At 72.3% G+C, this 111091-nt stretch carries 105 protein-coding genes, 3 tRNA genes and 1 pseudogene (1 of these 109 cut by a window edge); 47 read left to right on the top strand and 62 right to left on the bottom strand.

Translation table 11 applies throughout. The features are described from left to right. Positions 1–438 precede the first annotated feature (438 nt). The 3 genes from ACH5AO_RS19895 to ACH5AO_RS19905 all read right to left on the bottom strand — a co-directional run bounded on the left by ACH5AO_RS19895 (position 439) and on the right by ACH5AO_RS19905 (position 2358). On the bottom strand, positions 439–1152 hold the full coding sequence (locus tag ACH5AO_RS19895) for a DUF4328 domain-containing protein (protein WP_398926354.1): 714 nt from the start codon (positions 1150–1152) through the stop codon (positions 439–441). Between the two features lie 118 nt (positions 1153–1270). Continuing rightward, entirely contained in the window at positions 1271–1543 is a 273-nt protein-coding gene (locus ACH5AO_RS19900) for a DUF397 domain-containing protein (RefSeq protein ID WP_398926356.1), read from the bottom strand. After that, on the bottom strand, positions 1525–2358 hold the full coding sequence (locus ACH5AO_RS19905) for a helix-turn-helix domain-containing protein (protein WP_398926358.1): 834 nt from the start codon (positions 2356–2358) through the stop codon (positions 1525–1527). Before ACH5AO_RS19905 ends, ACH5AO_RS19900 begins: the two co-directional genes overlap by 19 nt. Positions 2359–2473: 115 nt before the next feature. Here ACH5AO_RS19905 and ACH5AO_RS19910 point away from each other — a divergent pair, with 115 nt between their 5' ends. Genes ACH5AO_RS19910 through ACH5AO_RS19930 form a run of 5 tightly spaced genes read left to right on the top strand, consistent with a single transcriptional unit; the run spans position 2474 to position 5087 of the window. Next, complete coding sequence (locus ACH5AO_RS19910; RefSeq protein WP_398926360.1) at positions 2474–2683, top strand: hypothetical protein; 210 nt, start codon at positions 2474–2476, stop codon at positions 2681–2683. Next, positions 2680–2895 (top strand): hypothetical protein, encoded by a 216-nt coding sequence (locus tag ACH5AO_RS19915; protein WP_398926362.1) that lies wholly within the window; start codon positions 2680–2682, stop codon positions 2893–2895. Before ACH5AO_RS19910 ends, ACH5AO_RS19915 begins: the two co-directional genes overlap by 4 nt. A gap of 21 nt (positions 2896–2916) precedes the next feature. Further along, positions 2917–3663 carry a DNA repair protein RecO gene (gene recO, locus ACH5AO_RS19920; RefSeq protein WP_217127384.1) on the top strand — a complete coding sequence of 249 codons (747 nt, stop codon included), beginning with the start codon at positions 2917–2919 and terminating at the stop codon, positions 3661–3663. A gap of 21 nt (positions 3664–3684) precedes the next feature. After that, complete coding sequence (locus ACH5AO_RS19925; protein WP_398926364.1) at positions 3685–4524, top strand: isoprenyl transferase; 840 nt, start codon at positions 3685–3687, stop codon at positions 4522–4524. A gap of 32 nt (positions 4525–4556) precedes the next feature. Beyond that, on the top strand, positions 4557–5087 hold the full coding sequence (locus tag ACH5AO_RS19930; RefSeq protein WP_398926366.1) for a YcxB family protein: 531 nt from the start codon (positions 4557–4559) through the stop codon (positions 5085–5087). 150 nt (positions 5088–5237) lie between these two features. Here ACH5AO_RS19930 and ACH5AO_RS19935 read toward each other — a convergent pair whose 3' ends face one another. From ACH5AO_RS19935 to ACH5AO_RS19950, 4 genes are all read right to left on the bottom strand, one after another. Continuing rightward, positions 5238–5648 carry a Fur family transcriptional regulator gene (locus ACH5AO_RS19935; RefSeq protein ID WP_398926368.1) on the bottom strand — a complete coding sequence of 137 codons (411 nt, stop codon included), beginning with the start codon at positions 5646–5648 and terminating at the stop codon, positions 5238–5240. Between the two features lie 62 nt (positions 5649–5710). Continuing rightward, complete coding sequence (locus ACH5AO_RS19940; RefSeq protein ID WP_398926370.1) at positions 5711–6613, bottom strand: metal ABC transporter permease; 903 nt, start codon at positions 6611–6613, stop codon at positions 5711–5713. 5 nt (positions 6614–6618) lie between these two features. Beyond that, positions 6619–7389, bottom strand: coding sequence for a metal ABC transporter ATP-binding protein (locus ACH5AO_RS19945; protein WP_398926372.1), 771 nt, complete (start codon positions 7387–7389; stop codon positions 6619–6621). Positions 7390–7412: 23 nt separating this feature from the next. After that, the gene (locus tag ACH5AO_RS19950) at positions 7413–8429 is read right to left on the bottom strand and encodes a metal ABC transporter substrate-binding protein (RefSeq protein WP_398926374.1); all 1017 of its coding nucleotides are present in this window, start codon (positions 8427–8429) and stop codon (positions 7413–7415) included. A 161-nt stretch (positions 8430–8590) separates the two neighbouring features. On the opposite strand from ACH5AO_RS19950, the gene ACH5AO_RS19955 reads away from it, so the two are divergent. Next, on the top strand, positions 8591–9973 hold the full coding sequence (locus ACH5AO_RS19955) for a glycine--tRNA ligase (protein ID WP_398926376.1): 1383 nt from the start codon (positions 8591–8593) through the stop codon (positions 9971–9973). Positions 9974–10083: 110 nt separating this feature from the next. Here ACH5AO_RS19955 and ACH5AO_RS19960 read toward each other — a convergent pair. Then, positions 10084–10281, bottom strand: a pseudogene (locus ACH5AO_RS19960) (hypothetical protein); the annotation flags it as partial. Between the two features lie 421 nt (positions 10282–10702). Further along, positions 10703–12148, bottom strand: a complete 1446-nt coding sequence (locus tag ACH5AO_RS19965) for an MFS transporter (protein ID WP_398926378.1) — start codon at positions 12146–12148, stop codon at positions 10703–10705. Between the two features lie 107 nt (positions 12149–12255). Here ACH5AO_RS19965 and dusB point away from each other — a divergent pair, with 107 nt between their 5' ends. Beyond that, entirely contained in the window at positions 12256–13410 is a 1155-nt protein-coding gene (gene dusB, locus ACH5AO_RS19970; protein ID WP_398926380.1) for a tRNA dihydrouridine synthase DusB, read from the top strand. Here the strand turns inward: dusB and ACH5AO_RS19975 are convergent, their stop codons facing one another. Beyond that, positions 13411–15180: a CDP-alcohol phosphatidyltransferase gene (locus tag ACH5AO_RS19975; protein WP_398926382.1), complete on the bottom strand. Its 1770-nt coding sequence runs from the start codon at positions 15178–15180 to the stop codon at positions 13411–13413. 508 nt (positions 15181–15688) lie between these two features. Between ACH5AO_RS19975 and ppdK the strand changes: the two genes are divergently transcribed. Continuing rightward, positions 15689–18409 (top strand): pyruvate, phosphate dikinase, encoded by a 2721-nt coding sequence (gene ppdK, locus ACH5AO_RS19980; protein WP_398926384.1) that lies wholly within the window; start codon positions 15689–15691, stop codon positions 18407–18409. Between the two features lie 118 nt (positions 18410–18527). Here the strand turns inward: ppdK and ACH5AO_RS19985 are convergent, their stop codons facing one another. Beyond that, entirely contained in the window at positions 18528–18848 is a 321-nt protein-coding gene (locus ACH5AO_RS19985; protein WP_398926386.1) for a hypothetical protein, read from the bottom strand. Positions 18849–19078: 230 nt separating this feature from the next. Between ACH5AO_RS19985 and ACH5AO_RS19990 the strand changes: the two genes are divergently transcribed. After that, complete coding sequence (locus tag ACH5AO_RS19990; protein WP_398926863.1) at positions 19079–19486, top strand: hypothetical protein; 408 nt, start codon at positions 19079–19081, stop codon at positions 19484–19486. 31 nt (positions 19487–19517) lie between these two features. On the opposite strand, the gene ACH5AO_RS19995 is transcribed toward ACH5AO_RS19990, so the two are convergent. From ACH5AO_RS19995 to ACH5AO_RS20035, 9 genes are all read right to left on the bottom strand, one after another. Then, a complete protein-coding gene (locus ACH5AO_RS19995) occupies positions 19518–19952 on the bottom strand; it encodes an LAETG motif-containing sortase-dependent surface protein (RefSeq protein ID WP_398926388.1) in 435 nt (144 codons plus the stop codon). Between the two features lie 176 nt (positions 19953–20128). Continuing rightward, the gene (locus tag ACH5AO_RS20000; protein WP_398926390.1) at positions 20129–20521 is read right to left on the bottom strand and encodes a type II toxin-antitoxin system VapC family toxin; all 393 of its coding nucleotides are present in this window, start codon (positions 20519–20521) and stop codon (positions 20129–20131) included. Then, on the bottom strand, positions 20518–20796 hold the full coding sequence (locus tag ACH5AO_RS20005) for a hypothetical protein (RefSeq protein WP_398926392.1): 279 nt from the start codon (positions 20794–20796) through the stop codon (positions 20518–20520). Before ACH5AO_RS20005 ends, ACH5AO_RS20000 begins: the two co-directional genes overlap by 4 nt. 64 nt (positions 20797–20860) lie before the next feature. Then, positions 20861–21808: an SMP-30/gluconolactonase/LRE family protein gene (locus ACH5AO_RS20010; protein WP_398926394.1), complete on the bottom strand. Its 948-nt coding sequence runs from the start codon at positions 21806–21808 to the stop codon at positions 20861–20863. A 137-nt stretch (positions 21809–21945) separates the two neighbouring features. Beyond that, a complete protein-coding gene (locus tag ACH5AO_RS20015) occupies positions 21946–22710 on the bottom strand; it encodes an SDR family NAD(P)-dependent oxidoreductase (RefSeq protein WP_398926396.1) in 765 nt (254 codons plus the stop codon). 79 nt (positions 22711–22789) lie between these two features. Then, a complete protein-coding gene (locus tag ACH5AO_RS20020; protein ID WP_398926398.1) occupies positions 22790–23377 on the bottom strand; it encodes a TetR/AcrR family transcriptional regulator in 588 nt (195 codons plus the stop codon). Positions 23378–23424: 47 nt separating this feature from the next. After that, positions 23425–23775, bottom strand: coding sequence for a nitrite reductase small subunit NirD (gene nirD, locus ACH5AO_RS20025; protein WP_398926400.1), 351 nt, complete (start codon positions 23773–23775; stop codon positions 23425–23427). Beyond that, entirely contained in the window at positions 23772–26369 is a 2598-nt protein-coding gene (gene nirB / locus ACH5AO_RS20030) for a nitrite reductase large subunit NirB (protein WP_398926402.1), read from the bottom strand. The genes nirD and nirB overlap by 4 nt, the downstream gene beginning before the upstream one ends. Further along, positions 26369–27586: an NAD(P)/FAD-dependent oxidoreductase gene (locus ACH5AO_RS20035; protein ID WP_398926404.1), complete on the bottom strand. Its 1218-nt coding sequence runs from the start codon at positions 27584–27586 to the stop codon at positions 26369–26371. The genes nirB and ACH5AO_RS20035 overlap by 1 nt, the downstream gene beginning before the upstream one ends. 182 nt (positions 27587–27768) lie before the next feature. Here ACH5AO_RS20035 and ACH5AO_RS20040 point away from each other — a divergent pair, with 182 nt between their 5' ends. Then, entirely contained in the window at positions 27769–28551 is a 783-nt protein-coding gene (locus ACH5AO_RS20040; RefSeq protein WP_398926406.1) for a sulfite exporter TauE/SafE family protein, read from the top strand. Between the two features lie 70 nt (positions 28552–28621). On the opposite strand, the gene ACH5AO_RS20045 is transcribed toward ACH5AO_RS20040, so the two are convergent. Then, on the bottom strand, positions 28622–29533 hold the full coding sequence (locus ACH5AO_RS20045) for an NAD(P)-dependent oxidoreductase (protein WP_398926408.1): 912 nt from the start codon (positions 29531–29533) through the stop codon (positions 28622–28624). Positions 29534–29641: 108 nt separating this feature from the next. On the opposite strand from ACH5AO_RS20045, the gene ACH5AO_RS20050 reads away from it, so the two are divergent. Next, positions 29642–30055, top strand: a complete 414-nt coding sequence (locus ACH5AO_RS20050; protein ID WP_398926410.1) for a winged helix-turn-helix transcriptional regulator — start codon at positions 29642–29644, stop codon at positions 30053–30055. Here ACH5AO_RS20050 and ACH5AO_RS20055 read toward each other — a convergent pair. The 7 genes from ACH5AO_RS20055 to ACH5AO_RS20085 all read right to left on the bottom strand — a co-directional run bounded on the left by ACH5AO_RS20055 (position 29993) and on the right by ACH5AO_RS20085 (position 36164). After that, complete coding sequence (locus tag ACH5AO_RS20055) at positions 29993–30643, bottom strand: class F sortase (protein ID WP_398926412.1); 651 nt, start codon at positions 30641–30643, stop codon at positions 29993–29995. The genes ACH5AO_RS20050 and ACH5AO_RS20055 overlap by 63 nt on opposite strands. A 116-nt stretch (positions 30644–30759) precedes the next feature. Continuing rightward, positions 30760–31296: a hypothetical protein gene (locus ACH5AO_RS20060; RefSeq protein WP_398926414.1), complete on the bottom strand. Its 537-nt coding sequence runs from the start codon at positions 31294–31296 to the stop codon at positions 30760–30762. A gap of 654 nt (positions 31297–31950) precedes the next feature. Beyond that, the gene (locus ACH5AO_RS20065) at positions 31951–32367 is read right to left on the bottom strand and encodes a gamma-glutamylcyclotransferase family protein (protein ID WP_398926416.1); all 417 of its coding nucleotides are present in this window, start codon (positions 32365–32367) and stop codon (positions 31951–31953) included. A gap of 124 nt (positions 32368–32491) precedes the next feature. Further along, entirely contained in the window at positions 32492–34669 is a 2178-nt protein-coding gene (locus ACH5AO_RS20070) for a molybdopterin oxidoreductase family protein (protein WP_398926418.1), read from the bottom strand. Between the two features lie 111 nt (positions 34670–34780). Continuing rightward, positions 34781–35182: a DNA-binding protein gene (locus tag ACH5AO_RS20075; RefSeq protein ID WP_398926420.1), complete on the bottom strand. Its 402-nt coding sequence runs from the start codon at positions 35180–35182 to the stop codon at positions 34781–34783. Continuing rightward, the gene (locus ACH5AO_RS20080) at positions 35179–35427 is read right to left on the bottom strand and encodes a hypothetical protein (RefSeq protein WP_398926422.1); all 249 of its coding nucleotides are present in this window, start codon (positions 35425–35427) and stop codon (positions 35179–35181) included. Before ACH5AO_RS20080 ends, ACH5AO_RS20075 begins: the two co-directional genes overlap by 4 nt. 32 nt (positions 35428–35459) lie before the next feature. Beyond that, positions 35460–36164 (bottom strand): vancomycin high temperature exclusion protein, encoded by a 705-nt coding sequence (locus tag ACH5AO_RS20085; protein WP_398926424.1) that lies wholly within the window; start codon positions 36162–36164, stop codon positions 35460–35462. Between the two features lie 213 nt (positions 36165–36377). On the opposite strand from ACH5AO_RS20085, the gene ACH5AO_RS20090 reads away from it, so the two are divergent. The 4 genes from ACH5AO_RS20090 to dnaG all read left to right on the top strand — a co-directional run bounded on the left by ACH5AO_RS20090 (position 36378) and on the right by dnaG (position 41965). Then, entirely contained in the window at positions 36378–37145 is a 768-nt protein-coding gene (locus ACH5AO_RS20090; protein ID WP_398926426.1) for a sirohydrochlorin chelatase, read from the top strand. A gap of 85 nt (positions 37146–37230) precedes the next feature. After that, positions 37231–38505 carry a deoxyguanosinetriphosphate triphosphohydrolase gene (locus ACH5AO_RS20095; protein ID WP_398926428.1) on the top strand — a complete coding sequence of 425 codons (1275 nt, stop codon included), beginning with the start codon at positions 37231–37233 and terminating at the stop codon, positions 38503–38505. 93 nt (positions 38506–38598) lie between these two features. After that, positions 38599–39864, top strand: coding sequence for an NAD(P)/FAD-dependent oxidoreductase (locus ACH5AO_RS20100; RefSeq protein WP_398926430.1), 1266 nt, complete (start codon positions 38599–38601; stop codon positions 39862–39864). Positions 39865–40036: 172 nt separating this feature from the next. Further along, on the top strand, positions 40037–41965 hold the full coding sequence (dnaG, locus tag ACH5AO_RS20105) for a DNA primase (protein ID WP_398926432.1): 1929 nt from the start codon (positions 40037–40039) through the stop codon (positions 41963–41965). Positions 41966–41971: 6 nt separating this feature from the next. Here dnaG and ACH5AO_RS20110 read toward each other — a convergent pair whose 3' ends face one another. Together ACH5AO_RS20110 and ACH5AO_RS20115 are read right to left on the bottom strand one after the other, a co-directional pair. Continuing rightward, a complete protein-coding gene (locus ACH5AO_RS20110; protein WP_398926434.1) occupies positions 41972–42961 on the bottom strand; it encodes a nucleotidyl transferase AbiEii/AbiGii toxin family protein in 990 nt (329 codons plus the stop codon). Continuing rightward, the gene (locus ACH5AO_RS20115) at positions 42958–43578 is read right to left on the bottom strand and encodes a hypothetical protein (RefSeq protein ID WP_398926436.1); all 621 of its coding nucleotides are present in this window, start codon (positions 43576–43578) and stop codon (positions 42958–42960) included. Before ACH5AO_RS20115 ends, ACH5AO_RS20110 begins: the two co-directional genes overlap by 4 nt. Before the next feature lie 137 nt (positions 43579–43715). Between ACH5AO_RS20115 and ACH5AO_RS20120 the strand changes: the two genes are divergently transcribed. Further along, positions 43716–44975, top strand: a complete 1260-nt coding sequence (locus tag ACH5AO_RS20120) for an RNA polymerase sigma factor (RefSeq protein WP_398926438.1) — start codon at positions 43716–43718, stop codon at positions 44973–44975. Between the two features lie 180 nt (positions 44976–45155). Here the strand turns inward: ACH5AO_RS20120 and ACH5AO_RS20125 are convergent, their stop codons facing one another. The 4 genes from ACH5AO_RS20125 to ACH5AO_RS20140 all read right to left on the bottom strand — a co-directional run bounded on the left by ACH5AO_RS20125 (position 45156) and on the right by ACH5AO_RS20140 (position 50857). After that, positions 45156–47084, bottom strand: coding sequence for an ABC transporter ATP-binding protein (locus ACH5AO_RS20125; protein WP_398926440.1), 1929 nt, complete (start codon positions 47082–47084; stop codon positions 45156–45158). Further along, positions 47084–48817 (bottom strand): ABC transporter ATP-binding protein, encoded by a 1734-nt coding sequence (locus ACH5AO_RS20130; RefSeq protein ID WP_398926442.1) that lies wholly within the window; start codon positions 48815–48817, stop codon positions 47084–47086. The genes ACH5AO_RS20125 and ACH5AO_RS20130 overlap by 1 nt, the downstream gene beginning before the upstream one ends. A 104-nt stretch (positions 48818–48921) precedes the next feature. Then, complete coding sequence (locus ACH5AO_RS20135) at positions 48922–50376, bottom strand: FGGY family carbohydrate kinase (RefSeq protein WP_398926444.1); 1455 nt, start codon at positions 50374–50376, stop codon at positions 48922–48924. A 175-nt stretch (positions 50377–50551) separates the two neighbouring features. After that, positions 50552–50857, bottom strand: coding sequence for a YtxH domain-containing protein (locus tag ACH5AO_RS20140; protein ID WP_398926446.1), 306 nt, complete (start codon positions 50855–50857; stop codon positions 50552–50554). A gap of 169 nt (positions 50858–51026) precedes the next feature. Between ACH5AO_RS20140 and ACH5AO_RS20145 the strand changes: the two genes are divergently transcribed. From ACH5AO_RS20145 to ACH5AO_RS20155, 3 genes are all read left to right on the top strand, one after another. Continuing rightward, positions 51027–51099, top strand: a tRNA-Asn gene (locus tag ACH5AO_RS20145). Positions 51100–51104: 5 nt separating this feature from the next. Next, a tRNA-Asn gene (locus ACH5AO_RS20150) sits at positions 51105–51177 on the top strand. A 177-nt stretch (positions 51178–51354) separates the two neighbouring features. Then, positions 51355–51431, top strand: a tRNA-Ile gene (locus ACH5AO_RS20155). A 236-nt stretch (positions 51432–51667) separates the two neighbouring features. On the opposite strand, the gene ACH5AO_RS20160 is transcribed toward ACH5AO_RS20155, so the two are convergent. Continuing rightward, positions 51668–51832, bottom strand: coding sequence for a hypothetical protein (locus ACH5AO_RS20160; protein ID WP_398926448.1), 165 nt, complete (start codon positions 51830–51832; stop codon positions 51668–51670). A 64-nt stretch (positions 51833–51896) separates the two neighbouring features. Beyond that, a complete protein-coding gene (locus ACH5AO_RS20165; protein ID WP_398926450.1) occupies positions 51897–52568 on the bottom strand; it encodes an ANTAR domain-containing protein in 672 nt (223 codons plus the stop codon). A gap of 202 nt (positions 52569–52770) precedes the next feature. On the opposite strand from ACH5AO_RS20165, the gene ACH5AO_RS20170 reads away from it, so the two are divergent. Together ACH5AO_RS20170 and ACH5AO_RS20175 are read left to right on the top strand one after the other, a co-directional pair. Then, positions 52771–53127 (top strand): STAS domain-containing protein, encoded by a 357-nt coding sequence (locus ACH5AO_RS20170; protein ID WP_398926452.1) that lies wholly within the window; start codon positions 52771–52773, stop codon positions 53125–53127. Further along, the gene (locus tag ACH5AO_RS20175) at positions 53124–54077 is read left to right on the top strand and encodes an anti-sigma factor RsbA family regulatory protein (RefSeq protein WP_398926454.1); all 954 of its coding nucleotides are present in this window, start codon (positions 53124–53126) and stop codon (positions 54075–54077) included. The genes ACH5AO_RS20170 and ACH5AO_RS20175 overlap by 4 nt, the downstream gene beginning before the upstream one ends. 163 nt (positions 54078–54240) lie before the next feature. Here ACH5AO_RS20175 and ACH5AO_RS20180 read toward each other — a convergent pair whose 3' ends face one another. The 3 genes from ACH5AO_RS20180 to ACH5AO_RS20190 all read right to left on the bottom strand — a co-directional run bounded on the left by ACH5AO_RS20180 (position 54241) and on the right by ACH5AO_RS20190 (position 58199). Next, positions 54241–55278, bottom strand: coding sequence for a rod shape-determining protein (locus ACH5AO_RS20180; protein ID WP_398926456.1), 1038 nt, complete (start codon positions 55276–55278; stop codon positions 54241–54243). Positions 55279–55402: 124 nt separating this feature from the next. After that, on the bottom strand, positions 55403–56755 hold the full coding sequence (locus ACH5AO_RS20185; protein WP_398926458.1) for a carboxyl transferase domain-containing protein: 1353 nt from the start codon (positions 56753–56755) through the stop codon (positions 55403–55405). Further along, a complete protein-coding gene (locus tag ACH5AO_RS20190) occupies positions 56748–58199 on the bottom strand; it encodes an acyl-CoA synthetase (RefSeq protein ID WP_398926460.1) in 1452 nt (483 codons plus the stop codon). The genes ACH5AO_RS20185 and ACH5AO_RS20190 overlap by 8 nt, the downstream gene beginning before the upstream one ends. A 59-nt stretch (positions 58200–58258) precedes the next feature. Between ACH5AO_RS20190 and ACH5AO_RS20195 the strand changes: the two genes are divergently transcribed. Together ACH5AO_RS20195 and ACH5AO_RS20200 are read left to right on the top strand one after the other, a co-directional pair. Further along, a complete protein-coding gene (locus ACH5AO_RS20195) occupies positions 58259–58423 on the top strand; it encodes a hypothetical protein (protein ID WP_398926462.1) in 165 nt (54 codons plus the stop codon). 113 nt (positions 58424–58536) lie between these two features. Beyond that, entirely contained in the window at positions 58537–59409 is an 873-nt protein-coding gene (locus tag ACH5AO_RS20200) for a RimK family alpha-L-glutamate ligase (protein WP_398926464.1), read from the top strand. Here the strand turns inward: ACH5AO_RS20200 and ACH5AO_RS20205 are convergent. Then, positions 59390–60001: a hypothetical protein gene (locus ACH5AO_RS20205; RefSeq protein ID WP_398926467.1), complete on the bottom strand. Its 612-nt coding sequence runs from the start codon at positions 59999–60001 to the stop codon at positions 59390–59392. The genes ACH5AO_RS20200 and ACH5AO_RS20205 overlap by 20 nt on opposite strands. 116 nt (positions 60002–60117) lie before the next feature. On the opposite strand from ACH5AO_RS20205, the gene ACH5AO_RS20210 reads away from it, so the two are divergent. Both ACH5AO_RS20210 and ACH5AO_RS20215 read left to right on the top strand, forming a co-directional pair. Further along, positions 60118–60891, top strand: a complete 774-nt coding sequence (locus ACH5AO_RS20210; RefSeq protein ID WP_398926470.1) for an IclR family transcriptional regulator — start codon at positions 60118–60120, stop codon at positions 60889–60891. Then, the gene (locus ACH5AO_RS20215) at positions 60888–61742 is read left to right on the top strand and encodes an SMP-30/gluconolactonase/LRE family protein (RefSeq protein WP_398926472.1); all 855 of its coding nucleotides are present in this window, start codon (positions 60888–60890) and stop codon (positions 61740–61742) included. Before ACH5AO_RS20210 ends, ACH5AO_RS20215 begins: the two co-directional genes overlap by 4 nt. Before the next feature lie 173 nt (positions 61743–61915). On the opposite strand, the gene ACH5AO_RS20220 is transcribed toward ACH5AO_RS20215, so the two are convergent. Then, the gene (locus ACH5AO_RS20220) at positions 61916–63265 is read right to left on the bottom strand and encodes a hypothetical protein (protein ID WP_398926865.1); all 1350 of its coding nucleotides are present in this window, start codon (positions 63263–63265) and stop codon (positions 61916–61918) included. A 134-nt stretch (positions 63266–63399) separates the two neighbouring features. Between ACH5AO_RS20220 and ACH5AO_RS20225 the strand changes: the two genes are divergently transcribed. Beyond that, entirely contained in the window at positions 63400–63918 is a 519-nt protein-coding gene (locus ACH5AO_RS20225) for an ATP-binding protein (protein ID WP_398926474.1), read from the top strand. 438 nt (positions 63919–64356) lie between these two features. Continuing rightward, positions 64357–64680: a hypothetical protein gene (locus ACH5AO_RS20230; protein WP_398926476.1), complete on the top strand. Its 324-nt coding sequence runs from the start codon at positions 64357–64359 to the stop codon at positions 64678–64680. 294 nt (positions 64681–64974) lie between these two features. Here ACH5AO_RS20230 and ACH5AO_RS20235 read toward each other — a convergent pair whose 3' ends face one another. The 7 genes from ACH5AO_RS20235 to ACH5AO_RS20265 form a co-directional block, all read right to left on the bottom strand. Beyond that, positions 64975–65373: a PIN domain-containing protein gene (locus tag ACH5AO_RS20235; protein ID WP_398926478.1), complete on the bottom strand. Its 399-nt coding sequence runs from the start codon at positions 65371–65373 to the stop codon at positions 64975–64977. Further along, positions 65370–65666: a hypothetical protein gene (locus ACH5AO_RS20240; protein WP_398926480.1), complete on the bottom strand. Its 297-nt coding sequence runs from the start codon at positions 65664–65666 to the stop codon at positions 65370–65372. Before ACH5AO_RS20240 ends, ACH5AO_RS20235 begins: the two co-directional genes overlap by 4 nt. Positions 65667–65999: 333 nt before the next feature. Beyond that, a complete protein-coding gene (locus tag ACH5AO_RS20245) occupies positions 66000–67406 on the bottom strand; it encodes an NAD(P)/FAD-dependent oxidoreductase (RefSeq protein WP_398926482.1) in 1407 nt (468 codons plus the stop codon). Beyond that, the gene (locus tag ACH5AO_RS20250; RefSeq protein ID WP_398926484.1) at positions 67396–68595 is read right to left on the bottom strand and encodes an MAB_1171c family putative transporter; all 1200 of its coding nucleotides are present in this window, start codon (positions 68593–68595) and stop codon (positions 67396–67398) included. Before ACH5AO_RS20250 ends, ACH5AO_RS20245 begins: the two co-directional genes overlap by 11 nt. Before the next feature lie 31 nt (positions 68596–68626). Beyond that, positions 68627–69811, bottom strand: coding sequence for an MAB_1171c family putative transporter (locus ACH5AO_RS20255; protein WP_398926486.1), 1185 nt, complete (start codon positions 69809–69811; stop codon positions 68627–68629). Continuing rightward, positions 69808–70305, bottom strand: coding sequence for a toxin (locus ACH5AO_RS20260; protein WP_398926488.1), 498 nt, complete (start codon positions 70303–70305; stop codon positions 69808–69810). The genes ACH5AO_RS20255 and ACH5AO_RS20260 overlap by 4 nt, the downstream gene beginning before the upstream one ends. Positions 70306–70414: 109 nt before the next feature. Beyond that, positions 70415–70615, bottom strand: a complete 201-nt coding sequence (locus tag ACH5AO_RS20265; protein ID WP_398926489.1) for a hypothetical protein — start codon at positions 70613–70615, stop codon at positions 70415–70417. A gap of 220 nt (positions 70616–70835) precedes the next feature. Here ACH5AO_RS20265 and ACH5AO_RS20270 point away from each other — a divergent pair, with 220 nt between their 5' ends. Genes ACH5AO_RS20270 through ACH5AO_RS20285 form a run of 4 tightly spaced genes read left to right on the top strand, consistent with a single transcriptional unit; the run spans position 70836 to position 75589 of the window. Then, a complete protein-coding gene (locus tag ACH5AO_RS20270) occupies positions 70836–72194 on the top strand; it encodes an extracellular solute-binding protein (protein WP_398926491.1) in 1359 nt (452 codons plus the stop codon). Continuing rightward, positions 72191–73132: a carbohydrate ABC transporter permease gene (locus tag ACH5AO_RS20275; RefSeq protein ID WP_398926493.1), complete on the top strand. Its 942-nt coding sequence runs from the start codon at positions 72191–72193 to the stop codon at positions 73130–73132. The genes ACH5AO_RS20270 and ACH5AO_RS20275 overlap by 4 nt, the downstream gene beginning before the upstream one ends. A gap of 40 nt (positions 73133–73172) precedes the next feature. Next, positions 73173–74036 (top strand): carbohydrate ABC transporter permease, encoded by an 864-nt coding sequence (locus ACH5AO_RS20280; RefSeq protein WP_398926495.1) that lies wholly within the window; start codon positions 73173–73175, stop codon positions 74034–74036. Between the two features lie 47 nt (positions 74037–74083). Then, complete coding sequence (locus ACH5AO_RS20285) at positions 74084–75589, top strand: alpha-N-arabinofuranosidase (protein ID WP_398926497.1); 1506 nt, start codon at positions 74084–74086, stop codon at positions 75587–75589. Between the two features lie 31 nt (positions 75590–75620). Here ACH5AO_RS20285 and ACH5AO_RS20290 read toward each other — a convergent pair whose 3' ends face one another. The 5 genes from ACH5AO_RS20290 to ACH5AO_RS20310 form a co-directional block, all read right to left on the bottom strand. Beyond that, positions 75621–78461, bottom strand: coding sequence for a beta-galactosidase (locus ACH5AO_RS20290; protein ID WP_398926499.1), 2841 nt, complete (start codon positions 78459–78461; stop codon positions 75621–75623). Positions 78462–78719: 258 nt separating this feature from the next. Further along, entirely contained in the window at positions 78720–79931 is a 1212-nt protein-coding gene (locus ACH5AO_RS20295) for a helix-turn-helix domain-containing protein (RefSeq protein ID WP_398926501.1), read from the bottom strand. A 216-nt stretch (positions 79932–80147) separates the two neighbouring features. Next, positions 80148–81089, bottom strand: a complete 942-nt coding sequence (locus ACH5AO_RS20300) for a hypothetical protein (protein ID WP_398926503.1) — start codon at positions 81087–81089, stop codon at positions 80148–80150. Between the two features lie 40 nt (positions 81090–81129). Beyond that, positions 81130–82692 (bottom strand): DUF6801 domain-containing protein, encoded by a 1563-nt coding sequence (locus ACH5AO_RS20305; protein ID WP_398926505.1) that lies wholly within the window; start codon positions 82690–82692, stop codon positions 81130–81132. 107 nt (positions 82693–82799) lie between these two features. Further along, complete coding sequence (locus tag ACH5AO_RS20310; RefSeq protein ID WP_398926507.1) at positions 82800–83435, bottom strand: hypothetical protein; 636 nt, start codon at positions 83433–83435, stop codon at positions 82800–82802. Positions 83436–84153: 718 nt separating this feature from the next. On the opposite strand from ACH5AO_RS20310, the gene ACH5AO_RS20315 reads away from it, so the two are divergent. The 15 genes from ACH5AO_RS20315 to ACH5AO_RS20385 all read left to right on the top strand — a co-directional run bounded on the left by ACH5AO_RS20315 (position 84154) and on the right by ACH5AO_RS20385 (position 98872). Then, a complete protein-coding gene (locus ACH5AO_RS20315; protein ID WP_398926509.1) occupies positions 84154–85164 on the top strand; it encodes an ABC transporter ATP-binding protein in 1011 nt (336 codons plus the stop codon). Continuing rightward, a complete protein-coding gene (locus ACH5AO_RS20320; protein WP_398926511.1) occupies positions 85161–85925 on the top strand; it encodes an MlaE family ABC transporter permease in 765 nt (254 codons plus the stop codon). The genes ACH5AO_RS20315 and ACH5AO_RS20320 overlap by 4 nt, the downstream gene beginning before the upstream one ends. Before the next feature lie 6 nt (positions 85926–85931). Further along, on the top strand, positions 85932–86738 hold the full coding sequence (locus tag ACH5AO_RS20325) for an MlaE family ABC transporter permease (RefSeq protein ID WP_398926513.1): 807 nt from the start codon (positions 85932–85934) through the stop codon (positions 86736–86738). A 1-nt stretch (position 86739) separates the two neighbouring features. Next, positions 86740–87993 (top strand): MCE family protein, encoded by a 1254-nt coding sequence (locus ACH5AO_RS20330; protein ID WP_398926515.1) that lies wholly within the window; start codon positions 86740–86742, stop codon positions 87991–87993. Beyond that, positions 87990–89048, top strand: a complete 1059-nt coding sequence (locus tag ACH5AO_RS20335) for an MCE family protein (protein WP_398926517.1) — start codon at positions 87990–87992, stop codon at positions 89046–89048. Before ACH5AO_RS20330 ends, ACH5AO_RS20335 begins: the two co-directional genes overlap by 4 nt. Then, positions 89045–90121 (top strand): MCE family protein, encoded by a 1077-nt coding sequence (locus ACH5AO_RS20340; protein WP_398926519.1) that lies wholly within the window; start codon positions 89045–89047, stop codon positions 90119–90121. Before ACH5AO_RS20335 ends, ACH5AO_RS20340 begins: the two co-directional genes overlap by 4 nt. Beyond that, complete coding sequence (locus ACH5AO_RS20345; RefSeq protein ID WP_398926521.1) at positions 90118–91122, top strand: MCE family protein; 1005 nt, start codon at positions 90118–90120, stop codon at positions 91120–91122. The genes ACH5AO_RS20340 and ACH5AO_RS20345 overlap by 4 nt, the downstream gene beginning before the upstream one ends. Then, entirely contained in the window at positions 91119–92486 is a 1368-nt protein-coding gene (locus ACH5AO_RS20350) for an MCE family protein (RefSeq protein WP_398926523.1), read from the top strand. The genes ACH5AO_RS20345 and ACH5AO_RS20350 overlap by 4 nt, the downstream gene beginning before the upstream one ends. Further along, the gene (locus ACH5AO_RS20355; RefSeq protein ID WP_398926525.1) at positions 92483–93760 is read left to right on the top strand and encodes an MCE family protein; all 1278 of its coding nucleotides are present in this window, start codon (positions 92483–92485) and stop codon (positions 93758–93760) included. The genes ACH5AO_RS20350 and ACH5AO_RS20355 overlap by 4 nt, the downstream gene beginning before the upstream one ends. Further along, positions 93757–94272, top strand: a complete 516-nt coding sequence (locus tag ACH5AO_RS20360; protein ID WP_398926527.1) for a hypothetical protein — start codon at positions 93757–93759, stop codon at positions 94270–94272. Before ACH5AO_RS20355 ends, ACH5AO_RS20360 begins: the two co-directional genes overlap by 4 nt. Continuing rightward, the gene (locus ACH5AO_RS20365; protein ID WP_398926529.1) at positions 94269–94970 is read left to right on the top strand and encodes a hypothetical protein; all 702 of its coding nucleotides are present in this window, start codon (positions 94269–94271) and stop codon (positions 94968–94970) included. The genes ACH5AO_RS20360 and ACH5AO_RS20365 overlap by 4 nt, the downstream gene beginning before the upstream one ends. A 27-nt stretch (positions 94971–94997) precedes the next feature. Further along, the gene (locus ACH5AO_RS20370) at positions 94998–95546 is read left to right on the top strand and encodes a nuclear transport factor 2 family protein (RefSeq protein ID WP_398926531.1); all 549 of its coding nucleotides are present in this window, start codon (positions 94998–95000) and stop codon (positions 95544–95546) included. A gap of 45 nt (positions 95547–95591) precedes the next feature. After that, positions 95592–96398, top strand: coding sequence for a hypothetical protein (locus ACH5AO_RS20375; RefSeq protein ID WP_398926533.1), 807 nt, complete (start codon positions 95592–95594; stop codon positions 96396–96398). A gap of 62 nt (positions 96399–96460) precedes the next feature. Beyond that, positions 96461–97726, top strand: coding sequence for a lytic murein transglycosylase (locus ACH5AO_RS20380; RefSeq protein ID WP_398926535.1), 1266 nt, complete (start codon positions 96461–96463; stop codon positions 97724–97726). A 168-nt stretch (positions 97727–97894) separates the two neighbouring features. Beyond that, entirely contained in the window at positions 97895–98872 is a 978-nt protein-coding gene (locus tag ACH5AO_RS20385) for an arabinan endo-1,5-alpha-L-arabinosidase (protein WP_398926538.1), read from the top strand. Positions 98873–98940: 68 nt separating this feature from the next. Here ACH5AO_RS20385 and ACH5AO_RS20390 read toward each other — a convergent pair whose 3' ends face one another. From ACH5AO_RS20390 to ACH5AO_RS20425, 8 genes are all read right to left on the bottom strand, one after another. Then, complete coding sequence (locus tag ACH5AO_RS20390) at positions 98941–100701, bottom strand: pyridoxal phosphate-dependent aminotransferase (RefSeq protein ID WP_398926540.1); 1761 nt, start codon at positions 100699–100701, stop codon at positions 98941–98943. A gap of 158 nt (positions 100702–100859) precedes the next feature. Then, positions 100860–102014 (bottom strand): aldose epimerase family protein, encoded by a 1155-nt coding sequence (locus ACH5AO_RS20395; protein WP_398926542.1) that lies wholly within the window; start codon positions 102012–102014, stop codon positions 100860–100862. Positions 102015–102069: 55 nt separating this feature from the next. Beyond that, positions 102070–103317, bottom strand: a complete 1248-nt coding sequence (mmsB, locus tag ACH5AO_RS20400; RefSeq protein ID WP_398926544.1) for a multiple monosaccharide ABC transporter permease — start codon at positions 103315–103317, stop codon at positions 102070–102072. Continuing rightward, the gene (gene mmsA / locus ACH5AO_RS20405) at positions 103314–104864 is read right to left on the bottom strand and encodes a multiple monosaccharide ABC transporter ATP-binding protein (RefSeq protein WP_398926546.1); all 1551 of its coding nucleotides are present in this window, start codon (positions 104862–104864) and stop codon (positions 103314–103316) included. Before mmsA ends, mmsB begins: the two co-directional genes overlap by 4 nt. Before the next feature lie 32 nt (positions 104865–104896). After that, a complete protein-coding gene (gene chvE / locus ACH5AO_RS20410; RefSeq protein ID WP_398926548.1) occupies positions 104897–106006 on the bottom strand; it encodes a multiple monosaccharide ABC transporter substrate-binding protein in 1110 nt (369 codons plus the stop codon). Between the two features lie 137 nt (positions 106007–106143). Further along, on the bottom strand, positions 106144–107112 hold the full coding sequence (locus tag ACH5AO_RS20415) for a hypothetical protein (RefSeq protein WP_398926550.1): 969 nt from the start codon (positions 107110–107112) through the stop codon (positions 106144–106146). 128 nt (positions 107113–107240) lie between these two features. Beyond that, a complete protein-coding gene (locus tag ACH5AO_RS20420; protein WP_398926553.1) occupies positions 107241–108245 on the bottom strand; it encodes a zinc-binding dehydrogenase in 1005 nt (334 codons plus the stop codon). Positions 108246–108270: 25 nt separating this feature from the next. Beyond that, positions 108271–109434: a mandelate racemase/muconate lactonizing enzyme family protein gene (locus tag ACH5AO_RS20425; protein WP_030859576.1), complete on the bottom strand. Its 1164-nt coding sequence runs from the start codon at positions 109432–109434 to the stop codon at positions 108271–108273. A gap of 241 nt (positions 109435–109675) precedes the next feature. Here ACH5AO_RS20425 and ACH5AO_RS20430 point away from each other — a divergent pair, with 241 nt between their 5' ends. Further along, complete coding sequence (locus ACH5AO_RS20430) at positions 109676–110467, top strand: hypothetical protein (RefSeq protein WP_398926555.1); 792 nt, start codon at positions 109676–109678, stop codon at positions 110465–110467. 372 nt (positions 110468–110839) lie between these two features. On the opposite strand, the gene ACH5AO_RS20435 is transcribed toward ACH5AO_RS20430, so the two are convergent. Beyond that, positions 110840–111091: the 3' portion of a MarR family winged helix-turn-helix transcriptional regulator gene (locus ACH5AO_RS20435; RefSeq protein WP_398926557.1), read on the bottom strand. 186 nt of this gene lie beyond the right edge of the window; 252 of the gene's 438 nt are visible here — the last part of the coding sequence; the start codon falls outside the window, past its right edge — the gene reads right to left on this strand; its stop codon occupies positions 110840–110842.

Below are 111091 nucleotides of genomic sequence, written 5' to 3' on the forward strand. Positions count from 1 at the left end.
AGAAGGGCGTCCAGGCTGGTAGTCACACACGAGCCAACGGGCGCCCTTCGCCATGGTCGCGGCCAGCACAAACATCGGACTCATTCATCTAGCGGCAGTACACGTCCCGCCGGGGACGTTCGCCGGTGGCGAGGAAGCGGGAGACCGCGCGGTCGCCTGCACGCGGGGGCGGCTCAGCGGCGGACGGTGGGTGGTGGTCCGTGGTGGGGGTGGGGGTGTCGAAAACCGTGAACACTTCGGGCCGAAGTGTTCACGGTTTTCGAAGGGGGTGTCCTGGGGGAGGCCCTCATGTGGTGGTTGGGGTGGGGATCGGAGAGTTGCTCCCCTCTCTTCCGGCCGCTCGCTCGCTTCTCCCCCGCGGAAGCACGACACGGGCAAAGAAGCGAGTGGCCCGACGGGGCGTGTGCACTCCGTTCAGGCACACGCCCCGACTGACGGTCACACCTCGACCGGCGTCCAGTACGGTCCCTGGGTCGCCTTCAGCCGCTGAAGGGCTGTCAGCCGTACCGTGAACAGCACAGCGGCCCCGGCGGTGACGGCGTACAGGAGGTCGACGGCGAGGTACAGCGTCACGGCGTCGCTGAGCCCGGTGAGCGAGTCGGTCATGTCGAGGCGTGCGGAGGCGTACCGGCCGAGCAGGACCGTTCCGACGAACAGGCTCCACCACAGGTTCACCGGCCACGTCGGCACCTGGCGCGATTCCCCCTCGGTCGGCAGCGGTGTGCAGGCACCCCACATGTCGACCGCGACGCGGTACGGCAGCCACAGGTTGGCCACGGGGACGAACCACGCGCCGATCGCCCACCCGGACCCCATGCGGAACCGGTCCGGCGCCAGGGGCCCGGTGCGGCGGCGCATCAGGAAGAACCAGGTGATGAAGAGCACCACGCAGAGCAGACTCGTGGCCACCTGGACCCGCCCCGCGTTCTCGTACAGCGAGTACGCGGACTCCAGGTCCGACACGGTCGTGGCGGTCACATCGCCGTCGACCACCGCGCGGAGCCGGACGCCGGTGTACACGGCGAACAGGTCGCTGAGCGCGGCGGCCGCGAACGCCGCCACCACGGCGATGAGGAGGCCCTGTGGAGCGAGTGGCGGAGTGTTGCCGGGCAGCGGTGGATGCGGGCTGAGCCCATCCTTGGAAGCGAGCATGACGACGGCCCCCCACGGGCGGTAGAACGGAGATCACCCGCGGAAGATCGCGCGCGGACGCACGATACGTCGGACGGCGAGCGGCCGTCCACGTCAATTCGCCTGCGGCCAGGGCCTATTAGCGGCCGATGCCGCCTATGAACTTCGCCCAGGCCACCGACCCGACGACGATCACCGGTCCGCCGTCCACCTTGCTGTCCCGGACGGGCACGACGCCGGGGAGTCCGGCGGCGACTTCGAGACAGCTACCTCCATTGCCGTCGCTGTACGTGCTCTTGCGCCAGCGGGCGGCGCCGGGGAAGTCGGAGGCGACTTCGACGCACTCGCCACCGTTGCCGTCGCTGTGGCTGCTCCTGCGCCAGCGTGCGTTACTCAGCTCGTACTCTCGCATCGTCTGAAGTCCTCCGCTGCCGACTCGATCAGGGCCAGGGACGCCTCCGGCGGAAGTGCGGCGGCCCTGATCAGATCGTATGTCTCGGTCACACGCTTCACCACAGCCAGATCGTCCAGCAGATTCCCCGAATACACAGCCTCTGTATAGGCCGTTGGCGGCGCGTCCTCGAACTCCATGAGCCGCAGTGTTCCGTTCATGACCGCGTACGCGCCGGCCACGTACGGCAGTACCTGCACCAACACCGTTCGTTTCGACGCGAGCGCCACCAGGTGTTCCAGCTGCCACATCATCGCAGCGGCTCCGCCGACCGGGACACGCAGCACGTGCTCATGAAGGATGACCCAATAGACCGGCCGTGTCGCGTCGCTGAGGATGCGCTGGCGCTCCATTCGGCCGGACACCTTGTCCTCGATGCATGCGTCCGATGCGAATGGGTTCATCGCAAGCGTCACCGCCCGTGCGTACTCCGGCGTCTGCAACAGGCCCGGTACAAGCGCGGGTGCGAAGTCGCAGATCTTCGTCGCCAGCGCTTCCAGTTCTGCCGCCTTCGCGAAGTAATCCGCGTACCGCCGATCGTCAATCAGCTTCCGGCACAGCCGCTCGAAAATACCGTCGGTTTGCAGCACCCCGTCAATCCGCTGCGCCACGTCCAATTGCGGCTTGCGAATCGCCTGTTCGAACTGGCCGATGTAGCCGCCGGACACAAACACCCGCGCACCCAGCTCCACCTGCGTGAACCCGGCGTCCTCGCGCCGCCGCTTCAGTTCCGTGCCGAAGAACTCCCACGCCGCCTGGCGCGAACCATTGGCCATGGCCAACCCCCTTGTACTGACCCGCGCTTGTAGCGCACAGCCTCCTGCCGAGTGTAGATGTGGCACGGCATTCTTGAGGTGCGAAGAGTGAAAACGAAAAAGCGAGGGGATCACCGTGGAGGCACGACACTCGGCGCTCTGCGTCGAAGAAGCGGAGGAAGTGGTGAAGGAATTGCGGGCGGCACTCGCGAAGGCCGGAATTTCCCTGCCGTCACTGGGGCTGGACCCGGTGAGTCTTGCGCGGGAGGCGCCTTGTCCGCTCGTCGAACTGGGACGGTGTTCCGTGGAGACCGCGCGGCGGATCGTGGCGGCGGTGATGCGGTGAAGCCGCCCGTCGGCGCGTATGTCGTGGACACCAGGACCGAGCGGATCGGCGTCGTCATGGGGCATGAGGGGCCCTACGTCCAGCTGAGACCGTACGGCGGCGGCCGGGAGTGGGACGCCGACCCCCGTGCCGTACGGCGCGCCACGCCCGCCGAGCGGCTGCACGCGGCGACGGCGTACGCCAATGCCCGGAGCCGGGGGGAGGTGCCGTGAACGTGGGCGACAATGGATGCCATGAGTCTGTTCCGCGACGACGGCATCGTGCTGCGCACCCAGAAGCTGGGTGAGGCGGACCGGATCATCACACTGCTCACGCGCGGTCACGGACGAGTACGCGCGGTGGCGAGGGGCGTGCGCCGGACGAAGTCGAAGTTCGGCGCGCGTCTCGAACCGTTCTCGCACGTGGACGTGCAGTTCTTCTCGAAGGGGAGCGAGCTGGTCGGGCGCGGCCTGCCGCTGTGCACGCAGAGCGAGACGATCGCGCCGTACGGCGGCGGGATCGTCACCGACTACGCGCGGTACACCGCGGGCACCGCCATGCTGGAGACCGCCGAGCGGTTCACCGACCACGAGGGCGAGCCGGCGGTGCAGCAGTACCTGTTGCTGGTCGGGGCCCTGCGGACGCTGGCGAGGGGCGAGCACGCGCCGCATCTCGTGCTCGACGCGTTCCTGCTGCGCTCCCTCGCCGTCAACGGGTACGCGCCCAGCTTCACCGACTGCGCGAAGTGCGGGATGCCCGGGCCGAACCGGTTCTTCTCGGTCGCGTCCGGCGGTTCCGTCTGCGTCGACTGCCGGGTGCCCGGCAGCGTCGTACCCTCGCCGCAGGCCCTGGGACTCCTCGGCGCGCTGCTTACGGGAGACTGGGAGACCGCGGACGCGTGCGAGGCGCGGTACGTCCGGGAGGGGAGCGGGCTGGTGTCCGCCTACCTGCACTGGCACCTGGAGCGCGGGCTGCGCTCGCTGAGGTACGTCGAGAAGTAAGCACGAGGAGACGAGAGACACATGGTGGTACGCGGGTTCCTGGGGCGTCAGCGCCAGGAGTACAGGACGCCGGAACCGCACCCGTCCGGCGCGCGGCCTCCGAAGATCCCCGGGGAACTGGTCCCCAAGCATGTGGCGATCGTCATGGACGGCAACGGGCGGTGGGCGAAGGAGCGGGGGCTGCCGCGCACCGAGGGGCACAAGGTCGGTGCCGAGCGGGTGCTGGACGTGCTCCAGGGCGGGGTCGAGATGGGGGTCGGCGCGATCTCGCTGTACGCCTTCTCCACCGAGAACTGGAAGCGGTCGCCGGACGAGGTGCGCTTCCTGATGAACTTCAACCGGGACTTCATCCGCAAGACGCGCGACACCCTCGACGAGCTCGGCATCCGGGTGCGCTGGGTGGGGCGGATGCCCAAGCTGTGGAAGTCGGTGGCCAAGGAGCTCCAGGTCGCCCAGGAGCAGACGAAGGACAACGACCGGCTGACGCTGTACTTCTGCATGAACTACGGCGGGCGCGCGGAGATCGCCGACGCCGCGCAGGCGCTCGCGGAGGACGTGAAGGCCGGGCGGCTCGACCCGTCGAAGGTCACCGAGAAGACCCTGCAGAAGTACATGTACTACCCGGACATGCCGGACGTGGACCTGTTCCTGCGGCCGAGCGGTGAGCAGCGCACGTCCAACTACCTGCTGTGGCAGAGCGCCTACGCCGAGATGGTCTTCCAGGACGTGCTGTGGCCGGACTTCGACCGCCGTGACCTGTGGCGGGCGTGCCTGGAGTTCGCCTCCCGGGACCGGCGGTTCGGCGGGGCGATCCCGAACGAGGAGTTGCTGGCCATGGAGGGCACGCAGCCCGACGGCTGACGCCGGGACGCGGGACGTTAGGGTCCCGCCTCATGGATCACCAGGGGCGGGACACCATTCAGGACAGGGGCACCGATGCCGTCGAACTGGTCTACCGGCCGACGCGCACCGACATCCTCCGGGGCATCCAGACGCGTGCACGTGTGCGAGGGCTGGCGCCGGTACGGTGGATGTTCGTCGTGCTGTTCGCCGGATTCGCCGCGTTCACCGCGCTCGGAGGGGCGGACGCCGCGGTGCTGACCGCGCTTTCGCTGCTGACCGCGGTCCTGATCTGGGGCACGCCCCGGCTCCAGGCCGGCCAGGTGTTCCGGGCCGTCTCGTGGCAGGGCGAGTACCGCGTCACGGTGACCGATGCCGGGATCACGGTCGAGACCGAGCACACGACGGTGGTGCAGCGCTGGACGCTGTTCCGCGGTTACCGCGAGACTTCCGAGCACATGGTGCTGCTCAGTCGTGACCCGGGCGTTCTGGTGCTGGAGGTCGAGCCCAAGCGCGGGCTGCGTGGCGAGGAGGACCTCCAGCGCCTGCGGGCTCTGCTCGATCGGCATCTGGCCCGCGTGTGACGGGGGGGCCGGGCGGGGGTGTTCGCGCTGCCCGGCGGTTGCGGGGTGCCGTCGCGCCCACCCATGCCGATGGGGGCACCTCCCAGGCCTTTAAGGCACTGGGGGAGGCACGACTGCCCGCGGCTGGCGGGGCGACTGCCCGCGGCTGCGCTACACCGCAGCGCACTCCGCGCAGGTGCCGAAGATCTCCACCGTGTGGGCCACGTTGACGTAGCCGTGTTCCGCCGCGATGGCCTCCGCCCACTTCTCCACCGCCGGGCCCTCCACCTCCACCGCCTTGCCGCAGCTGCGGCAGACCAGGTGGTGGTGGTGATCGCCGGTGGAGCAGCGGCGGTAGACGGACTCGCCGTCGGCGGTGCGCAGGACGTCGACCTCGCCGGCGTCGGCGAGGGACTGGAGGGTGCGGTAGACCGTGGTGAGCCCGACCGAGTCGCCCTTGTGCTTGAGCATGTCGTGGAGTTCCTGCGCGCTGCGGAACTCGTCGACCTCCTGGAGGCAGGCCGCCACGGCGGCACGCTGCCGGGTGGAGCGGCCCTTCACGGGTGGTCCTGCGGTCGTCACGGGGATGCCTCCTCATCTGTGGCCTCTGCCCGGGCCATTGTGCCAGTCCGGGCGGAGGGCGGTCAGGCGCCGACCGTGTCACCTGCCGTGCGGCTGGCCGGAATGGCGCACTCGGCGGGGTCGCCGCCGGGGTGCGCGGCGGCCAGGGCCCGGGCCCGGCGGCGGGCCAGCGGGGCGGCCAGCACGGTCAGCGCGATGAACGCGGCGATGGTCAGCAGCACGATCGTCGCGCCGGGCGGCACGTCCTGGTAGTACGAGGTGACCGTGCCGCCGATGGTCACGCTCACGCCGATCGCGACGGCGATCGCGAAGGTGGCGGCGAAGCTGCGGGTGAGCTGCTGGGCCGCCGCGACCGGCACCACCATGAGCGCGCTCACCAGCAGCAGGCCGACCACGCGCATCGCGACGGAGACCGTGACCGCGGCCGTGACCGCCGTGAGCAGGTTGAGGAACCGCACCGGCAGGCCCGTCACCCGGGCGAACTCCTCGTCCTGGCTGACCGCGAACAGTTGCCGGCGCAGACCGACGGTGATCGCGACCACGAACGCGGCCAGCAGGCAGATCGCGGTCACGTCCGACTCGGAGACCGTGGACAGGGAGCCGAAGAGGAACGAGGAGAGGTTCGTGGTGGAGCCGCCGGGGGCGAGGTTGATGAACATCACGCCGCCGGCCATACCGCCGTAGAAGAGCATCGCGAGGGCGATGTCGCCGCGGGTCCTGGCGTACCAGCGGACCAGTTCCATGAAGACGGCGCCGAGGACGGAGACGAGCGTCGCCATCCACACCGGGGACCAGGAGAACAGGAAGCCGAGGCCGACACCGGTCATGGCGACGTGGCCGATGCCGTCGCCCATGAGGGCCTGGCGGCGCTGGACGAGGTAGATGCCGACGGCGGGGGCGGTGATGCCGACCAGGACGGCGGCGAGCAGCGCCCGCTGCATGAAGGCGTAGTCGAGGATGTCCATCGGATTCAGCTCAGCAGTCCCGTGCGGATCGGTTCGGTACCCGCGGGGGCGTGCGGGTGGACGTGGTCGTGGCCGGGCAGCGCGTGCTGGCCGACCGCCTCGGGGGGCGGGCCGTCGTGCAGGACGCAGCCGTCGCGCAGGACGACCGCCCGGTCGATCAGGGGCTCCAGGGGGCCCAGTTCGTGCAGGACGAGGAGGACCGTGGCGCCCTCGGAGACCTGGTGCCTCAGGGTCTCGGCGAGGACCTCCTGGCTGGCCAGGTCGACGCCCGCCATCGGCTCGTCCATGATCAGGAGTTCGGGGCCGGCGGCGAGCGCGCGGGCGATCAGGACCCGCTGGTGCTGGCCGCCGGAGAGGGCGTCGACGGGGTCCTTGGCGCGGTCCGCCATGCCGACCAGGTCTAGGGCGTGGCGTACGGCCTCGCGGTCGGCCTTGCGGAAGAGGCCGAAGCGGGTGCGGGCCAGGCGGCCGGAGGAGACGACCTCGGTGACCGTGGCGGGCACGCCGCCGGCGGCGGTGGTGCGCTGCGGGACGTAGCCCACGCGTGCCCAGTCGCGGAACCGGTGCCGCGGGGTGCCGAACAGCTCGATCTCGCCCGCGCTGACGGGCACCTGGCCGATGACGCTGCGCACGGCCGTCGACTTGCCGGAGCCGTTGGCGCCGAGCAGGGCGACGACCTCACCGCGGCGCACGGTGAGGTCGATGCCGCGCAGGACGGGGCGCGAGCCCAGCTCGGCGCGGACGCCGCGCAGGGAGATGACGGGCCCGGTCGTCATGCCGTCCTCCGGTGGTTCGTCGGTCACTTGGTTCCCAGGGCCGTCCGCAGGGCCTCGAGGTTGGCTTCCATGACCTGGAAGTAGTCGTCGCCGCGGGAGGCGTCGGTGATGCCCTCGAGCGGATCCAGGACGTCCGTCTTCAGTCCGGTGTCGCCGGCGAGGGTCTTGGCGGTCTTGTCGCTGACGAGCGTCTCGTAGAAGACGGTGGTGACGCCGTCGGCCTTCGCCATCTTCTGGAGTTCCTTCACGCGGGCCCCGCTGGGCTCGGACTCGGGGTCCAGGCCGCTGATGGCCTCCTCGGTCAGGCCGTAGCGCTCGGCGAGGTAGCCGAAGGCGGCGTGCGTGGTGATGAAGACGCTGTTCTTCCTGTCCGCGAGGCCGGTCTTGAACTTCTCGTCGAGCTCGTTCAGCTCGCCGACCAGAGCCGCGGTGTTCTTCTCGTAGTCGGCGGCGTGGTCCGGGTCGGCCTTCGCGAAGGCCTTGCCGACGCCCTCGGCGACCTCGGCGTACTTCACCGGGTCGAGCCAGACGTGGGGGTCCTTGCCGCCCTCCGTCTCATGGCTGTGGCCGTGCTCCTCCTCGGAGTGTTCCTCCTCGGAGTGTTCCTCCTCGGCGTGCTCGTCCTCGGCGTGCTCGTCCTCGTGGCCGCCGGCCTCGGTGCCGTGCTCCTCGAGGGAGGTCAGGGTCGCCGCGTCGATCTTCGTCTCCACCGGGGACTGGCCGATGGCCTCGTCGACGGAGGGCTGGAGGCCCTTGAGGTAGAGCGCCGCGTCGGACTCCTCGAGCTGCGCGGTCTGCCGGGCGCTGATCTCCAGGTCGTGCGGCTCCTGGCCGGGCTCGGTGAGGCTGGTGACGCTGACGTGCTCGCCGCCGATCCGTTCGGCGAGGAAGGCCATCGGGTAGAACGACGCGACGACGTCGAACTTGTCGGTGTTGCCCGCGGCGGCACTGTCGGAGGAGCAGGCGGTCAGGGTGCCGAGACCGAGGGCGGTGACCGCGGCCAGGGCGGCCGCGGATATGTGATGTCGTCGTACGTTCATGACACCCATTTTCAACAAATATGGAAACCGTTGTCAACAAAGCACGTGGGAGGTCTTCAGGGGGCACCGAATTGGTCGCGGGGCAGGCCACGCCGGTAGCCTGAGGGCTTCGCTGGAAGCAATCTCGCTTCGTCGCCCGTCGTCGTAATGAAGAGAGCACCGTGGCCGCCGACAAGATCGACACCATCGTCAGCCTGAGCAAGCGCCGTGGCTTCGTATTCCCCTGCAGTGAGATCTACGGCGGCCAGCGTGCCGCCTGGGACTACGGACCGCTGGGTGTCGAGCTCAAGGAGAACCTGAAGCGCCAGTGGTGGCGCTACATGGTCACCTCGCGCGAGGACGTGGTCGGTCTCGACTCGTCCGTGATCCTCGCCCCGGACGTGTGGGTCGCCTCCGGTCACGTGGCGACCTTCACGGACCCGCTGACCGAGTGCACCTCCTGCCACAAGCGGTTCCGCGCGGACCACCTGGAGGAGGCGTACGAGGAGAAGAAGGGCCACGCCCCCGAGAACGGCCTCGCCGACCTCAACTGCCCCAACTGCGGCAACAAGGGCACCTTCACCGAGCCCAAGCAGTTCTCGGGCCTGCTCTCCACCCACCTCGGCCCCACGCAGGACTCCGGCTCCATCGCCTACCTGCGCCCCGAGACCGCCCAGGGCATCTTCACCAACTTCGCCCAGGTGCAGAGCTCTTCGCGCAAGAAGCCGCCGTTCGGAATCGCCCAGATGGGCAAGTCCTTCCGCAACGAGATCACGCCCGGCAACTTCATCTTCCGCACCCGCGAGTTCGAGCAGATGGAGATGGAGTTCTTCGTCAAGCCGGGCGAGGACGAGCAGTGGCAGGAGTACTGGATGGAGCAGCGCTGGAACTGGTACACCGGTCTCGGCCTGCGCGAGGAGAACATGCGGTGGTACGAGCACCCGAAGGAGAAGCTCTCCCACTACTCCAAGCGCACCGCTGACATCGAGTACCGCTTCCAGTTCGGCGGCAGCGAGTGGGGCGAGCTCGAGGGCGTCGCCAACCGCACCGACTACGACCTCTCCGCCCACTCCAAGGCCTCCGGCCAGGAACTCGCCTACTTCGACCAGGAGGCCGGCGAGCACTGGACTCCGTACGTCATCGAGCCGGCGGCCGGTGTCGGCCGGGCGATGCTCGCCTTCCTGCTCGACGCGTACGTCGAGGACGAGGCGCCCAACGCCAAGGGCAAGATGGAGAAGCGGACCGTGCTGCGGCTCGACCACCGCCTGGCCCCGGTGAAGGTCGCGGTGCTCCCGCTGTCCCGCAACGCGGAGCTGTCGCCGAAGGCGAAGGGCCTGGCGCAGGCGCTGCGGCAGAACTGGAACGTCGAGTTCGACGACGCCGGTGCGATCGGGCGCCGTTACCGCCGCCAGGACGAGATCGGTACGCCGTTCTGCGTCACCGTCGACTTCGACACGCTGGACGACAACGCGGTGACCGTGCGGGAGCGCGACACGATGAAGCAGGAGCGGGTGTCGCTGGACCAGATCGAGGGGTACCTCGCCTCTCGGCTGATCGGCGCGTAGCCGCTGCGCGGGCTCGCTTCAGGCCCCCGGTGCCTGATCACTCAGTGGTCCGGCACCGGGGGCCTCGCGTTCGGCACCCTCGGCACCCTTGGCACTCGTCGGTTCGGGTTCGACGGGTCCACCGTCGCCTGGTGCGCCTGTGTCAGGTGCTCCTGTGCCTTGAGTAACGGCAGGAGCCGCGCGCTTCTGCGCCAGCCGCAGGTGTCGCACCTGAGCGTGCGCTGGACGCCGGTGCGCTGGAGGCGCACGGTGTGCGCACGGCCGTGCAGGTCCCAGCGGCTGACCTTGCTGGTGTCGGTCTGTGGCATGACTCCTCCGGAGGCCGGGGCGGTGGTCGCCGTTCTCCTGCCCCGTGTCCACCGGGGGCAGTCGTGCCTCCCCCAAGCCTGGGAGGTGCCGCAAGGCGGCAAGGAGTGTGCCGCGGCGCGACGTGCCGGGGCCGCGTTGGGTGTGGGCCGGGGGATGTGTGCGCGGCCCGGCGCTAGCGGGGTGCCGTCGCGCCCACCCGTGCCGCCCTGCGGCACGATTGCCCGCGGTTGCGGGGGGCTGTGCTGCTCTGCGGCGCGACGTTCCGGGGCCGCGGTGGGTGTGGGCCGGGGGTGTGTGTGCGACCCGGCGCTTGCGGGGTGCCTCCCCCAGAGGGGGTATCCCCAGCGCCCACCCGTGCCGCCCTGCGGCACGATTGCCCGCGGTTGCGGGGGGCTGCCCGCGGTTGCGTGGGGGTGCCGGTCAGGTGCTGGCTTCTGTGGTCTGGCGGATCTCCGGCGACTCCAGCCGCTTTGCCGTGCGTGCGGCGGTTTCGCGGGCCCAGCGGCCCGAGCTTGCCGCGCCCACGACCAGCACCGCGAGGCCGCACCCCGCGAGGATCCACCACCCCGGCCGTGCCGCCGTCACGAACGTGTCCGCGTACGACGACGAGCCCACCCCCGCCGCCAGCACCGCGCCGATCACCGCGACGCCCAGCGCCTGGCCGAGCTGACGGCTGGTGGACGCGACCGCCGAGGCCACCCCCGCCTGCGCGGTCGGCATGCCGGAGACGGCGGTGTTGGTGATGGGGGCGTTGACGAAGCCGAAGCCGACGCCGAAGAGGACGTACCCGAGGAAGAGGGTGACGTTCGACGTCTCGGCCTCGAAGAGGGCGAAGAGGAGCCCGCTGACCGTCATCGCGCCGCCGGCGATCAGTAGCGGCAGGCGCGGGCCCCGGCTGCCGACCAGGCGGCCGGAGAGCGGGGCGCACAGGAAGGTCGGGACGGCCATCGGGAGCATCCACAGGCCCGCGTCCAGGGCGCTCAGGCCCCGCACGTTCTGCAGGTACAGCGTGGACAGGAACAGGAAGCCGCCGAGCGAGGCGAACGCGCTCACGGCTATCACCGTGGCCCCGCTGAACGGAGCGGAGCGGAAGAAGCGCAGGTCGATGAGGGGTTCGCGGCGACGGGGCTCGTAGGACAGGAGGGCGACGAGGGCGGCCAGGGCCAGGACGGCGTACGGAGCGGTCGCCGCGAGGGAGACGTGCGGGGCCTCGATGATCGCGTAGGTCAGGGAGCCGAACAGGACGATCACCAGGAACTGACCGACCGGGTCCGGGCGGCGGGCCTTCGGGGCGCGGGACTCCGGGACGAAGCGCCAGGTGAGCAGCAGCGCGGCCAGGCCCACCGGCAGGTTGATCCAGAAGATGGAGCGCCAGCCGACCGACTCCACCAGCAGCCCGCCGACCAGCGGTCCCGCGGCCATCGAGATGCCGACGACCGCGCCCCACGCGCCGATCGCGCGGGCCCGTTCGCGGGGGTCGGTGAAGGTGTTGGTGATGATCGACATGGCGACCGGGTTGAGCATCGAGCCGCCGACCGCCTGCACCATCCGGAACACGACCAGCCACGACAGGTCCGGTGCCAGGGAGCACAGCACCGAGCCGAGGGTGAAGACCACCAGGCCCGCCATGAACACCCGTCTGCGGCCGATCCGGTCGGCGGTGGAGCCGGCCAGCATCAGCAGGGACGCCAGGACGAGCGTGTAGGCGTCGATGGTCCACTGCAGCCCCGAGGTGCTCGCGTGGAACTCCCGTTGCATGGCGGGCAGGGCGACGTTGAGGACCGTGTTGTCCAGGCTCACGATCAGCAGGCTCATGCAGCAGATCGCGAGCACCAGCATGCGTCGGCCATGGCTGAGCTCGGGCATGGGTGCCATCGTACGCGCGTTTCGATAGTGCGGTTAACTAATGACCATTACACGATCATCGGGTGCGGGCGTGCCGGGTACTCCTCGGCGTGCGGGACAATGGGGGAATGCCCACTTCGTCGCCGACCACGGACACGGCCCTGCACATCGGCCCGCACGCGGTTCAGTCGCCCGTCGTGCTCGCCCCCATGGCCGGGATCACCAACGCGCCCTTCCGCACCCTGTGCCGAGAGTTCAGCGGCGGCAAGGGCCTGTTCGTCAGCGAGATGATCACCACCCGGGCGCTGGTCGAGCGCAACGACAAGACCATGCAGCTCATCCGCTTCGACGAGACCGAGAAGCCGCGCTCCATCCAGCTCTACGGCGTCGACCCGGCGACCGTCGGCAAGGCCGTCCGCATGATCGCGGAGGAGGACCTCGCCGACCACATCGACCTCAACTTCGGCTGCCCGGTCCCCAAGGTGACCCGCAAGGGCGGCGGCTCGGCCCTCCCGTACAAGCGGAACCTGCTGCGGTCGATCCTGCGCGAGGCCGTGAGCGGGGCCGGGGACCTGCCGGTGACGATGAAGATGCGCAAGGGCATCGACGACGACCACCTGACCTACCTGGACGCCGGCCGGATCGCCGTCGAGGAGGGTGTCACCGCCATCGCGCTGCACGGCCGCACCGCCGCCCAGCACTACGGCGGCACCGCCGACTGGGACGCCATCGCCCGGCTGAAGGAGCACGTCCCGGAGATCCCGGTGCTCGGCAACGGTGACATCTGGTCGGCCGGGGACGCGCTGCGGATGGTGCGCGAGACCGGCTGCGACGGGGTGGTCGTGGGGCGTGGCTGCCTGGGGCGGCCGTGGCTGTTCGCGGACCTGGTGGCCGCCTTCGAGGGACGCGCCGACGCCTTCGTACGGCCCACCCTGCGCGAGGTCGCCGACGTCATGGTCCGGCACGCCACGCTGCTGGGGGAGTGGATCGGCGACGAGTCGCGCGGGGTGATCGACTTCCGCAAGCACGTCGCCTGGTACCTGAAGGGCTTCGCGGTCGGCTCCGAGATGCGCAAGCGGCTCGCGGTCACCTCCTCGCTGGAGGAGCTGCGGTCCGGGCTCGACGAGCTGGACCTCGACCAGCCCTGGCCGGCCGGCGCCGACGGGCCCCGCGGCCGTACGTCCGGCAACAACCGGGTGGTGCTGCCGGACGGCTGGCTGAAGGACCCGTACGACTGCGCGGGCGTCGGCGAGGACGCGGAGCTGGACACCTCCGGCGGCTGATCACTCCCCGGTGGGGTGCGGGACGGAGCCGTAGGCGGTCAGGAAGCGGTCGCGGAACGCGCTCATCCTCCACACCGGCGCGTCCTCCGCCGGGCGGAGCCCCTCCGTCCAGTTCCAGGCGTCGATCTTCTCCAGCACCTTCGGGTCCTTGGCGACGACCGTCACCGGCACGTCCCGGCTCGCGTGGTCGCCGCTGACGCGGGCGATGGGCTGGTGGTCGCCGAGGAAGACGAGGACGGTGTCGTCGGTGCCGTAGCGCTCCAGCCACTGGGTGAGGCTGGTGACCGAGTACGCGACCGACCTGCCGTACTCCCGCCGGGACGCGGTGGAGTCGGCGATGACGTCGGAGGATTTCCTCCCCGCCTTCCGGATCGCGTCGAAGACCGAGCCGTCGCCGAGCTCGTCCCAGTCGACCAGCTCGGGGATCGGCGCCCAGGGCTGGTGGCTGGAGGTGAGGATGATCTCCGACATCAGCGGCCGGTCGCGTTCGCGGCCGTGCTCCAGGCGCTGGAAGGCCTCCAGGGCGTACTGGTCCGGCATGGTCGACCAGCTGAACTTCGGCCCCCGGTAGCCGAGGCCGAAGGCGTCGTAGACCTTGTCGAGGCCGTACCACTTCGCCTCCGGCCAGGCCTTCTGCACGCCCGGCATCACGCCGACGGTGTCCCAGGCGCCGGTCTTCTGGAACGCCTTGGTGAGGGTGAGGCGGTCGCCGGAGGTGACGGTGCGGTAGCGCTGCTGGTTGTCGATCCACAGGCCGGACAGGGCGGTGGAGTGGCCGAGCCAGCTGCTGCCGCCGTACGTCGCCGAGGTGAGCCAGCCGCTGCGGGCGTGGTAGCCGGCCTTCGCGAGCGCGGCGGTGCGGGTGTCGAGGACGCGGGTGACGCCGGGGCCGATCAGGGGGTCCTCGACGGCGGTGCGGCCGTAGCTCTCGATGAAGGCGAAGACGACGTCCTTGCCGCGCAGGTCCGGGACGAGCTGGTCGGGGGGAGTGGCGCCGAAGGCGTCCGCCCGCGCCTCCTTCGCGAACGCCGCCTCGTCGCGCAGGGTGTCCACCACGCGCCGCGCCTGTCCCTTCAGGGCGCCCGCGGCGCGGTCGGAGGCGACCGGCACGCCGGAGACCTGCACCCCGAGCGCGGCGCAGGCGACCCACGCCGTCCCCGCGATCAGCACGCCCCGGCCGGCGCGGACGCGGTGCCGGGCCAGCAGACCACCGAGCCGGACGGTGGCCAGCGCCATGACGGTCACCAGGAGCAGGGCGAGGACGACCGCGCCGACGGCGGCGGCGGTCGCGGCCGTGGAGCCCATCGAGTCCGCGATGTAGGACTGGGCGTCGTCGAGCAGCCCCCAGTCGAGTACGACGTTGAAGCCGCGGCCCAGGTACGCGGTGAACCCGATGTCCAGCAGGTTCAGCACGGTCAGGACGCCGATGCCCGCCCCGTACAGCGCCGCCACGACGATCCGCGGCCGGCGGGGCAGGGCGAGCAGCAGGACGGCCCCGATGACCGCCTCCGCCGGTATCCGGGTGAACCGGTCGGGCCGGAGGGCCGGAGCGGTGTTCGGCATCAGGAGGGCGCCGACGACGAGGGCGGCGGCGAGGACGTGCAGCGTCCGGCGGAGGGCGCGGGCGGCGACGGGGTGCGCGTCCCGCGCGTCGCGCAGGCGGGTGCGAGTGTGGATGCGCGCGTCGCGCAGGCGGGTGCGGATACGCGTGTCGCGTAGGCGGGTGCGGATGTGGATGCGTGCGTCGCGCAGGCGTGTGAAGACAGGCAACCCGGAGGTTCCTTCCGTACCGAGCCCGGTGGGGGCGGACCCGGCGTGGGGGTCCGGGTCCGCTGTCGTTCCGTACGGGCGGGATGACCGGTGCGTTCATCCGGCCGGCGGACTTCGGGTGCCGGACCGGTCCGCATGGTGGAATCCGGCTCGCTGTGGCAGCGTGATTCTCGCCACCCTTGATAAGGGATCCGCTCAGATGAGCGGATCATGGGCGACTGCACTTCTCAAAGGGTGGCACTCGGTGCCACCTCTTGATCGTTCAACGGGCGAAATCAAACGTGGAGATTGCCGCTCATGTGAGCGAGTGGGAGGGGGTTGAGGAGGTCGATGTGTTCAAGAGGTGAAAACATTCGGCCGTCGCGGCTTGCCAAGCTTTGACTTTCGATCCGCTGGCGGACGACCGGTTACAGGCGCATGACGCACAAGTGGACGTACCCAGAAGCCTTTGATCTGGGTACATTCTCGCCGTCAGGGCAGCCACCGCGTCCTCGAGGAGTCGAGACCCGTGTCGGAAAACAAAGACCCCCACGTACCGAAGTTCGTTTACGACTTCACCGAGGGCAACAAGGACCTCAAGGACCTGCTGGGCGGCAAGGGCGCCAACCTCGCCGAGATGACCAATCTGGGCCTTCCCGTCCCGCCCGGCTTCACCATCACCACCGAGGCCTGCAAGACCTACCTCGACAGCGGCGAGGAGCCGGCGGCACTGCGTGACGAGGTGAGTGCGCACCTCGACGCCCTCGAAGCGACGATGGGCAAGAAGCTCGGCCAGGCCGACAACCCCCTCCTCGTGTCGGTCCGCTCCGGGGCGAAGTTCTCCATGCCGGGCATGATGGACACCGTCCTCAACATCGGCCTCTCCGACAAGTCCGTGCAGGGCCTGGCCGCGCAGGCCGGCGACGAGCGGTTCGCGTGGGACTCCTACCGGCGCCTCGTCCAGATGTTCGGCAAGACCGTCCTCGGCGTCGACGGCGAGCTGTTCGAGGACGCGCTGGAGGCGGCGAAGGCGGCCAGGAAGGTCACCGTCGACACCGAACTGGAGGCCGCCGACCTCAAGAAACTCGTCACCAAGTTCAAGAAGATCGTCAAGACCGAGTGCGGCCGGGACTTCCCGCAGGACCCGCGCGAGCAGATGGACCTCGCCATCAAGGCGGTCTTCGACTCCTGGAACGGTGACCGCGCCAAGCTCTACCGCCGCCAGGAGCGCATCCCGCACGACCTCGGCACCGCCGTCAACGTCTGCTCCATGGTCTTCGGCAACCTCGGCCCCGACTCCGGCACCGGCGTCGCCTTCACCCGCGACCCCGCCAGCGGCCAGCAGGGCGTCTACGGCGACTACCTGCAGAACGCGCAGGGCGAGGACGTGGTCGCGGGCATCCGCAACACGGTCCCGCTCGCGGAGCTCGAGCGGATCGACAAGAAGTCGTACGACCAGCTCCTGCGGATCATGGAGACCCTGGAGAACCACTACAAGGACCTCTGCGACATCGAGTTCACCATCGAGCGCGGCCAGCTCTGGATGCTCCAGACCCGCGTCGGCAAGCGCACGGCGGGCGCGGCCTTCCGCATCGCCACCCAGCTCGTCGACCAGGGCCTGATCGACGAGGCCGAGGCGCTCACCCGCGTCAACGGCGCCCAGCTCGCCCAGCTGATGTTCCCCCGCTTCGACGAGGACGCCAAGGTCGAGCAGGTCGGCCGCGGCATCGCCGCCTCCCCGGGCGCGGCGGTCGGCAAGGCGGTCTTCGACTCGTACACCGCCGTGAAGTGGTCGCGCTCCGGCGAGAAGGTCATCCTGATCCGCCGCGAGACCAACCCCGACGACCTGGACGGCATGATCGCCGCCGAGGGCATCCTCACCTCGCGCGGCGGCAAGACCTCCCACGCGGCCGTCGTCGCGCGCGGCATGGGCAAGACCTGCGTCTGCGGCGCGGAGGAGCTGGAGGTCGACACCAAGCGCCGCCGGATGACCGTCCCCGGCGGGCACGTGGTCGAGGAGGGCGACGTCGTCTCCATCGACGGCTCCTCCGGCAAGGTCTACCTGGGCGAGGTCCCGGTCGTCCCGTCCCCGGTCGTGGAGTACTTCGAGGGCCGGATGCACCCGGGCGCCGACGACGCCGACGAACTCGTCGAGGCCGTGCACCGGATGATGGCCTTCGCCGACCGCAAGCGCCGGCTGCGGGTGCGGGCCAACGCCGACAACGCCGAGGACGCGCTGCGGGCGCGGCGCTTCGGCGCCCAGGGCATCGGCCTGTGCCGCACCGAGCACATGTTCCTCGGCGACCGCCGCGAACTGGTCGAACGCCTGATCCTCGCCGACACCGAGGCCGAGCGCGAGGAGTCCCTGAAGGCCCTGCTGCCGCTGCAGAAGCGGGACTTCGTGGAACTCTTCGAGGCGATGGACGGCCTCCCGGTCACCATCCGCCTCCTCGACCCGCCGCTGCACGAGTTCTTGCCCGACATCACCGAACTGTCGGTCCGCGTCGCCCTCGCCGAGTCCCGGCAGGAGCCGCACGAGAACGAACTGCGCCTGCTCCAGGCCGTGCACCGCCTCCACGAGCAGAACCCGATGCTGGGCCTGCGCGGTGTCCGCCTCGGCCTGGTCATCCCCGGCCTGTTCACCATGCAGGTGCGGGCCATCGCGGAGGCCGCCGCCGAACGCAAGGCCGCCAAGGGCGACCCGCGCGCGGAGATCATGATCCCGCTCGTCGGCACGGTCCAGGAGCTGGAGATCGTCCGCGAGGAGGCCGACCAGGTCGTCGCCGAGGTCGAACAGGCCACCGGCACCCGGCTGAAGCTCGCCATCGGCACGATGATCGAGCTACCGCGCGCCGCGCTGACCGCCGGCCAGATCGCCGAGGCGGCGGAGTTCTTCTCCTTCGGCACCAACGACCTCACCCAGACGGTGTGGGGCTTCTCCCGCGACGACGTGGAGGCCTCGTTCTTCACGGCGTACCTGGAGAAGGGCATCTTCGGGGTGTCGCCGTTCGAGACGATCGACAAGGACGGCGTGGGCTCCCTGGTCGCCGCCGCCGCGCAGGCCGGCCGCGCCACCCGCCCCGACCTGAAGCTCGGCGTCTGCGGCGAGCACGGCGGCGACCCGGAGTCGGTCCACTTCTTCCACGAGGTCGGCCTGGACTACGTCTCCTGCTCCCCGTTCCGCATCCCGGTCGCCCGCCTGGAAGCCGGCCGCGCGGCCGTCACGTCGACGGGCAGCGACCACCGCTAGCCCCCACGGGGCGAATCGAGCCCCGGAGCCGTCGTCTGTCACCCGACCACCCTCACCGATCGGCGACGGCTCCGGACCACGAAAGAGAGGGCGGCACCCGTGCGGGGGTGCCGCCCCCTCATACAAGGGGCTCGTCCCCCACGCACGAGTCCAGCACGCGGAGGTACTCAGGCCCGAGATCTTCCAGCCGGGATCTGATCCAGCGCCTCCCGGACTCGTCGAGCATGCTCCAACGCCAGGAAAGCGCATGCCGCGAACGGCGCTCACGTGTGAACACGCTGCCGCCCAGAGCGTTCACGAACCCATGGCAGATGTCCGCGATCAGGTGGATCTCGCCCAGACGGTCCGCCTGGGCAGGGTCATCAGTGGTGACGGCGACTCCGGAGCGGGCCGACAGGCGGATCTCCAGAATCCCCCGCGTCAGCAACTCGCTGATCACCTTGCGTGCCGTACATCTCTTCATTCGGCGCCCCCGAACACGGATCGGTGTATCCCACAGGCACACGGAGACCGACGGTCACCCCGGTGCGTTCGCTCGGGCTGCCGTCCTTCGACGGCAGGTCCCGATGTAGTGTCCCGTGCCGGACTTGCACAGCCGCCACGGCGGGGAACACGGGGAACGCGGTGCCGTTTCGGATACACAGGAGCGGCATCAGGCCGTTGAGCGCCATGGACGGGTACGCCGTCGACCCCTGGCGGTCGTTCCGGCGCACGGTCGGGGTGGTGCTCTTCGGGTGGGCCGCCGCGGCCGTCACCGCCAGGGCGTCCTACCTGGCGCTGCGCTGGGTGTGGGTGCCCATCGCGGTGGGGTTTTTGCTGTGTCTGGCGTTCGCCGTGTTCCTGATGCTGCTCCATCGTGCGGGGTGGATCGCCCTGCTGTCCTTCGTGCCGGGGCTGTTCGTCCTCGTCGGGGCCGTCCAGTACGCGCCCGAGGCGGCGTTGGAGGTGCGCGGGGTGCGCGAGAGCGTGGTGATCGGCGGGCTTGTGGCGTGGACACTGATGGCGGTCCTCGCCGGACGACGCGGGCATGTGCGCCGCCGACGCGGGAAGACCGACTCCCTGCTGCTGTCCCTGTAAGCAAGGGAGCCGGTCTTCGCGCGGGACGACGTCAGTCGGAGTCGCCGCGGCGCCTGCGGGCCGCGATCATCACGCCGCCGCCCAGGAGGACGACGGCCGCGCCGCCGGCCGCGATGTACGGCGTGGCGTTGCTGCCGCCGGTCTCGGCGAGGTCGGTGCCGCCGCCCTGCTCCTTGCTGTCGGAGCCGGTGTTCTCCGCGTTCTTCGTGTTCCCGGTGTCGCTCGCGGTCTCCTGGTAGGGCTTGAAGTCCGCCGGCGGCTTGTCGCAGCCGATGCCGTCGCCGTCGCGGTCCAGGTGCTCGCCGTAGTGGGCGCTGCTCTCGGGGATGTTGGCGTGCCCGTTCTCGTACGCCTCGGTGCAGTTCTCGAACGGGGTGTTGCCGCCGTGCGCCTCGGCGGTGGCCGGTACGGCGGCCAGGGCGAGCGCGGCGAGGACCGCGGCGGCGGAGGTACGGAACGGATGCATGGCGAAGAGTCCCCCAGATCGGGTTATTGCGTGTACTTGGTGCGAGGTGCCCGAAGTTACTGGGGAGCCTGTGATGTGTGGAGGATACGAGGAACTCGTGATGCGAACGTGACGTGACCGGAAGGTAACTCTCCGCTGCGGCGCGGTGTGATGGGTCGGCGTCGGCCTCTGTGGCCTCAGACCTTGATGACGCGGACGCCCGGTTCGCACAGCATGACGAGGTCCTCGGGGTCCGAGGTCAAAAGGGTGACGGGTGTGGGGGAGGCCAGGGCGGTGGCGGCCACGATGGCGTCGAGGGCGTACTTGTGACCGTGGAGTCCCGCCGCGGCGAGGAGCTTGCTGGCATGCCGTGCGACGGCCTCGGTGGGCGGGACGATGTTCACCCGGGAGACGGCGTAGTCGAAGCGGGCTTGGTTCGTCCTGGGGTCGCGGGCTTCGACGAGGGTGACCGAACTGGTGATGACGCGGATGTCCTCGGCCTCGGCGGCCGCGAGCCATTCGGTGAGCTCGGGTGCGCGGCGCACCAGTTTGGAGAGGCCCTCGCAGTCCAGCACGAGGGTGCCGCTCATGCGGCGTCCGCCGAGCCGGCCGCGTCACCGCGCAGGATTGCCCGCTTGGCCTCGACGGCAGCGGGATCGGCCGGTCCGTGTTCGGCCTCCGCCTCCGCGATGAGCTCGTGCAGCCGGTCGCGCTCCAGTTGGCGCTGGATGAGCGCTTCGACGTAGGCGGACATGCCCCGCCTGCCCGCGCGCGCCTTGAGGGCGGCGATGGTGCCTTCGTGAAGGGACACCGAGACCGGACGGACGGGGCCTTCGCCAGGAGCGGGGTCGGGAGAAGCGGTCATGAGGGTGACTTTAACAAATTTCTTGTTAATCGCCGTCCGGCTTTCCCCGCACCCCCTGGACCGGTCAGAGCGGTACCGCCACCGCCGTGAACGTCGTCTCCGGGGTCTGCGGGCTGGTGAAGCGCGCGTTGACCAGGTAGAGGCGGTCGCGGAAGCGGGCGGCGGTGGCGGGGACGTCGAAGCGGGGGTCGGTGATCGAGCGGCGCAGGGTCGCCGTGGTGGCGCGGGCGTCCAGGTCGAAGACCGTGACGACGTTCGAGCGGTTCTGTACGACGTACAGGGTGCGGCCGACGCGGACCAGACCGTCGCCGTTGACCACGTTCTCCGCTCCGGAGAGGGTGATACGGGTGGCGCGTCCGGTGCGCAGGCTCACGCGGTGGAGCTCGCCGGGCGTGCTCTTGACCACGATCACGTCGCACCCGTCGGGGGTGCTGACGATGCCGTTGGCGTTGTTGACGTCCGGCAGTTGCTCCCAGTCGCCGGTGAGCGGGAGGGCGCGGACGCTGCCGCCCCGGCCGCGCGGGACGCCGTACAGGACCGCGTCGCGGGAGTCGGTGAACCAGGCACGGTCGGGGAAGAGGACGACGTCGTTGATGAAGTGGCCGGCGGGTGCGGTGAGTTCGTACGTCCCGCGCGGCTCGCCGGTGCGGGCGTCGACGGTGCGGGCGGTGCCGCCGGCGCCGCCGGAGACGTACAGCAGGCCGTCGTCGCCCAGCTTGAGGCCGATGGCCGCGAGGCCGGGGGCGCCCTCGTGGAGGACTCCGCCCCTGCCGGTGCGCAGATCGGCGCGGTAGATCGCGCCGTCGGCGCGGGAGCCCAGGTAGGCGTACGGTGCGCTGCCGATGGTGATGCCCTCGGGCAGCCAGCCGTCCGGCAGCGGGAACTCGGTCGGCCAGGCGGGCCGGTGGCCGGCGGCGTGTGCCGTACCGGTGCCGGCCGCCGCCGCCAGCGCGGCGACGGCGGCACCGCCGAGCAGGGTGCGCCGGGAAGGGTGGGGGTGCTTGCGGGTCATGGTTCGGGCCTCCGTGACGGATGGGGGTGGGGCTCGAAACTGGGCAGGAACGATGCAACCCCAAGAACCCGCCGTGCGGAACGGATGACACGGACCGACAGGAACCCGACAGCCGGGGTGCCCGGCCCGGTGCGGGGTCAGGCCGTCTGGCCGCCGTCCACCACGAGGTCGGTGCCGACCACCGACGCCGCGTCGTCCGACGCCAGGTACAGCACCGCCGCCGCGATCTCCTCGACCGCCGATACGCGGCCGAGCGGCATCTCGCGCCTCATGCGCTCCGCCCGTCCGTCCTCCGTCTCGCCCGGCCGCAGCGACATGGCCGTGTCCGTCGCGCCGGGGCTGACGGCGTTGATGCGGACCCCCTCCGCGATGTGGTCCAGGGCGGCGCCCCGGGTGAGCGCGGAGACGGCCGCCTTGGTGGCGGCGTAGGCGGTGGCTCCCGGGGTGCGCTTGTGCGGGCCGAACGTGGAGGAGATGTTCACGATCGCGCCGCCGGCCGGCTGGGTGCGCATCTGGCGGATCTCCGCGCGCAGGGCGTGGAACACGCCGGTGACGTTGATGTCGAGTTGGCTTTGCCAGTCGTCGTCGGTCAGTTCGGCCAGGGGCTGCCCGCCCCGGAAGACGCCCGCGTTGTTGACCGCGACGTCCAGTGAGCCGAAGTGACCCACGGCGGCGTCCACGGCGGCCTGGACGTCCGGGGCGCGGGAGACGTCGGCGGTGACGGCCAGCGCCTTGCCGCCGGCCCGCTCGATCAGGGCCACCGTCTCCTTGAGCGGCTCCGGCCGTCGTCCGGCGACGACGACGTGCGCGCCCTCCGCGGCGAGGGCGAGGGCGACGGCCCGTCCGATGCCGGAGCCGGCGCCGGTGACCAGGGCGGTGCGGTCGGTGAAGCGGCTGGTCATGATCTCCCCTGATTCTTGACCGATCGGTTCAGTATGAGGTCAGGCGTCGAGGGCCGCCGTCCGGCGGCCCTCGGGTGGTTCAGTCCTCGAGCAGTGCCAGCGCCTGTTCCGCCGCGTCCCTGATCCTGGCCGGGTCCGCGGACGCCTTGCCGACCACCCGCATCCCCTGCAGCAGGACGAGCAGCATGCGGGCGAGGGCGAGCGGATCGCGGCCGGCGGGCAGTTCGCCCTGGGCCCGGGCACGGACGAGCGCCGCGTGCAGCACGGTCTCCAGCCGGTCCCAGTTACGCTCGACCCGCCGCGCGGCCGTCACGTCGTGCGGGGCCAGCTCGGCCGCCGTGTTGGTGATGAAGCAGCCGCGGACGCGCAGGTCGTCCTCGATCGCCTCGGCGGCGTAGCGCCGCACGAGCGCCCGCACGCCCGGCAGGGCCGGGCCCGGCCGGGACAGGTCCTCCAGCATCGGCGGGAGCAGTCCCCGCTCGTAGTGCTCCAGCGCTTTCAGGTACAGCTCGCGCTTGCTGCCGAAGGTCGCGTAGAGGCTGGCGCGTCCGATGCCGAGACCGGTGACGAGGTCGGACATCGACGTGGCCTCGTAGCCGCGCTGCCAGAACAGCTCCAGGGCTGCCCGCAGCGCGGCGTCCGGATCGAACTCCTTGGTCCTGGCCACGTGGAGCAGCCTAGGATTTTCTGAAACGGTCGGTCAAGAAACGGTGGTCAGACGGCCTTCACCTCGTACGCCGTGACCCGTACCGCCTCGTCGTCCAGGCACTGGCCCGACTCCAGGTCGAAGCGCTGCTTCAGGAGGGGAGAGGCGACGAAGGGGCGGCCCTGGTGGGTGCCGGTCAGGCCGCGGGAGAGGACCGCCGCGCCGGTGAAGGGGTCGCGGTTGTCGATGGCGTACAGGCGGCCGTTGCGGTCGGCGAAGACGGCGACCTGGCGGCCGTCGGGGAGGAGGGCGGCCACCCCGCGGCCGGGGAGCAGCATGCTCAGGTCGCAGACCGTGAACCAGTCGTCGGCGAGGCGGAGCTGGACCTTCAGATCGGTGGTCTCGAGGGTCATGGTCATCGCGTCGCGGATCCTTCCAGGAGGTCGTCGGCGGGGCGCAGGCCGATGTTCAGCAGCGGCAGGTCGGGCTTCATCTGGTCGCGCTCGGGGACGAAGGCGACCATCGGGTCGGGGGTGTCGGGGGCGTTCACGAAGGACACGAAGCGGGCCAGCTTCTCCGGGTCGTTGATGGTCTCGGCCCACTCGTCGCGGTAGTGCGAGACGTGGGCGGCCATCAGGGCCTCCAGCTCGTCGCAGATGCCGAGCGAGTCGTGGACGACGACGTCCCGTACGTGGTCCAGGCCGCCGGGGATCCGCTCCAGCCAGGTGGAGGTGCGCTCCAGGCGGTCGGCGGTGCGGATGTAGAACATCAGAAACCGGTCGATCAGGCGGATCAGTTCGGCGTCCGACAGGTCCTGCGCGAGCAGGTCCGCGTGGCGCGGGGTGGCGCCGCCGTTGCCGCCGACGTAGAGGTTCCAGCCGCTCGCGGTGGCGATGATCCCGAAGTCCTTCGACTGGGCCTCGGCGCACTCGCGCTGGCAGCCGGAGACCGCGGACTTGAGCTTGTGCGGGGAGCGCAGGCCCCGGTAGCGCAGCTCCAGGTCGATCGCCATGCGGACGGAGTCCTGGACGCCGTAGCGGCACCAGGTCTGTCCGACGCAGGACTTCACCGTGCGCAGCGACTTGCCGTAGGCGTGGCCGGACTCGAAGCCGGCGTCGACCAGGCGGGCCCAGATCGAGGGGAGCTGTTCCACCCGCGCGCCGAACATGTCGATGCGCTGGCCGCCGGTGATCTTCGTGTAGAGGCCGAAGTCGCGGGCGATCTCGCCGATCACGATCAGCTTCTCCGGGGCGATCTCACCGCCGGGGATGCGGGGCACGACCGAGTACGAGCCGTTCTTCTGCAGGTTGGCCAGGAAGTGGTCGTTGGTGTCCTGGAGGGCCGCCTGCTCGCCGTCGAGGACGTGGGTGCCGGCGCCGATCGTCGGAGCGAGGGAGGCGATGATCGAGCCGACCGTCGGCTTGCAGACCTCGCAGCCGTCGCCGCCTCGGGCGCCCTCACGGCCGTGGCGGTCGAGCAGGTCCTGGAAGGAGGTGATGCGCAGGGCGAGGACGATCTCGTACAGCTCCTCGCGGGTCTGGGAGAAGCAGGCGCACAGGCCCTTGTCGACCTCGACGCCGCTCGCCTCCAGCTCGGCGTTGATCAGCTGGCCGAGGACCTTGACGCAACTGCCGCACGTCGTACCGGCCTTGGTGCACTTCTTCACCTCGGGCACGGTGGTGCACCGGTGCTCGGTGACGGCCTCGCGGATCGTGCCCTTGCGGACGTTGTTGCAGGAGCAGATGATCGCGTCGTCCGGCAGCGCGGACGGGCCGAGCTGCACGGGCGCCCCGGCGCCGGCCGGCAGTACCAGCGACTCCGGCGAGACCGGCGGGACGGAGCCGGTGAAGGCCTTCAGGGTGCCGTACGCCTCCGCGTCACCGACCAGGATGCCGCCGAGCAGCGTGCCGTCGCGGCCGATGACCAGCTTCTTGTACAGGCCGGAGCGGGAGTCGGAGTAGACGACGTCCAGGCAGTCCTCGGCGGTGCCGTGGGCGTCGCCGAAGGACGCCACGTCCACGCCGAGCAGCTTCAGCTTGGTGGACAGGTCCGCGCCGGTGAAGGACGCCTCGTCGGCGGCGATCGTCGCGGCGGCCGTCTCGGCCTGCTCGTAACCGGGCGCCACCAGGCCGTACACCCGGCCGTCGGCGGCCAGCGCGCACTCGCCGATCGCGAACACGTGCGGGTCGGCGACCGTGCGGCACTGCTCGTCGACCGCGATGCCGCCGCGCTCGCCGACGGTGAGTCCGCAGTCGCGGGCCAGCTGGTCGCGGGGGCGGACACCGGCGGAGAACACCACCAGGTCGGTGGAGAGTTCGGAGCCGTCGGAGAGCTTCATGCCGGTGACCGCGCCGTCCTCGCCGACCACGATCTCCTGGGTGCCCACGCCCGTGTGGACGGTCAGGCCCATCTCCTCGATGGTGCGCAGCAGCGCCGCGCCGCCGCCCTCGTCGACCTGGACGGGCATCAGGCGGGGCGCGAACTCCACGATGTGGGAGGTGAGTCCGAGGCCCTTGAGGGCGCCCGCCGCCTCCAGGCCGAGCAGACCGCCGCCGACCACGGCACCGGTCGTGGACTTCCGCGCGTACTCCTCGATCGCGAGGAGGTCCTCGATCGTGCGGTAGACGAAGCAGCCCTCGGCGTCCTTGTTCGGCACCGGCGGCACGAACGGGTAGGAGCCGGTGGCCAGCACCAGGACGTCGTAGCCGACGACCAGCCCGGAGCGGGCCGTCACCGTGCGCGCCTCGCGGTCGACGCTCTCCGCCGGGTCGCCGACGTGCAGTTCGATGCCGTGCTCCTCGATGAACGCCAGGTCCGTCATCGACAGGTCCTCGGGCGTCCTCCCCGAGAAGTACGAGGTGAGCTGGACGCGGTCGTACGCCGGGCGCGGCTCCTCGCACAGCACGACCACGCGGTGCGTGGCGGTCAGGCCGCGCTCGGCGAGCGCCTCCAGGAAACGCTGGCCGACCATGCCGTGGCCGATGAGCACGATGGTCGATGTGTCCGTGGACATCAGGAGCCTCCGTCATGGGTGAGCAGGTGGAGCAGGGGCCCGCCGTCGGAGGGGAGCGGCTCTGCTCCCTCCCAGGCGCGCGCGAGGGCGCCGACGGTGCCGAGTTCGCCGACCAGGACCCCTCCGACGAGGCGGTCGTCGCGGACGACGACCTTGCGGTAGGTGCCCCGGGTGCGGTCGGTGAGCTGGACGACGTCGTCGCCCGGCAGCGCCTCGGTCTCGCCGAAGGCGGCCAGGTCGAAGGGGCTGCCCGGCCCGGTGAGGGTGAGCCGGGTCAGCGAGCGGGTGCCGGTGTAGCGGGAGCCGGTGTCCCCGGCGAGCAGCGCGGCGAGCGCGTCGGCCTGTTCGAGGGCCGGGGCGGCCAGCCCGTACACCGTGCCGGCGTGCTGGACGCAGTCGCCGATCGCGTGGATGTACGGGTCGGAGGTGCGCAGTTCGTCGTCGACGACGACGCCCTTGCGGACGTCGAGCCCGGCGGCCTGCGCGAGACCGGTCCTCGGGTGCACCCCGCAGGCCAGGACCACGAGGTCGGCGTCGAGGGCGTAGCCGTCGGCCATCTCCACCGAGCGGACCGCGCCGCCGACGCAGCGCACGTCCCGCACCCGGCACTCGGTGTGCACCTCCACGCCGAGGTCGGTCAGGTGCCGCCGGACCAGTTCGGACGCGGCCGGGTCGAGCTGGCGTTCCATCAGCCGCTCGGACTGCTGGGCGAGGACGACCTGCGCGCCGCGCGCGGCGAGCGCGCGGGCCGCGGAGACCCCGAGCAGCCCGCCGCCGATCACCACCGCCCGCACCCCGGGCCGTACCGCCTCGGCCAGGCCCAGGCAGTCGTCCAGGGTGCGGAACGCGTGCACGCCCTCGGGTAGCTCGTGGTCCTCGGTGAACAGGCCGCGCAGCGGCGGCAGTACGGGGTTGGAGCCGGTGGCCAGCACGAGCCTGTCGTACGCGATCACCGAACCGTCCGCGCAGCCGACGGTCCGTGCCGCGCGGTCGATGCCGGTGACCCGGGCGCGGGTCAGCTCCGCGGGCGCCGGCAGGGCGATCACCTCGGGGCTGTAGCGTCCGGCCAGCACCTCGGCGAGCAGCACCCGGTTGTACGGGCGGTGCTCCTCCTCGCCGATCAGCGTCACGGGCGTGCCGAGCTCGCCGAGCCGCCGGGCGAGCCGTACGCCCGCGAGGCCGGAGCCGATCACCACCACACGCTCGTTCGAGGTCATGTCCTTGAGCGTGCGGTGCGGGTGTTACCCGTCGGCATCCCTTCTGTTTCCCGTACGGAACGCTGCCCTCAGCGAAGGGGCGCGGCGGGTGTGAGGAGACCGGGCCCGGCGGCGACCCGGCAACCTCAAGTAACGCTCATCTTGATGGACGCAGCATCTATCCCGTCCTTAGGCTCACGGCCATGCCCGACATCTCCCTGACCACGGTCGTCCTGCTCTGTCTGGCCGCCCTCGCCGCCGGCTGGATCGACGCCGTGGTCGGCGGCGGCGGACTGCTGCTCCTGCCCGCCCTGCTGCTCGGCCTGCCCGCCGGCACCCCCGCCGCGCACGCGCTCGGCACCAACAAGGCGGTCGCGATCGTCGGCACCACGGGCGCGGCGGTCACCTACGCCCGCAAGGCGCCGGTCGACGTGAGGACCGCCGTGCGCATCGGCCTCGCGGCCCTCGCCGGATCGTCGGGCGGGGCCTTCTTCGCGGCCGGGATGAGCACCGAGGTCCTCAAACCGGTGATCATGGTGGTGCTGCTCGCCGTGGCCGCCTTCGTGATCCTGCGCCCCGCCTTCGGCACGGCCCCCGCCACCGGACCGGCCACCCGCCGCCAGATCCTCGCCGCGATCGGCCTCGGCGGCCTCGGCATCGGCTTCTACGACGGTCTCGTCGGCCCCGGCACCGGCACGTTCCTCGTCCTGGCGCTCACCGCCCTGCTCCACCTCGACCTGGTCACCGCCTCCGCCACCGCCAAGATCGTCAACTGCTGCACCAATGCCGGCGCCCTCGCGACGTTCGCCTGGCAGGGCGCGGTGCTGTGGCAGCTGGCTGGGCTGATGGCGGTGTTCAACCTGGCGGGCGGCATGTTCGGCGCGCACACGGCCCTGAAGAAGGGCAGCGGCTTCGTCCGCGTCGTCCTGCTGACGGTCGTCTTCGCCCTGGTGGCGAACCTGGCGTACGAGCAGTGGCTGGCCTGAGCGTACGAGTGGTGGCGTGCCTGAGCGTCCGGGCGGTGGCCGGCCCGGGCGGCACACCCCGTGCTCGCGGTCAGTCCCCGGCCGACGCCCGCACCAGCGGGTCGACCAGGCCCGCCTGGTCCTGGTCGCCGTGGCCGTCGGCGACGTGGCGGGCCATCAGGTCCATGTAGGGCGTCAGCAGTTCCGTGCTGACGCCCTGCTCCTCGGCGGTGCGCAGCAGCGTCGCGTTGGCCGCGGACTGCATCGCGAGATTGGACACGATCCCCTTGGTGTAGTCGCCGCTCTCCAGCCGTTCGGCGGTCTGGTGGACGGACTGCGTCATCGCGGTGAGCCAGGAGGCGAGCAGCGGCGCGAAGTCCCCGGGGGCGATGTCCTCCCGGCGGATCAGCGCGAAGGCGTGCGTGATGCCGGCGAACAGCCCGCTCATCCCGCTCAGCAGTGCCACGTCGTACAGCGCGGCGAAGCCCGGGTCCGCGCCGACGTAGCAGGCGTCCGCGGGAACGGCGAGCGTGTCGCGGTGCTCCTCGAACAGGGCGCGCGAGCCGCTGTAGAAGACGTAGCCGCCGGACTCCGCGTCCCCGATCATCGGCGGAACCGCCATGATCCCGGCGTCCAGGAAACGGGCGCCGCGCGCCTCGGCCCAGGCGGCGCGGGCGCGGCCGTCCTCCGGGGTCCCGGTGGTGAGGTTCACCAGGTCCCGGCCGGTGAGGTCGGCCTCCTCCAGCGCCTCGCCGACGGAGGCGTCGTCCAGCAGGCAGACGATCACCAGACGGTTCGCGGCCACCGCCTCGGCGGCGCTCGCGGCGACCGTGGCGCCCTCGGCGGCCAGGGCCCCGGCGCGGGCGGGGGTGCGGTTCCAGACGGTCACGGGGTGCCCGGCGGCGAGCCAGGCCCGGGCCAGCGCGGTGCCCATGGCGCCGGTGCCGAGGAGGGTCAGGGGAGTACGGGAAGCCGGGGCGGTGGAAAAGGTGTTGTCGGTCATGGCGACTAGGCTCGCCGTGGGGGAAGGGCCTGCTCAAGTACGTACTTCGAAGTGGGTGCTTACCCCGGGGAAAGGGTGCAGGCAGCGCGAGCGGACGAGGTGGCGGACATGACGACGGTACGGCGGCCGGGCGGGTACGTGTGCGGGACCGACGCGGCGATGGACGTGATCGGCGGCAAGTGGAAGGTGCTCATCCTCTGGGAACTGGGCGAACGGCCGCACCGCTTCGGCGAACTGCGCCGGGAGCTGCCCGGGATCACCGAGAAGGTGCTCGCCTCGCACCTGCGGGAGATGGAGACCGACGGCATCGTGCACCGCGAGGAGTACGACGAGGTGCCGCCCCGCGTCGAGTACTCGCTGACGCCGCGCGGGGTGTCCCTCAACGCGGCGCTGGAGCCGCTCGGGGCCTGGGGACGGGAGAACGTGCTCGGGGAGGCGGACCGCGGGGCGCCGGTCGGTTCAGCGGCTGTCCGTCAGGTGCGCGTAGACGACGACGTTCCCCTGGTACCCGGTCGTCCGTGACCAGCCCCCGCCGCAGGTGATGACCCGCAGCTCGGGGCGGGGCGCCGCGCCGTACACCTTCCCGTCGGGGAAGCCCTGCGCGTCGTACACCTCGACGGCGTCCACCGTGAACACCGCGACACCGCCGTCGCGGCGGTCCACCTCGATGGTGCTGCCCTTGCGCAGGGCGCCGAGGGAGTAGAAGACGGCGGGACCGTCGGCGTTGTCGACGTGACCCGCGACGATCGCGGTGCCCGTCTCCCCGGGGGTGGTGCCGGCCTCGTACCAGCCGGCCAGGTTCTCGCGGTCGGCCGGGGGGACGTCGAGGCTGCCGGTGTTCGTCAGGCCGAGGCCCGTCAGGGGTGCGTCCACGTCGATCGCGGGGATGCGGATGCGGTCGGGCGGGGAGGGCGGCAGGGCGGGCGCCGAGGCCCGGCCCGCGCTGCGGTCGTCGTCCTCCGTGTGCGCCTGGGCGGCGGACGGCTGCGGCGGCGCCTGCGCCCCGGTCCCGTCGCGCAGCAGCCACATCCCCGCACACAGCGCGAACACCGTGATGGCGGCTATCGCTGCGTTGCCCGGACCCCCGGCCCGGCGGAACCTGCGGCGCATGACGGACTGACCTCATCTCGAGTCGGCCCCCGTGCCCCCTCCGGGCCGCGAGGGGCGTCGGACCCGGAGGGGGAGGGGACATGCGGTACCGGCGGACGGGCGGCGGAGGATGCCCGTCAGATCCCGTCGCCTCTCGCCCGGCGATGCAGGAGCCAGGTACCGCCCGCGGCGGCGACGGCGAGAGCCGTCACACCGGCCGCGGTCTGCACGGGGTCGGGGCCCAGCGCGCCCCCGACCCCCGTCTTCACACTTCCCCGGGGAACCACCCGCCGCGCGTCGGGCGTCAGCGTGACCACCAGGTCACCGGCCACCCGCCGGTCGCTCCCGTCACACGTCGCGACGATCTCGTACGTTCCCGGCTGCGCGCTCGGCGGCACCCTGAACTGTCCGATCGCGTTCCGTTCGTGCGTGCTCGGCGCCAGCGTGAACCGGCCGGCGCCCACGGCGGTGGCGTCGCCCGCCGCCGTCCCGCCGTCGCCGCACGTCCCGGTGTTCACCGTGACGTGCGATCCCGGCACGACCGAGGACGGGTACGCCTCCAGGCCTCCGGCCGGCGTGCCGTCGGACTCCCCGGCGTGCACGGGCGCGGCGAGCAGCCCCGCGGCGACCACGGCGAGCGTGGCGCCGGTCAGCGGCCGGGCGGTACGTCGCATCGATGCTCCCTCGAGCGGGCCACGGCCCGCGGCACTTCCCCGTGCCGCCGTCGGACGCGTCCCTGCCCCTTCGAGGTAAGTGCCACCGGGGCCGTACCGCTTCCTGAGCAGGCGTCAGGAAGCGGGCCGAACGGGTGTCGGGCCACACCCGTACGGCCGCCCCCTCCACCGTGTTTCAGCAGGTCACCGGTGCCGCGCCGGTCCGGTCGCGGGGAAGCGTCCGAAGGATGCGGCGTACGGGGGTGAACGGGTGACCGGCGGAGCCGCGAGGAGCGGGGAGGCGGGGCGTCGAGAGCACGCGCCGGTGGGGTGCCGGCGATCCGTGCCACACGCGGAACGGCGACGAGAGGGCCTGCGGGGAGCGGCGGGCCTTCCGGCGCGAGGCGGGCGAGGACGTCGTCACCGGCGCACGTGGGCGACCGGCGGCGTACCGCTCGGACCGGGCGGCCCGGTCCGAGCGGCCCGGCGAGCGGCGGCCGCGGAAGACCCGGGCGCGGTGGCCGTACGAGGCCCACACGGCGGTTGTGGGGTGCGTGGACACGGTGGTCGTGGGGTGCGTGGACACGATGGCGGTGAGGCCGTGGACACGGTGGCCGTGGGGTGCGTGGACACGATGGCGGTGGGGCCGTGGACACGGTGGCCGTGGGGTCGTGGCTAGGCTCCCACCCCCCGCCACTCCCCGCCCTCGATCGGCTTCCCCCGTACCCGCAGCCGGGCGGCGACGGCGGGCGCGGCGACGTACACCCAGGCCCGCACCGCCGTGCCGTCGGCGGCCCGGACGACGTCCCGCGCCACCCGCTCGTAGAGGTTGCGCGGATCGCCCGGCACGTACTCCTCCAGCCGGTCCAGCTCGGCGAGCAGCCCCGCGTAGGCCTCCGGCAGCGCGGTCACCAGTTCCCCGCTCACCACGGAGCCCGGCTCCTCGACGGCGTACGGGTATCCCGGCCCCTCGTACAGCACCGCGCCCCGGAGCCGGCCGGGTTCCTCGCGCAGGGTGCGGCCGCGCAGGAAGAGGTCGTGGTTGGTCTCGCCGGGGCGGAGGGTGCCGTAGACGAAGAAGGGGAGGAGCACTGGTTCACCTGCGCGGACGGTCGGGGGAGCCTTGCCGGGACGATTCTCGCCCGCGCGCACCCCTGACCGCCCGCACCGCCCGCACCGGACGGACCGGATGGACCGCCCGCACCGGACGTGGCCGCTACGGCGTGGAAGGCGCGGGCCGGCCGGCCTCCACCGCCTCCAGGCGTACCGCGCACGCCTTGAACTCGGGCATCCGGGAGGTCGGGTCGAGGGCGGGGTTGGTGAGGGTGTTGGCGCGGCCCTCACCGGCCCAGTGGAACGGCATGAAGACCGTGTCCGGACGGATCGCGGTCGTGATCCTGGCCGGCGCCACCGCCCGCCCCCGCCGGGACACCACGGCCACCGGGTCGCCCTCGGCCGCGCCGAGCCGCTCCGCGAGCCGGGGGTGCAGCTCCACGAACGGGCCGGGCGCGGCGGCGTTCAGCTCGTCGACACGCCGGGTCTGGGCACCGGACTGGTACTGCGCCACGACCCGCCCGGTGGTCAGCAGCACGGGGTACGCGTCGTCGGGCTCCTCGGCTGCCGGCCGGTGCGACACCGGCGCGAACCGCGCCCGCCCGTCCTCGGTGGCGAACCGGTCGAGGAAGAGCCGGGGGGTGCCGGGGTGGACCCCGGTCGCCGGGCCCCCGGGAGCCGGGTTCCCCGTCACCGGGCCCCCGGTGACCGGGTCCTCCTGCGCCGGGCACGGCCAGAACACGCCGTTCTCCTCCGCCAGCCTCCGGTAGGTGATCCCCGAGTAGTCCGCCGGCCCACCCGCGCTCGCCCGGCGCAGCTCCTCGAAGACCTCCTCGGGGTCGGTCGGGAAGCCCTTCTCCAGGTTCCGGTCGCCGCCCAGCAGCGCGGCCAGCCCGTGCATGACCTCTAGGTCGCTGCGGACGCCCTCCGGCGGCGTGATCGCGCGCCGCCGCAGCAGCACCCTGCCCTCCAGGTTCGTCGTCGTCCCCGTCTCCTCCGCCCACTGCGTCACCGGCAGGACGACATCGGCGAGCGCGGCCGTCTCCGACAGCACGACGTCGCACACCGCCAGGAAGTCCAGCGAGCGGATCCGCTGCTCGACGTGCGCGGCGCGCGGCGCCGACACCACCGGGTTGGAGCCCATCAGCAGCAGGGAGCGGATGTCCGTGCCGAGCGCGTCGAGCAGCTCGTACGCGCTGCGCCCCGGACCGGGAAGGCTGTCGGGGTCCACGCCCCACACCTCGGCGACGTGCGCCCGCGCCGCCGGATCCGTCAGCTTGCGGTAGCCGGGCAACTGGTCGGCCTTCTGGCCGTGTTCGCGCCCGCCCTGCCCGTTGCCCTGCCCGGTCAGGCACCCGTACCCGGACAGCGGCCGGCCCGCCCGCCCCGTCGCCAGGCACAGGTTGATCCACGCGCCCACCGTGTCCGTGCCCTTGGACTGCTGCTCGGGCCCGCGCGCGGTGAGCACCATCGCGGCCTCCGGCTCGCAGAACAACCGTACGGCCTCCCGCAGTTGCGGCACGGACACGCCGGTGATCCGCTCCACGTACTCCGGCCAGTGCGCCATCGCGGCGGCCCGGGTCTCCTCCCAGCCGTCGGTGCGCTCCCGGATGTACGCCTCGTCGGTGCGCCCCTCGGCGACGATCAGGTGCAGCAGGCCCAGCGCCAGCGCGAGATCGGTGCCGGGACGCGGCGCCAGGTGCAGGTCGGCCTGCTCGGCGGTCTTCGTGCGGCGCGGGTCGACGACGATCAGCGTGCCGCCGTTCTCCCTCAGCTCGGTGAAGTACCGCAGCGACGGCGGCATGGTCTCCGCCGGGTTCGACCCGACCAGGATCACGCAGCCGGTCCGCGGGATGTCCTCCAGCGGGAACGGCAGTCCGCGGTCGAGGCCGAACGCCCTGCCGTTCGCCGCCGCGGCCGACGACATGCAGAACCGCCCGTTGTAGTCGATCTGGGAGGTCCCCAGCACCACCCGCGCGAACTTCCCCAGGCTGTACGCCTTCTCGTTGGTCAGCCCGCCCCCGCCGAACACCCCGACCGCGTCCGCCCCGTACTCCGCGCGCGTCCGCCCGAGCCCCTCGGCGACCCGCGCCAGCGCCTCCTCCCAGGAGGCAGGCACCAGCGCGCCCCCCTCGGACCGCACCAGCGGCGAGGTCAGCCGCACGCTCGACGACAGCACGGCGGGCGCCGTACGCCCCTTCCCGCACAGCGCCCCCCGGTTCACCGGGAAGTCCGCGCGCTCGCTCACCTCGACGGCGCTCCCGTCGGGGGCCTGCGTCAGATTCATCCCGCACTGCAGGGCGCAGTAGGGGCAGTGCGTGGGCGTCACGGTGTCTCGCATACGACCAGGCTGCGCCCCCGGTGTTACGCACCGCGCCGGCCGCTGTTACACCCCGGGTACGGCGACCTCCCCACCGGCGGCGGCCCGCGGTGAGGCGTCGGCGCTCCCCGCTCAGACGCCGACGAGCCGGATACGGTCACCGCACAGCCGGGACATGTCGTCGATGTCGGACGTCAGTATGGTCACCGGGCCCGGCTGGCGCAGCGCCATCTCGGCCACCGTCGCGTCGATCGCGTACTTGTGCCCGTGCAGGCCGGCTGCCTTGAGCAGCTCCGCCGCCGCTTTCGCCGTCTGCTCGGTCACCGGTTCGACCCTGACGCGGGACAGTGCCCACCGCAGCCGGGCCGTGTTCACCCGTGCGTGACTCACCTCCACGATGGTGTTGGCTCCGACGACGAAATCGGCACCCGCCGCATGGAACACCTGGAACATCGCGGCGATCTTGCGATCCTGGGCGATCCAGGCGGAGAGGCCCTCGGAGTCCAGGACGACGGTCTCGACGTGCCCGCTCACGCCGCGCTCGCCGACTCGCCGACATCGGTGTTCCCGAAGATCCGGGAGCGGGCCTCCGCCAGCTCCTCCTCGCTGAAGGCTCCGTACTCCTCCTGATGGCGCAGCAGATCGGCCCCGAGCAACTGGTGCCGCAGCTGACGCGCCACCGCTTCGGCGACGTAGCCGGAGACGTTGTCGGTGAGCTTCTTCAGTTCGGCGACCTGCTCTGTCGGGAGCGTCACCGTGATGCGCGTCGTATCTGCCATGGATGCGAGCATACTGAAGTATGCGCGGTCCGTCAGTCCGGCGTCCCCGGACCGTGGACGTCGGCCAGCGCCCGCTCCACCCCCGGTTCCTTCGGCCCGAGGAAGTGCGGGTCCGGGCGGAAGACGGCGTCCAGGGCCGCCTTGCCCGCCGCGAAGATCTCCCGGGCGCCCCCGTAGTACCAGGTGACGTCGTGACGGTCGTCCACGCCGACGCCGTACGAGGTGACGCCGGCCGTCTCGCACAGGGCCACCGCGCGGCGGATGTGGAAGCCCTGGCTGATCAGCACCGCACGATTCACGCCAAAGATCTTCTTCGCGCGGACGCAGGAGTCCCAGGTGTCGAAGCCCGCGTAGTCGCTGACGATCCGCGCGTCGGGCACACCGTGCCGCGTCAGGTAGGCGCGCATCGCGTCCGGCTCGTCGTACTCCTCGCGGCTGTTGTCGCCGGTGACCAGGACCACCTCGATCCGCCCCGCGCGGTACAGTTCCGCCGCCGCGTCCAGCCGGTGCGCGAGGTACGGCGACGGCTCCCCGTCCCACAGGCCCGCGCCGAAGACCACGGCGACGTCGGTGCGCGGCACGTCGGCGGTGGTGCGCAGCCGGTCGTCCGTCGTCAGGCGCAGCCAGGCCGCCGGCAGCAGCGCCAGCACGCACACCGCCACCACCCCCCGCACCAGCCGCCGCCACCCCGTACGGGTGCGCGGCAGACGCGGACGGCGGACTGTGAAACGGCGCATCGGACGGGTCCTCCCCGGTCGGTCCTCGACCGGGAGAGACGCCCCGCCGAGCCTTCCGGTTCACCTCACGCGCGGTGACCGGTTTCACGGCCCGGGGACGGAACGGCCGGCGGAACCGGCTCACACCCGCCGCCGTCCACATCGTGAACCGCCGGAAAACACCCGTCACGTCCACGCAACGGGAAGGCAACGTGCCGCCGCCACGATCAGTGCATGACGGCGCACACCACGAACCTCCCCTCCCTCGTCGTCGTGGCCCACGGCAGCCGCGACCCGCGCGCGCTGGGCACCGTACGGCGGCTCCTGGACCACGTCCGCGCGCTGCGGCCGGGCCTGCCCGTGCACCTGGGGCACATCGAGCTGAACGCGCCCCTGCTCCCCGACACCCTCGCCGAGCTGGACGCGCACGGCACCGGGGCCGCCGTCCTCGTACCGCTGCTGCTCAGCCGGGGCTACCACGTCAAGCGGGACATCCCCGAGATGGCCGCCGGGGCACGGTCGCACACCTGCGTGGCCGCGCCGCTCGGCCCGCACCCCCTGCTCGTGGACGCCCTGCACGCCCGCCTCACCGAGGCCGGCTGGCGCACCCCGGCCGACGAGGCGACCCGCCGCGCGAGCGGGGTCGTGCTCGCCGCCGCCGGCTCCCGCGACCCCGAGTCGAGGGTCGACACCGGCCGTACCGCGCGCCTGCTCGCCGACCGCCTCGGCGTCCCCGTGATCCCCGCCTACGCCTCCGCCGCCGCCCCCACCGTCCCCGACGCCGTCCGCGCCCTGGCCGCCCGGGGCCGCCACCACGTGGCCGTCGCCTCCTACTTCACCGCCCCCGGCCGCTTCGCCACGGAGTGCGCGGCAGCGGCCCCGGGCATCGCCTCCGCCCCCCTCGGCACCCACCCCGCGATGGCCCACCTGATCCTCCACCGCTACGACCAGGCCCTGCGGACTCCGTCCACGGCCTCCCTGGAACTGGCGTCGGTCGGCTGAAGGGGTGGCGGGGCGGAAGAATCACCGCCCCCGAACCGGCCGATCACGCCCCCCGACTGTCAGACCTCCCCCGTACTGTCGTCCCATGGAAGGCACCGCACCCCCCGCCGCGTACGATCCGACGTCCGTCGCCCGCTGGGCTTCCGAGCCCGACAAACGCCCCGGCCGCACCGCCTTCCAACGCGACCGCGCCCGCGTCCTGCACTCCGCGGCCCTCCGCCGCCTCGCGGGAAAGACGCAGGTCGTCACCCCGGGAGAACACAGCCAGGTCTGGGACGCCAGTCCCCGCACCCGCCTCACCCACTCCCTCGAGTGCGCCCAGGTCGGCCGCGAACTCGGCGCCGCCCTCGGCTGCGACCCCGACCTCGTCGAGGCCGCCTGCCTCTCCCACGACCTCGGGCACCCGCCCTTCGGCCACAACGGCGAACAGGCGCTGAACGAGTTCGCCGAGGACTGCGGCGGCTTCGAGGGCAACGCCCAGTCGCTCCGCCTCCTCACCCGCATCGAACCCAAACGCTTCACCCCCGAGGGCTCCGTCGGCCTCAACCTCACCCGCGCCGCCCTCGACGCCGCCACCAAGTACCCCTGGCCCCGCGGCGCCCACCCCACCGACCCGGCCTCCCCGAAGTTCGGGGTCTACGAGGACGACCGCCCCGTCTTCGACTGGGTCCGCGAGGGCGCCCCCGGCACCCGCGTCTGCTTCGAGGCCCAGGTCATGGACTGGTCCGACGACGTCGCCTACTCGGTGCACGACGTGGAGGACGGCCTGCACGCCGGCCACATCGACCCGAACTGCCTCCACTCCGACCCGGAACGGGAGGCCGTCTTCGCCGTCGCCGTCGGCCGGTACGTCCCCACCGGCACCGACCCGGCCGAACTCGCGGAGGCCCTCGACCGCCTCCTCGACCAGGAGTGGTGGCCGCACGGCTACGACGGCACCGCGGTCGCCCAGGCCCGCCTCAAGGACGCCACCAGCCAGCTCATCGGCCGCTTCTGCCTCGCCGCCGAAGGCGCCACCCGGCAGGCCTTCGGCACCGGGCACCTCACCAGGTACGGTGCCGAGCTGGTCGTACCGCGCAGCACCCGCATGGAGTGCGCGGTCCTCAAGGCGGTCGCCGACCGGTACGTCATGCAGCGCGCCGAACAGGAGCTGCTCCGCGCCGACCAGCGGATCGTCGTCCTCGAACTGGCCGAGGCGCTCACCTCCCGCGCCCCCGACGGCCTGGACCCCCAGTTCCGCACCCTGTTCGACCGGGCCCCGGACGACCGCGCCCGCAAGCGCGTGATCGTCGACCAGATCGCGTCGCTCACCGACGCCTCGGCCCGCTCGCTTCACGCCCGGCTCACGGGGCAGTCATGAGCCGTATGGCCTGATCGGGGCATTCCCCCTTCCGGCAGCACCCCGAGTGCGGGACGCTCGCAGGTGGCGACACCCTTACGAGGAGGCAACGACGTGGTCGACGCGGATCAGACATTCGTCATCGTCGGAGGCGGCCTGGCCGGCGTGAAGGCGGCCGAGACGCTGAGAGCGGAGGGCTTCACCGGCCGGGTGATACTGATCTGCGACGAACGCGACCGCCCCTACGAGCGTCCGCCCCTCTCCAAGGGCTACCTCCTCGGCAAGGCCGGACGCGACAGCGTCTTCGTCCACGAGCCCGCCTGGTACGCGCGCCACGACGTCGAGCTGCACCTCGGCCAGACCGTCGACGCCGTCGACCGCGCCGCGAAGACCGTCCGCTTCGGCGAGGACGGCACCGTCGTCCGCTACGACAAGCTGCTGCTGGCCACCGGCGCCGAGCCCCGCCGCCTGGACATCCCGGGCACGGACCTCGTGGGCGTCCACCACCTGCGCCGCCTCGCCCACGCCGAGCGCCTCAAGGGCGTCCTGGCCGCCCTCGGCCGGGACAACGGCCATCTGGTGATCGCCGGCGCCGGCTGGATCGGCCTGGAGATCGCGGCGGCGGCCCGCGAGTACGGCGCGGAGGTCACCGTCGTCCACCGCGGCGAGACCCCGCTGCACTCGGTCCTCGGCCCCGAGCTCGGCCAGCTCTTCGCCGAGCTGCACCGCGAGCACGGCGTCCGCTTCCACTTCGGTGCCACGCTCACCGAGATCACCGGCCAGGACGGCATGGTCCTCGCCGCCCGCACCGACGACGGCGAGGAGCACCCCGCGCACGCCGTCCTCGCGGCGATCGGCGCGGCCCCGCGGGTCTCCCTCGCGCAGGCGGCGGGACTGGAACTCGCCGACCGCGCGGCCGGCGGGGGCGTCCTCGTCGACGAGCGGCTGCGCACGTCGGACCCCGACGTCTACGCGGCCGGTGACGTCGCGTCCTTCCCGCACGGCCTCTTCGGCACACGGCTGCGGGTGGAGCACTGGGCCAACGCGCTGAACGGCGGACCGGCCGCGGCCCGCTCCATGCTGGGCCGGGAGGAGACCTACGACCGCGTCCCCTACTTCTTCACCGACCAGTACGACCTGGGGATGGAGTACTCCGGGTGGGCGCCGCCGGGGTCGTACGACCAGGTGGTGATCCGGGGCGACGCGGGGAAGCGGGAGTTCATCGCGTTCTGGGTGAAGGAGGGGCGCGTCCTGGCGGGGATGAACGTGAACGTGTGGGACGTCACGGATCCGGTCCAGCGGCTGATCCGGTCCGGCACGCGGGTGGACACGGAGGCGCTGGCGGATCCGCACGTGCCGCTGGAGAGCCTTCTCGCCTAGGCGTCCGCCGGATTCCGCCGGGCGTCCGCCGAACGTCCGCCGCATCGCGCGTGCGGCGCCGTCGTGGCCGGTCGTGCCCGCGCGGCGGTGCCGCACATGTCACAGCCCCGCGGCCCCCGAGGGGGGGCGTGCGCGTCCCCGTGCTGTCAGGGCCGCCCCGTAGAATTCACGCGTGGCAGGACGGATCAATGACGAGGACGTGAAGGCGGTTCGGGACGCGGTCCCGATCGACGCCGTCGTCTCCGAGTACCTCCAGCTGCGCAACGCGGGCGGCGGGAACCTCAAGGGACTCTGCCCCTTCCACGACGAGAAGTCGCCGTCCTTCCAGGTCAGCCCGAGCAAGGGACTCTTCCACTGCTTCGGCTGCCAGGAGGGCGGCGACACCATCACGTTCGTGATGAAGATCGACCACCTCTCCTTCTCGGAGGCGGTCGAGCGCCTCGCCGGACAGGCCGGCATCACCCTGCGCTACGAGGAGGGCGGGTACAACCCCACCCACCAGCGCGGCGAGCGCATCCGCCTGGTCGAGGCCCACAAGATCGCCGCCGAGTGGTACGCGGAACAGCTCGCGACCTCCCCCGAGGCCGACACCGGCCGGGCCTTCCTCGCCGACCGCGGCTTCGACCAGGCCGCCGCCGTCCACTTCGGCGTCGGCTACAGCCCCCAGGGCTGGGACCACCTCACCCGCTTCCTGCGCGGCAAGGGCTTCAGCGACAAGGAGCTGCTCCTCTCCGGCCTCTCCCAGGAGGGCCGCCGCGGCCCCATCGACCGCTTCCGCGGCCGGCTGATGTGGCCCATCCGCGACATCGGCGGGGACGTCGTCGGCTTCGGCGCCCGCAAGCTCTACGAGGCGGACACCGGCCCGAAGTACCTCAACACCCCCGAGACCGCGATCTACAAGAAGTCCCAGGTCCTCTACGGCATCGACCTGGCGAAGAAGGACATCGCGAAGTCCTCCCGCGCGGTCGTCGTCGAGGGCTACACCGACGTCATGGCCTGCCACCTCGCCGGGGTGACGACCGCCATCGCCACCTGCGGCACCGCCTTCGGCGGCGACCACATCAAGATCCTGCGCCGTCTCCTCATGGACAACGGCAGCGCGCGCGTGATCTTCACCTTCGACGGCGACGCGGCCGGCCAGAAGGCGGCCCTGCGCGCCTTCGAGGACGACCAGAAGTTCGCCGCCGAGACCTACATCGCCATCGCCCCCGACGGCATGGACCCCTGCGACCTGCGCCTCGCCAAGGGCGACGAGGCCGTCGCCGACCTGGTCGAACCCCGCACCCCGCTCTTCGAGTTCGCCCTCCGTCAGATCGTGGTCCGCTACGACCTCGACACCCCGGCCGGCCGCGCCGCCGCCCTCGACGAGGCCGCGCCGATCGTCGCCCGGATCAAGAACAGCGGAGCCCAGCACGAGGTCGCCGTCCAGCTCGCCGGGATGCTCGGCATCCTCGACACCCAGTTCGTCGTCAAGCGGGTCGCCCAGCTCGCCCGCTGGGCCCGCGACCGCGGCGGCAAGGGCCCCGCTCCCGACCGGCAGCAGCGCGGGGGCGGCGCCGGCCCCCAGCAGTACGCCCCCGCCCCGGCCGCCCCGCGCGGCCCCGCCCTCAACCTCCGCAACCCGGTCTTCGCCACCGAACGCGAACTGCTCAAGCTCGCCCTCCAGCGCCCGGAGCTGGTCTCCCCGGCCTTCGACGCGTACGGCGTCGACGAGTTCACCGCCCCGCCCTACGCGGCCGTACGCCAGGCGATCCTGGACGCGGGCGGCGCCGAGTACGGCGTCCAGGACCCGCAGGAGTACCTGATCCGGGTCCGCGAGGCGGCCCCCGACGACACCGTCCGCGCCATGGTCACCGAACTCGCCGTCGAGGCGATCCTGCTGCACCGGGGCGTCAAGGAGGTCGACGACACCTACGCGGGTGCCCAGCTGGTCACCGTCCGGCGCCGCGCGGTCGAGCGCCGCATCCGCGACGTCGCCAGCCGCCTCACCCGCCTCAGCAACCACGGCGACCCGGGCGAACTGGCCGCCGTGCAGAACGAGTTGTGGGTACTCCAGCAGTACGACCAGGCCCTGCGGGAGCACGGCGCGGCCGCGCTGTAGGCGGGCTCAGGCGTCCGCGAAGGTGGGCGCCAGCGCCCGCACCAGCCGGTCGGCGAACTCCTGCTCGGCGTCCTTGAAGCGCGGGTACTCCGTGGCGAAGTGATTCCACTCGACGTACCCGGCCGCCTCCACCACGTCCTCCAGCAGGATCTCCTCGCGGTACGACGGCCACTCGCCGGACAGCCGGAACACCTCGTGCAGCAGCTCGCGGCGCAGCGGGTGCCGCTCGGCCAGCAGCACGGCGTCGTACAGGTCCTTGCCCTGCCCGTGCATGTCGTTGATCAGCCACATCAGCTTCCATGCCAGGGACAGCTCCGGCGTCGCCGCCCACACGATCGCGCCGCCCGGCAGCTCCACCGGCCCGGGGTCCTCGGGCAGCTTCTCGTTGAACACGAAGTCGAGCTGCACATGACCGCCGGGCAGTCCCGGCGAGCCCCACGGCAGCACCATGCGCCGCCCCGGCACCCGGTCGTAGGTCCAGATGTCCTCGACCACCGCGCCCCGGGCCGAGACACCGATCTCCCGCCCGCGCGCGTCGGCCAGCGCCTGCGCGGCCCCGGCGATCCCGGACAGCATCCGCTCCGTCCGCCCGTCGTCGATCCGCCAGGTGTGCGGGACGACGACGAAGTCCAGGTCGCCCGGCTCGCGGGCGGCGTCGCCGAACCACGCCGACATCAGCACGCTGCCGCGCAGCACCAGCGCGTCCACCCACTCCGAGTCCGCGACCGCCTCCAGCACCAGGTCCAGCGCCCGGCGCCGCGCCGTCCGCCACGCCTCGCCCCTGGTCGGGTCGGTGAACCGGGGGTCGGTCGCCCGGTAGGCGTTCCGATGGTGCTTCAGGGCGGGGTCGAACACGGGGCGCTGCACCACGTCGTCCCCGGGCACCCACCGCAGCGTCCGCGGCAGGTCGACCGCCCTGCGGGTGTCCTCGTCCAGCGGCTCGCGGGGGATCTCCTCGCTCCGCCAGCCGAAGTTCCGCCACCCCGTGCCGCTCATGTCCGTACCCCCGCCGGCTCCGTGAGCCATCCCTCGTCCACCGACACGTCGCTGTCGTGGAGCACGAACTCCCGTTCCACGCCCAGCACCTCGTACCCGTCCAAGTCCGCCAGCAGCCGGTCCAGGGCCCGTCCGGCGCCCTCGGCGTCCACCCCGTGACAGCGCTGGGTGACGAACCGCTCGTGCCGCGCCCCGGTACGCACCCGCCGGGCGTTCCACGACAGATGGGCGCCGTGCGGCACGACCAGGGCCGCCAGGGTGTCCAGGTCCGTCCCCGCGGTGAGCAGCAGCTTCACGTGGTGCTCGAAGTACCGTCCGTCCGCGCACGGCCCGTCCGGCACCTCCGGGGCCCACGGGGACGACTCGGTCTTCACCCGTACGGGCTCGAACCCGTCCGCCCTCAGCCGTGCCGTCACCTCGCGCGCCCGCGCCGACTCCTCGGCGTAGGTGCGGGAACCGGCCAGGGTGAGCATGGGCTGGTCACGCATCCGGCCCCGGGCCAACACGATGTGCGTCAGCTTCAGACCTGCCGCGGCGGCCCACCGGCCCAGTTCCTCCGCCTCCTCGGGGCCGGAACAACGGACCGTCACATGGGTTTCGTACAGGGGACGGGACATCCGTCGATCGTCCCAGACCGGGGCGGGCCCCGGCATCCGGGTTTCGGCGCGGGGTATCCGGCCGGTCACCGGACGGACGCAAAAAGTCATCGCACGCCCCTCGTGGGGACGATGTGTCGTACCCCACACTGGGAGCGGTGCCTGAGTCCTCGGAGCGCGGCCGATCCGTCACCGACGGGTCCCGGACATCCGCGGGTCCGCTCATCGCGTACGGGACGGACAGCGGCGAGGCCGCCGACTCCGTCCCCGAAGTGCCGCTGCCCCACCCCCTGGCAGCGATCATCCTGGAGGTCGCCCCAGTGCAGACCCAGACCCTCACCCAGCCCGACATCGGCGTTCTCGACGCCATGCCCGCGCAGAGCCGCGCCGCGCACCACCCCGAGACCCCGCCCGAGCCGGCCGAACCCCCGGCCGAGTCCCCGGTCGAGGCTTCGGAACCGGCCGAACCCGCCGGACCGTCCGCGCCGGTCCGGGCCGAGACCGGCGGCCCCTCCTCGGACCTGTTCCGCCAGTACCTGCGCGAGATCGGCCGCATCCCGCTGCTGACCGCCGCCGAGGAGGTCGAACTCGCCCGCCGGGTCGAGGCGGGGCTGTTCGCCGAGGAGAAGCTGCGGCTGACGCCCGACCTGGACAGCCGGCTCGCCGTCGACCTGGACCGGCTCGTCGTCATGGGCCGGATGGCCAAGCGGCGGCTCATCGAGGCGAACCTGCGGCTCGTCGTGTCCGTCGCCAAGCGGTACGTGGGCCGGGGGCTGACCATGCTCGACCTGGTCCAGGAGGGGAACCTCGGGCTGATCCGGGCGGTGGAGAAGTTCGACTACGCGCGGGGGTACAAGTTCTCCACGTACGCCACGTGGTGGATCCGCCAGGCCATGTCCCGGGCGCTGGCGGACCAGGCCCGGACCATCCGCGTGCCCGTGCACGTGGTGGAGCTCATCAACCGGGTGGTGCGGGTGCAGCGGCGGATGCTGCAGGAGCGCGGCTACGAGCCGACGCCGGACGAGGTCGCCGCGCAGCTGGACCTGCCGCCCGAGCGGGTCGGCGAGGTGCTGCGGCTCGCGCAGGAACCGGTGTCGCTGCACGCGCCGGTGGGCGAGGAGGAGGACGTGGCGCTCGGCGACCTCATCGAGGACGGGGATGCCGCGAGTCCGGTCGAGTCGGCCGCGTTCCTGCTGCTCAAGGAGCATCTGGAGGCGGTGCTGTCGACGCTGGGGGAGCGGGAGCGCAAGGTGGTGCAGCTGCGCTACGGGCTGGTGGACGGGCGTCCGCGCACGCTGGAGGAGATCGGCCGCCTCTTCGGGGTGACCCGTGAGCGGATACGGCAGATCGAGTCCAAGACGCTGAACAAGCTTCGTGACCATGCCTTCGCGGATCAGTTGCGCGGGTACCTGGACTGAGTTTTTCTCGCCCCCGCCGCCCCTTCCCGTCCCGAAACTGGGGCTCCGCCCCAGACCCCGCTCCTCAAACGCCGGAGGGGCTGAAATCAGCCCCTCCGGCGTTTGAGGAGCGGGGGTTCGGGGGCAGCGCCCCTGAGGGACGGGGACGGGGACGGGAAGGGGCGGCGGGGGCGGAGAACGTCAGTCCACCTCGGCCACCGCCTGGGCGAACTGGGCCTTGTAGAGGCGGGCGTACGCCCCGTCCGTCGCCAGTAGCTTCTCGTGGGCGCCCTGTTCGACGATCGCGCCGTTCTCCATCACCAGGATCGTGTCCGCGTCCCGGATCGTGGACAGCCGGTGCGCGATCACGAACGACGTCCGGCCGTGCGCCAGTCGCGCCATCGCCTTCTGGATCAGCACCTCCGTACGGGTGTCCACGGAGCTCGTCGCCTCGTCCAGGACGAGGATCACCGGGTCCGACAGGAACGCCCGGGCGATCGTGATGAGCTGCTTCTCACCCGCGCTCACCCCGCTGCCCTCGTCGTCGATCACGGTGTCGTACCCGTCGGGCAGGGTGCGGACGAACCGGTCCGCGTGCGCGGCCCGCGCCGCCTCCTCGATCTCCTCCCGGGTGACCTCGCGCGCGGAACCGTAGGCGATGTTCTCCGCGATGGTGCCGCCGAACAGCCAGGTGTCCTGGAGCACCATGCCGATGCCGGCGCGCAGTTCGTCCCGGGACATCCTCGCGATGTCCACCCCGTCGAGGGTGATCCGCCCGCCGGACACCTCGTAGAACCGCATCAGCAGGTTCACCAGGGTCGTCTTTCCGGCGCCCGTCGGGCCGACGATGGCCACCGTGTGGCCCGGCTCGACCTTCAGCGACAGGTCCTCGATCAGCGGCTTCTCCGGGTCGTACCGGAACGACACCCGCTCCAGCGCCACCCGCCCGCGCAGCTCGGCCGGCTTCTCGGCCGGTGAGGGGTCGGCCTGCTGCTCCTCGGCGTCCAGCAGTTCGAAGACCCGCTCCGCCGAGGCGACACCCGACTGCACCAGGTTCGCCATCGAGGCGACCTGCGTCAGCGGCATGGAGAACTGCCGCGAGTACTGGATGAACGCCTGCACGTCACCGATGGACAGCGTGCCCGACGCGACCCGCAGCCCGCCGACGACCGCCACCAGCACGTAGTTGATGTTCGAGACGAAGAACATCAGCGGCTGCATGACGCCGCTGTTGAACTGCGCCTTGAACCCGGCCTCGTACAGCGCATCGTTCTCCTCGGCGAACTTCCTCGCCGACTCCTCCTGACGCCCGAACACCTTCACCAGGGTGTGCCCGGTGTACATCTCCTCGATGTGCGCGTTGAGGGTGCCGGTCGAGCGCCACTGCTGCACGAAGTGCGGCTGCGACCGCTTGCCGACGCGGGTGGCGACGACGAACGACAGCGGCACCGTCACCAGCGCGACCAGCGCCAGGATCCACGAGACGTAGAACATCATCGCGAGCACGCCGATGATGGTGAGCAGCGAGTTGATCAGCTGGCCCATCGACTGCTGGAGCGTCTGCCCGATGTTGTCGATGTCGTTGGTGGCGCGGCTGAGCACCTCACCGCGCTGCCGCTTGTCGAAGTACGACAGCGGCAGCCGCGACAGCTTCGTCTGCACGTCCTCGCGCATCCGGAACATGGTGTGGTTGACCGCCCGGTTCACCAGCCGGGTCGCCACCGCCATCAGCAGGCCGGCGACGCCGAACACCGCCAGCGCGAACAGCAGGACGTTGCCCACCGCCGTGAAGTCGATGCCCTCGCCGGGCGTGAAGTCGGTGCTGCGGAGCATGTCGGCGACGTCGCCCTCGCCCCGCTCCCGCATCGAGTCGAGCACCTGTTCCTTGGTGGCGCCCTCCGGCATGTCGCGGCCGACGATGCCCGCGAAGACCAGGTCGGTCGCCCTGCCGAGGATCTTCGGCCCGATCACGCTGAGTCCGACGCTCAGGACGACACAGGCCAGCAGCCCGTAGATGGTGAGGCGTTCGGGCCTGAACCGGGCGATCAGCCGTTTGCTCGACCCCTTGAAGTCGATCGACCGCTGGTCGGGGCCGCCCCCGGCCATCATCCGTCCTCCGGGCCCCGCCATCAGGCAGCCTCCGCTTCCGTGAGCTGGGAGAGCACGATCTCCCGGTAGGTCTCGTTGTCCGCCATCAGTTCGTGGTGCCGGCCGGTGCCGACGACCCGGCCCTCGTCCAGGACCACGATCCGGTCGGCGTCCCGGATGGTCGCCACCCGCTGGGCGACGATCACCACGGTCGCCTCGGCCGTCTCCCGGCCGAGGGCCGCCCGCAGGGCCGCGTCGGTGGCGTAGTCGAGCGCGGAGAAGGAGTCGTCGAAGAGGTAGATCTCCGGGCGCTGCACCAGCGTCCGGGCGATCGCGAGGCGCTGGCGCTGACCGCCGGAGACGTTCGTCCCGCCCTGCGCGATCGGCGCGTCGAGGCCGCCCTCCAGCCGCTCCACGAAGTCCTTGCCCTGCGCCACCTCCAGCGCGTGCCACAGCTCCTCGTCGGTGGCGTCCGGATTGCCGTAGCGCAGGTTCGTCGCCACCGTGCCCGCGAACAGGTACGGCTTCTGCGGCACGAGTCCGACCGTCCTCGCGAGCAGCGCCGGCTCGACGTCCGCCACGGGCACGCCGTCCACCAGCACCTCCCCGTCGGTCGCGTCGAACAGCCGGGGGACCAGACCGAGGAGGGTGGACTTGCCGCTGCCGGTGGAACCGATCACGGCCGTGACCTCACCGGGCCGCGCCACCAGGTCGACGGCCTTCAGCACCGGCTCCTCGGCGCCCGGGTAGCGGAAGCCCGCGCCCCGGATCTCCAGATGGCCGTGCCGGCGCAGCTCGGTGACCGGCGCGAGGGGCGGCACCACGCTGGAGGAGGTGTCCAGCACCTCGTGGATGCGCTCGGCGCACACCTCGGCGCGCGGCACCATCATGAACATGAAGGTGGCCATCATCACGGACATGACGATCTGCATCAGATAGGCGAGGAACGCGGTCAGGTCCCCGATCTGCATCCCGCCGCTGTCGATGCGGTGCGCGCCGAACCACACCACCGCGATCGACGACAGGTTCACCACCGTCATGACCACCGGGAACATCAGCGCCAGCAGATTGCCCGTGCGCAGCGACACGTCGGTCAGCTCGGTGTTGGACTTCCGGAACCGCCCCTGCTCGTACGTGTCCCGCACGAAGGCGCGGATCACCCGGTTGCCGGTGATCTGCTCGCGCAGCACCCGGTTCACCGTGTCGAGCCGCTCCTGCATGGTCCGGAACAGCGGACGCAGCCGCCGCACGATCAGCGTCACGCAGACGCCCAGCACCGGCACCACCGCGACCAGCACCCCGGACAGCGGGACGTCCAGGCCGAGCGCCATCACGATGCCGCCCACACACATGATGGGCGCCGACACCATCAGGGTGAACGTCATCAGGACCAGCATCTGCACCTGCTGGACGTCGTTCGTCGTACGGGTGATCAGCGAGGGCGCGCCGAAGTGACCCACCTCACGCGCGGAGAACGACTGCACCCGGTCGAACACGGCGGCGCGCACGTCCCGCCCCAGGGCCGACGCGGTCCGGGCGCCGTAGTACACGGCACCGATGTTGCACACGACCTGGACCAGCGAGATGCCGATCATCAGGGCGCCGTAGCCCAGGATGTAGCCGCTGTCGCCCTGGACGACGCCCTGGTCGATGATGTCCGCGTTCAGGGTGGGCAGGTAGAGCGAGGCGCAGGTCTGCAGGAACTGCAGCAGCACCAGCAGGGTGATGGGTCTCTTGTAGGGCCGGAGGTGGGTTCGCAGGAGTCGTATGAGCACGCTGGATCTCTCGGAGTGGTCGGCGGGGGCGTTGGTTGCCCGTGGCCCCCATCGTCGGACACTCCACCCGCGTTACCTCAACCGAATTAATCCACCTGCCCGTGCTATGCGCGGAACGCCCCCGGGTGCGTCTGCTCGCGCACCGACACGTACTGCTGGCGCACCGCCTGGCCCACCGCCAGGTCCTCCCCGGGGTCCAGCACCTGCGCCACCGGGCCCTGCCAGACCGGCGGCGTACGCGGATCGAGGGTGCCCTGCGACGCGCCCAGCGCCCACGCCGCCTGCCGGGCCGCGCCGATCGCCGCGTAGTCCGCGGGCTGCGGTACGACCACCTGCGCCCCGAACAGCGCGGGCGCCGCCGACTGCACGGCCGGCAGCTCCGCGGCCGGACCCAGCAGGAAGACCCGCCGCACCTCCACGCCCCGGCCGCGCAGCACGTCCAGCGCGTCCGCGAGCCCGCACAGCATGCCCTCGAACGCGGCCCGCGCCAGGTGCTCCGGCTTCATCGACTCGCGCCGCAGCCCGGCCAGCGTCCCCGCGGTGTGCGGCAGGTTCGGGGTGCGCTCGCCCTCCAGGTACGGCAGCAGCACCAGCCCGTGCGACCCCGGCGTCGACTTCATCGCCAGGTCGGACAGGGTCTCCAGGTCGGGCACCCCGAGCAGTTCGGCGGTCCCGCGCAGGGCGCGCACGGCGTTCAGGGTGGTGACGACGGGCAGGTGCATCCCGGTCGCGTCCGCCAGCGAGGTGATCATCCCGTACTGGTCGACGAGCGCCTCGGGGTGCACGGCCATCACGGACCCGGACGCGCCCAGCGACACCACCGCGTCGCCCAGCCCGATCCCCAGCCCGAACGCCGCCGCCATCGTCTCGCCCGTACCGGCGGAGATCAGCAGCCCCTCCGGTGTCGTACCGGCCGCCTCCGCCGGGCCGATCACCTCGGGCAGCATCGCCTGGTGACCGAGCGCCAGCTCCACCAGGTCGGGCCGGTAGCCGCCGGTGGCCGCCGCCCAGTACCCGGTGCCGGAGGCCCCGCCCCGGTCGGTGGTGCGCCGCACCGGCCGGCCGAGGAGCTGCCACACCAGCCAGTCGTGCGCCTGCAGCAGTACGGCGGTGCGCGCCGCGTTCTCCGGTTCGCCGCGGGCCATCCAGCGCAGCTTGGTCACCGGCTGCGCGGCCCCCGGCACCGAGCCCACGGCCCGCGCCCACGCCTCGCGCCCGCCGAGCGCGTCGATCAGATCCGCCGCCGCGACCTGCGCCCGCTTGTCGCCGCCGGTCATCGCCGGCCGCACGGTGTTGCCCTGCGCGTCCAGCGGCACCAGCGCGTTCGCCTGCGCGGAGACGCCGATGGCCTGCACCCCCTCCAGCAGGCCGCCGCCCGCGGCCTCGCCCAGGGACAGCAGCCAGGCCTGCGGGTCGACGTCGGAGGGACGGCCACCGCCGTCGGCGCTCTGTACCGGGTGCTGGGCGTATCCCTGCCTGAGCACGGCTCCGGTGTCCGTGTCACAGACGACGATGCGAGTGAAGTCTGGCGCGCTGTCCAGTCCGGCGACTATCCCCATACGGCGATTTTGCCGTACCGCCGCGCCCGCGTGGGCGGTGGGCGCCGTCGGGGTGCCCGTCGCGTCGCGGGCGCGGGTCGTGCGCGGTCGCGCGCCCACGCGGCGGAGCCGCGCATCGGACACGGCCCCGCGCCCCCCGGACGGGAGGGGTCACCCGGCGTCCGCGGGGTGACCCTCACGTGTTGCTCGTGCCCCAGTCGTCCTCGGCCGGGCCGTGGGCGGTGCGTTCGCGCAGGGTGCGCACCCGCTGGGCCACCGAGTCGGGCATGCGGTCGCCGACCTTGTGGCTGACCGCGTGGTACGCCTTGTCCGCGAACTCGCGGCCCTGCTGCGCCGCGCTCTCCGCGGTGTTGCGGACGGCGGGGTTCTGCGTGAGCTGCTGCGCGGACCTCTTCAACTGTTCGTAGCGCTCGCGCCCGGCTTTCGTGCCCAGCACGTAACCCAGGACGACTCCGGCGACGAACGTGAGCCGGTAACGCATGTCGGCCACCCTTCCCGTTGTTCCAGTCTGCGGTAGGTCTTCGGTGCGGCGACGGCGCCGGGAGTACCGATTGGCGGAGCACCCCCCTGCTTGCGCTAATGTATGTGTCGCAGCGAGCGCGCGCCCCCTGGCGGATACCCAGGCGGATGCGTTCGATGCAACGAGGCATTCCTCCGTAGCTCAATTGGCAGAGCAGCCGGCTGTTAACCGGCAGGTTACTGGTTCGAGTCCAGTCGGGGGAGCTCGGTCCTCCGTAGCTCAATTGGCAGAGCAGCCGGCTGTTAACCGGCAGGTTACTGGTTCGAGTCCAGTCGGGGGAGCATGCTGAACGAGGACCCCGTAGGGGTCCTTTTTCATGTCCGGGGGAACCGTGCGGGGCTCGGTGAAGTCTCCATGGTCACCAGGACCGTACGCGGCCGACCATCCGAAGCAGGAGATCGTATGAGCGGCTATGCTGCGGCAGACGGCGCGCACACATGTACGCGACACGCCGTTATGGGGCGGTAGCTCAGCCGGTTAGAGCAGCGGACTCATAATCCGTCGGCCGTGGGTTCGAGTCCCACCCGCCCCACCACCACCCGGTCCCGCCACCGCCCGCGCGGCGGTGACGGCCCGGTCCGACGGACCGGCCGGCGGCCGTGCGGCGCACCGCGGGTCGCGGGAGCGGCGGCCCTCGCGGTGGGCGAAGGGACGGCGGCCCGGCCCGTACGACGACGCCGGGTCCCGCGCGTCCCCACGCCGGTTCACGGCGGCGAACCGATGACGGCACGTCCCCGGCTGTGCCGGGGGACCCTGCCGCGGGCACCGGGTTCAGGCGCCGTCACCGGAGTTCTCGGCGGTCGTCGGGACGTCCGCCTGATCGCGTTCGCCCTCCGCCTGCGACGGGGTCGAGTGCGGTACCTCGGGGACGGTCCACTCGTCGTCGTCCCGGTCGCCCTCGGCCTGGGACGGAGTGTGTTCGCTCAGCTCGCTCATCGTGCTGCCTCCCGATCACGGGGCCGGTGGTCGTCCGTCGCCGGGTACCCCGCGCGGGCCGGTGTCACCGTGACGAGCGGCGGGCCAGGGCCCGGGACAGGGCGGAGCGGACCTCCTCGGACAGCGGAGCGCCCTGCGCCTCCACGCCGGCGGTGAGCGCCTCCGCGACCGCGCGGAGCTTGGTGTTGGACAGCTGGGACGCCTCCCGCAGGATGTGCCAGGCCTCGTCCGAGGTGCAGCCGTACGTGGCCATCAGGATGCCGCGGGCCTGGTCGATCACCGGGCGGGAGACGATCGCCCGGCGCAGCTGCTCGACCTCCTCCTCGAGCAGCTGCAGCCGCTCCTCCCGCTCCAGCGCCACCGCCGGGACGTCCCGCGGCGGCGCGTCCTGAGGGGCCGGGGAGCGCAGCGGGTCCGTGGTGTCGAGGCCGGCGAGTTCCAGGACGCGGCGCGGTTGGCCGTTCCAGCGGGTGGCCGTGACCGGCACCGACCGCCGCCGGCCGTGGTCGCGCAGCACCTCCAGGAACTCCAGTCCCCCCGTGTCCATGAAGCGCACGCCGCTCATGTCCACGTCGACGCGGGCCGTGCCGGCGGGCAGCCGCGCCAGCTTCTCCGCCAGGACCCGGGCGCACCCGCGGACCAGTTCGCCGCGCGGGGTGAGCAGTGCCCGGTCCGCGTCCGTGCGACCGCCTATGACCAAGGTGTCCGGCCTTCCGGGAAGAGGGAGGGATGCCATGGAGGTCGTGTACCGCCTTGTCGGTCCTCGTGGGGGGTCGGATCGTTCGGGTGAGGGCCGGCCGGCACCGGAGCGGTAGGCTGCGCACCGTCCCGGCCGCGCTGGGGGTGCGCCTGCCCGCCCTGCGGCGTGCTACACACCGTGCCGGGGAGTGGCCGGGAACCGACGGGGTACCCGCAAGGCCGAGAACGGGGGGAGACGGATGTCGGGCGATCACCACCGGACGCCGTACGGGCCCGGGACTCCCGTGCCGTGCCTGACGGTGCGCCCGCTGGAGGGCGGCCGCGGTGTCCGCGCGGCCGGGGAGGTCGGTCTTGCCACGCATACGATCTGGGAGCGCGTGCTGGAGCAGGCGGTGCGCGAGGGTGAGGCCGTGTACTGCCTGGAACTGTCCGAGGTGACGTTCGTCGACGTGGCGGGTGCCGGAGCGCTCGCGGCGGCGGCCGGACGCCTCGAGGACGGCCGCCGGTTCGTGGTGCGCCGTCCGCCGCCCGCCCTGCGCCGGGTGCTGGAGATGTTCTGGCCCGGCCTGCCGACGATCGAGGTGTCGATGTCATGAGCGTCGCTGCCGGCCCCCTGGAACCACCCGCCGGTCCCTTCGTCCACCCCGCCCTCTTCTACCGGGACGACCGGGAGTACCTGGAGGGCACCGTCCCCTTCGTGCGCGAGGGACTCGCGGCCGGCGAGCCCGTGGCGGTCGCCGTGCCCGGCGACCGGCTGCGGATGGTCCGGGACGCGCTCGGCGCGGACGCGGACACCGTCCGCCTCCTCGACATGCGTGAGGCCGGACGCAACCCCGGCCGGATCATCCCCGGCGTGCTGCGCGCCTTCGCCGACACCCACCCCGCCGGGCAGCGGGTACGGATCGTCGGCGAGCCCGTCTGGGCCGGCCGCTCCGCGGCCGAGTACCCCGCCTGCGCCCAGCACGAGGCACTGATCAACGCCGCCTTCCGGGGCCGCACCGTGACGATCCTGTGCCCCTACGACGCCGTACGCCTGCCCGCGCACGTCCTCGCCGACGCCCACGCCACCCACCCCACCGTCATCCCCGCCGGGTCCCGCCCGGCGCGGAACAGCGAGGCGTACGACCCCGACGCGGTCGTCGCCCGCTACAACGAGCCGCTGCCGCTGGTGACGGACGCGATGACCTTCCCGTTCGCCGCCGAGACGCTGCCCCCGGCCCGGTACGCCGCCTCCGAGGAGGGACGGCGGCTCGGCCTCACCGGCGTCACCCTGGGGGACCTGGCCCTCGCCACGGCCGAGCTGACCACGAACAGCGTGGTCCACGGCGGCGGTTCGGGAGTGCTGCGGATCTGGGCCGAGGACGGCCACGTGCTGTGCGAGGTGCGGGACCGGGGCCGGATGACCGACCCCCTCGCGGGGCGCCGCCCCGCCTCCCGCGACCAGCGCGGCGGGCGCGGCCTGCTGATGGTCCATCTGATGGCCGACCTGGTGCGCGTCCACACCGGGGACGAGGGCACGACGATCAGGTGCTGGTTCCCCCGCTGACACCCGGCCGCCCGGCCGCGTCCGGGGGTGCCCGCCGGGGTGAGGACGTGCCGGCCCCGGCTGTCCACCCAGCTCGGCCCCCGGCTGTCTGTCCCGCCGACGTCCCCCGCCGACGTCCCGGTCGGCGTCCCCCGTCGGCGTCCTCCGCCGACATCCGCCCGGCTCAGGCTCGCAGTGGGTCCAGCACGATCGGTGCGATCCTGCCCTCCAGCATCTCGCCCAGCCCCTGCACGGCGCAGAGCTCCGGCCGCTCGGCGATGTGCACCGGCATGCCCGTCGCCTCACGCAGCATCTGGTCCAGGCCCGGCAGCAGGGCGCTCCCGCCGACCATCATGATTCCCCGGTCGACCAGGTCGGCGACCAGATCCGGCGGGCTCTCCCGCAGCGTCCTGCCGATGCCGTCGAGGACGGCGGTGAGCGGCGTCTGGATGGCCTGCCGCACGGCGGCCGTGTCGACCCGCACGCAGCGGGCCAGACCGGTGGCCACGTCCCGCCCGTGGATCTCCGTCGACTCCGGACCCTGCGAGGTGAGCCCGTTGTCGTGCAGGGCGAGTTGCAGGGGCCGTACGGACTGGCTCGGCAGCGCCAGCTCGTGCTGGTAGCGCAGGAGTTGCACGATCGCGTTGTCCACGGCCTCCCCGCCGACGGGGATGCGCTCCGCCGCCACGATCGCCCCGAGGGAGAGCACGGCCACCTGCGTGGCCGCCGCACCGCACACCATGACCATGGTGGCCTCGGGCTGCTCCACCGGCAGGCCGCAGCCGACGGCGGCGGCGAGGAGCGTGTCGACCAGCTCCACCCGGCGGGCGCCGATACCGACCAGGGTCTCGATCGTGGCGCGCTGGGCGAGCGGATCGGCGTCGTGCGGGACACAGGCGGCGGCCCGCAGCCGGGGCCTGCGGCGCAGGGTGCGGCGCATCTTGTCGCCGATCAGCTGCCGCAGCATGCGCTGGGCCATCTCGATGTCGACGACCGTGCCGCCGGAGACGGGACGCACGACGCGGATGTGGTCCGGCGTACGGCCCGTCATCTTCTCCGCGAGCTCACCGACCGCCATCAGGGCTCCGGTGCGGGTGTTCACGGCGGCGGTGGACGGCTGGTCGATGACGAGTCCGGCGCCCTTGACGTACACCCGGGTGCGGGCCGCCCCCAGGTCGACGGCGAAGTGGCAGCGACGCAGCTGCTCCAGACTGGCGGTCACGGCGGTTCCTCCCAGTGCGCGCCCAGTGGCCCGCCGGGCGGCGGACCTCTCAGGCATCGTGCGCGGCGGGCGGGGCGGGCGCCTTTCCTGGGGGGCCAGGTGGGGAACCGCCGAACGGGGCCCCTCAGGCGCGGGGGGCGCGGTCCGCCGGTCCCACGACCCCCCGGACCACCCCCAGTTCCACCAGGTCCTGCGGGCGGACGCGGAGCCGGTCCGCCGTCTCCTCCACCTCCTGTGGGGGCCGTTTGAGGATGGCCGCCGCGAGTTCCGGTGCGATCACCGAGAAGTAGCTGTCGGGGGTGACCCACGTGTTGCCGGGGGCCGTGAGCGCCAGCGCCCCGCCGGAACCGCCCTCGCCGACGACCAGCGTGGTGACCGGCGTACGGGCGGCGGCCACGGCGCCGAACAGGTCGGCGATGGCGGGCCCCGCGCCCTGCCGCTCCGCCTCCGCGTCGTTCGCCGCGCCCGGCGTGTCCACCAGCGTCAGCACCGGGATGCCGAGCCGGTCCGCGAGCCGGACCAGCCGGGCGGCGGTGCGGTACCCGGCGGGCCGGGTCGCCGCCCCGGTCTGCGCCGCGTAGGCGACCGTACGGCCCTGGCGCTCACCGAAGCCGCACACCATGCCGTCCGGGTCCGTACCGCCGCACCGGTCGCCGCTGATCGTGACGCGGGACGTGAGGAAGGCGTCCAGGTAGGCCGTGGCGCGCGGGCGTTCGGGCGCGCGGGCGCGGCGGACGGCGTCCCAGCCGGTGGCCGGGAGGTCCGCCCTGCCCAGCGCGGGCGGCGGCGGCACCGGCGCGGCGGAGGGACGGGTCAGCAGCCGCAGCCAGCGGCCCAGCGTCCCCCGCAGCTCCTCCGGCCGTACCAGCGCGTCCGCCGACCCCGCCGCCACCTGCGCCTCGGCCGTGTACGCCGCCGGGTCCGCGTCCGCGGGCCGCACCCGTGAACCGGCGAAGCCGACCTGCGCGCCGGGCAGGGCGAGGACCACGTCGGCGCCCGCGCCCAGGGTGGCCCACCCGCCGCCGGTCGTCGGGTCCCGCACCACCGCGATCTGCGGCAGCCCGGCCTCCCGGACGAGCGCCGACGCGCGGGCCACCCGCTGGAGCTGGGTGAGGGCGAGCATGCCCTCCTGCATCCGGCTGCCCCCGGTGGCGACCAGCGGCACCACCGGCAGCCGGTGCGCGCGGGCGTGGTCGTACGCCGCCACCAGCCGGTCCCCGGTGCGCTCACCGAGCGAGCCGCCGAGGAACCCGAACTCGAAGGCGACGACGACGGCCCGGGTGCCCCCGACGCTCGCGGTGCCGCAGACCACGGACTCCCGCTCGCCGGTGCGCTCGGCGGCACGGGCGCGGGCGGCGCCGTAGCCGGGCCAGCCGAGCGGGCCGTCGGGGGACGGCTTCCGCGTGGGGTGGCCGAGTTCGGTGAAGTCGTCCGTGACGAGGGCGACGGCCTCCCGTGCGGACAGCCGGTCAGCCACGGGACAGCGCCCGCTTCATGATCTTCCCCATGTCGTTGCGGGGGAGGGCGTCGAGGTGGTGGACCACGCGCGGCCGCTTGTGCGGGGCGAGGCGCCCGGCGACATGACCGGCCAGCTCCTCCAGGCCGGGCGGGGACTGCGGGTCGGCCGGCACCACCCATGCCACGATCCGCTCGCCCAGGTCGGCGTCCGGCTCCCCGGTGACCGCGGCCTCCCGCACCCCCGGATGCTCCAGCAGCGCGTTCTCGATCTCACCCGCGCCGATCTTGTACCCGCCGCTCTTGATCAGGTCGGTGGCCTTGCGGCCGACGATCCGGACGTACCCGTCGGGGTCGCGCACCGCCATGTCCCCGGTGCGGAACCAGCCGTCGGCGGTGAACGCGGCGGCCGTAGCGTCCGGCCGGTTCAGGTACTCCGTGAACAGGTTCGGCCCGCGCACCTGGATCTCGCCGACCGTCTCCCCGTCGTACGACGTGACCGGCGACCCGTCCTCCTCCACCAGCCGCAGCTCCACGCCCGGCAGCGGCACGCCCACCGTGCCGGGGCGGGCCTCGCCGTCCGCGCGGACGGCGGTGTTCATGAGCGTCTCCGTCATGCCGTACCGCTCGATGACCCGGCGTCCGGTCGCCGCCGCGATCCGCTCGTGGTCGTGCACGGGCAGCGCGGCGGAACCCGACACCAGCAGCCGCGCCCCGGCCAACGCCTTGGCCAGCTCCGGCCCGTCGGGCAGCGCCTCCGCGAGGCGGTGGTACATCGTCGGCACGCCGAACAGCATGGTCGCGCCGTCGTTCAGCTCCCGCGCCACGCCCTCGCCGGTGAACCTGCCCAGGTGGCGCACCGACCCACCGCGCCGCAGCGGGCCGAGGGTGCCGAGGACGAGGCCGTGCACGTGGAACAGCGGCAGCCCGTGCACCAGCACGTCCTCGCCGGTCCACCGCCAGGCGTCGGCGAGGGCGTCCAGGGTGGCGGCGATCGCGCGGCGCGGGATGACGGCGCCCTTGGGCGGGCCGGTGGTGCCGGAGGTGTAGACGATCAGGGCGGGGTCCTCCGGGGCCCGCTCGCGGTCGTCGGGGAGGGCGCCCCGGGCCGACGGGTCCACGTCGACGCGGGACAACTCACCCAGCGGGGCGGGGAGTTCCACGCCGGGCTCGGTGAGCACCAGGTCCGGGGCACTGTCGGTCAGGATGTGGCCGAGTTCCTTCCCGCCCGACTTCGGGTTGAGCGGCACCACGGTCACCCCGGCGACCAGCGCCGCCGTGACCGCGACCGCCGTCTCCAGCGCCGGTGTGGCCCAGACGGCGACCCGGCGCGCCCCCTTCAGCTCCCCGGCCACCGCGCCGGCCGCCGAGGCGAGCTCCCCGTACGTCAGTGAGCGCTCGCCGAAGCGCAGGGCGGGCCGGTCGGCGGCCGGGCCGTCGGTCAGGGCCGGGAAGAGAGAGGACACGCGTCGTACTCCTTAACTAGCTGTCGTACTTGACCGGCTGTCGTGGTGAAGGCTGCCAGGTGCTCGCCCCACCCGGGACCTACCCCCACCCGGGCACGACCATCACCAGCCACACCACCGCCGGGACCGCCGCGACCACGATCCCGCCGTACGCCATGCGCCGCCACGTCCGCACGGTCGCCGAGGTCCGCCTCCTGGACCGGGACCCGGAGGCGGACCGCTGAGCGCCTCCTGACCGTTTCCTGACCGTCTCCTGGCCGGTGAACGGCCTGTCGCGGCCCCGGCGCGGTTGCTACCCTGCCCGTCGATCAAGTGTTCGTACGAAGAGGGAGTCGCCGTGCCCCGTATCGCGCTCGTGACCTGCCGGCCCGGCCCCGACATCGCCGAGGACCGGGATCTGCCGGGGCTGGTGCGGGCGCTGGGGGAGGCGGGGGCCGAGGCGTCCGCCGAGGTGTGGGACGACGACGCCGTCGACTGGGCCGGTTTCGATCTCGTCGTGATCCGCTCCACGTGGGACTACAGCTGGCGGTCGGCGGAGTTCACCGCGTGGGCCGAGCGGTGCGGCACGCTCACCCGGCTGGCCAATCCGGCGGACGTGGTGCGCTGGAACACCGACAAGCGGTACCTGGGGGAGCTCGCCGCCGCCGGGGTGCCGGTGGTGGACACCCGGTACATCGCGGCGGGCGACCCGCTCGACCTCCCCGACGACCACGAGTACGTCGTCAAGCCCACCTCCGGCGCCGGCGCCCGGTTCGCCGCCCGCTACACCCCCGACCAGCACGACACGGCCGTACGGCATCTGCGGCGCATGCACGCCGAGGGGTTCACCGCGATGGTGCAGCCGTACCTGCGGGGCATCGAGACGTCCGGCGAGCGGGCGCTGCAGTTCTTCGGGGGCAACCTGCTGCACGCCAGCCGCAAGGGCCCCGTCCTCACTCCCGGCACCCCCTACGACCAGCGCAAGGTGGCCCACCCCGGACTGACCGACTGGGTCCCGACCCTCGAGGAAGCCGCCGTCGCCAGGAAGGCGATGGCCTCCGTCCCGGGCCGGCCCGAGTTGCTGTACGCGCGTGTCGACCTCGTGGACGGGGACGACGGCCGGCCCCGCGTGATGGAGCTGGAGCTGGTCGAGCCGAACCTGTTCCTGTGGCTGCACCCGGAGTCGGAGCGCTACGTCGTGGAGGAGATCCTCAAGGCCGCGGTCCGCTGACCTCCGTACGCTGCAACAGCCCCCACGTGAACTCGGCGACCACCTCGCGCCGTACGCCGCTCGCGTCCGGAGCCGTGAAGGCCAGACCCCACCGCGTCGGGGCCGAGCCCTCCAGCGGGCGGGCGGGGGCGAAGGCGCGGGTGGCCTCGTCGACCGTGCAGGACCAGGGGGTGAGGTCTTCGACCGTGTGGAGGGCGGGCGGTTCGGCGCCCGGTGCGCGGACCAGCCACTCGTTCCACACCGCGCCGCCCGCCGCCGTCAGCACCTCGAAGCGCAGGTCGGGCCAGAGCGGGACCGGCCACCGCCACGCCTCGCAGTCCAGGTCACCGATCCGGCGCGGGGTGCGGGACTCCGGCTCGCCGAGCACGGAACGGTAGCGGGACAGGGCCGGGCGGGAGCGCGGCGAACGGACCATCGCCTGCCAGCGCCTGTTGGCCTCCCGCATGTCCGCGAGGGAGACGCCCAGCCGGCGCCGGGCGTCCTCCACCGGGCCGGGGTTGTGGTCGGCCATGCGGCGCAGCAGCACGAGCTGGAAGTCGAGCTGGGTGAAGGGGGACTGTTTTCCGGTGGGCACGGATTCATCGTCGCGCATCGTCCCATTGCCCGGGGTCGCCCGGTATCGCTAGCCTGTGTGTTCGCCATTCCGATCGCCTGTTGAAATCTCGAACGACCGCAGGCGCCTGAGACACATTAGGGAGGGGGCCGGTCGTGGGACGCCTCGTACCAGCCGTGACCCGGGCTCTCGACATTCTCGAGCTCTTCCTCGACGGGGACGGCACGCTCTCCGCCCCCGACATCGTGCGCAGGCTCCAACTGCCGCGCACCACCGTCCATGAGCTGGTGACCACGCTCGCCGCCCGGAAGTACATCGTCCCGGTGGCCGGCCAGCCCGGCCGCTACCGGCTCGGCGTACGCCCGTACCAGCTCGGCGCCCGCTACGCCGAGCACCTCGACCTCGCCGCCGAGGGCCAGCAGGTCGCCCGCTCCGTCGCCGAGACCTGCGACGAGACGGTGCACGTGGCGATCCTGGAGGACACCGACGTCATCTACATCGCCAAGGTGGACTCCACCCACGCGGTGCGGATGGTGTCGGCGGCCGGCCGCCGGCTGCCCGCCCACTGCACCTCCGTCGGCAAGATGCTGCTGGCCTCCCTTCCCGAGCACGAACTCGCCGCGCGCGTCCCCGACGGCGCCGAGCTGTCCGCGATGACCCCCAACAGCATCACCGACGTGACCGCCCTGCGCGAGACCCTCGCGGAGATCCGCGCCCGGGGCGTCGCCGTGGAGAGCCGCGAGTCCAACCCGGACGTCTCCTGCGTCGCCGCCCCGGTGCGCGACCGTACGGGGCAGGTGGTCGCCGCGCTGTCCATCTCCGTACCGATGATCCGCTGGAGCGACGAGCGGCTCGGCGAGCTGGAGCAGCTCGCAGTGAAGGGCGCCGCCGAACTGTCCGAGCGGCTGGGCTACAGGAGCGTGGCATGACGCACACCTACGACGTCGCCGTCCGTGCGGAGGCGACCCTCGGCGAGGGACCCACCTGGGACCAGGCCGGCGGCCGCCTGCTGTGGATCGACATCCTCGGCTCCCGCGTCCACACCTACGATCCCGCCACCGGCCGGCGCACCGTGCGCCGCACCGAGCAGCACGTGGGCGCCGTCAAGCCCCGCGCGGGCGGCGGCCTCGTCCTCAACCTGCGGGACGGCATCGGCCTGCTCGACCCCGACGGCACCTTCCGCTGGCTGCACCACGAGGTCGTCCCCGGCCGCCGCGCCAACGACGCCGCCGTCGCCCCCGACGGCAGCCTGTGGGCGGGCACCATGCGCTACGACGAGGCGCCCTGTGGCGGCACGCTCTCCCGCGTCACCGGCGACGGCACGGTGCGCGTGCTGCTGGACGACGTGGCGGTGAGCAACGGCACCGGCTGGAGCCCCGACGGGCGGCTGATGTACTACATCGACTCGCCGACCCGCCGGATCGACGTCTTCGACGTCGGCGAGGCGGACGGCAGGATCACGAACCGCCGTTCGTTCGCCGCGATCGAGGACGGCGCCGGCTTCCCCGACGGTCTGTGCGTGGACGCCGACGGCTGCGTCTGGGTCGCCCTGTGGGACGGCGGTGCGGTACGCCGCTACACCCCCTCCGGCGACCTGGACCGGGTGATCCCCCTCCCCGTCCCCCTCGTCACGGCCTGCGCCTTCGGCGGCCCCGACCTGACGGACCTGTACGTCACCACGGCCCGCGTCGGGCTCGACTCCCCGCATCCCCTGGCGGGCTCCCTGCTGGTGGTACCGGGCGCGGGCAAGGGGGTGCCCCAGCCGCCGTTCGCGGGGTGACTCGCCCCGCCGCCCCGGTCCCGTCACCTCGCGGGGACCCCAGGGGGTACTGCCCTCGGGGTCCCCATGGAGAACGGAGCCGAGGAACCGGTATCGGCCCGGACAGGCCGAGGTACCCGTACCGTGGATGGTGCCTTTGGGGTTGCTGACAACTCCCCGGAGGCACCCTGGCTTCACGCCTTTGCCGTTGCCACCTCGCGCATCCGGCCGGACAGCTCCCGCACCGCACGCGTCTTGGCGTAGGGCACGAGTTCCTTGCGCATCGTGGCGAAGTGATCGTCACCGCGTACGGACGACACGTGCTCGTACTCGTCCAGAAACCGTCCCCACGACTCGCACGACGCATCCACGTGCCCGTACCGCAATTGCCGCTGGGCCAGGAGCGCATACGCGTGGACACGACCCTGCCGCTCGTTGGCCGGCTGGACCTTGATGGACTGTTTCAGCGCACTGATACTGCCGGGCAGGTCGTTCTCCTCCGACAGCACGTGAGAAACATGGAAGAGGTAGGCGGTCCGGTCATAACCACCGATGGCGTCACGCCGGTTGTCGGCCTTCGCCAGAGCCGACTCCGCCTCGCGGAGCCGGGCATAGGCCTGACGGCGGTCACCGACCATGCTCGCCGCGTGCGCTTGCTGTCCCCGCAGGAACGCCACCAGGCGGGGACCGGCCGATGGTGCCGCCTCGGCCGCCGAGTCCGCCAGTTCCAGCGCCATTCGCCCGTGCCGCAGGTTCGACGCCTGGAGGGACATGCCGCGCAGGGTCCGGCAGTAGGTCACGTGGTCCTGCGCCTCGTCGGCGAGCTTGAGCGCCTGGACGTAGTACTTCTGGCCCAGGCCGTGTGCCTTCTCGTACATGGCCATCCACCCGGTCAGGTACGTCAGGTCCGACGCGGCGGCGAGCATGTCCAGCTTCACCGACCGGGACGCTTGCGCCCTCAACCACGGGCCGACCGTGTTGGTGAGAAACGCGGCCGCCATGGGGCGGGCGTGGCCGGCGCCGAACTCGTCAAGGATGTCGGCGATCCGTTCCGTCATGGAGCGCACTGAGGCGACTTGGGACGCCCCGATCCGGGTGGCGGCCCTGCCCGGCGTGACCGGGGTGCCGGCGGCCCGCGCTGTGCCCTGGAACGCAGGCACCGACAGCGCAGCGGAGAAGACAGTTGCGGCCAGGATGCCGCGACGGGATGGGTCCATGTCTGCCCTTCCTAGGTCGATCAGCTCCTCCACGGTGTCAACCGGTCGGGAGCCGTCAATGGACAGAGCGGGCTGAAGACCGGCCTCCGCATGGGTGACCGGGCGGCCCAAGCGAGCGGACAGCGCTTCCAGGATCAGCGGTCTGACCTGGGGTCTCGGCGGCGTACCGGCAATCCAGTGCGCAACGGCCGTTCGGTCGTACGAAAGGTGCAGCCCGGCCTGCGGGCCAAGCCTGTTCACCTGCTGGGCCAACTGCGTGCGCGTCCAGTGTGCCTGTTCGAGCAGCCTGTCCAAGGCAGGGTTGGGCGTGCGTTTTCTCGTGGCCATGCCCTCAACTCCCGACAGCTCCACGGCGTTCACGGTGTTCACGGTCCCACCTGCCTCCAACGGTACCCGCAGACAGTGACCACGCGGTTACCTCTTGCGAGGAAAGCGATCGAACTCGGCCCGTAGGAGGAGCGGTGACCAGCGCACCACCAGTGAGAAAAGGCGCCGTCGCGGTGGCGGACGGCCTCTGTCATGAGCGCCAGTACCAGCGGGCACGCCTGACCGACGACCGGATGAGCGTGTGTTTCGAGGTCTGCCCGCCCCGGACCGGGGACGGTATCTCCGAACGGGACGCGTGCCGCGTGCGGACGGCCCGGCGGCTGACCGCGGCCCGGCTGCGGTACTGCGGTCTGGAGGCGCTGGTCGACGACGCCGTCCTGATCGTCTCCGAGCTGGTCACCAACGCCATCCAGCACGGCGACGGCGCATGGGTCACCTTCACCATGACGGTCCGCGACGGCTTCCTGCGCCTGGCCGTGCATGACGGGACACCGGGCCGGCCGGTCGTCCGCCACGCCGACCCCGACGCGGAGAGCGGCCGCGGCCTGTTCCTCGTCGACTGCCTCGCCGCCGCCCATGGCGGCACCTGGGGAACCAGCGACGACGGAACCACCACCTGGTGCAGCCTCGCTATCCCTGGCGGCCGGCCGTGACCGCACAGGCCCGCCCACCCCACGATCGGCTCGTCGCCACCCGACGTTCGAGGGAGGCGGGATGACGTCCGCCCGTACCGCTCTGCCCCGTACGAGAGGGAACATCGTGCGCCCCGAACCGCCCCCGGTCCCGTTCGTCGTCCAGCGCGAGGGGGAGGAAGCCGCCCCGGACAACCTGATGCTGACCACGCTCGGGCCGGGCCGCTACCGGCTGCGCTACGCCGACGAAGACCCCCGCGACCGGGACCTGCGCGGCGTGTTGTGGGCCCGCTGCTCCTTCGGCCCCGTCGACGATCTCGGGAAGCCGACGGGCCGGCCGCAGTGGCGACTGATGCACCCCCTGCGGCAGCGGGGAACGATGCAGTCGCTGCGCTGCCAGGTCTGCGCCGAGTCCGCACGGACCCCGCTCGGGTTCCCGAGATCGTCGACCCGGACACCGTGGACCTTGAGCAGCCGACGATCCTCACCAACCAGCCCCCGGTGTGCGCCCGGCACGTGCGCCCCGCCGCCGACCTGCGCCCGCACCTCACCCCCGACCCGATGGTGTTCCTCGCACAGAGCGCACCCCTGTACGGGGTCAACGGCGTCGGTTACGGCTATGGCGCACACGGCGTGCAGGCCGTGCAACGGCCCGCGGGGCCGATCCCGTACGGCCACGAACTCCTGACGACCGTCCTCGCCTCACAGATGGTGCGCCGGCTCAGCTCCTTCCGGACCGTGAGCCTGGACGAACTGCTGTGGGAGCTGGAGCGCGCCGCATAGACCCCTGCCAGTCGGCTCGGCTGTTCCCCGGCCGGGCCACCGGACAGGTTCAGCTTCCGGCGCGAGGACAAACTGTCCGGCTCACGTCCCCGTTACCCGCTTGAGCTGCGCCGTCGCGAGGTGCGTATGGCCGCCGAGGTCCGCGGCGGCCATACGACCGAAACGGCGGCCCTGCGGTCCGTCGCCGAGAAGCTGGACAGCCGAGGTTGTTGCTTGCACCGCAGACGGAGTCCCGCAGGGCCCGTGCTCTGTCCGCCGCTTCCGCCCTCGGATGTGGCGCGGCGGACAGGCCGGTCACAGACCCATGACGACCACACGGTCCCCGCACAGCTTGCGCAGATCGTCCTCGTCGGAGGTGAAAACGGTGACCGGCCCCGGCTGTCGCAGGGCGACGGCGGCCAGGGCCGCGTCGATTGCGTACTTGTGGCCGTGGAGACCGGCTTCCTTGAGCAGCTCGACGGCATCCTTGGCGATGTCCTCGGTCACCGGCTCGATGTGAATCCGGGAGAGGGCCCGGTGCCAGGCCGGGAGACAGGTCCGTACGTCGTACGCCTCGATCAGGGTCATGGACGTGGTCATCACGCGGATGCCGGAGAGGTGGGCCGTTTTGAGGCGCCCCTTCATCGCGGTGACCCCCCGCACGGTCTGGGACAGGCCCTCGGAGTCGAGCAGATAGACGGCGCTGTTCCTCACGCGACGTGGTGCTCCTGTCCGGCCTGCTGCTCGGCGACACGCTCCGCACGGACTCTCTCCGCATGGGCGTGCTCGATCTTCTTGCGCTCGGCCTCGGCCGCGGTGAGTTCCTCCTCGGTGACGGGGCCGTATTCCGTCTCCAGCCAGTCGACGAGTTCGCCGAGCCGGTCCTGCTCCCGCCGACGCTCTATGGCCTGTGTGACATAGCGGCTGAACCCACCAGGGCCCACCTCCGCCCGGATGGCCTCGGCGAGCTCCTCGGGAAGCGTGACGGTGTACTTCTTGGTTGCCATACCAGCGACCATGCCGTCCTCATCGCCGATGGGAGACCTGGGCGACGGCGGAATCACCCCATAGAGCGTGTCTGCGCACACGACCGTGTTCAGCACACGCACGTGAGGTGGGTCGCCGGGGCGAGCGGCGCAGCCTGTCGGATGCTCGACGGGCTCTCGGCCCGGGGCCCGTGGTTGGTCATCATGTGCGCCGGCCACGGCGACGCCTCCGTGGTCGTGGCGCGTGACGCGGACGGCCTGGTCGCCCTGCTCCTGGCGGACCGCCGCCCCGCGGACGCCTGACCACGGGTGTGGTCGCCGCCCCGGTCCGTACCTCGTCGTCCGCCCCTCGGCTCACACCCCCGTGCGGTCCAGTCCCCGCAGGACCTCGCGTTCCCCCGGTGTCAGCGGGGGCTCGGTCGACGGGGGGAGCGGGGAGCCGGTCACGGCCGCCAGTACCGCGGAGGGCCGGAACATGCGGCCCGGAGAGGCGCGCAGGCTGGTGACGTCCCAGACCGCCGAGGCCGCCGCGTAGGAGCCCGTCGCCGTCCTCATCATGCGGCGGGTGTAGGCCGTCACCATCCGGTCGCCGACACCCGGCGGCGTCGCGCCCCGTACGTCCGGGTACAGCACGTCCTGCCCGACCGCCATCGACCACGCCGCGTCCGCCGCCCGCGCCGCGCCCCGCACCACCCGCCGGGCCAGACCCGGCGCGCCGAGGTCCCCGCTCCGCTCCAGTTCCCGCCCGAGGACCCGCGCGCCGAACGCGGCCACCGACATCCCGTGCCCGTACGCCGGGTTGAACGTGGCCAGCGCGTCCCCGAGGACCACGAACCCCTCCGGCCAGCGCGGCATCCGCTCCAGGTACCGCCGCACATTGCTGGTCGAGCGGCTCAGGTGCACGTCCGTGAGCGGTTCCGCGCCGGAGATCAGCCGGCCCACGATGGGGTCGGGCAGGCCGAGGGTGTAACGCAGGAACCCCTCCGGGTCCGCCGGGGGTTCGCCGCCGCGCGAGCCGCCGCAGCTCACCAGCCAGCGGCCGCCCTCGATCGGCATCACCATCGCGCTGCGGGCCGGCCGGGACACGTACGGGTTGGCCTGCACGATCGTCAGCGGGAACCGTTCCGCGCCGTCCGGCACCCGGTAGACGCGCGACGCGTTGACCAGTCCGGAGTCCACCGTCCGTTCCTCCACGCCGGTCAGTCCGAGCCCGTCGAGCCAGCCGGTGACCCGCGTCCCGCGTCCGCTCGCGTCGACGACCAGGTCCGCCTCGAGGTCGGTGTCCCCGCCGGGCGTCGCGATCCGCACCCCGCGCACCCGCCCCGCGGAGCCCGTCAGCCCGACCGCCGCGGCCTTGCGGACCTCCACCGGCACCCGTTCCCGCACCGTCGTGCGCACCACCCAGTCCACCAGCGCCCGGCTGCACGTCACCATCACCGGCCCCTCGCGGCGCCACCGCCGCAGCCAGCCCTCGGAGGTGAGCGCGAGCACGCCCGAGCTGAGCGGGACCTCGTGCGCCCCGGCGGCCAGCAGCCGCCCCCGCAGTCCCGCGCCCGGCAGCAGCTCCTCCATGGCGTCCAGGCCGCCCGCCATCAGCAGGTGCGCGTGCCGGCCCTGCGGCAGCCCCTTGCGGTGTTCCGGGCCGTCCGGCAGTTCGTCGCGGTCCAGGACGATCACCTCGTCCGCTCCCGCGCGGGACAGCACCGCCGCGGCCAGCATGCCGGCCAGGCCGGCACCGATGACGACAGCTCTACGCGACATGGGGCTCCTCAGGTTCGGTCACGGTTCCGGTCGGGGAGGACGGCGCCGCGCGCGCGGCGGGAGGGCGGTGCAGCGCCTGGGCCAGCGCCACCAGCCCGTCGGTGCCGGAGACCTCGGTGGCGTGCAGCCGGTACGTACCGGTGGTCTCGGGCGGTTCCTCGCGGGCGGCGGCCCGGCGCGCCGCGTCGGCGAGCATGGCCGCCTCGGCCGCCAGCCGCGCCTCGTGGGGGGAGCGGCCCGCGCGCAGGGCGGTGTCCCGGACCCGTTCGCGGACTCGGTGGTCGAAGTAGGGCGCCAGCGCGAGCAGCGCGTCGTGGATCGACACCTCGCGCCACTGCAGCCGTGCCTGCGGCAGCTGCCACCAGGCGGCCCGCGGCTTGGGCGCGGTCGGCACCGACCTCACCAGCGACCACAGCGGGCCCAGCCGCCGGTAGTCGCCGAGCCCCCGCCACTGAGCGCGGGCGGACGGCAGCAGCCGGGGCAGCGCGAACCCGGCCGAGCACAGCAGCGCGGCCAGCGAGGCCATCGGCGGGGCGACCACGGTGGACAGGAAGTCCAGGTCGTGCCCCGACCAACGGGCCACCACCGCCGTGTACTTGGTCAGCTGGAACCCCACCACGTCCAGCAGCGCCCCCACCAGGATCAGCCGCAGCCCGGTCCGCAGCAGCCCGCCGACCTCGCGCCCCCACTTGACGCAGACGGCGCACATCACCAGCATCGCCGCGCTGTGCCCGACCAGGTACAGCAGGATCATCTCCCGCATGAACGGGGTGTTGGCGTAGTACGTGTCGAGGTCGGTCAGCCGCTCGGTGTCCGCGTCGGCGAGCGCGAACAGGACGACGATGGCGGCCACCAGCGCACCGTAGGCGGCCACGCTGCGCAGCACCATGCGCCGCACCCGCTCCCGCGACCCGCCCCGCCAGTTGATCAGCAGCACCAGCACCGCGCAGCTGTACGCGGAGAGCATCCCGTAGGTCAGCGGGGCCCCGAAGTTGGGGATGCCGGTGAGGGAGTTGACGGCGCCCAGGGTGGCCGGGGCGGCGCACACGAAGACCAGGGCGCCCAGGATGATCGCGGCGCAGGTGGACAGGGTGAGCGGGTTGCGCGGGGCCGCCGTGCGCGGGCGGCGGAACAGCAGCACGGACGTCATCCCGAACACGAAGGCCGCCAGGTAGACGACGAGACTCATACCGGCCGGCTCCTTGCGTCCGGGGCCCCGTTCACGCGGTCCCCGCCGTGGTCGTGCCGCTCGGCACCGAGGCGGCGGCCGGCGCCGGGGCCGTACCGGCCAGCGCGTCGGCGATCCGGGCCAGGGCGGCCGGGTCCGGCACCCGGTCCGGGAGGCGGGCGCCGCCGTCGCGCGGCGGGACCCGGTGCCCCGGTTCCGCCTCGGCGCGCACCGCGGCGGTGATCACCGCCGCCCACGCGGCGGCCTCCGCGCGCTCCGCCTCCCCCGTCGCCGCCAGCACCCCGGCGCGGGTCCGGTCGTACAGCTCCCGGTCGAAGTAGGCGTCCAGGTGGCTGAGCGCGTTGTGGATGCTGGTCTGGCGCCACACCAGCCGCGTCGTGGGGGAGGCGAGTCCGGGCCGGGGCAGCCGCAGCGTCCGGCGGGTGAGGAGGTCGTCCAGCGCCCGCTCCAGCGGTTCCAGCCGGGCGTACGTCCGCCGTGCCCGCCGCCACTCGGCGATCCGGGGCGCCGCCAGCGGCACCAGCACCCCGACGACCGTCAGCAGGGCGCCGAGCCCGGCGGCGGCCGGGGAGACGGTGGTGCCGAGCCCCGACCAGTCCCGCCCGGACCAGCGGGCGCCCACCGCGACCAGCTTGGCCACGCTGTATCCGGCCCCGCACAGCGAACCGGTGCCGAGCAGCGTCAGCCCCGCCCGCAGTCCGCCCCGTACCCGGCGCGCCCAGCGCAGCGAGGACACGGCGGTGACGGTCACCGCGGTGAGGTGCGCGAGCAGGTACAGCACGATCATCTGGGCGATGAACGGTGTCGTCGCGTAGTAGGTGTCCAGGTCGGTACGGCGTTCCACGGGCGCCTCGCCGAGCGCGAACGTCACCGTGATGCCGAGGACGACGACGGCGTAGGCGAGCAGCCAGCGGCGGGCGGTGCGGCGCACCCGGGGCCCGCCGCGCCAGTGCACGACGAGGAGCTGGGACGCGGCGCAGTACCCGGTGATCACCACGTAGGTGACCGGTGCCGCGAGGTTCGGCACGTCGCCGATCCGGTTGACGGCGCCGACGGTCGGCGGCGCCCCCAGGAAGAAGCACAGGCCCGCCAGGCCCAGCACCGCGCAGATCGCCCGCAGGTACGGGTCGTGCCGGTGCCGCAGCAGGTCGGGGGCCTTCACCAGCAGGCCGAGCCACAGCGCCCCGCAGCTGACGTAGTTGATCAGGCCGCTCATCCCCTGGTCCCGCGGTAGTTGAGTGCGGCCCCGATGCGTCCGGCGAGGTCCTGCGGGTCGCCGGGGTCGCCGCCCTCCGCGGCGTACACCGAGTCGGTGGAGGCGTCCAGCCAGGTGCGCAGCCGGCGGCCCATCAGCATGCCGAAGCGGTCGGCCTCCTGTTCCTCGGCCAGGCTGAAGTCGGTGCGCGCGGCGACCGGTCCGGTCCGCTCACCGGCCTCCTCCCGGCGGCGGTTCATGTGCCACACCTCGTGGCAGAGGATCACGATCTGGTGCCACACGGCGGCCCGTTCGTCCACCACCACGTGGTCGTTGCCCTCGCGCTCCAGCCACAGTCCGCTCGCCGTGTGCGGGGGGAACGCCGCCCGGTGGACGACCACGTCACGTCCCCGCCAGGCGCTGACGGAGGCGACCAGTGCCTCGAACAGGACCTCGGGGTCCGCCGGGACCGCCACCCGGATGGGGTCGATGAGGGCGTCAGCGAGGCGACGCATCTCCTTCCTGGTCCGCACCGCTGTCTCCCTGTTCCCCTGGGTGTCGCCCGGTCACCTGTGCAATATGCCAAGTCGGGCGCCGTTCGGGCCAGTTCCCGAGGTGAAACGGTCACTCGGTGACCGCCGTGGTGTCCCCGGGTGCCATGGCGGGCGCGCGGACCTCCCGGACCGTGCCGGGCCGGCGCGGGGCGCGCGGGTCGGCCCCGGTCCCGCGGGGCGGCCCGTCGGCGTGGCGTGCGTGACCGCGGCGGGCACCGGCCCCGTCCTCGACGGCGCGGGGGATCACCACGGCCGTGTCCGCGAACCCCATCCCGTCCCCCCGCTCCCGTTCGCCGCCGGACCCAAGGCCGTTCGAGCCTACGCGGCCCGACGCGTCCGCGTCAGACGTCAGGCGAGGGGCGTCCGCGGGAAGTCCCGCTGTGAGTTCTTGTCCGGGCCATTGACGCACCGCTCCTTCCCCCTTACGGTCCGTTCGAAGTTACGTGCATCATTCGAGATTTCGAACGATCCATGAACGGATGGGGCAGGGCATGGGACGACCTGGCCTGAATCGCAGGCAACTCCTCACCATGATGGGCGGACTGACCGTCGCCGGAAGCTTCGGCTTCGCGGCACTGGGGACCGGCGCCGACGCGCTCGCCTCCGGAGCGGACACCCGCGTGCGCTACTGGAACCTCTTCAGCGGCGGCGACGGATACAACATGATCGCGATGCTGGACTCCTTCCGGAAGGACAACCCCGGCATCGAGGTGAAGGACTCCACCCTCCAGTGGGGCAGCCCCTTCTACACCAAGCTCGCCATGGCGGCCGCGGGCAACCGCGCACCCGACCTCGGCGTCATGCACCTGGGCCGCGTCACCGGTTTCTCACCCGGCCGCCTCCTCGACCCCTGGGACGTGGAACTGCTCGCCGAGTACGGCGTGAAGGAGGCCGACTTCAACCCCGAGCTGTGGAAACGCGCCGTCGTCGACGGCAGGCTCTACGCTCTCCCGCTCGACATCCACGTCCAGCTCTGCTTCTACCGCAAGGACGTGCTGAAGAAGGCCGGCCTGCTCGGCGCCGACGGCCGCATCGTGCCCGTCACCTCGGTCGACACCTGGTTCGACGTGCTCAAGGAGGCCAAGGCGGCCGCCGGGAAGGGCCTGCAGACCATCGGCATGTGGTCCGCCGACCAGAACTTCCAGTGGTGGTTCTTCGTCGCCTTCTACACCCAGCTCGGCGGCACCTGGTTCGACGACGCGAACACCGAGGTCACCTTCGACACCGACAAGGCCACCCAGGTCCTGGAGTTCCTGCGCCGGCACATCACCGACGGGTACGCGAACCCGGACTTCGCGGGCGGCGCGGGCGCCGAACAGTTCGTCAACGGCGGCCCCTTCGTCTGGGAGGGCAACTGGTCGGTACCGGTCTTCGACGGCGCCGGGATCGACTACGGCGCGATCCCGCTGCCACCCGTCTTCGGCAGACAGGCCACCCACGCCGAGTCGCACGCCTTCGTCCTGCCGCACCAGTCCGGCCGCGGCGGCGCCGCCGACGAGGGCGCGCACCGGCTCGCCGCCTACATCGTCCGGCACGCCCGGCAGTGGGCCGCCGGCGGACACATCCCCGCCCACACGCCCACCCTGTCCACGGCCGCCTACCGGAAGCTCGACCCGCAGAACGAGTACGTGTCGGCGATGGACCACCAGGCCACCGAGCCGAAGGTGTGGTTCGCCGGCTCCACCGGCATCCTCGCCCAGCGCGTCGGCCCCGTCGTCGTCTCCTCGACGATGGGCTCCGCCCGGCCGGACGCCGCCGCCCGCGCCATGAAGAGCACCCTCACCCAACTGCTCGCCTCGAAGAACCCCATGGACGGCCGCACCGCCGCGCAGGGAGGTGCGGCCGCATGACGACGACCGGTGCCGGGACCGTCATCGCGCCCACCCGCGTGCGGACCGCCGCGGACAGCGCCACCGTCCGCCGCAGGCAGGGCTTCCAGCACGGCGGCTGGTTCGTCGCCCCGTTCCTCGCCCTGTTCACGCTCTTCGTGATCTGGCCGCTGCTGCGCGGCCTCTACCTCAGCTTCACCGACGCCAATATCTCCGGCGACGGCGCGGACCTCATCGGCCTCGACAACTACCGCGAGGCCCTCGACGACCCGCTGGTGTGGGAATCGCTCGGCCACAGCGCGTACTTCACGCTCCTGGTGGTGCCCTGCATCACGGTCCTCGCCTTCCTCCTCGCGATGCTCGCCCACCACATCGAGCGCGGCAAGTGGCTGTGGCGGCTGTGCTTCTTCGCCCCGTTCCTGCTGCCCTCCACCGTCGCCGCCAACCTGTGGCAGTGGCTGTTCAACCCCGGCACCGGCATGGTCAACCACGTCTTCGGCATCGAGACGCCCTGGCTGAACGACAAGGCGTACGCGATGCTCGCCGTCGTCATCTGCACCCTGTGGTGGACGGTCGGCTTCAGCTTCCTGCTCTACCTCGCGGCCCTCCAGGGCATCCCCGGACACCTCTACGAGGCCGCCAGGCTGGACGGCGCGAACGCCTGGCACCGGACGGTCCACATCACCCTGCCGATGCTGCGCCACATCACCGGCCTCGTCGTCGCCCTGCAGATCCTCGCCTCGCTCCAGGTCTTCGACCAGGCCGTCGTGATGATGGACTTCCTGCCCGGCCCGGAAGGATCCACCAGGACGTTCGTGCAGTACACCCTCGAAGAGGGCTTCACCGGCTACCGCGTGGGCTACGCCTCCGCCGTCTCCATCATCTTCTTCGTGATCATCGCGGCCGTCGCCCTCGCCCGGATGTGGCTGCTGCGCAACCGTGAGGAGGGCATCCGATGACCACGAGCCCCTCGGGGCCCACGGAAAGGAGGGTCCACCCGTGACCACCGCCGCACAGCGGACACCGGCCAGGCCCCGCCGCCCCTGGACGCCCGGTCAGATCGTCCTCACCCTCCTCGGCACCGCCGTCTCCGCCGTCTTCCTCGCCCCGCTCGCCTGGGCCCTGCTCACCTCCCTCAAGTCGGAGACCGAGGCCGTCGAGGTACCGCCGCACTGGCTGCCCGAGGAGTGGACCGGCCAGGCCTGGACGGCCATCTTCGAGACCGGCAACATCACCAACTGGTTCGTGAACTCCCTGGTGGTGTCCGTCTGCGTGACGACGATCGTGCTGACGGTCAGCGCCCTGGCCGGGTACGGCTTCGCCCGCACCGAGTTCCGCGGCAAGAACGTCCTGATGGGCGTCGTCATGGCCGGCCTCATGGTCTCCCCGGCCGTGCTCGGCGTCCCCCTGTTCACCACCGTCCAGCAGATGGGCATGGTCGACACCTACTGGGGCATGATCCTGCCGCAGTGCGCGCCCGCCGCGATGGTCTACATCCTCTACAAGTTCTTCCAGGGCGTCCCGCGCGAACTGGAGGAGGCCGCCTTCATCGACGGCGCCGGCCGCTGGCGCGTCTTCCTCACCGTCGTCGTGCCGCTCTCCCGCCCCTCCCTCGCGGCGGTCGGCATCTTCACCTTCATCAGCTCCTGGAACAACTTCCTGTGGCCCTATATGGTCACCAACAACCCCGACCTGATGACCATGCCGAACGGCATCGCCACCGTCATGAACTCCTACGGCATCCAGTGGGCCCAGCTCATGGCCGGCGGCCTCATGGCGGGCCTGCCGCTGATCGTCGTCTTCGTCTTCTTCCAGCGCCAGATCGTGGCGGGCGTCGCCCACACGGGTCTGGCCGGCCAGTGACCCCGCACTCCGCGACCCCGCACTCCGCACCGCACCGGAAGGACCTCATGCGAACCGCCCGCTTCACCCTGGACCCCGCCTTCACCGTGGGCGAGGTCAACCCCCGCCTCTTCGGCTCGTTCGTGGAACACCTGGGCCGCTGCGTGTACACCGGCATCTTCGAGCCCGACCACCCCACCGCGGACGCGGAGGGCCTGCGCACGGACGTCCTCGACCTGGTCAGGGAACTCGGCGTCACCGCCGTCCGCTACCCCGGCGGCAACTTCGTCTCCGGCTACAAGTGGGAGGACTCCGTCGGCCCCGTCGAGGACCGCCCCCGCCGCCTCGACCTCGCCTGGCGCTCCACCGAGACCAACCGCTTCGGCCTCTCCGAGTACATCGCCTTCCTGAAGAAGATCGGCCCCCAGGCCGAGCCCATGATGGCCGTCAACCTCGGCACCCGGGGCGTCGCCGAGGCCCTGGAGCTCCAGGAGTACGCCAACCACCCCTCCGGCACCGCCCTGTCGGACCTGCGCGTCGAACACGGCGACAAGGACCCGTTCGGCATCCGCATGTGGTGCCTCGGCAACGAGATGGACGGCCCCTGGCAGACCGGCCACAAGACCGCCGAGGAGTACGGCCGGATCGCCGCCGAGACCGCCCGCGCCATGCGCCAGATCGACCCCGGCGTCGAACTCGTCGCCTGCGGCTCCTCCGGCCAGGCCATGGAGACCTTCGCCCAGTGGGAGGCGACGGTCCTGAAGGAGACCTACGACCTGGTCGACTACATCTCCCTGCACGCCTACTACGAGCCGCTCGACGGCGACGTCGACTCCTTCCTCGCCTCCGCCGTCGACATGGAGTCCTTCATCGAGAACGTGATCGCCACCTGCGACCACGTCGGCGCCCTCCTCAAGTCCAGGAAGAAGATCGACCTCTCCTTCGACGAGTGGAACGTCTGGTACCTGTCCCGGACCGAGGCCCAGGTCAGCGCCCTGGACTGGCCCGAGGCCCCCCGCCTGCTCGAGGACAGCTACAGCGTCACCGACGCCGTCGTCTTCGGCTCGCTCCTCATCGCCCTGCTGCGGCACGCGGACCGCGTCACCGTGGCCTGCCTCGCCCAGCTCGTCAACGTGATCGCCCCGATCATGACCGAGCCCGGCGGCCCGGCCTGGCGGCAGACGACGTTCTTCCCGTTCGCCCAGGCCTCGAAGTACGGCCGCGGCGAGGTGCTCGACGTCCGCGTGGACTCACCGACGTACGAGACGAAGAGGTACGGCGAGGCCGACCTGCTGCACGCCACCGCCGTGCGCGCCGGGGACGGCACGGTCACCGTCTTCGCCGTCAACCGCAGCCGCACCGAGTCCCTGCCGCTGGACGTCGCCCTCAACGGCCTGGACCTCACCGAGGTCGTCGAGCACAGCGCCCTCGCGGACGCCGACCCCGACGCCCGCAACACCCTCGCCGAGCCCGAGCGGGTCCTCCCGCACCCGGTCGACGGCACGACCCTGGGCGACGGCCGGCTCTCCGCCGTGCTGGAGCCGCTGTCCTGGAACGTGATCCGGCTGGCGTGAGCCGCCCGGTACGACGCGCCCGGCGGTGGGCTCATCTCCCCGGTGAGTCCACCGCCTCCACCGGAACCCCGCCCAGCGCCGCGCCCAGCAGCGTCAGCCGCACCTCGCGCGGACCCGAGGGCGTGGTCCCGTCGGACAGCACCGCCAGGGCCAGTGTGTTGGTCCCCCGTGTGCGCAGGATCCCGTTCGGCAGGACGAAGGTGTGCTGCGGGCCCACGTCGTTGATGTACTGGCCCATGTTCCAGCCGTTGAGGAAGACCTGGACCCGGTAGGCGCGCTCCGGATCGTCGTCGAGGGTGAGCCCGATCGAGGCGTCCACGTCGGCGGGCACGTCCAGCCGGAACCCCGTCCGGTACCAGACCACCCCCTGCCGCCGCTCCTCCCGCGGGAACTCCACGGCCCGCCACTCCCGGTCGTCGAAGCCGGGCAGGTGCCAGCCCTCCCGCTCCCCGTACAGGCCGCCGTTGTTCAGCGGACCGCGCACCCGGTCCGGCGCCGTGGCGCCCTGGATCCGCCACTCCACGTCCCGGGACGCGCCCTTGAACCCGGCCGAGACGAGCCCGCGCGCGGCCTTGTGCGGGTCCCGCGCCCGCGCGTCCCCGTCGTGCTGCATCGGCCGTACGAGCACGGACAGCACGTGCGGGCCCCGCTCGCGCCGTTTCCTCGGCACGTCGAAGGAGGCCGTCGCCGTCCACGTGCCCCGCCGGGCCGTGTCCCCGTCCGGCACCGGCATGCGGTGCGTGCCCAGCGGGCGGCCGTCCAGCCAGGCCATCAGCAGTCCCTGCGTACCGGTGCGGTAGGACAGCGACACGGACTCGACGCCACGCGTGTCCTCGAACCGGCCCCGGTACCAGACGTCGCCGTGGTGGAAGCCGTAGTCGTCCGCGAAGAGGACGGGGCCGCCCCCGGACACGGGCGTGGTGCTGTGCGACGCGGTGAGGTCGGCGGGCGGCCACGCCGAGTCGTCGAAACCGGCCTCGGCCTCCGGGTTCTCCGCCCGCCGGCGCCAGCCCTCCAGCGCGGGCAGCCGCACCTCGGGCACGCCCGGCATCAGCCCCTCCATCAGCAGGCTCCCGGCCCGGCTGACCTGGGTGCGCACCGGACGGCCGTTCCAGGTCACGGCGGTGATCCCGCGCGGTGCCCACACCTCCAGGCCGGTCTCGCCGACGAGGTCGCCGACGAGGTGGGCGGTGGCACCGCGCAGGGTGACCGAGCGCAGCAGCGCCGGGCCGTAGACCAGCATCGGGCCGGACGGGGTCTCGTACGGCCACAGGCGCAGCGCGGTCGCGTCGTCGGCGAACAGCAGCACCATGGGCGTCTCGGAGTCCCCGCCCTCGAGCAGCACCCGGCTCAGTCCGCCCACGCCCAGCGGCACCACGACGTTCAGCCTGCCCCGGTCGTAGGACCATCCGGGCTCGTTGTCCAGCCGGTAGGTGAGCGGCTCGCTGTCGCAGTCCAGCGCGATCTGCGCGGTCTCACCGCCGCGGCCCGCGAACAGGGCGATGTCCTGCCGTCCGACGGTCGTGCTCAGCACGGGCTGCGCGGTGGTGTACGCCAGTCTCCGCCGGCCCAGTTCCAGCCCGGTGGTGAGCAGCTTGGCGTCCCGCGCGCCGACGGTGACCGGCACGTCGATGCCGGTGCCGGGCAGCATCGAGGTGACCGGTTCCGCGGAGTCGTTGTGCAGGACGTACACCTGGGCGCCGGTGTCGGGGTTGGCCAGGTGGCGCACCTTCAGCCGGTCGTCCTCGGCCCGCACCTCCTTCGCCGGGTCCAGCCGGGCGAGGTCGGGCACGGTCCGCAGCAGGTGGCCGAGCTGCTGGAGCGCGGCCAGCTTCGGCGTCGGCCGGCGGCCCTCGGTGATCGCCGCCCCGTAGTCGTACGAGGTGTAGACGTTCGGTGCGGGCAGCCAGCCCCACGAGGTCCCGCCGAACGCCACGCGGACGTTGTGCACGGTGACGCCGTCGGCGAGGCTCGTGAGGTGGTCGCGCCGGGCGCGGGCCGCGTCGTGCGTCCGCCGCACCTCCGCGTAGCCCTTGCCGCCGGAGGCGGCCCCGCCCCACGGGTCGGCCGCCCCGCCGGACGCCCCGGCCACGACGCCGGGCGTCCGCCGGCCGGTCCCGCGGACGCCGAAACGCCCGTCCGCGTGGAACAGCGGTACGTCGATGCGGTCGGCGCGTGCCCGGTCGTACAGGTGGGTCAGGTAGGCCCGCCCGGCCGGATCGTCGGCGGGGACCTCGAACCCGTCCTCGAACTGGTACAGCAGTACGGTGCCGCCGCCCGCGGTGAACAGGTGCCGGACGGCGATGCGGTTGACGGCGCTCAGCCATTCGTCGGCGTGCCGCAGGTACTCCGGGTCGGTGGTGCGGGCGCGGCCCCCGGCGGCCGCCAGCCAGCCGGGGAGGCCGCCGGCGTCGAGGTCGGCGGAGCCGAGGTACGGGCCGGGGCGCAGGATGACGTACAGCCGCTCCTCGGCGGCCATGGTCAGGAAGAGGTCCAGGTCCCGCACGCCGGTGAAGTCGTACGTCCCGGGGGCGGGGGAGTGGTGGTTCCACGGCACGGGGACGCCGACCGCGTTGCACCCGGCCGCGCGCAGCTTCTGCAGCACGTCCCGCCACAGGGACGGGCTGGGCAGCCGGAAGGGGTGCAGCTCGCCGGACCACAGCACCAGGCGCCGGCCGTCGACCAGCAGCGAGTACCGGTCGTGGCCGATCCGGTGCCGCCTGCCGTCCGCGCCCGGGGGAGGGGGCGGCGGGCCCGTCGGGACGCCGCGCGGCCCGTGCGCGCCGGTCGCCGCCCCGCCGCTGCCGGCCAGCGCGAGACCGAGCGCCGCCGTACCGGCCAGGGCGGTGAAGGTACGCCTGCTGAGCTCCAAGGGAGCGCCTCCTGCTTGTACTGCCACACGGGGTGCCAGTGGGCCATTGTCCACGAACCGGTGCCCCCGCGTTCACGCGAGGGTTCCGTTACGCCTGCTTCCTCCCGTTTCGATGGGGCGGAAGTGAATGGCCGGAGTTCACCCTGTCCGCCGGTCGCGGGGCTCCCGAGGACGGAGGACCATGGCTGGTGGGCTGCTCCCGGGCGCGGCGGCGGCCGGTGGGGTGACGGCGGGTGACGGGGTGGGGTGTGCCGGGGGTCACTCCCCGGTGTCGTGGCCGCGCAGGTGGAGTGAGCGCAGGGCCACCTCGAGGGCGAAGCGGTGGTCGGGGTCGGTGAGCCGGTCGCCCAGGTGGGCGTCCAGGTTCCGCAGGCGGTAGCGGACGGTCTGGGCGTGCACGCCCAGCATCTCGCCGACCTGCTCGGCGGGCGCCCGGGTGGAGACGTGGACCCGGAGCGTCTCGACGAGCCGGTGGCGCCGCCCGGCGGGCAGCCCGTCGAGCGGGGCCAGTTCGCGGGCCGCGAGCTGGTCGACCAGGGCCGGGTCGGACAGCAGCCACAGGGTGACCAGGTGGTCCTCGCAGCGGACCAGCGGGGCGTCGGGCACCACACCGTCGTCGACGAGCTGGAGCACCCGGCGCGCCCAGCGGACGGAGTCGGCGGCCTGCGCGAGCGGCACGGTCAGGCCCGCCGCGGCACGGGTGCCGGACAGGGCCGTGCCGAGCATCGCGAGGCGCTGCGGGGTGAGGTCACCGGGAACGAGCAGGTGCGGCTGGGGGATGTCGAGGTCGGCGAGGACGTCGCCGTCGAGGGCCGCCTGGATGTGGTCCGGCGCCGGGGGGCGGAGGGCGACGAGGGTGCAGGTGCGGGGGAGTTCCCAGGCGGCGGCCTCGCACAGTTCGGAGACGGTCGTCCGGGGCAGCGGCGACGAGGCCAGGATCAGGTGGAGCAGCCGTCTGCGCAACGCGGACACCTCGGACGCGGCCCGCTCCCGCACCTCCGCGTACCCCTCGCGGGTGACCGCCTCCAGCTCCTCGACGTACGCGAAGAGGGCGTCCGCGAAGGCGAGGATGAGGGCGGGGGAGAGGTTGTGCTGCCGTCCCACCGACTTGGCCCGGCGCAGCGCGATGCGGGCGCCGAGCCGGTAGGCGCCCTGCAGGGTCTCCAGGTCGCGGCCCTCGTAGGCCTCCACCCGGCCGAACCTGCGCAGCAGCTGGTCCCGCAGGTCCGGGCTCCTGTCCGGGTCGGCGACCCGGTCCACGAAGGTGACCAGCGCCTGTTCCACGCCCTGGCGGATCGCGTCTCCGCCCGGGCCGTTGAGCAGCCGCCCGTACACCGGGTAGGCGCGGGTGACCTCGGCCCGTATCTCGTTCAGCAGTCCCGGCAGTTCCGGCCGTATGAAGGCCGCGAACTGCCGGGGTAAGGGCTCGAGCGGTTCACCGACCTCCGGGGACCGTGTGGTCGAGGGCATCAGCGACCCCTTGCTCTCCGACGTGTCCGGCGGGTGGCCGGGCGGGCGGTGTCCGGCCGGGTGGCGGACGCCGCCCGGACCGGGCCACCAGGTCATGCCGGTCCGAGAAGCTGAAAGTAAATCAACTTCCGTTTCCTGTACACCATTTGGGCGTAACTGCTTCACTGTGGCGCGGGTCGTTCGCCGTGACGGCCGGGAACCGCCGCCGGGTGGCCGTCACCTGACGGCGGAGTGCCAGTTCTCCGCGAGCACCCGGCCGGCCTCGGGGGCCGCGGTGCCGGGCGCGTTGAGGCCGGTGAGGTGGGTCCGCGTGTCGTCGAGGGTGAGGCTGTTGTTCCCGGAGGCGGAGGGCAGTCCGGTCTTCGCGTTGACCGCGGCGTTGATCAGGCCGATGTTCAGGCCGCAGCCGGTGGCTCCGGGGACCGCGAAGGTGCTGTCGTTCTGGGTGGCGCCGGTGAGGTTGATCCGGCTCATCTCGCCGGCCTCGTCGGGGGTGCCGTCGCCCTGGAAGAAGTCCATCCCGAAGGCGGGGTAGTCGCGGTTCTCCGGGCGCAGCAGGATCGGGTCCGACTTCGATCCGATGTAGCACTTGCTCCCCAGGAGCGGGTTCTCCAGGTGGATGCGGACCGGCAGGGCGACGATGGGCAGGTCCGTGAGGACGCCCGCGGTCTGGTCGAAGGCGTAGGGGGCGCCGACGGACTCCATGGTGGCGGTGATCCTGTTGAGGGCGGAGTTCTCGAGCGTCTCGCACAGGCCCGTGATCACCGGGATGTCGCTCGGGCACATCAGGCCGAGCAGGCCGCCGGGCACGGTGGCGGAGTCGGCGACGAGCGCGCCGGAGGGCGGGGCGACGACGCTGCTGGTGCCGTCCGCGTTCTGGACGACGCCGATCTGGAGGTTGGTCTTCCCCGTGACGACGGTGGTCCTGCCCAGCTTGATGGAGCCGCGGGCGGAGGTGGAGACCACGCACTGCGGGGTCCTGTCCAGGCCGTCGGCGGCCAGCATCGCCGGGGCGTCCACGGGGCAGCGGGTGAAGGGGGCCCACGCGCCGTTCAGCGCGGGCTCGGCGGCGGTCGCGGTCACCGGGGAGGCGAGGGCGCCGAGCGCGGTCAGGGCGGAGACGGCGGCGATCCTGGTGCGGGTGGTGAGCAGGGGCATGGGTGGTGGCCTTCCGTGGAGGAGGGAGGGGAGGCGCGGCTCAGCGTTCGGGAACGGGGATCTCGAGGGGCTGGAGGTCCTCGGTGCACTCGGCGGGGTTGAAGACCTGCACCGCGCACGTCTGGCCCTGGATCTGCCTGATGTGGTTGCCGGGGCCGGAGACGGAGGCGGTGAGGAGGCGGTCGAGGTCCTCGCCGCCGGTCCCGCAGCCGGTGAAGGCGGGGATGGTCACCTCCCCGGTCAGGGGGCCGCCGGAACTGAGCAGGTAACCGACGGGCATGTCGGGGGGCTGGTGCGTACTGCTCCCGGTCAGCAGCAGGTGGTCGCCCGGGTACGTCGAGGGCTCCGGTTCGGGGGAGCGCAGAGGGCCTTCCGTCCTGCAGCCGGTCCCGACGTCCAGCGGGGTCCCGTTGACCTCGAGGGCGGTCACCCGGAGCACCAGGGGGACCCGGACGCGGGTTCGGAAGGAGGTCTGTCCGGTCGCGAACACGGTCTCGCCGGCACCGTCCAGGGTGAGGGGGCCGGTCTGCTCCAGCACCATCGTGGCCCTCGTCGGAACGAACCCGAAGGTCAGGAAGGAGGACTGGAACGGCGGGGTCCGCTCGCGCCCCTCGTACCAGAGCCTGCCCGTCGAGTGCTGGGCCAGGTAGGCGCCGGAGAAGTCCGGGAAGAAGTCGACGATGTCCGTGGGGCCCTGTTCGACGAGGACGCAGGAGACGGGGAGGAGCGAGGCTCCCCGCAGCTTCCGCACGTTCGAGTAGCCGGTGATGTAGGCGTTCAGGGACGCCGAGGTGGACGGGTTCGCGTCGTCGTAGCGGCAGGGCGGCGCGTCGCGGTCCGCGGGCCCGGCGGACGGGTCCTCCGCGACCTCCGGCGCGCGGTCGCCCTGTCCGTCCTTCGGCGCCTCGGGGAACGGGTCCGGCGTTCCGGGGGAGGAGCCGGACGCGGACGGCGGACCGCTCGGTCCGGGCGTGTCCGGGCCGGCCGGCACGGTGGCCAGCGGTCCGTTGTCCGGCGCGTCCCCGGAGGGGGAGCAGTCGAGGGTCAGCGCGCCGGGGCCGGCGGCGGTCCCGTCCGCCGCGCCGAGCTCCAGGTCGACGGCGAGGTTCTCGGCGGTGAAGACCAGGTCGCCGTCGCCCTGACCGGTCACCGAGGGGACGTCGCCCGTCGTGGTCAGCGTCAGCGGTCCGGAGCCGGGAACGGGGACGGGCTCCGCGGTGCCGCGCCAGGTCGCCTCGGCGGCGGCCTCGTCCTGGGTGACGCCGACGGTGAGACGGGTGGCGGCCCGCGCGGTGGCGGCCTCGAGCGCGGTGAGGTCCGCGACCGCCTCCGCCGGGAGTTCCACCGTGGTGGTGACGCCGGTGGGGGAGAACGCCTCGCCCGGCTCCGCCCGGTCCGGGAACACCGCCGCGACCCGGACCGTCACGGGCTGCCGTCCGGACGGCAGCGCGCAGACGTAGGGGAGTGCGGCGTCCACCTCCTGGGTGCCCGCGGCGGACGCCGCGGCCGGGACCGTGGCGGCGAGCACGACGAACGCGCCGATCGCCGCGCTGCCGGCACGGACACGGGGCGGCCGCGACGCGGCGGCACGATGGCCTCTCATACAGCTCCACCAGGGTTCGTCCGGAAAGCGGGTTCCGGAGGGTCCGTCAGGGCGGTCCGCGTCCGCCCGGCCGGGACACCGGCGGGGCGGACGCGAGGGGTGGCGCCTTACGGGTTGGAGCCGACGATCTGCGGGACGGCGCCGTTCGCCGCCTTGATGACGTACTTGCCCTTGAAGAGGGGCTTGGTGGCGGTCGTGACCACCGAGCCGCAGTTGACGGGGGCGGGGCTGGAGCTGACGGCCAGGTCACCGGAGACGCTGTTGACGTTCAGGACGCCGGTGGAGTTGGTGTAGGTGGCCGAGGCCTTGCCCGTCACCGTGAACTTGCAGGCGCCGGCGGTCACGTTGGCCGTGACGTTGCCGACGTAGCCCTTGGTGACGCCGGTCGAGGCGGTGTAGTCCTGCGCGACGACGGTCCAGGGGGTGACCGCCACGGTGGTGACGTTGCCCAGGACGCTGGTGCACGGCGAGGCGGAGGTGCCGAAGTTGATGGCGTTGATGGCGGCGACCTGGGCCGGGTTGCCGGTGTTGCTCGCCATGGTGCCCGAGGCGCCCGAGGTCGTGCACGTCATCGGGATGGTGGCGGTCAGTACGATGTTGCCGCTGTTCGTCGCCGTGTAGCCGCCCGTGGGGGTGACGGTCCACGTGGTGGAGGGCACCGCCGAGGCGGGACCGGCGGTGAGACCGAAGGCGGCCGCGGCCGCACCCGCCACGACAGCGGTCCTTCTGAGGGTTTTCTTCATGGCTCGGGGAGTCTCCTTGTGGATTGACCGGCAGAGATGGGCCGTGGCCGAAGCGATCGAGGGGTGGCCGGGCGGCCCGCGGCTCGGTTTTCCCTGTCCGCGAACCATGACGTTACTTGCGGGAAACTTAGCCGAACAATGGCGATGCCCATGATTCTTTGAAAAGGGCAATCATCTGTTTCCGGGGTGAGTCGATCACGGGCCGGATTGCTCACCTGTTGTCAATGTGGAATTTTCGGCCAGTGGCGCACGGGGCGCCCGCAGGCCGCTCTGCGCCGTTCCGTGTTGCTCACCCGGTGACAATTCCGCGACCGTTTTTTGTCTCCGCCCTGACAGGTTCCGGATGGCCGAACAGGGTGCCCCGGAAAACTCGGATTCCACTCTTGCCCGTCGAGGTTACTCGGCCGTAACGTGCCGGTGCGGTGCTCGGTTCCAGGTCGGTGGCCCCCGTCGGCCGGAACCACGGCGGATGCTTTCCGGCCGTGCCCTTCCGCCGGGCCGGACGTCCGTCGGCGGGGTCTCGCGGCTCCACGCCCCCCGGAGCCGCGAGACCCTGCCCGTCTCCCCGGGGACACGTGCGGGCCGGCGGGTTGTCCGCACGGTGACAAAGTTCGGAAAGGCGGTGGGAGAACGGCTTCGCACCCGTTGTCCGTACGTTCCGCGCCGAATCGACGCGCGCCGGCGACGCGCGTGAGGGCACATGTCCGCTGGAGGTGATATGGGAATCGAAGTCGTGGTCGAGGGGCTGACCAAGTCCTTCGGCAGGCAGAGCATCTGGCGGGACGTGACGCTCACCCTTCCCGCCGGAGAGGTGAGCGTGATGCTGGGGCCGTCCGGCACCGGGAAGACCGTTTTCCTGAAGTCGCTCATAGGGCTGCTCAAACCCGAGAAGGGCCGTGTTCTCATCAACGGGGTGGACATGGTGAACAGCCCCGAAAGGGATATATACGAGACCCGGAAGCTGTTCGGGCTCATGTTCCAGGACGGAGCCCTCTTCGGGTCCATGTCCCTCTTCGACAACATCGCCTTCCCGCTGCGCGAGCACACCCGCAAGAAGGAGTCCGAGATCCGCCGCGTCGTCATGGAGCGGATCGAGCTCGTCGGGCTGCTGGGCGCGGAGGGCAAGCTCCCGGGGGAGATCAGCGGCGGCATGCGCAAGCGGGCCGGCCTGGCCCGCGCGCTCGTCCTCGACCCGCAGATCATCCTCTGCGACGAGCCGGACTCCGGACTCGACCCGGTCCGCACCGCCTACCTCTCCCAGCTGCTGATCGACCTGAACGCGCGGATCGACGCGACGATGCTGATCGTCACCCACAACCTCGACATCGCCGCGACCGTGCCCGACAACATGGGGATGCTCTTCCGGCGCGAACTCGTCGCCTTCGGCCCGCGCGAGGTGCTGCTCACCAGCGACGAGCCGGTCGTGGCCCAGTTCCTCGGCGGCCGGCGCGAGGGCCCCATCGGGATGTCCGAGGAGAAGGACGCGGCCACCCTCGCCGCCGAGGCGGACGCCGCGGACGCCGCCGCGGCCCGGCCCCGCACCATCGTCCCGCAGCTCGAGCCGTCCCCGGGCCTCCCGCCGCGCCGGGCCGTCGCCCGACGGCGCGACCGTGTCATGGGCATGATCGACCAGTTGCCGCCCGCCGCGCGCTCCGCCATCCGCGCGACCTACGCGGGGAGCGCCGGGACGCCCGTCCCGCCGATGCCCGCCGCCGGGAGCGGCGCATGATCACCGGCGCCCTGCGGCAGACCGGCCGGCTCTTCGCGCTCGCCGCCGAAGTGGGCCGGGCCGTCTTCCGAAGACCCTTCCAGTTCCGCGAGTTCGTCGAGCAGTTCTGGTTCGTCGCGAGCGTCACCATCCTGCCCGCCGCCCTCGTCTCGATCCCCTTCGGCGCCGTCATCGCGCTCCAGGTCGGCTCCCTGACAAGGCAGTTGGGCGCCCAGTCGTTCACCGGGGGCGCCAGCGTCCTCGCCGTCGTCCAGCAGGCGAGCCCGCTCATCGTGGCCCTGCTGATCGCCGGCGCCGGCGGCTCCGCCATCTGCGCCGACCTCGGCTCCCGTACGATCCGCGAGGAACTCGACGCCATGGAGGTCATGGGCGTCTCACCCGTGCAACGCCTCGTCGTGCCCCGGGTCCTGGCCACCATGGGCGTGGCGGTCCTGCTCAACGGCCTGGTCTCCGTCGTCGGCACGCTCGGCGGCTACTTCTTCAACGTCCTCATGCAGGACGGCACCCCCGGCGCCTACCTGTCCAGCTTCTCCGCCCTCGCCCAGCCGGCCGACCTGTACATCAGCGAACTCAAGGCGCTGGTCTTCGGGTTCATCGCGGGCATCGTCGCCGCCCACCGGGGCCTCAACCCGCGCGGCGGCCCCAAGGGCGTCGGCGACGCCGTCAACCAGTCCGTCGTCATCACCTTCCTGCTGCTCTTCTTCGTCAACATGGTGATGACGGCCGTCTACCTCCAGATCGTCCCGCCGAAGGGAGGCTGAGGTCCGATGGCCTCCCCGCTCGCCCTGCTCGACCGCTCCGGCGACCACCTGCTCTTCTACGCCCGGGCGCTGCTGTGGATCCCGCGGACCCTGCGCCGCTACCTCAAGGAGGTGCAGCGCCTCCTCGCCGAGGTCGCCTTCGGCTCCGGCGGCCTCGGCGTCATCGGCGGCACCATCGGCGTGATGATCGCGATGACGCTCTTCACCGGGACCGTCGTCGGACTCCAGGGCTACGCGGCCCTCGACCAGATCGGCACGGCCGCGTTCACCGGATTCGTCTCCGCCTACTTCAACACCCGCGAGATCGCCCCCCTCGTCGCCGGCCTCGCCCTCTCGGCGACCGTCGGCGCCGGCTTCACCGCCCAGCTCGGCGCCATGCGCATCAACGAGGAGGTCGACGCCCTCGAGGGCATGGGCATCCGCTCCATGCCCTACCTGGTCACCACCCGCGTCATCGCCGGGGTCGTCGCCATCGTCCCGCTCTACGCGATCGGGCTGCTCTCCTCCTACCTGGCGTCCCGCTACGTGACCGTCCTGTTCAACGGCCAGTCCCGGGGCACCTACGACCACTACTTCAACCTCTTCCTCTCCCCGACGGACGTCCTGCTCTCGGTGCTGAAGGTGCTGGTCTTCAGCGTGATGGTGATCCTCGCCCACTGCTACTACGGCTACCGCGCCACGGGCGGCCCCGCCGGCGTCGGCGTCGCCGTCGGCCGGTCGGTGCGCAACGCCATCGTGCTGATCAGCGTCACCGACTTCTTCCTGTCGCTCGCCCTGTGGGGCGCGACCACGACCGTGAAGGTGGCGGGGTGAGATGAGCGCGACACGGGGCGAGACGCTGCGCCGCCGGTCCGCCGGGGTGGTGTTCCTGCTGGTGCCCGCCCTCCTGGTCTGGCTGGCCGTCGCCGTCCACGACAAGAGGTTCACCGACTCCGACCCGGTGGTCGTCGAGACCGACAGCGTCGGCAACGAGATGCACCTGGGCGCCGAGGTCAAACTGCGCGGCGTCGTCGTCGGCGAGGTCCGCGCCGTCGACGCCACCGACGACGGGGCCCGGCTCACCCTCGCCATGAAACCCGGCGCCCTCGACGACGTACCCTCCGACGTCCGCGCGCAGATGCTGCCGACCACCCTGTTCGGCGAGCGGTTCGTGGCCCTCGTACCGCCGAAGGCCCCCTCGGACCGGCCGCTGGCCGCCGGAGCCGTCATCCCCCAGGACCGCTCCGAGAACGCCGTCGAACTCCAGCAGGTCCTCGACGACGTCCTGCCGATGCTCACCGCGGTCCAGCCGCAGAAGCTGTCCGCGACCCTGTCGGCCGTCTCACGGGCCCTGGAGGGACGCGGCGACCGGCTCGGCGACACGCTCGTCCGACTGGACGCGCACCTGAAGGAGTTCAACCCCCACCTGCCCACCCTCAACCGGGACCTCGAGCACCTCGTGAAGGTCGGCCACGTCTACGCGGACGCCGCCCCCGACATCGTCACGGCGCTCACCGACTTCACCACCACCAGCGGCACCCTCGCCGAGCAGGAGGCCGCCTACGCCCGCACCCTCGGCGCCACCACCCGCACGGCCGAGGACATGACGGCCTTCCTGCGGAAGAACGAGGACACCATCATCCGGCTCGCCGCGACCGGCAGGCCCACCCTGGAACTGCTCGCCGAGTACTCCCCCTCCTTCCCCTGCACCCTGCGCACCCTCGCCGAGTTCGTGCCCGCCATGGACGAGGCGCTCGGCAAGGGCACCGGCCGGCCCGGCCTCCACGTCGACGTCACCACCGTCCCTTCGCGCGGCGCCTACCGCCCCGGCCGCGACACCCCGGTGTACGACTCCGGCGGCGGCCCCCGCTGCCCCACCGTCCCCTACCTCGGCACACTCGCCCGGCCCGCCGCGCAGGCGTCCGCGGCGGCCGGCCAGGACCTCGGGCCCGCCAACTCCCCGCAGGAGAACGACCTGCTCAACGAACTGCTCGCACCCGCCGCCGGCCGGCACCCCGGCGAACTGCCCGACTGGAGCAGCCTGCTCGTCGGCCCGGCCTACCGCGGCACGGAGGTGACCCTCGGATGACCGCCCCCGACCACGCGCACACCCGGCGCCGCCCACTGACCGGGCCGCTGCTCAAGTCCCTGCTCTTCGTGGTGATCACCGGCCTCGCCACGACCGTGCTCGGCCTCAGCGTCGCCGACACCGGTGTCGGCACCGGCACCCGCACCTACCGGGCCCTGTTCACCGACGTCACCGGACTCGTCGACGGCGACAGCGTACGGATCTCCGGCGTGGAGGTCGGCGAGGTGACCGACGTCCGCGTCGTGCGACGGCGCACCGCCCAGGTCACCTTCACCGTCCGCGACGACCGCCGGCTGCCCCGCTCGGCCACCGCCGCCGTGAAGTACCTCGACATGGTCGGCCGGCGCTACGTCGCCCTCGACCGCGGCAGCGGCGACCTCACCGGCACGCTCGAAGCGGGCGACACCATCCCGCTCGACCGCACCACGCCCGCCCTCGACCTGACCCTGCTCTTCAACGGGTTCAAGCCGCTGTTCGAGGGGCTCTCCCCGAAGGACGTCAACGAACTCGCCGGATCGATCGTCCAGGTGCTCCAGGGCGAGGGCACCACCGTCGACAGCCTGATCCGCCACATCGGCTCGCTCAGCACGACCGTCGCCGCCAAGGACGAGGTGATCGGCCAGGTCGTCGACAACCTCACCACCGTCCTGGAGACGCTCAACGACCGCGAGGACAGCTTCGACGACCTCGTCGTCACCCTGCGGGACATCGTCACCGGCTTCGACGACGACCGTGAACCCCTCGGTGAGGCCGTCGAGGCCATGGGCGACCTGACCACCGTCACCGCCGGCCTCCTCGAGGACGGACGTGCCCCTCTCAAGCGGGACATCCGCGAACTGGGCCGGCTCTCGGCGAACCTGGGCGCACACACGCCGAGGATCGAGGACTTCCTCGAGCGCACCCCCGCCAAGATGACCGCCCTGGCCCGCCTGTCCTCCTACGGATCGTGGTTCAACCTCTACCTCTGCGAGGCACGGGTGAGCGGAGTGACCACCTCCGACGGTTCGGAGCCGCCGACCGGCATCGCGATCACCGAATCGAGGTGCCGCGGATGAGACCCCTCGCACGGCGCGGACGGACCACCGGGGCGCGGCGCCCGTGGTTCAAGCCCGTCAAGGAACGCGACCCCGTCGCCGTCGCCGTCGTCGGCCTGCTCGCCCTCGCCCTGCTCGCCGTCCTCGTCTCCCGCGCGGACCGGCTGCCGTTCGGCGGCGGTACGCGCTACAGCGCCGACTTCTCCGAGGCCGCCGGCCTCGACGAGGGCGACGAGGTGCGCATCGCCGGCGTCAAGGCGGGCGAGGTCACCGGCGTCACCCTCGACGGCGACAGGGTGAAGGTCACCTTCGAGGTCGAGGACGCCTGGATCGGCGACCGGACGACCGCCGCCATCGCCATCAGGACCCTCCTCGGCGACAAGTACCTGGCGCTCGACCCGCTCGGTTCCGCCCGGCAGGACCCCGGCAGCCGCATCCCGCTGTCCCGCACCACCTCCCCCTACGACGTGACCCAGGCGTTCCAGGACCTCGGCTCCACCGTCGAGGACATCGACACCCGGAGGCTCGCGGAGAGCTTCGAGACCCTCTCCGACACCTTCGAGAACTCCCCGCCCCACGTGCGCACCGCCGCCGACGGCCTGTCCGCGCTGTCGAAGTCCGTCTCGAAACGCGACGCGAAGCTCTCCGAACTCCTCAAGGGAAGCGCCCGGTTCACCAAGACGCTGGAGAACAGGAAGTCCAGTTTCGAGACCCTCATCGAGGACGGCGGCTCCCTGCTCGGCGAACTGAAGGACCGCCGCGGCGCCATCCGGGCCCTGCTCAAGGGCAGCAGGGAACTCGGCCGCGAGATCAGCGGCCTCGTCGACGACAACGAGAAGCAGCTCGGCCCCACCCTCAAGGCCCTCGGCCGGGTCACCGGCGTCCTGGAGGAGAACAACGCCCAGCTCGGCAAGACCCTCGCGCTGGTCGGCCCGTACTACCGCCTCGTCGGCAACACCCTGGGCAACGGCCGCTGGTTCGACAGCTACCTGTGCGGCGTCGTGCCCCGCGACTACCTGCCCGAGACGTCCCTGCCCGACACCGGTTGCCTGCCGCCGAAACAGCCGGCGGCCCAGGGGAAAGGCGAGCGATGAGCAGACGCGGAAAAGTCCTCACCGGCCTGCTCGCCCTCGTGGTGCTGGCCGCCGGCGGCCTCACCGCCGTCCGGGTCCTCGACTCCGACGGCACCCGCCTCACCGCCTACTTCGACCGCGCCGTCGGCGTCTACGCCGGGTCCGACCTGCGCGTCCTCGGGGTGCGGGTCGGCGAGGTGGAGTCGGTGCGGCCCCAGGGCACCACGGTGCGCGTCGGCCTCCTCCTGGACGAGGGGGTGAAGGTCCCCGAGGGCGCGCGGGCCGTCGTCGTCGCGCCGAGCGTCGTCGCCGACCGCTACGTCCAGCTCACCCCCGCCTACCGCGCGGGCCCCGCCCTCGCCGAGGGAGCCGTCCTGCCCGCCGCGCGCAACCGCACCCCCCTCGAGATCGACCAGCTCTACGACTCGGTCACCGAACTCGGCGAGGCACTCGGCCCGGACGGCGCCAACTCCGGTGGCGCCCTGTCCGAACTGCTGCGCACCGGCGCCGCCAACCTCGACGGCAACGGCGAGGCCATCGGCGAGAGCGTCGAGGAGTTCGGCAAGGCGGCCAAGACCCTCGACGGCAGCAGCGGCGACCTGTTCGGCACCCTGCGCAGCCTCCAGGCCTTCACCACGATGCTGAAGGAGAAGGACACCGACGTGCGCACCGCGCAGGAACGCCTGGACGAGGTCGTCGGCTTCTTCGCCGACAACAAGGACGACCTGGCCGGCGCGCTCGAGGAACTCGGCACCGCCCTCGGCCAGGTCAAGACCTTCATCGAGGACAACCGGGACGGGCTGAAGGAGAACGTCGACCGGCTCGTCCCCCTCACCCGGACCCTCGTCGAGCAGCGGACCTCGCTCGCCGAGGCACTGGACGTGGCGCCGCTGGCCGCGGGCAACGTCGTGAACGCCTACGACCCCGACACCCGCACCCTCGACGGCCGCGCCAACCTCAACGAGATCAGCATGGGCGGACCGCTGCTGCCGCTGCCCGCCAGCGGGGAGGAGCGGCGATGAGACGCGGCAGGCGGAACTCCGGCCCGCGGACCGGGGCGTTGAGGCGCGGCGTGCTCACCACGGGCGGCGCCGCCGGTCTCACCCTGGGCGGACTGACCGCCCTCGGCCTCGGCTTCGCCCTGGCCCTCGGCGCGGTCACCGTCGGACCGCCGCGCTTCGACGGCATCGAGGATCTGCCGCTGCCCGGCGGCGCCGACCTCGGCGACCACCCCTACACCGTCACCGCGGAACTCCGGGACGTGCTCAGCCTGGTCCCGCAGTCCGCGGTGAAGGTCAACGACGTCGCCGTCGGCCGGGTCACCGCCGTCGAACTCGGCCACGACGACTGGTCGGCCCGCGTCACCATGAGGATCAACGGCGATGTGCGGCTGCCCGCCGACGCCACCGCCCGCCTCGAACAGTCCAGCCTGCTGGGCGAGAAGTACGTCCAGCTCGTCGCGCCCGACCGGGAGACCGGAGCCGCCAGGCTGGCGGACGGGGCCGTCATCCCGGTCTCCCGCACCGGCCGCGGCACCGAGGTGGAGGAGGTCTTCGGCGCGCTGTCCCTGCTCCTCAACGGCGGCGGGGTCAACCAGCTCAGGACCATCACCCGGGAACTCGAAGCGGCGCTCGGCGGCCGCGAGCCCGAGATCCGCTCCGTGCTGGGACGGGTCGACACCCTGGTGACCGACCTCGACGACCACCGGGGCGACATCACCGACGCCCTCGACGCCGTCAACCGGCTCTCCACGACCCTCGCCACCCGCAAGGACGACGTCGGCACCGTCCTCACCGGCCTCTCGCCCGGCCTGAAGACGCTCGAGAGGCAGCGCGGCTCACTGCTGACCATGCTGCGCTCCCTCGACACGCTCTCCGGCGTCGCCGTCACCACCATCGACGCCAGCAAGGACGACATGATCGCCGACCTCAAGGCCGTCGCGCCGGCCCTGAAGGCGCTCGCGGACGCGGGCACGGACCTGCCGGACTCCCTGGAGGTGCTGCTGACGTACCCGTTCACCGACGAGGTACTGCGGGGCGTGAAGGGCGACTACCTCAACGTGTACCTGGACATGGTCGCCGTGCCCGGGACCCAGGTGATCCCGCCGCTGGTGCCGCGGGGCACGGCCTCGCCGTCCGCCCCGGCGGACGGCGAGGCGGACGGCGAGGCCGGGAGGGAGCGGTCCGGGCAGCGGTCCGGAGGGAGGACGGACGGGGAACGGTCCGGGGGAAGGGCGGACGGGGAGCGGAAGTCCGCCGCGCCGTCGGCGGCCCCGTCCCGGCGGTCCTCACCGACGCCCTCCTCCCCGCTGCCCCTGCCCTCCGTCCCCGCCACCGCGGCGCCGCCGGACCCGACGGCCGCCGCCCGGGGAGGTGAGCCGGGTTGATCACCCTCGCCGTACGGCTGAAGAACCTCGCCTTCCTCGTCGTCGCCGTCCTCGCCCTCTCCTACCTCGGCATCCGCTACGCCGACCTCGGACGGTACGTCGGCGTCGCCGACCACTACACCGTCGACGTGCGACTCCCGCGCACCGGCGGTCTGTTCACCCACTCCGACGTCACCTACCGGGGCGTCTCCGTGGGCCGCGTCGGACCGATCGGCCTGACCGAGGACGGTGTCGTCGCCGAACTCCGCATCAAGAAGTCCGCCCCGCGCATCCCCGCCGACACCCGCGCCGTGGTCGCCGGGCTCTCCGCGGTGGGCGAGCAGTACATCGACCTGCGGCCCGAGAGCGACGGCGGCCCCTACCTCGCCGAGGGCGCCCGCATCGAACAGGCCGACACCCAGGTGCCCAGACCCGTCACCGACGTGCTCGGCAGCGTCGACGACCTCACCCGCTCCGTCCCGCTCGACGACCTGCGCACGGTCGTGGACGAGTTCGGCAAGGCCTTCGAGGGCCACGGCGACGACCTCCAGGCCCTGCTCGACAGCGGCAGCGACTTCGTCGAGGCCGCCGACCGCGCCCTGCCGTCCACCACCAGGCTCATCACCGACGGCGAGACCGTCCTGCGCACCCAGGCCGAGGAGGAGCAGGCCATCCGTGACTTCGCCGCCGGGGCGGAGGAACTGGCCCGCACCCTCAAGGGCTCCGACGCCGACCTGCGCCGCCTCCTCACCGTCGCCCCCGACGCCGCCACCCAGGTCAGCGGCGTCCTGCGGGACCTGGACCCGAGCCTGGGCGTCGTCCTCGCCAATCTGCTCACCACCTCCGAGATCGCCGTCACCCGGCAGCGCGGCATCGAGGAACTCCTCGTGAAGTTCCCGGCGGCCGTCGCCGCCGGAGCCACCGCCGTCGACGGAGGGAAGCTGAACCTCGGCATGGCCGTCACCTTCTTCGAACCCCTGCCCTGCACCGCCGGATACGGCGCCACGCGCTACCGCAACGGGCTCGACCTCGGCACCGCGCCCGCCCTCAACACCGGCGCGGCCTGCACCGCCCCCGCCTCCACCGGGTCGAACGTACGCGGCTCGGCGAACGCCCCGAAGGGCGGCCCGGTGCCCGAACCGGCCGCACCCGGCTCCCTGCCCCCGGGCAGCGGCGGGACACCCGCCGGGAACGACGCCTCCCCGGTGCTCCCCGGCGCCCTCGCCCTGCCCGGACAGCGCGGCGAGGCACCGGACGACCTGTCCGGCCTCCTCCCCGCCGGCGGTACGCGATGAGGGGGGCCCGGATCCTCACCGGAGCGGCGCTCGCGCTGGCCCTCGGCTTCTGCGGCACCGGCGCGTGGACGTACGCGCAGGCCCGCGCCGACGACGCGCTCGCGTACGGCCGGGAGCGCGACCGGGCGCTCGCCGACGGACGGGCGGGCATCGCCGTACTCACCACGCTCGACGCCACCACCCGGCAGCGGGCCGAGCAGGGCGTCCGGGCCTGGCGCGACGCCTCCACCGGGCCGCTGCGCGAGGAACTGGGCCGCACCGAGGCCAAGGCGGGCGCCTCGGCGCGCGGCACGGTCACCGAGGCGGCCGTCACCGCGCTCGACACGCGGGCCGGCACGGCCAAGCTGATCACCACCGTCCGCGTCGAGGTCACCCCCGCCGGGACGAAGAAGCCGGCCACCGACCGCAAACGCCTGGAGGCGGTCCTGGCCCGCACGGGCGAGGGGGAGTGGAAGGTCAGGGCACTGAGCGCCGTACCGCTCTCGGGGGAGCGGGAGGACGGGGACCGATGACAACGCTGGCGCGACTGCTGAGCGTGGGCCGGGCACAGGATTCCGCGCGGGACGCGGGCACGGGGGCGGGCTCCGGTACGGACGCGGGCACGGGCACGGACCTCGGTACGGACGCGGCCCCGGATACGGCCTCGGGCACGGCCTCGGGCACGGAATCCGCGGACGGGTCCTCAAAGGACCCGGCGGACGGTGTCCGCGCCCGCCGGACACGGCGGGCCGCCCTCGCCGTCCTCGCCGCGGTGCTCGTCCTCGGCGGCTGCGGCTTCCTCTACGGCGCCCACCGGCTCACGTCGGCCGAGTCCGCCCGGAACCGCGCGCTCACCGACGCCGAGGCCACCCACCGCGTCGCGGGCGAGGTCGCCAACGCCCTCGCCCGCGTCTTCTCCTACACCCCGGACGGCACCGCGGCCGCCGAGCGCTCCGCACGCTCCGTCCTCGACGGCCGCGCCGCCCGCCAGTACCAGGACCTCTTCGACCAGGTCCGCGACGACCTCACCGAGCAGCGCGTCACCCTGAGCACCCGGGCCGTCCGCACCGGAGTGATCGAACTCGACGGCGACCGGGCGCGCCTGCTGGTCTTCCTCGACCAGACCTCCCGCCGCGGCAAGGACCAGGCCACCACCGCGGCGGCCCAGCTCACCGTCACGGCCCGGCTCGAGAACGGCCGGTGGCGGATCGTCGACCTCAAGGCCCGCTGACCTGTGCGCGGGAGACTGGAGAACCCCATGGAACGCGCGGTCCGCGTCCTCACCGCACACCGCCTCCGGCCCCTGCCGTCCCTGCTGCTCGCCCTCACCCTCCTCACGGGCGGCTTCGCGGCCTGGACGGGGCAGGACTGGTACCGCGCGGCCCACGACGACCGGGCCGCGTACGCGGCGCAACGGGACGAGGCGCTCGCCGCCGGGGAGCAGGCGGTGCAGAACCTCAACACGCTCGACCACCGGGACCTGAACCGGGGCCTCGACCTGTGGGAGTCGTCGACCACCGGTGAACTGCGCGAACAACTGGCGTCGGGGCGCGACGAGTTCGCCGAGCAGGTGAGGGCGGCGAAGACGGTCACCACGGCCCGGGTGCTGTCGGGCGCCGTCACCGAGCTCGACGACCGGGCGGGCCGCGCCCGGGTGCTGGTCGCCCTGCGCGTCACCGTCAGGGCGTCCGACGGCGCGAAGACGGACAAGGACAGCCGCATGCTCGGCGAACTCACCCGCACCGGGGGCCGGTGGAAGCTGAGCGCCCTGGGACAGGCCCCCGTGGGCGGCGCACCGACCGGCTGACCCGGTTCCGCACCGCGCAAGCCGCCGCACCGAGAGGACAGCACGATGTCGACGACCCGCCACCACATCAACCGCCGGCGGCGCCACCTGGCCCGCGAGGCCCGGCCCGCCGCCTCCACCGGGACCCCGGAGAACACCGGAGGCCGGACCCGCACGGGCGGTACGGCCGTCCTGTCCCCACCCGGCCCCTCGCCCTCGTCCTCGCCCTCCGCGCGGACGAGCGGGAAGGCCGCTACGGCCGCTACGGCCGGGACGACCGAGGAGGGGAAGGCGGACCGGACCCGGTCGCGCCGCCCGGTGGGCCTCGTGGTGCTCTGCGCGCTGACCGTGCTCCTCGGCGGCTTCGCCGGCTGGGCGCACGCGAAGGCCGAAGCACTCCGGGACGACCCCGCGCGGCGCAACACCGCACTGACCGACCTCGCCCGCACCGGCGAGATCAAGGGCCAGGCCTCCAAGGCCGTCGACCGGCTCTTCTCCTACGACCACACCGACCCCGGCGCCCTCGGGAAAGCCGCGCGGGACCTCCTCACGGGGAAGGCCGTCGACCAGCACCGCACCCTGCTCGCCGACGTCCGGAAGCGGGCCGACGCGCAGAAGGCGGTGATCACCACGACGGTCACCGAGAGCGCGGTCGAACGGATCGACGGCCACCGGGCCCGGGTCCTCGTCTACGCCGACCAGAGCAGCGTCGCCACCACCGGAAGCGCGAAGGACACGAAGGCCACGAAGGACGCCGAGGACGCCGCGGGCACGCAGGACGAGGGCGTGTACGCGGGCGCCATGCTCGCCGTCGACGTCGTGCACCGCGACGGACGGTGGCTCGTCTCCGGCATCGACACCTTCGGCCGCTGAGGGCCGCGCGACCGGCGAAACCCACGAGTGCAACCGCCCCGCACCCGACAGGAGTGACAGCCATGCCCGTACGCCGCGCACGACGTCCGCGCACCGGCCGGACCCGCAGGGGACTGCGGACGACCGCCGTCACCGTGGCGGCGATGGCGGCCCTCACGGCCTCCCAGGCCCCCGGGCTCCTCGGGGACGCGCGGGACGCCCACGCCGCCCCGCCCGCCGACGACGACGCCCGCGGGACGGCGGCGGGCGGCCCGTACACCGAACTCGTCCCGCCGGGCGACGGTTCCTACCACACCGAACTCCCGCCCCTGCGGACCCGGGACGCAGCGTCGGCCTCCCCGGTGCTCGCACGGGACCTCCGCTCCCAGTCCGGCATCCCGGCCACCGTGCTGCGCGCCTACCGTGCCGCCGAGACCTCCGTCGGCAGGACGGACCCCGGCTGCCGGCTGCCCTGGGAACTGCTCGCGGCGATCGGCAAGGTCGAGTCCGGCCAGGCGCGCGGCGGCGCGGTCGACCGGAACGGCACCACGCGGGGCCGGATCACCGGGCCACCGCTCGACGGCCGGGGGTTCGCCCTGATCCGGGACACGGACGGGGGCGCCCACGACGGCGACACGGTCTACGACCGCGCGGTGGGACCGATGCAGTTCCTGCCGTCCACCTGGGCCCGCTGGGGCACGGACGGCAACGGCGACGGCCGCGCCGACCCGAACAACGTCTTCGACGCGGCCCTGGCGGCCGGCCACTACCTGTGCGCGGGTGACCGGGACCTGGGCCGGGCCGCCGACCTGGACCGGGCGGTCCTCAGCTACAACCACTCGCGCCGCTACCTGGAACTGGTCAGGTACTGGCTGGACTTCTACCGCCGCGGGGTCCACACCGTCCCCGACGGCGAGGGCGTCGTCCCGAGGAGCCCCGGCGCGGGAGGCGGCACCCCGGCGACCGGGCCCGTGGACAAGGGCGACGGCGGAAAGGGGAACGGCGGAAAGGGGAACGGCGGCGGTGGCGGGATCGTCATCGGCCCGGACCCGAGCACTCCGGGCAGCCCCGAGCCGTCCCCTTCCCCGTCCCCGTCCTCCTCCACCCCGGCGCCCACTCCGACGTCCGCCTCCCCGTCCCCGGAGCCCTCCCCGACGAGCCAGGAACCCTCGCAGACACCCGGCGGGACCCCCACGGGGAGCCCGTCGCCGTCACCGGACCCGACAGGCCCGGGCCCCTCGCCCACCGCCCCGGACGACTGCTCCACGGAGCCCGCCACCCCGTCCCCCGGCCCCACCGCCTCCCCGACGGCCTCACCCTGCCCGACGGACACTCCGTCGGGTACGTGAGGAAGTCCGCGCTCGCACGGCCCGCGCGGCACCCGCCCCGCCCGGCACCGAGAGGGGCTGCGCGGGCCATTGACGCGCAAGTGGTTCGATTCTACGGTCCGTTCGAACTTGCGATCGCTGTTCGGAATTCCGAACGCATGCCGACCCCCACCGCAAGGAGAACCCCGTATGAGCCGCACCCTCCGCAAGCGCACCGCCCTGCTCGCGCTCCCCACCGCCGCGCTGCTCGCCCTGATGCCGACCACCGCCTCGGCGTACCCCAACCCCGGCCGCGTCACCGGGTCCGTCGTCACGCACGACCCGTCGATGATCCGGACCTCCTCCGGGCAGTACCTCCTCTACGCCACCGGCGGCGGCATCGCCAACAAGACCTCCACCGACCGCACCGCCTTCTCCGCCGGCGCCGACGCGTTCTCGTCCCGGCCGAGCTGGTGGCGGAACTACTCCTCCGTGCCGGAGGCCTGGGCGCCGGACATCTCGTACCACGGCGGCAAGTACCTGATGTACTACTCCGTCTCGAAGTTCGGCTCGAACACCTCCGCCATCGGTCTGGCCGGCTCCACCACCGGACAGCCGGGCAGCTGGACCGACTACGGCACCGTCCACACCTCGAACTCCTCCAGCGACTACAACGCCATCGACCCCAACCTCTTCGTCGACGACGACGGCAAGTGGTGGCTGTCCTTCGGCAGTTGGTGGACCGGGATCAAGATGATCCAGATCAACCCCTCCACCGGGAAGCAGCTCTCCTCCAACACCACCCGCTACTCCCTCGCCTCCCGCCCCTCCGGGACGAAGGCCGTCGAGGCGCCGTTCATCGTCAAACGGAACGGCTACTACTACCTCTTCGCCTCGTACGACACCTGCTGCGCCGGCACCGGCTCCACCTACAAGGTCAAGGTCGGCCGCGCCACCGGCGTCACCGGGCCGTACCGCGACAAGAACGGCGTCTCGATGACGAACAACGGCGGCACGCCCGTCCTCGAGTCGCACGGCAGCGTCATCGGCCCCGGCGGCCAGTCGATCATGAACGACGTCGACGGGGACCTGATCGTCTACCACTACTACGACGGCAACGACAACGGCACCCCCAAGCTCGGCATCAACCTCCTGAACTGGAGCAGCGGATGGCCTGTCGCCTACTGACCCGGCCGGACAACGGCTGCCGACAGTGACGGCTCAACTCCACGTAAAATCGCGGTGGTTCAGCCCGCTCAGCCCATCCCCACCGCGTCGGGCCAGGCGGTCTGCGGTCCCGGCCAGCCCGTCGCCGGGGCCGCGGAGAGGCCGTCGGTGCCCCTGACCTGGGCGGCCGTCAGGCCGCCGCGGGCGGGGACACCGGGCGGGGTGAGACCGGAGGGCGGCGGCGCCTGAGGCGGTGCCGGGTACGCCGCCGCGGCGGGCATCGGCGCGGGCGCCGTCCGCGCCGCGGGCGCGAGCGGCTGCGGGACCGGTTCCGGAACCTGCTGGGGCACGGGCTGCGGAATCGGTTCCGGAACCTGCTGCGGCACGGGCTGGGGCACGGGCTGCGGTACGAACTGCGGCGCGGGCTGGGCGACAGGCTGGGCGACCGGCTGAGGCACCCCCGTCACCACCGAAGCCGCGGCCGGCACCGGCATCCCGCCGCCCGTGCCCGTCGCGGGGGCGGGCACGGCGGCGGGGAGCGGCATGCCGGTGCCGGTACCGGGGCCGGTGCCGGCGGCCGGGGTGGCGGCGAGCCCCGGAACGCCGGCACCGGCGGCCTGGGCGGCGAGCCCCCGCGTGCCCGACCCGTTGGTCCGGCTCACCAGCCGGTCCACGGCCGCCGTGCCCGAGCTGTAACCGGTCCCCGTGGCCTGCTCGGGCGCGGCGGCTCCCCTCCTGGACGTCCCGTAGAGCACCTGTTCCAGGCCGGTCACCAGGCGGCGCACGTCCACCTGGGGGCGTACCACGAGGCGCAGGAAGCGGCTGGAGGAGCCGATCTTGTTGCCGCACTCGCGGACCAGGATCCGGTGCTCGGTGAGCATCCGGTCCCGGACCACGGTCCCTTCGGCGCCCACGGGGAGGCGTACGAAGAGGAAGTTGCCCTGGGAGGGGTAGACCGTCAGTCCGGGCAGTGAGGAGAGCTGGCCGGACATGTCCATCCGGTCGCGGCGGACCTGGTGCAGGCTCTGGGCGTACTCGGCGCCGTGTTCCTTCAGCATGAACACCACGTGCTCGGCGAAGGAGTTGAGGTTCCACTTGGGGAGCATGGATCTCACCCGTCCCGCGAGCGCCGGGTTGGCGACCAGGTAGCCGAAGCGGATGCCGTGCAGGCCGAAGTTCTTGCCGAGGCTGCGCAGCACGATGACGTTGGGGCGCAGCATCGCCTCCTGCACCACGCTCGGTTCGTTCTCCGCGTCGGCGAACTCCAGGAACGACTCGTCGATCACCACCAGGTCCAGGTCGGCCATGGCGTCCATGAACTGCACGATCGCGTGCTTGTGCAGGAAGCCGCCGTCGGGGTTGTTGGGGTTGCAGATCACCGCCACCCGGGTGCCGCGCGCCCGGATGAACTCGGCGTACTGCGCGAGGTCGAGGGCGAAGCCGCCGGCCTCCTGGAGCGGGAACATGTCGACCCGTTTGCCGGTCTCCATGGGCTGGTCGGTCCAGCGGCCGAAGGTGGGGACGGGGACGGCGAGGGACTCGCGGACCAGCAGGTGGTCGATCCAGGTGATCAGTTCGGTCGAGCCGTTGCCCATCGCCACGCACTGCGGCGGCAGTTGGAGCAGGCCGCACAGTTCGGCCGTGATGGTGTCGGCGCTGCTCGGGTAGTACGTGATGATGTCGCGCAGCCGGGCCGCCATCTCCTCGAACATGGCGGGGGTGGGGAAGTACGGGTTGCAGGGGATGCAGAAGTCCACCGGGCCGGCCCCGTCGCTCTCCCGTGTCAGCGCCGCCATCGACGGACTGTGCGCCGTGGTGCTGCGGAACAACGAGGTGACGTTGCCGGCCAAGGGGAACCTCCGTGTGCGGCGGGCCCGTTGGGGAGGGACGGGCCCGTCATGCCTGGGTGGCCCGCGCGGGGGAGCACGGGCCACCCAGGAGTACGGAGCGGGACGCGCCGCCGTTCAGTCCATGTGAGGAAAATGTGACGGCTGCGGTCCCCGGGGGCTCACGCCCCGAACGAATGGACCGTCGTCGTCCGGTACGTCTGTCCGGGCCGCAGCACGGTCGACGGGAACGACGGCTGGTTCGGCGAGTCCGGGAAGTGCTGGGTCTCCAGGCACAGCCCGTCGCCCTGCCGGTAGACCCGGCCGCCGGTGCCGACGAGGGTGCCGTCGAGGAAGTTGCCGGAGTAGAACTGCAGGCCCGGCTCGTTCGTCGCGATCCGCAGCGTGCGGCCGGAGGACGGGTCGCGCAGGACGGCGACCTGCTCGGGGCGGCGGGTGATGCCCTTGTCGAGCACCCAGTTGTGGTCGAAGCCCTGCCCGTACAGCACCTGCTGGTGGGCGGTGCGGATGTCCCGGCCGACCGGCTTGGCCCGGCGGAAGTCGAAGGGGGTGGCCGCGACCCGCGCCAGTTCGCCCGTGGGGATCAGCCCCGAGTCGACCGGTGTGTAGCGGGAGGCGGCGATGGACAGCTCGTGGTCGTGGATCGAGCCGCTGCCCTCGCCGGCGAGGTTCCAGTAGACGTGGCTGGTGAGGTTGACGACGGTGGCCCTGTCGGTGGTGGCCTCGTAGTCGATGCGCCAGTCGCCGTCCCGGGTGAGGGTGTACGTGACCTTCGTGCGCAGCGTGCCCGGGTAGCCCATCTCGCCGTCGACGCTGGTGTAGTACAGGTGGAGGCCGACGTCGGAGCCGCGGGTGAACGGCTCGACGTCCCAGACCCGCTTGTCGAAGCCCTGGGCGCCGCCGTGCAGGCTGTTCTCGCCGTCGTTGACGGAGAGCTGGTACGCGGTGCCGTCGAGGGTGAAGCGGCCCTGGTCGACGCGGTTGCCGTAGCGGCCGACCAGCGCGCCGAAGTACGGGCTGGAGGCGACGTACTCCTCGAGGGTGTCGAAGCCGAGGGAGACGTTGGCGTACCGGCCGCGGCGGTCGGGGATCTCCAGGGACCGGACGACGCCGCCGTAGGAGAGGACCTTCATCCGGGTGCCGCCGTTCTCCAGCGACCAGCTGTGGACCTTGGTGCCGTCCGCGAGCCTGCCGAAGAGCGACTTCACCGGCTTCCCCCTGCCCGACGAGGCGTGCGCCGTCCCGCCGAGGACGGTGGTGGCGGCGACACCGGCCGCCGCGGCTCCTGCGATGACCGTGCGTCTGTTCAGTTCCATCCGTGCGGCTCCCCAAGAGGAAGGGGCCCCGCCGTCCGGCGGGGCCCGAGCTGACTTACGAACCGGACTTGCGCTTGTTCCACACGTCGAAGCCGACCGCGGCCAGCAGCACCAGGCCCTTGATGACCTGCTGCCAGTCGGTGCCGACGCCGACGAGGTTCATGCCGTTGTTCAGCACGCCCAGGACCAGGCCGCCGATGATCGCGCCGAGGACCGTGCCGACGCCACCGCTCATCGACGCGCCGCCGATGAACGAGGCGGCGATGGCCTCCAGCTCGAAGTTGAGGCCGGCCTTGGGAGAGGCCGCGTTGAAGCGGGCGGCGAACACCAGACCCGCCAGGGCCGCGAGCATGCCCATGTTCAGGAAGACCAGGAAGGTGACCTTCTTGTCCCGCACACCCGACAGCTTGGCCGCGGGCAGGTTGCCGCCGATGGCGTAGATGTGGCGGCCGATGACGGCGTTGCGCATCACGTAGCCGAAGCCGACGAGCAGCGCGCCGAGGATCAGCAGCACGATCGGGGCACCCTTGTAGCTGGCCAGCAGCATCGTCACCACGAGGATGGCGGCACTGAGCGCCACGAGCTTCAGCAGGAACAGCTTGGAGGGGAGGACCTCGAGGTCGAACTCCTTCTGGCGGCGGCGGTCGCGGACCTCCTGGAGGACCACGAGCGCGATCAGTCCGATGCCGAGGAGCAGGGTGAGGTTGTGGTAGTTGGTCTCCGGGCCGACCTCCGGCATGAAGCCGTTGGCGACCGTCTGCAGGCCCTTGGGGAACGGGCCGAGGGTCTGGCCCTCCAGGAAGATCTCGGTGAGACCGCGGAAGGTCAGCATGCCCGCGAGGGTCACGATGAACGACGGTATGCCGCCGTAGGCGATGAACCAGCCCTGTATCGCGCCGGCCAGCGCGCCCACGGCCAGGCAGAGGATCACCGCGACCGGCCACGGCAGGTCGTTCTTCACCATGAAGACGGCGGCCATCGAGCCGACGAACGCCGTCAGCGACCCGACCGACAGGTCGATGTGGCCCGCGATGATGACCAGCATCATGCCGATCGCGAGGATCAGGATGTAGCTGTTCTGCAGCACCAGGTTGGAGACGTTGCGCGGCAGCAGCAGGTCGCCCTCGGTCCACACCGCGAAGAGCGCCACGATCAGGCCCAGGGCGATCAGCATGCCGTACTGGCGCATGTTGCGGCGCATGCCGTCCAGCATCAGCTGGAGCAGGCCGTCACCGCTGCCCGCCCCGTTCTTGCCCGGCGGCGCGGCCGCCGGCGTCTTGTCGGTGACTTCGGTGCTGCTCATCGGGATACCTCTTTGTCCTTCGTCATCTGACGCATCAGCGATTCCTGGGAGGCCTCGGCCCGCGAGAACTCACCGGTCAGCCTTCCTGCGGCCATCGTGTAGATGCGGTCGCACATGCCGAGTAGTTCGGGCAGCTCGGAGGAGATGAAGACGACCGCCTTGCCCTCGGCGGCCAGCTTGTCGATGACCGTGTAGATCTCGTACTTGGCGCCGACGTCGATGCCGCGCGTCGGCTCGTCGAGGATCAGCACATCCGGACCGGCGAAGATCCACTTGCTGAGGACGACCTTCTGCTGGTTGCCGCCGGACAGCTTGCCCACCGGCTCGAACACCGTCGGGGCCTTGATGTTCATCGACGTGCGGAAGCCCTCGGCGACCTGCCGCTCCTCGTGCTCGTCCACCACACCGCGCCTGGCGACCTTGCCGAGGGCGCTGAGCGAGATGTTGCGGTTGATGGTGTCGATGAGGTTCAGGCCGAAGTGCTTGCGGTCCTCGGTGACGTACGCGATGCCGTGCGCCACCGCCTCGGGGACGGTCTTCGTACGGATCTCCGTGCCGTCCTTGAGGACCGTGCCGGCGGCGTACCGGCCGTAGGTGCGGCCGAAGATGCTCATCGCGAGCTCGGTACGGCCCGCGCCCATCAGGCCGGCGATGCCGACGATCTCACCGCGCCGGACCTCGAAGGACACGTCGTCGACGACCTTGCGGTGCTGGTCGATCGGGTGGTACACGGTCCAGCCGCGGACCTCCAGGGCCGGGGCGGCGCCCTCCTCGGGCCGGTGCGGGGTGCGCTCCGGGAAACGGTGCTCCAGGTCGCGGCCGACCATGCCGGAGATGATCCGGTCCTCGGTGGTCTCCGCGGCCTTCACGTCGAGCGTCTCGATGGTCCGCCCGTCCCGCAGGATCGTCACCGAGTCGGCGACCTTGCGGATCTCGTTGAGCTTGTGGGAGATGATGATCGAGGTGATGCCCTGTTTCTTCAGCTCCAGGATCAGATCGAGGAGTTTGTCGCTGTCCTCGTCGTTCAGGGCCGCGGTCGGCTCATCCAGGATGAGCAGCTTCACCTTCTTCGAGAGCGCCTTCGCGATCTCCACGAGCTGCTGCTTGCCCACGCCGATGTCGGCGACGCGGGTGTCCGGGTGGTCGGACAGGCCGACCCGGCGCAGCAGTTCGGTGGCGTGCTTGAGGGTGGCGTTCCAGTTGATGAACCCGCGGGTGGCGTGCTCATTGCCGAGGAAGATGTTCTCCGCGAGGGAGAGGAACGGCGACAGCGCCAGTTCCTGGTGGATGATGACGATGCCGCGCTGCTCGCTGGCCCGGATGTCCTTGAACTCGCAGGGCTCTCCCTCGAAGAGGATGTCCCCCTCGTAGCTGCCGTGCGGGTGGACGCCGGAGAGGACCTTCATGAGGGTCGACTTGCCGGCGCCGTTCTCGCCGCAGATGGCGTGGACCTCGCCCTGACGGACGGTCAGGGTGACGTCCGACAGCGCCTTGACGCCGGGAAAGGTCTTGACGATCGAGCGCATTTCCAGGACGGGTCCCGCCATGGTCGTGCCTTCCAATCCTTGAAGGGGCCCGGTTACTTGAGCTGGTCCTCGGTGTAGTAGCCGCCGTCTATCAGGACCTGCTTGTAGTTGGACTTGTCGACGCTGACCGGCTGCAGCAGGTAGGCGGGGACGACCTTGCTGCCGTTGTCGTACGACTTGGTGTCGTTGACCTCGGGCTTCTTGTCGTTGACGACCGCGTCGACCATGTTCGCGGCGACCTTGGCGAGCTCGCGCAGGTCCTTGAAGACGGTCTGGGTCTGCTGGCCCGAGATGATCGACTTCAGCGAGGCGACCTCGGCGTCCTGGCCGGTGACGACGGGCATGGCCTTGCTGCCGGAGCCGTAGCCGTCCGACTTCAGGGCGGACAGGATGCCGATGGAGATGCCGTCGTAGGGCGAGAGCACCGCGTCGACCCGGGCGTTGCGGTAGCTGGAGGTGAGCAGGTCGTCCATGCGCTTCTGCGCGGTGCCGCCGTCCCAGCGCAGGGTGGTGACCTGGTTGAGGTCGGTCTGCTTGGAGCGGACGACCAGCTGGCCCTTGTCCATGTACGGCTTGAGGACGTTCATCGCGCCCTGGAAGAAGTACCTGGTGTTGTTGTCGTCGTTGGAGCCGGCGAACAGCTCGATGTTGAAGGGGCCCTTCTTGCCGGCCTTCAGCCCCAGCTTGTCGACGATGTAACCGCCCTGCAGCTCGCCGACCTTCTCGTTGTCGAAGGAGGCGTAGTAGTCGACGTTCTCCGTGCCGAGGATCAGCCGGTCGTAGGAGACGACCGGGATGTCGGCGTCCTTGGCCTGCTGCAGCACGTTGCCCAGGGACTTGTTGTCGATCGCCGCCACGATCAGGGCGTCCACACCCTGCGTGATCATGTTCTCGATCTGGGAGACCTGCTGGTCCGGGTCGTCCTCACCGAAGACCAGCTTGGTCTTGAACCCCTTGGCCTTCAGCTCCTTCTCGACGTTGGCGCCGTCGGCGATCCAGCGCTCGGAGGACTTCGTCGGCATCGCGATGCCGACGGTGGCCCCCTCGGAGCCGCCCTTGTCCTCCTCGCTGCCGCCCTCGCTGTTCTGGCCGCAGGCGGACAGGGTGAGGGCGAGGGAGGCGGCGGTGGCCACGGCGGCGAGTGCGGCTCTGCGGTTACGCATGGTCATCATCCTTGATGTGTGTGCGGGGTCGGTCCGGACGAGCGGGCGCTTCCGGGGTGGGATCAGGGGACCGAGAAAGGGGTGTGTGCGATTGTGCGCGGCTGTGTCTACTTCTGTGAAGTCGAGTTTCCGGAACGTTATGACGAGATGTCGAACCGGATCAGATCGCCCGGAAGCCGGGACCCGAGCGGCGCCATGTCGCCGTCCGCGCCGTGCCGGGCCAGCAGGTCCAGGGCCAGCCGGCCGCGCCGCACGCGCTCCTTCGCGGTCGCCAGGGTCAGCTCCCGCAGGTGGTGCCCGTACGGGTAGATCCCGGGCGCCTTGGACAGGCCGAACTTCAGGTACAGCGGGGCGCCGCGCCGGATGAGTTCGGCGACCTCGTACATCCGCACGTAGCCGCCGAGGTCGTCGGGGGCCTCGATGTACATGTCCATCGGAGTGGCCGAAACCCGCCGGATCTCGGTGAGGTGATCGAGCGTCAGATCGCTGGGGACGTTGATCGAGTCGGCGCCGAGCCGCTCGTAGACCGCGTACGAGGCCGGGTTGACCGGCCCGACGAGCGCCGACAGCTTCAGCGTGGTGTCGGCGGGCAGCAGCCCGGCCGCCCGCGCCCGGTGCAGCGTCCACAGCACGCCCTCGTCGGCGACGAGCAGGCACTTGACGCCCAGCTCCGTGGCGCGCACGGCGTCCTCGACGCAGCCGGCCACCGCGTCGTGGCCCCGGGCGCGCAGTCCGGCGCCGCCCGAGTCGGTACGGGTGGAGCCGCCGATGTCCCAGGTGCCGCGCGGGCCGGTGAACAGGCAGAGCTCGATGTCGCGCTCCGCGGTGGCCTCGACCATCTCGGTGATCTCGGCGTCGGTCAGCATCCACACGCCGCTGCCCTGGCTGATCCGGTGGATCGGCACGTCGAGGCGCGAGGCCTCCTTCAGGACCACGGCCAGCGCCTCGGGCCCCTCGCACGAGGGGACCTCGGTGCGCCAGCGGCCGCCGCCGGGGAAGGTGTGCGGCGAGGCGTCGGCGGGGTCGAGGGCGGGCGCGCTCAGGCCGAGCGCGGTGAGGGTCTGCTCACCGGGCCTGCGGGGAGCCGTGGCGGAAGCGTCGGTCACAGGGTGTCCTTTGGTTCGGTATGTCGGACGAGGTTCGCGGCTCGGGATACGAGTCGGGCGGATCCGGTGCGGGGCCGGGCGTACGCCGGTACGGGGACCGTCGGGTCGCCCTCGTACCGGCGCACGGGCTAGGGACGCAGCAGCACCTTGCCCACCTTCGGGTCACCGGACCCCACCAGCTCGATGGCCTGCGGGAACTCGGCGAGCGGCAGCTCGTGGCTCACCAGCGGCAGCGGGTCGAGCAGCCCGGCGGCGAACACCCGCACGGTGTGCGCCCAGGCGTCCGGCGGAGCACCGAAGACGGTGTGCACCTCCAACTGCCGCACGACCAGGTCCGTGGGGTCGAGCCCGTCGGCGCCCGGTGCCGGGATGCCGGTGAGGACCAGCCGCCCGCCGCGCCGCAGCAGTGAGGCCGCGGTGCGGGCCGCGTCCGCGGACCCGGCGGTCTCGATCACCACGTCGAAGTCGTCCGGGAGCGCCTGGTCCTTGGTGCGGAAGTCGGTGGCCCCGTACCGCCGGGACAGCGCCTCGCGGTCGTTCCGCGTGCCCACCACCAGCAGCTCGGCGGGGGAGACGGCCCGCAGGAACTGCACGGCGAACATCCCCAGCGTGCCGGTGCCGACCACCGCCACCCGCTCACCGGGCACGGCCTGCGCCTTCAGCGCGGCGGCGGCGACGCAGGCGGCCGGCTCCAGCAGCGCGGCGGCGCTCAGGTCGGCGTCGTCGGGCAGGACGTGCAGCAGCCGGGCCGGAAGGGTCAGCGTGGCGGCCATGGCGCCCGGCTGGGTGAAGCCGGTCTCCTCGTAGCCCGCCGAGCACAGCGTTGTCTCACCGGCGTGACAGCGGTCGCAGACCTGACAGTTGCGGAAGCCCTCGCCGACCACCTTGCGGCCGGCCAGCGAGGCGGGCACGCCCGCGCCCACCCGCTCCACCGTCCCGGACCACTCGTGGCCCGGCGTGAGCGGGTAACGCACGTACCCCTCGGGCCGGTTGCCCTGGTACACCTCGCGGTCGCTGCCGCAGATGCCGGAGGCGTGCACCCGCACCAGGGCCTCGCCGGCCCCGGGCTCACGTGGCTCGTGCGGGACCAGACGGTGCTCGCCGGGTCCCTCGATGACGACCTGGGTGCTCATCGCGCTCCTCCCGGGCGGCCGGCGGTCACTTGGTGCCCTTGGGCTTGCGCTGCTCCCAGCCCTCGGCCCACAGGTCGAACCGGGCCTGCTGCTGCGGGAACTCGGCCGCCGCGTCGACGTCCAGCTCCACGCCGAGGCCGGGGGCGTCGGAGAGGTGGAAGCAGCCGTCCTCCGGGTTCACCTGGGGCGCGCCCTTGACGACCTTCTTGATGTCCGCGTCCGCGAAGTCGTTGAAGTGCTCCAGGATCTTGAAGTTCGGGGAGGTGAAGCCGACCTGGAGGGACGCGGCGGTCAGCACGGGGCCGCCGACGTTGTGCGGGGCGACCAGCATGTAGTGGGTCTCGGCGGTCGCGGCGAGCTTGCGGGTCTCCCAGATGCCGCCGATGTGGCCGACGTCCGGCTGCAGGATGTCCACGGCCTGGCTCTCGAACAGCTCGCGGAACTCGATCCGGTCGTGGATGCGCTCACCGGTGGCGAGGGGCATGTCGACCTTCGCGGCGACCTTCTCCAGCGCCTTGAGGTTCTCCGGCGGCACCGGCTCCTCCAGCCAGGCCGGCTTGAACGGCGCGAGCTCGTGCGCGAGGCGCACGGCGGTGGCGGGGGAGAAGCGGCCGTGCATCTCCAGCATCAGCTCGGCGTCCGGACCGATGGCGTCCCGGACCGCCTCGATCAGCGAGACCGCGTACAGCGTCTGCTCGTGGTCCAGCTCGAAGTGCCCGGTGCCGAACGGGTCGATCTTCAGCGCCCGGTACCCGCGCTCCATGACGCCCCGCGCGGCCTTGTGGTACGCCTCGGGGGTGCGCTCGGTGGTGTACCAGCCGTTGGCGTACGCCTTGACCTTGTCGGTGACCTTGCCGCCGAGCAGCTGCCAGACGGGCACGCCGAGGGCCTTGCCCTTGATGTCCCAGCAGGCCATCTCGACGACGGCGATGCCGGACATCACGATCTCGCCGGCGCGGCCGTAGTCGCCGTACTTCATCCGGCGGACGAGGTCCTCGACAGCGAACGGGTCGGAGCCGAGAATGTGGTTGACCTCGGCTTCCTTCAGGTAACCCAGGAGGGCGTCGGTGTGGCCCAGCATCCGGGTCTCGCCGACTCCGGTGATGCCCTCGTCGGTGTGCACCTGGACGTAGGTCAGGTTGCGCCACGGCGTCCCGACCACGTGTGTGCTGATTCCGGTGATGCGCACGGCAGTTAGCCCCTCGCTGTGGTGGTGGACCTGGTTTTCGTCGTCAGCGGTTCGACGTGTTCGATATTTCGTCGCACGTTCGAAATGCTGGCGTGACAGTAAGGACGGGGTGGCGGGGGTGTCAATGGGTCGCGCGCATAACGGTTTCGACAGTTTCGAAACCCTTGAGCAATGGTCCGCACCAAACCTTCACAGCGGGCTCTATGAAGCGGACCGGAACGGAACCTAACCTTCCCGCGTCATGGATTTTTGCCACCCGTGCCGACGGCACCTCAACGGCGCCCTGGCCTGCCCCGGCTGCGGCACGCCCGCCGAGCCGCTCCGCGCCCAGCGGCGGGAGCCCGCCGCGCCCGCGGGGTACGAAGGGGAGGCGTACGGGGCGGCCCGGTCCGGGGAGTCCTCCGGGGAGCACGACGACGGGGACGCGCGGGACGACGAGCCGCACGGGCGCCGGGCGACCCGGCGCCGAGGACCGGAACCGGAACCGAAACCGGACGAGGGTCCCGCGGCGGGGCAGAGCCGCCGGGACCGCAAGGCCGTGGCGCACCGGCGCCGGCGCAACCGCACCCTGCTGATCGTGGCGGGCTTCGTCCTCGCGGCGGGCGGGCTGAGCCTGGCGGAACTCGGACTGGACGCGCCCGGGTCGTCGCCGGAGCCGGCGGCTGCCGGGGAGGAGAGCACCGACGGCGGCGGGGCGGAGCTCGAGCCGACGGAGTCCCCGGGCGGTGCCCCGGCCGCGGTCACGTCCACGGAGTCCACCGGCCCGAAGGCGTCCGGCTCCCCCTCCCCCTCGGCCTCGGGGTCCCCGAAGGACGACGAGTCGCAGGAGGCGGACGACGAGACCGGACGGGACGCCTCGTCGGCCCCCGCCGAGACGCCCACGACCGACCCCGCGACGCCACAGCCGGAGGCCCCGGACGCCTCGGAGGAACCGGAAACCCCCGAGCCGACCCCCACCACGAAGGAACCCGAACCAGAACCGGAACCGGAACCCACAAAAACGTGCGACCGCTTCCTCTGGTGGTGCACCTGACCCACACCCCGCGATCCGCGGGCAGCCGCATGCCGCGTAACCGCGGGCAGCCATGCCGCATGTCGCCGCTCCCGCGGGCAGTCGTGCTGCTGGGGCGGCACGGGTGGGCGATGGGGGTACCTCCCGCTCATGGGGGTCCCCCCGCTCGAGCGGAGTCGAGAGTGGGGGAGAAGCCGAGAGTGGGGGAGGCACCCCGCAAGCGCCGGGCCGCGCAACCCACCCCCGGCCCACCCCAACGCGGGGCACGCTGCAAGCGCCGGGCACCCGTAAAGCACCGGGCCACGCGAGAACCCCCGCCACACCAACGCCGAGGCACCCACAAGGCACCGGGCCAAGCCAACCTCGGCCCCCCGGAAAACCGGCCGCAGCCGACTACCCCAGCATCCTCCGCAACGCATCCCGCAGCGCCACCCGCTCCCCCTCCGAAAGCCCCGCCAACGGCTCACGCGCGAACCGCAGCGACTCCCGCAGACTCCGCGCCACCCGCCGCCCCTCACCCGTCGCCGCCGCCAGCTTCACCCGCCGGTCCGCCGGATCCGGCCGGCGCTCCACCAGCCCCCGCGCCTCCAGCCGGTCCACGATCCCCGTGACGTTCGACGGCTCGCACTTCAGCCGCTGCGCCAG

Origin of the sequence: Streptomyces sp. NPDC018964, assembly GCF_044390325.1 — a bacterium.
Classification (GTDB): Bacteria; Actinomycetota; Actinomycetes; order Streptomycetales; family Streptomycetaceae; genus Streptomyces.

Bases quoted from the DNA above. Each gene is read 5' to 3' on its own strand.
- ACH5AO_RS19895 (WP_398926354.1), bottom strand. From the start codon at position 1,152: ATGCTCGCTTCCAAGGATGGGCTCAGCCCGCATCCACCGCTGCCCGGC.
- ACH5AO_RS19900 (WP_398926356.1), bottom strand. From the start codon at position 1,543: ATGCGAGAGTACGAGCTGAGTAACGCACGCTGGCGCAGGAGCAGCCAC.
- ACH5AO_RS19905 (WP_398926358.1), bottom strand. From the start codon at position 2,358: ATGGCCAATGGTTCGCGCCAGGCGGCGTGGGAGTTCTTCGGCACGGAA.
- recO (WP_217127384.1), top strand. From the start codon at position 2,917: ATGAGTCTGTTCCGCGACGACGGCATCGTGCTGCGCACCCAGAAGCTG.
- ACH5AO_RS19925 (WP_398926364.1), top strand. From the start codon at position 3,685: ATGGTGGTACGCGGGTTCCTGGGGCGTCAGCGCCAGGAGTACAGGACG.
- ACH5AO_RS19930 (WP_398926366.1), top strand. From the start codon at position 4,557: ATGGATCACCAGGGGCGGGACACCATTCAGGACAGGGGCACCGATGCC.
- ACH5AO_RS19940 (WP_398926370.1), bottom strand. From the start codon at position 6,613: ATGGACATCCTCGACTACGCCTTCATGCAGCGGGCGCTGCTCGCCGCC.
- ACH5AO_RS19945 (WP_398926372.1), bottom strand. From the start codon at position 7,389: ATGACGACCGGGCCCGTCATCTCCCTGCGCGGCGTCCGCGCCGAGCTG.
- ACH5AO_RS19950 (WP_398926374.1), bottom strand. From the start codon at position 8,429: ATGAACGTACGACGACATCACATATCCGCGGCCGCCCTGGCCGCGGTC.
- ACH5AO_RS19965 (WP_398926378.1), bottom strand. From the start codon at position 12,148: ATGCCCGAGCTCAGCCATGGCCGACGCATGCTGGTGCTCGCGATCTGC.
- dusB (WP_398926380.1), top strand. From the start codon at position 12,256: ATGCCCACTTCGTCGCCGACCACGGACACGGCCCTGCACATCGGCCCG.
- ACH5AO_RS19990 (WP_398926863.1), top strand. From the start codon at position 19,079: ATGGACGGGTACGCCGTCGACCCCTGGCGGTCGTTCCGGCGCACGGTC.
- ACH5AO_RS19995 (WP_398926388.1), bottom strand. From the start codon at position 19,952: ATGCATCCGTTCCGTACCTCCGCCGCCGCGGTCCTCGCCGCGCTCGCC.
- ACH5AO_RS20000 (WP_398926390.1), bottom strand. From the start codon at position 20,521: ATGAGCGGCACCCTCGTGCTGGACTGCGAGGGCCTCTCCAAACTGGTG.
- ACH5AO_RS20005 (WP_398926392.1), bottom strand. From the start codon at position 20,796: ATGACCGCTTCTCCCGACCCCGCTCCTGGCGAAGGCCCCGTCCGTCCG.
- ACH5AO_RS20010 (WP_398926394.1), bottom strand. From the start codon at position 21,808: ATGACCCGCAAGCACCCCCACCCTTCCCGGCGCACCCTGCTCGGCGGT.
- ACH5AO_RS20015 (WP_398926396.1), bottom strand. From the start codon at position 22,710: ATGACCAGCCGCTTCACCGACCGCACCGCCCTGGTCACCGGCGCCGGC.
- nirD (WP_398926400.1), bottom strand. From the start codon at position 23,775: ATGACCATGACCCTCGAGACCACCGATCTGAAGGTCCAGCTCCGCCTC.
- nirB (WP_398926402.1), bottom strand. From the start codon at position 26,369: ATGTCCACGGACACATCGACCATCGTGCTCATCGGCCACGGCATGGTC.
- ACH5AO_RS20035 (WP_398926404.1), bottom strand. From the start codon at position 27,586: ATGACCTCGAACGAGCGTGTGGTGGTGATCGGCTCCGGCCTCGCGGGC.
- ACH5AO_RS20040 (WP_398926406.1), top strand. From the start codon at position 27,769: ATGCCCGACATCTCCCTGACCACGGTCGTCCTGCTCTGTCTGGCCGCC.
- ACH5AO_RS20045 (WP_398926408.1), bottom strand. From the start codon at position 29,533: ATGACCGACAACACCTTTTCCACCGCCCCGGCTTCCCGTACTCCCCTG.
- ACH5AO_RS20050 (WP_398926410.1), top strand. From the start codon at position 29,642: ATGACGACGGTACGGCGGCCGGGCGGGTACGTGTGCGGGACCGACGCG.
- ACH5AO_RS20055 (WP_398926412.1), bottom strand. From the start codon at position 30,643: ATGCGCCGCAGGTTCCGCCGGGCCGGGGGTCCGGGCAACGCAGCGATA.
- ACH5AO_RS20060 (WP_398926414.1), bottom strand. From the start codon at position 31,296: ATGCGACGTACCGCCCGGCCGCTGACCGGCGCCACGCTCGCCGTGGTC.
- ACH5AO_RS20070 (WP_398926418.1), bottom strand. From the start codon at position 34,669: ATGCGAGACACCGTGACGCCCACGCACTGCCCCTACTGCGCCCTGCAG.
- ACH5AO_RS20080 (WP_398926422.1), bottom strand. From the start codon at position 35,427: ATGGCAGATACGACGCGCATCACGGTGACGCTCCCGACAGAGCAGGTC.
- ACH5AO_RS20085 (WP_398926424.1), bottom strand. From the start codon at position 36,164: ATGCGCCGTTTCACAGTCCGCCGTCCGCGTCTGCCGCGCACCCGTACG.
- ACH5AO_RS20090 (WP_398926426.1), top strand. From the start codon at position 36,378: ATGACGGCGCACACCACGAACCTCCCCTCCCTCGTCGTCGTGGCCCAC.
- ACH5AO_RS20095 (WP_398926428.1), top strand. From the start codon at position 37,231: ATGGAAGGCACCGCACCCCCCGCCGCGTACGATCCGACGTCCGTCGCC.
- ACH5AO_RS20110 (WP_398926434.1), bottom strand. From the start codon at position 42,961: ATGAGCGGCACGGGGTGGCGGAACTTCGGCTGGCGGAGCGAGGAGATC.
- ACH5AO_RS20115 (WP_398926436.1), bottom strand. From the start codon at position 43,578: ATGTCCCGTCCCCTGTACGAAACCCATGTGACGGTCCGTTGTTCCGGC.
- ACH5AO_RS20125 (WP_398926440.1), bottom strand. From the start codon at position 47,084: ATGGCGGGGCCCGGAGGACGGATGATGGCCGGGGGCGGCCCCGACCAG.
- ACH5AO_RS20135 (WP_398926444.1), bottom strand. From the start codon at position 50,376: ATGGGGATAGTCGCCGGACTGGACAGCGCGCCAGACTTCACTCGCATC.
- ACH5AO_RS20140 (WP_398926446.1), bottom strand. From the start codon at position 50,857: ATGCGTTACCGGCTCACGTTCGTCGCCGGAGTCGTCCTGGGTTACGTG.
- ACH5AO_RS20160 (WP_398926448.1), bottom strand. From the start codon at position 51,832: ATGAGCGAGCTGAGCGAACACACTCCGTCCCAGGCCGAGGGCGACCGG.
- ACH5AO_RS20165 (WP_398926450.1), bottom strand. From the start codon at position 52,568: ATGGCATCCCTCCCTCTTCCCGGAAGGCCGGACACCTTGGTCATAGGC.
- ACH5AO_RS20170 (WP_398926452.1), top strand. From the start codon at position 52,771: ATGTCGGGCGATCACCACCGGACGCCGTACGGGCCCGGGACTCCCGTG.
- ACH5AO_RS20175 (WP_398926454.1), top strand. From the start codon at position 53,124: ATGAGCGTCGCTGCCGGCCCCCTGGAACCACCCGCCGGTCCCTTCGTC.
- ACH5AO_RS20205 (WP_398926467.1), bottom strand. From the start codon at position 60,001: ATGCGCGACGATGAATCCGTGCCCACCGGAAAACAGTCCCCCTTCACC.
- ACH5AO_RS20215 (WP_398926472.1), top strand. From the start codon at position 60,888: ATGACGCACACCTACGACGTCGCCGTCCGTGCGGAGGCGACCCTCGGC.
- ACH5AO_RS20220 (WP_398926865.1), bottom strand. From the start codon at position 63,265: ATGGCCACGAGAAAACGCACGCCCAACCCTGCCTTGGACAGGCTGCTC.
- ACH5AO_RS20240 (WP_398926480.1), bottom strand. From the start codon at position 65,666: ATGGCAACCAAGAAGTACACCGTCACGCTTCCCGAGGAGCTCGCCGAG.
- ACH5AO_RS20245 (WP_398926482.1), bottom strand. From the start codon at position 67,406: ATGTCGCGTAGAGCTGTCGTCATCGGTGCCGGCCTGGCCGGCATGCTG.
- ACH5AO_RS20250 (WP_398926484.1), bottom strand. From the start codon at position 68,595: ATGAGTCTCGTCGTCTACCTGGCGGCCTTCGTGTTCGGGATGACGTCC.
- ACH5AO_RS20255 (WP_398926486.1), bottom strand. From the start codon at position 69,811: ATGAGCGGCCTGATCAACTACGTCAGCTGCGGGGCGCTGTGGCTCGGC.
- ACH5AO_RS20260 (WP_398926488.1), bottom strand. From the start codon at position 70,305: ATGCGTCGCCTCGCTGACGCCCTCATCGACCCCATCCGGGTGGCGGTC.
- ACH5AO_RS20265 (WP_398926489.1), bottom strand. From the start codon at position 70,615: ATGGGGTTCGCGGACACGGCCGTGGTGATCCCCCGCGCCGTCGAGGAC.
- ACH5AO_RS20270 (WP_398926491.1), top strand. From the start codon at position 70,836: ATGGGACGACCTGGCCTGAATCGCAGGCAACTCCTCACCATGATGGGC.
- ACH5AO_RS20275 (WP_398926493.1), top strand. From the start codon at position 72,191: ATGACGACGACCGGTGCCGGGACCGTCATCGCGCCCACCCGCGTGCGG.
- ACH5AO_RS20285 (WP_398926497.1), top strand. From the start codon at position 74,084: ATGCGAACCGCCCGCTTCACCCTGGACCCCGCCTTCACCGTGGGCGAG.
- ACH5AO_RS20295 (WP_398926501.1), bottom strand. From the start codon at position 79,931: ATGCCCTCGACCACACGGTCCCCGGAGGTCGGTGAACCGCTCGAGCCC.
- ACH5AO_RS20300 (WP_398926503.1), bottom strand. From the start codon at position 81,089: ATGCCCCTGCTCACCACCCGCACCAGGATCGCCGCCGTCTCCGCCCTG.
- ACH5AO_RS20305 (WP_398926505.1), bottom strand. From the start codon at position 82,692: ATGAGAGGCCATCGTGCCGCCGCGTCGCGGCCGCCCCGTGTCCGTGCC.
- ACH5AO_RS20310 (WP_398926507.1), bottom strand. From the start codon at position 83,435: ATGAAGAAAACCCTCAGAAGGACCGCTGTCGTGGCGGGTGCGGCCGCG.
- ACH5AO_RS20315 (WP_398926509.1), top strand. From the start codon at position 84,154: ATGGGAATCGAAGTCGTGGTCGAGGGGCTGACCAAGTCCTTCGGCAGG.
- ACH5AO_RS20320 (WP_398926511.1), top strand. From the start codon at position 85,161: ATGATCACCGGCGCCCTGCGGCAGACCGGCCGGCTCTTCGCGCTCGCC.
- ACH5AO_RS20325 (WP_398926513.1), top strand. From the start codon at position 85,932: ATGGCCTCCCCGCTCGCCCTGCTCGACCGCTCCGGCGACCACCTGCTC.
- ACH5AO_RS20330 (WP_398926515.1), top strand. From the start codon at position 86,740: ATGAGCGCGACACGGGGCGAGACGCTGCGCCGCCGGTCCGCCGGGGTG.
- ACH5AO_RS20335 (WP_398926517.1), top strand. From the start codon at position 87,990: ATGACCGCCCCCGACCACGCGCACACCCGGCGCCGCCCACTGACCGGG.
- ACH5AO_RS20340 (WP_398926519.1), top strand. From the start codon at position 89,045: ATGAGACCCCTCGCACGGCGCGGACGGACCACCGGGGCGCGGCGCCCG.
- ACH5AO_RS20345 (WP_398926521.1), top strand. From the start codon at position 90,118: ATGAGCAGACGCGGAAAAGTCCTCACCGGCCTGCTCGCCCTCGTGGTG.
- ACH5AO_RS20350 (WP_398926523.1), top strand. From the start codon at position 91,119: ATGAGACGCGGCAGGCGGAACTCCGGCCCGCGGACCGGGGCGTTGAGG.
- ACH5AO_RS20360 (WP_398926527.1), top strand. From the start codon at position 93,757: ATGAGGGGGGCCCGGATCCTCACCGGAGCGGCGCTCGCGCTGGCCCTC.
- ACH5AO_RS20365 (WP_398926529.1), top strand. From the start codon at position 94,269: ATGACAACGCTGGCGCGACTGCTGAGCGTGGGCCGGGCACAGGATTCC.
- ACH5AO_RS20370 (WP_398926531.1), top strand. From the start codon at position 94,998: ATGGAACGCGCGGTCCGCGTCCTCACCGCACACCGCCTCCGGCCCCTG.
- ACH5AO_RS20375 (WP_398926533.1), top strand. From the start codon at position 95,592: ATGTCGACGACCCGCCACCACATCAACCGCCGGCGGCGCCACCTGGCC.
- ACH5AO_RS20380 (WP_398926535.1), top strand. From the start codon at position 96,461: ATGCCCGTACGCCGCGCACGACGTCCGCGCACCGGCCGGACCCGCAGG.
- ACH5AO_RS20385 (WP_398926538.1), top strand. From the start codon at position 97,895: ATGAGCCGCACCCTCCGCAAGCGCACCGCCCTGCTCGCGCTCCCCACC.
- ACH5AO_RS20395 (WP_398926542.1), bottom strand. From the start codon at position 102,014: ATGGAACTGAACAGACGCACGGTCATCGCAGGAGCCGCGGCGGCCGGT.
- mmsB (WP_398926544.1), bottom strand. From the start codon at position 103,317: ATGAGCAGCACCGAAGTCACCGACAAGACGCCGGCGGCCGCGCCGCCG.
- mmsA (WP_398926546.1), bottom strand. From the start codon at position 104,864: ATGGCGGGACCCGTCCTGGAAATGCGCTCGATCGTCAAGACCTTTCCC.
- chvE (WP_398926548.1), bottom strand. From the start codon at position 106,006: ATGCGTAACCGCAGAGCCGCACTCGCCGCCGTGGCCACCGCCGCCTCC.
- ACH5AO_RS20420 (WP_398926553.1), bottom strand. From the start codon at position 108,245: ATGAGCACCCAGGTCGTCATCGAGGGACCCGGCGAGCACCGTCTGGTC.
- ACH5AO_RS20430 (WP_398926555.1), top strand. From the start codon at position 109,676: ATGGATTTTTGCCACCCGTGCCGACGGCACCTCAACGGCGCCCTGGCC.